Origin of the sequence: Comamonas sp. A23 (assembly GCF_004522605.1) — a bacterium.
GTDB classification, from domain to species: Bacteria; Pseudomonadota; Gammaproteobacteria; order Burkholderiales; family Burkholderiaceae_C; genus Comamonas; species Comamonas thiooxydans.
Genome location: NZ_RSDT01000013.1, coordinates 1 through 105,756 on the forward strand (window position 1 = coordinate 1; position 105,756 = coordinate 105,756).

Below are 105,756 nucleotides of genomic sequence, written 5' to 3' on the forward strand. Positions count from 1 at the left end.
TGCTGATGCAGGGCTCCTACGGCACCGCTTTCCTGAGCAAGTTCGGCTCCGGTGCTCTGGACGATGACGGGCAAGACATCGGCATGCTGGCTGCGCTCAAGGTCTGGGGTGCTGCGCTGCGCAAATACGCGCCGGAGGTGATCGAAGCTGCAGCCGACCGCATTGCCGACTATCACTCTGAGTTTCCGCCCAGCCTGCCGCAGTTTGAGGCCCTGTGCAAAGCGGCGACGCCCCGCAAGACCTATGCCGAAGAGGCCGGCTTGCTGGCGCTGCCAGCGCCCAAGTTCCAGCGCCTCGATGTGTCCATCGTGGCCCATGGTGATGGCAAGGACTGGGCTCGGAAGATTCTGGCCCGCGCGGATGCCGGCGACAAAACCGTGAGCTATCGCGCCCTGAAGGATGCCAAAGAAGCCTTGGGTCTGAACAAGCGTAGGCAGCAGGAGGGTGTGCATTGATGTTCGCAAAGCGTTCTGGCCACAAGTACGGCAATAGGAAGGTTGTCACTGGAGACGGCACCAAGTTCGACAGCTTGGCTGAGTTGAACCGCTGGGGTCACTTGAAAATGCTGCAGCGTGGCGGCCATATCAGCGATCTGCGCCGGCAGGTGGTGTTCGAGATGGTCCCATCGGTGAAGTTTGCTGGCGCTGCGCGCGCCCGGCCCGCCATTCGCTACATCGCTGACTTCGTGTACATGGAAAAGGGCATCGAGGTGATTGAGGATGTGAAGGGCGTGGAGACCTCTGAATTCAAGCTCAAGCGGCACCTGATGAAGGCGCTGCTGGGCCTGGAAGTGAAGGTGGTCAAAAAATGACCCAGGCATTGAACCCAGCATTCTTTGGCAAGGTCGTGCCGCTGGCTGGCCAGCGCAAGCCGCCGAGCACATCGCGCATCACGCGGCTGGTGTGGCCGACCTATGAGCGCCTGAGCGACGGCCACTACCTGATCGAGCACTGGATGGAGAACCGCTGCTGCAACCGGGTGCAGGTGGGAAGCAGCATGGTTTGCGTGGTCGACGACTACGGAAGTCTGGTGGCAGTAGAGGACCGGGGGCGGGCATGGTGGTGAAAAGCGCTCTGGACACTCAGGCGGGAGGGAGCCATTACAAGGACTGCAAGATCCAGCCGATTGAGTTCATCGATGCCAATGGTCTGGACTTCTTTCAGGGAAACATCGTCAAGTACGCAACCCGGCACAAGGCCAAGAACGGTGCCGAGGATTTGCGCAAGGTGATCCATTACGCACAGCTGGCGCTGGAACTCCAGTACGGCGAGAAGCCGGAAGAAGGATCCACATGCTGATGCGTCGTACCCCACTCAAGCCCGGTAAGGGCTTCAAGTCTCGCGGCTCATGGGCTGGCGCTGGGCTCCGCGATGAGCAGGACGAGGGTCATCACTGTGAGCCCGGCCAGGCTGGCAGTCGTGAGCAACGGCTGCAGGAGCGCGCCCAGCGCCAGCTAGATAGTGCCCGTGCAACGGCTGAGATGGTGCCTGTCAATGTGGTGATGGTCCCTGGCGCCGGATCCACTGGGATTGCAGTGCGCAAGGAGAAGGCGATCGAGAGCGAGCCCTACCGCCGGCTGGTCGCTCAGCTGCCTTGCATGTGGTGTGGCACTGAGGGTTACAGCCAGCATGCCCACCTCAATTACGGCAAGGGCCTTGGCATGAAGACGGACGACCGCACGGGCTTCCCGCTCTGTTGCAGCCGGCCTGGCGTTGAAGGCTGCCATGTGGCCTATGACAACTATCGACTGCTGGAGAGCGGAGGGCGCGAGGCCCACCGTGAGTACGGCCTGGAGGCCGGGCGCTTTACGCGCGAGCTGGTTCTGAAGGCGGGCCTGTGGCCGGCTTCATTGCCGAGGTGGTTTGAAGACCAGCCACAGGCGGAAGATCAAAACAATCAGGAGCGAGCATTGAGCAGCACAGCAACACAGCAGATTGACATTGGTCAAGCCAGTAGCGTAGTGAATGAGATCCTGCAAGAGTGGCACCAGTGGTGCTCGAACACCAAAGTGGGGTCTGGCTACGGGAATAGGTCGGTGTCCTGCAGCCTTGGCCCAGGAGGTGGCGGCGCGTGGGAGGTTGCGGACCTGGAAGCTGTGGACGCTGTGATCGACGAAATCCCGCAGCCACACCGTACAGCCATCTCTTTCATTGCGCGCAACCTGGCTTGCCGCGCCCAGGTCTGGAGCAGCCCGCGTCTGCCCACTCAACGTGACGAGCTACAGGTGCTGCTGCTGGAGGCACGCAATATTCTGACGCGCGGCCTCATCACAAAAGGCGTGCTCTGATGCTTGACGCTTCACATTTTTTTGGCAGAATACGAAGCGGACCGGGGTAACTGCGTCCAAAATTTACAAAGCCTCAGCCTAATCGCTGGGGCTTTTTGCAATCGGCATTGGTCAATTGATCAGCGCATGACATTCCTTGGCACAAGCGTGGCAATCAATTGCGCACCTCCTGGTATGTTCGCGAAGGTGCTGCTCACATTCGTTGGCACATGCTAGGCAGATCTCGCCGCACAGCTTGCAAAAGTGCTTGGCCATCTCACTGTTGCGAGCCATAGCGCCTGAAGCCAGTGCGCATACGGCCGCGCAATCCATGTTCATTGCAATGCAACCAGCCATGGGACTCACGTCCTGCTCTTTAAGGCACTCGGCAATACAAGCATTACATGCAGTGATGCAGGCGTTACAAGCATCGATGCACCCTAAGTATTGATAGGTTGAGTTCATTGACTTCTCCTGAATGGGTGTGAAGGCTCACTATCAATTGGGTGCTTGCTAGCAGTGTGTTGGTGTAGGTGGATGTGCCAACATTCCGTCCAAGACGATTTGTGTTCCCTATCGCTGTGCCGCGGGCACTTGTTTGATCGCCTCGGCGGCTTTTTATTCACGGTTCGCTACCACCTAGCACGCCCGACGATCACGCACATTGCAGTAGGGGCGGATCACTCGGTGGCGGCACCTATGTCTGTGACAAAAACAGAAAGGGCCTACTAGGTAGGCCCTTGACTCACTGAAACTTGCCGATAGACGAGGGTGTAAATGAACTTCAGTTGTGATCTCTCTCTGGATGGAGTCTCTGGTGAGTGATTCCATTCTGATCTTCTGGTGCAGGAGGTTGCTAGGTGTTATCCCTTGGGTATTTTGCGGGGATGTGCATCGAAAAGGCGGTGCAGCATCAGGGACGGGTTGGTAATGCCTCAGCGCCCTAACAAGCCTTGTCGCCATCGAGGCTGCAATACCCTGTCGCGCTCGTCCTCGGGTTTTTGCGATGAGCACCAGTCCGAAGCCAGTGGCTGGAATCATCCGGGGCGAGGCTCGGCCAAGTCGCGTGGCTATGACTATGCGTGGCAGAAGATTCGAGAGTGGGTCATGCAACGCGATGCGTGCTTGTGCCAGCCATGCCTCAAGCTCGGTGCGGTGTCGGGCGCGCAAGAGGTCGATCACATTGTCTCGAAGGCCCAGGCAAAGCGGTTGGGCTGGACCCGAGAGCAAATGGACGCAAGAGAAAACCTGCAGGCGATCTGCAGGGCTTGCCACGCCGTTAAAACGGCGCGGGAGTCGCAGGGCTTGTTCACCTCAATTCTGACCTGATCGCTTCGCATGCGGGCTGCATCGCGCTGCTTGGGTGGTTCTGGGTGGGGAGGGGGAGGGTCGAAACCAGGGCACCACCGCCCTCTAGACCGACCGGTTCGTCGAATTTTTACGCCCGCGAAATATGAAATTTAACTGGAGGCCCGATGGCAGGTGCTGCTGGGCGCTCTGGCCGTCGCCCCAAACCTACGGCAAAGAAGCTGCTAGCTGGTAATCCAGGCAAGCGTGCTCTCAATCAAGCTGAACCGGACTTCGAGCTGGTTCTGAATATCGATTGCCCCGACTGGATGGGAGACAACGGCCGGATGCTCTGGGAAGCCGTGGCGCCTCAGTTGTGCAAAGAGCGCATTTTGGCGGCGACAGATATTCAGAACCTTGAGGTGTACTGCTCCGCTTATGACCAGTTTCGGATGGCCCAGGCGGATATCGCCCAGAACGGAGTGACGGTCTCTGGAGCCATGGGTGGCGTGATCAAGAACCCCGCAGCGACAGCCCTCAAAGAGGCGACGGCCATGATGGCCAGCTATGGCGGAATGCTGGGGCTGGACCCGTCCAGTCGACAGCGAATGATGGGGACAGGCAAGAAGAAGCAGAGCGACAACCCGTTTGCAGGGGTCATCAATGGCTAAATATCCGGCGGTGGATGCAGTCAACAAGTTCGCCAAGGCCGTAATTGCAGGAAAGGTTCCTGCATGTCGATATGTCCGGCAGGCCTGCCAGCGTCATCTGGATGATCTGCTGGCCAGCAAAAGCAAGACCTACCCCTACGAGTTTGATGCGAAGGAGGCGCAGAAGAAGATTGCTCTGATCGAGCTGCTGCCACACACCAAGGGCGAATGGGGCTTCAAGCGCCAGTTGATCACCCTTGAGCCGTGGCAGAAGTTCGGTTTGGCTTGCACCTTTGGATGGAAGCGCAAGAAGGATGGTCTTCGCCGCTTTCGTGAAAGCTACTGGGAGGTCAATCGCAAGAACGGCAAGAGCGTCATTGCCGCCGGCGTGGGTCTGGCCATGTTTGCGGCCGACAACGAGTTTGGCGCCGAGGTTTACTCCGGGGCCACCACAGAAAAGCAGGCATGGGAGGTGTTTCGGCCGGCGCGACTGATGGCAATGCGATCACCCATGTTGCTGGAGGCTGCGGGCATCGAGGTCAATGCCTCCAATCTGAACAAGCCAGGCGATGGCAGCCGCTTTGAGCCCATCATTGGCAACCCCGGTGACGGTGCCAGTCCATCATGCTCCATCGTGGACGAGTACCACGAGCACGATAGTGATGCGCTCTACACCACCATGCTCACGGGCATGGGCGCGCGCAAACAGCCTCTGATGTTCATCATCACCACGGCCGGCTACAACATCGAAGGCCCGTGCTATGACAAGCGTCGCGAAGTGGTGGAGATGCTCGACGGCACCGTTCCCAACGACGAGTTGTTTGGCTGGATCTGGACCGTTGATCCAGAGGATGACTGGAAAGATCCAAAGGTGCTGGCCAAGGCCAACCCCAATATCGGCGTGTCGGTCTATCAGGAGTACTTGGAAAGCCAGCAGCGAAGGGCCATCCAGCAGGCGCGCTTCACCAACACCTTCAAAACCAAGCACCTGGGTCTCTGGGTAACGGCTAAAGCCGGTTACTTCAACATGACCCAGTGGGAGGCGTGTGAGGATGAAACGCTGAATCTGGCTGATTTCGAAGGCCAGTCGGTGGTGTTGTCGTTCGACTTGGCTCGCAAGTTGGACATGAACAGCATGGCCCGCCTGTTCTGGCGCGACATTGACGGAAGACGGCACTACTACAGCATCGCTCCACGGTTCTGGGTGCCAGAGGACACGGTCAACAACAGCGACAACCGGCGGATGGCCGAGCGCTTGCAGAAGTGGGTCAATACAGGCCATCTGCTGACCACCGATGGTGCCGAGATTGACTACCGCGAGATTCTGGAAGAGGCCAAGGATGCTGCAAGGCTCAATCCTGTCGAAGCTTCGCCCATGGATCCGCACGGCGCCACCAACTTGGCACATCAGCTTGATGACGAAGGCTTGCTTCCGATCACCATCATCCAAAACTACACCAACATGAGCGACCCGATGAAGGAATTGGAGGCGGCCATCATGTCCGGGCGCTTTCATCACGATGGCAACCCGCTCATGACCTGGTGCATGGGCAATGTGATCGGAAAGCACCTGGTCGGCAACGACGATATCGTGCGCCCCATCAAGCAAGGTAACGACAACAAGATTGACGGAGCCGTAGCACTGATCATGGCGATTGGCCGCGCAATGCCTGGCAAGCAGGCAGAGCAGGAGGCCAGCATCTATGACAGTGGAGTCGGCATCTAGCCATCCAGACAGCTTGATCGGCTGGCCCTATCTATTACGAGAGCTGCTCAGCAGTCAATCAGCAGACCGCCCTTGAGGCGGTTTCTCGTTTGCGCACCGCGAAAGGACAACTGTGAATCCATTAACCATATCCAGAATCGTCGTCCGTCAAGATGCCAGCGGCCGATATTGTCTTAACGATCTGCACCGTGCCGCGGTGGCTCGAGGAAAGGCAACTAGAAGCCAGCGGCCAGGTTCGTTTATGAAGCGACCCGAGACTGTGGCTTTGATCGCTGCGATGAAAAAGCGATGCACTGTCCAGTGCATCGAACCTGTATTGACTGTTAGAGGCGGCTCGCAAGCGGAACAGGGGACATTTGTATCCAAGACGCTGGTCATCGCATATGCCATGTGGATTGACGCTGATTTCCATCTCGACGTTATCGAGGCATTCGACTCCATGCAGACCGCCAGCCTTGGCTTGTGGCAGCAACTGCAAACCGCAATTGCTCAGGAGGTCGAGTCCAAGGTGCGTGCGTCATTCGGTTCGCACTTGATGAATGAGCGCAAAAAGGAAAAGCAGCCACTGCTGAACCGCATCTTCCAGCTGGAGTCTGAGATTCAGCCTTCACTGCCGCTTCACTGATTTACCACTGTCCTTTCGTGGTTGCCACCCTCGGGTGGCTTTTTTTTGTTCCCGTCGCCTGGGATTGGCCCCTGGTGGCCTCTCCTTCACGCCCATGAAAAACCTCCTCAACCTCATTACCCGCGAGCTCGTGGGCCTGGCATTCATGGTGGTGGGCTTTGTCTGTTTGCTGGCCGGCATTGCCGCGCACTTCTCTCTGGCGGTCGCGGCCATGGTGGGCGGTTGCCTGCTGCTGGTTGCAGGCGTTGCCATTGATCGGATGAGCTGATGCTGTTCAACAAAAGAGAAACCGCCGAGCAGGCGGGCGCCCGTGTTGGCTGGCTGTCATCCATACTTGGTGGCTCCAAGCAATCGGCTGCCGGCCAGCTGGTTACGCCGCAGACGGCCTTGGCTTTGCCTGTGCTGCAGAACTGTGTGTCGCTGTTGGCCGAGTCTGTGGCTCAACTGCCGCTCGAAGTGTTCGAGCGCCTGGAGGACGGCTCCCGCAAGTCTGCAGATGCCCATCCGGCCTATGCGCTGCTCAAGTTCGCTCCCAATGATTGGCAGACGCCATTCGAGTCGCGTGAGTACGCGCAAACGGCTTTGGGGCTGCGCGGCAACGCCTACAGCTTCATTGAGCGCGACGGCCGCGGCAACCCCACGGCGCTGATCCCGCTCAACCCGGGCGATGTTCAGGTGTTCAAGGGCCCGGACCTCAAGCCGTATTACTCGATTGATGGCAAGGAGCCGGTGCCTGCGCGCTTTGTTCACCACGTGCGCTGGGTATCGCTGGACAAGTACACCGGCCTTTCGCCCATCGCCCTGCACGCCAACAGCATTGGCTATGCGCTGGCGCTGGAGGAGTACGGCGGCAAGTCCTTCCTACATGGCACCGCGCTGTCCGGCGTGCTGGAGCGCCCTAAGGAAGCCGCGGCCATCAAGGAACAAAGCGCCATTGATGCGCTGACCAACAACTGGCAGGCCAAGTTCGGGGGGGCGCCCAATGCAGGCAAGGTGGCGCTGCTGCAAGAGGGCATGACCTTCAAAGCCCTGTCCATGAACAACGTGGACGCGGAGCTGATCGGCGCGTTGAAGCTGGCCGCGGTGGACATCACTCGCATCTACAAGATGCCGCCACCCATGGTCGGGATGATGGAGGCCGCCACGTACAACAACGTGGAAAACCTCCAGATCCAGTTCGTGATCTACACCCTGATGCCATGGCTTCGCCGTCATGAGCAGGCGCTGCAGCGCGATCTGCTGCTGCCCTCTGAGCGAAGCCGCTACTACATCGAGTTCAACATCGGCGGCCTGCTGCGCGGTAACCAGGAGGCGCGCTTCAAGGCTTACGCCGTGGCGCGCCAATGGGGCTGGCTGTCGGTCAACGACATTCGTCGCCTGGAAAACCTGCCACCAGTCACCGGCGGCGATGTGTACCTGCAGCCCCTGAATATGGTCGGGGCCGACACGCAGATGCCCGAAAAACTCACTGATGCATCGGACGAGCAAGTCCGCGATATCCAGAAGGCCCTGACATGAAAAACTTTCCTCGCATCGCCAGCATGATCTTCAACACTCCGCAGATGGTGCGTGAAGACTGGCTGGACATGGCTGTGAACTGGGCCAACCAGGCGATGAACCTGAACATCGTCAACCTCAACCCTGGCGGTCAGGTCATGGCCATGGAGGATGACGAGCCAGTCAACGCCATCTCTCCGGCAGAGCGCCGCCTCAACGCCGCCCGTGAAAGCGGTGTCTATGTCCTGCCCATTCATGGCGCCCTGGTCTCGCGCTCCGCGCACATGGACATGTGCACCACCATGACTAGCTACGAAGGCATTCGCACCCAGCTGCAGGCCGCGCTGGCTGATGATGCTGTGGAGCATGTCGCGCTGGATGTGGACAGCCCTGGCGGCTCAGCCACCGGCATGACCGACCTGGCAGAAGAGATCTTTGCGGCCCGCTCCATCAAGCCCATCACGGCTATCGTGAACTTCTCCTGCTACTCAGCAGCCTACGGTCTGGCCAGCGCGGCCAACGAGATCGTGCTCAGCAAATCCTCGGGTGTGGGTTCCATCGGCGTCATCGCGCGACACGTGGACATGAGCAAGCGCTATGAAGAGCAGGGCATTAAAGTCACCACCATCTTTGCCGGCGCCCGCAAGGCGGACCTGGCCAGTGATGCTCCGCTGAGTACAGAAGCCGCGCAGTGGCTGAACGAGCTGGTACAGCAAAACTATGCGGAGTTCACGGAGCTGGTGGCCCGCAATCGTGGCCTGACAGTGGCCGCGGTGCGCGGTACCGAAGCGGGGGTGTACTTTGGTGGCAAGGGCATTGAGCTGGGCCTAGCGGACCGCATTGAACCGCCACAAGCGGCCATCAATCGCATCGCAGCCAGTGTTTCGGCTGGGCGAAAACCTCAGCCAGTGCGCAGTTTTAGTGCGCGTGCTGCGGCAATGGGCTGCCAGAGTCGATCCTAATCATCATCCGCGATCTGTTAGTCGATCGTCAGGGGCATGATCGATGCATTCGGATGAGCTCTAGGAGTGTCTTGAAATTCTCATCTGTATCGGCACTCTTCCAGCGATTCGCAAATCTGGCAACAATCTGGACATTGTCTGGGTGATAGTGTTCAGTCGAATCAATTCGATCCAATGAAGGCGTGAGATCGCCTTCGGTAACATTGGGGTCTAAGGGAATTCCTGTAAGCGCACATCGAAGCTCGGTGGCATGAAGGAGTTTTTGCAGGACTTGTCTAAAGTGATCTTCAGAGGCAAATTGCCAAAGCTTGTCTTTGGCAGCACTGCGAGATATTTGTCCGCTTTGCGCGCAGGTTTGCTGAACTGTTTTGAGCATTCTTTCGATCGTTTGTTCAACCGCGGAAGGTTTTTGAATCGGCAACGAAGGCACTGACCAACGGCGATTCTCTTGAGGTATGGAGAGCTGCTGTTGCAGAAGTTGAAGAAATTCCAGTGCTCCGGTGAGTTTGACTCCGATTCGGAAGTGTTCCTTCTGACTAGGAGCGTGATTCCCTGATGGCAGATGCTGCAAGTGCCTTTGGGATTCAAGCCAATTCCAAATATCTAGGTGCCGCCTTGGATCGTCATTTGGCCAAGCTAGAGGAGGTGGGTCTACTGCAATCTCAAGATCGTTTCCGGGTGTAATTACATTTCTATAGATCGAAACAGCCCATTTTTCGTGATGTCTGACACTTCGAGCTATGGGATGAATCAGGTACCTCCCATCGATGAGTTGAGAATCTGCTCCGCGCCTGAGAACTCGGGTTCTAGTGAAAATTTCGACCAGCTGATCGAGTTCTGCATCTGTGACTTTGCGTGGCATATCTAATCCTTTTGAGATAGAGAATATTGGAAGTGGTGCGAGAGAAGCCTTTCAGTAGACTGAAAACCATTTGTTACCATCGATCTAGAAAAAATATTGGGGAGCGGAATGGCAAGATGGATCGTGGTTGCTTTTATGCTGTTTCTTGCGGGGTGTGCATCGCAGCAAAGTGCTGAATATTCCGGCCTGCCGGACATAGCTTGTACGCCGTTCGAGGCGCATGTCACAAGCGATGATGAAAGTGTCCCTGCGACGTTTATTTGTCCAACTGGCGGTGCCCGCGCAAACTACGCAGCTAATTCGTGTGCATGGGTCGATGGGTACTACAGAAAGGATGGGGCATATGTCCCAGGTCATACCCGGTGTCGATACAACAATCCTGCACCGATCACCTACACGCCTGGTGCTGGCTCTGGTGCGGCTCCCTGCGTAACTGGCTATTGCGGTTCTGTGAATGTGCGAGGTTATTACCGCAAGGACGGAACTTATGTGCGTCCACACACCCGCAGTCGTGGACGCCGCTAGTGGCATTTGGATCAAACTCAACTGGTAGGTAGTTAAGAATGCTTGATCGAGTTCCTGTTCCAACGGACAACATCTATAAATTCATCGCGCTGTTTTCGCTGGTGGCCGCGATATTCGCAGTATGGGCAGCCCTTACTTTGCACAATGCGGCAAATGAGGTTGTTTACACAAACCTACCCGAAGTTGAATCCCTCAAGAAGCTGGATAGCAGGAGCCATGAGCAAGAGCTCATGCTTTCGTTGAAGCAGAGGCGGATCGAAATTGCAAAGGCTGACAAGAAGACTCTGACCAATGTTCTCAGCGGCCTACTTGGCTTCGCGGTCGTTGGAATAGGTTATGGCTTCTGGAAATGGCACAAAGAAATTCAGCCACTCACTGATGCACAAAACAAGGCGCAGCTAGAGATCTTGCAACTACAGATTGAGAAGCTCAGGCTCGAGAATCAGAAGTTGGCCGAGTCACTAAAGGGCGATGAGCCGCCGCTTGTTGCTCCCAGTCCACCGCAGCCAAGTGTGCTAGCTCAGGTGGTTGCCGCGCTATTGACCAGACGCTGATAGAGCAAAGCCCCTCGTGAGGGGCTCGATTGGATCAGTCTGTGGGGCTTATCCATCAAGCATTAGTCGCTGCCTACCTGTGCTGTTTTCTGTTCACGAGACGTGGAAGCCCGGTTGGCGTGTTGGAGGTCACGGCCCCATCAAAACCTTGCCGATAACCTCGATGGCTGCCGGAGCCTTCTCGAGCCCTAGGTCCACAAGCTTTAGCACGAGGTGTTTTGTAGCTTCGCCGGGCAGCTCGCGAAGTTGATCAAGAAATCGCTTCTTTTCGGGTTCCGGAAGGTCCGACTCAAGAATTTTGCTTTCAATCAGAGATTTGATGGTGTCGTCGTGGAGTTTGATCGTCACGACCCCCAGGATTGCTGACAAACCGCCATCGTCTGCCAGAAAGTCCATGCCCTTTGCGGTAGCCCTAGCTGAAAACGCCCGCGGAGCTTTGTCAGAAAGTGCTTGCGAGAACTTTGCTTCGCATAAGCCGTGCTCGTGCAAATAGGCTAGGTTCACTGCGCTCCCCGATAACTCGGCCTCCCAGCCTTGAACACTAACAGTGGCGGGGTACTGATCAGCAAGTTTCTGCAAAAGAGTGCGTTGCAACTTTCGGTCAAGGCTCATGTTGTTCCTCTGATTTTTTGTTCAGCCCAGCAACGGGCTTTTGCTGCAAAAGTCAGTTCTTACTATTGCATGGGCATGAATTAATGATCGGCGAGTTTTTTTGAGGATGGACGCTTCGAGCGGAAGCGACGTGGCTCATCAGGGAGAGATGTGGCTTTTAACTTCACCAATCGATCAATAGCAGCATTTGCCTGCTCTGTGAGCGCATCGAGTTGCCTTTTGTCCACAGAGTCCATTCGCTCAGAGGACATCTCAAACACATCTTCTAATTCGGCAATGTCGTCTTCTGGAAACGTGTGCGGAATTTTATGCTTATTGATTAGCTTGATGGCTTCAAGTGCGATGCCTGATGCAATACAGCTGTCAATAGCTAGCGTTTCCGCCTCCATCCGACTGTCCGCCAACTCAAGCTCCAGCGTGGCTATGCGTAAGGCCAATGCGTGCAAGTTTGGATCACTCGATGCCCCAGATACGAAGCTTCCCTCCAGCCGGGCCACGATCTCGGCGTTGAGGGTGCGGTTGTTGGACTTCGCTTCTGCTTTTAGTTTGTCACGCATGCCATCTGGCAGTCGCAGCATGAACTTGTCTGAGTCGCGGCCAGTGGTGGGTGTGTCTGTTGCCATAGCAAAAGTATAGCTAGTGTCACTGTGACTTAAAAATCCATTGACAAAGGAGTCACGGTGACATAAATTTCAATAAATAAGTCACCGTGACTTGTTTTGAAAGGACTCTATGAATGAACTTCCCAATACCAGCCCCAGCCTGACGGCAGACAAGTTCTTGATGCGTTTCTATCAGGACGGGCTCCGCAAGCAACTGAAAGTGCGCGCCGCTCAAAACGAACGAACCCTCAACGCGGAAATTCTCTACCTCATCAAGCGAGGCCTGGAAGCAGAGGGCGCGCTGCTTGTATCACAGGGTTCCTGAAATGCAAGGGGGTTGCATTTCCAGATTGCGTGGGATTCTTAAATCACAGCAACTGAACGGAGAAGAAGCGATGAAATCGAAGCCCACAAAGAAAAACGCCTTGGAGCTACTACCTTCCAAGGCGTCGAGTGTCAAAAACCAAGTTCTCACACAAGGATTCGACATGTCAGATTCTAACGTACAGGTACAAAAAAGTATCACCAGTTCCGAACAGGGCTCAGATGCTCTGTCTTTTAACAACATCACGTTCAACGTGGTGGAGCGCACAGGCAAGGCTTGGCTGAAGGCTGTTGAAATCGGCCGGGCTCTTGGCTATGTCGATGACAAGGCGGTCCAGCGGATCTACGCGCGCCACGCCGACGAGTTCACCAGCGAAATGACAGGGGTGGTCAACTTGACCACCCCTTCCGGAAAGCAAGATGCGCGAGTCTTCTCTCTGCGTGGCGCTCACCTGCTGGCTATGTTTGCGCGCACCAAGGTTGCCAAGGACTTTCGCAAGTGGGTGCTGGATGTGCTGGACCGTGAAGTGCAGCGACAAGCGCAGATGCAGGGGGCGGATACAGCACTGACGCTGGCGCGCGACGGTGCATTCGCCGGACTGGTGATTGCCGCGCGCCGCAAGCTGGTCACAGCCCTCGCGGACTTCGAGCGCCAGATGGCTGTTTGGGAAATCGTTGACGAGGAGGCCGATAGGTCGATGCCGGTCCCACAGATGCAGGAGATCAGCACGCGCCTTGAGCGGCTGGGCAAGCTCTTTCACCCATTCAGCGACCAGTTTGTGGATGTGCTGGGCATCAGTCGTGCGCTGCGAGGCCTGGACCCTCGTATGGGAGCCAGCAAGGCTGGCTGGGTTGAAGTTCTGCCCAAGATCACTGCATAACAGGGAGTCACTTATGAGCAATATCACACCATTTGTCTTCGATGGTCACAACGTCACCGTGATTGCGGATGATGACGGAAGCCTGCGCTTTGTAGCGATGGAGGTGGCTGACATTCTTGGCTACTCCGACGCATATGAGATGACGAAGCGCCTGGATGACGACGAAAAGCAAAACCGGCATATCGCCGGTTTTGGGCCCCGGGGTGTAACGATCATCACAGAGTCTGGACTTTATGACGCAATCCTGGGTAGCTCTAAGCCTGAGGCTAAGCCGTTCCAAAAGTGGGTGCGCGCCGAAGTGCTGCCGAGCATCCGAAAGACTGGCAGCTATACAACCAAGGTTGCCACGACGCCACTCAAGGCAACTGCTGACGCTGCCCGGGCATTTGCGCCGCTGGTTCGCGTTGCCCGTCTGCTGGGATGCGACAAGAATGCGGCCGCAATCAGTGCGAATCAGGCCATCTATCAGATGACCAGCATCAATCTGATGCAGCAATTGGGGCACACGCACCTGGAGGCGGAGAGCCAGGAGGGCCAGTGGTACACGCCGACAGAGCTGGGCAAAGTCATTGGTGCCAGCGCGCGTGGCACCAATCTGCTGCTGGCTGAGGCCGGGCTGCAGATGAAGCTGGGCGAAAAATGGGAGGCTACCGATGCTGGCAAGGACTTCTGCCGCCTGTTTGACACAGGCAAGAAGCACGGTAGCGGTGTCTCGGTGACCCAGATGAAGTGGTCACGCACCGTGATACCGCTGCTTGGCGAGCGCAAGGAAGTCGCCTGACCGGATAGCGCTCCATATCAATGCAAAACCCGCCACGGCGGGTTTTTTACTTTCTGCCGCTTGGGTTTGGGCCCGGGTGGTTTGTTCGCGCCCGCCATGGGCATCACTGAACCCGCCTTGAGCGGGTTTTTTTATTGAAAGAGACGTTATGTCCAGAATCCATGAAATCCGTAGCGAGCGCGCCAAGATCAACGACCGCGTGCAAGCCTTGGCCAAGCTCGAGGCCGAAAACGGCTCTCTGACTGCCGAGCAGCAGGCCGAGTTTGGTGAGTTGCAGGCGCAGTTCGAGGCCATGTCCGGCCAGATCGCACGCCTGGAGTCTGCCGAGCGCATGAACGCTGCGGCCGCAGTGCCTGTCTCTGCCGCCGCGGATGTGACTGCAACCAAGACCGTGCCTGCCCAGCCCAAGCAGCCCGAAGCACCTGGCGCCGGCATGGCGAAAATGGTGGTGGCTCTGGCCGCTGCCCAAGGCAATCGCCAGGCTGCGGCGCAGCTTGCCATTGAGCGCGGCTACGGCGAGCACATTGCAGCTTCGCTGAATACGCTGACCTCGGCTGCCGGCGGCGTGTTGGTGCCTACCAATCTGTCCAGCGAGGTGATCGAGCTGCTGCGCCCCAAGTCCACGGTGCGCAAGCTGGGCGCGCGTCCCTTGCCTCTGAATAACGGCAATATGACCATCCCGCGCCTCAAAGGTGGTGCTGTGGTTGGCTATATCGGCTCTGATTCCGATGTGCCGGCAACCCAGGGCGAGTTCGACGATCTGAAGCTGTCGGGCAAGAAGCTGGCGGCCCTGGTGCCTATCAGCAATGACCTGTTGGCCAACTCTTCGGCCAACCCGAATGTGGACGCCATCGTGGTGGGTGACCTGACCAGTGCGCTGGCGGCTCGCGAAGATAAGGCCTTCCTGCGCGACGACGGCACCTCCAACACGCCCAAGGGCCTGCGCCATTGGGCCTTGGCTGCCAATGTGTTCGCACCGACCTCGGCCACGCCCACATTGGCACAGGTGGATGCGGACCTGAACAAGATGCTGTTCCGCCTGGAGAACGCCAACGCCAACATGACTAGCGTCGGTTGGGTCATGAACCCACGCACCTTCCGCTTCCTGGCTTCTATTCGTGATGGCAACGGTAACAAGGCCTACCCGGAGCTTGATAACGGCTTCCTCAAGGGCTATGCGGTGGCATTCACCACGCAGATCCCCGCCAACCTGACCGTCGGGGCGGATTCCAACGGTTCGGAGCTGTACCTGGCTGACTTCGGCGATTGCTTCATCGGTGAAGACGAAGGTCTGGTGATCGATTACTCCAAGGAGGCCACCTACAAGGACGGCCAGGGCAATGTGATTTCCGCCTTCCAGCGCGATCAGACGCTGATCCGCGTGATCGCCAAGCACGACTTTGGGCCCCGCCACGTCGAATCCATCGTGGTGCTCAAGGATGTGCAGTGGGGCTCCAGCTTCGGCTAAGCCCGCCTCGTGTTGACCTGCTCTGGCCGCTGGCCGGAGCGTTCAAGGAGTGAGTAATGGAAAAAGTAGTCGTGCTGTTCATCAAACCCTTCGGGGCTTACGCCAAAGGCGATCGTGCGGGCTTTGATGCGGACGCCGCCCAGCACCTGAAGGATCTGGGTGTGGCCAGGCCTGATGCCGAACCCGATGCAGACCAAGTTGAGCAAGAGCTGGATGGTCTCCAGCCTGCCCACGTTGACGCTGCTGCTGAGCAGCAATTGCAGGAGCCGGCGCCCGAGCAGGCCCCTGCGGCGGAAGCGCAGCAAGCGCCCCAGGCTTCCGAGCCACAGTCCAAGCCAGCAGGCAAAGCACCCAAGAGCGCCAAGGCATGATTGCCCAGTACCTTGGCGATGAGCCTTTGACACTTGCCGAGGTGAAGCTGCAATGCCGAGTGGATGGTGACGATGAGGATGGCTACTTTGAAGGCATCCTTATCCCGGCCGCACGCGCGTTGGCTGAGGAGGTCAGTGGCGCGGCCATCCGCAAGGGGCGCTATATCGAGCAGGTCAGTGAGGCAAGCAATTCTGTGCTCGCCCGCGGCTGCGTGATTGAGGTGGAGGCTGTCACTGTCAATGGCGACGCTGTGCCTTTTGTCGTTGCGCAGACTGGCCGGCTCACCTTGGTTCAAGCATCTGGGTGTGCAGGTATGGCAGCGCAAATCACATACACAGCGGGTATCGACATCGCGGTGCACGCCGGCGTGCGCGCCTGGATGCTGCTGGTTGTCGCCTGGCTCTATGCCAATCGTGAGCTGATGGGGCGGCGCGAAGGGGCGAAGGCTCCTCCTCACATCAGCGCCGCTCTCTTGTCCAGCATCAACGTGCAACCGGGGTTTTGACCATGGACGCAGGAAGTCTTCGAGACCGTATCCACATCCAGCGCCGCTTGCCTGGCGGCGGGCTTGGCCAGCTATCGAACAACTGGGAAGAGGTTGCAAAGGTCTGGGCAAACATTCGCTTTGCATCGGGCAGCGAAACCGTGCGTGCAGGGCAGGTGGCCAGCAAAGCTCAAGCCAGTATCCGAATTCGATGGCGCACTGACATCAAGGCTGATATGCGTGTGGTCTGTGCAGGCGTGGAATACAGCATCAAGGCCGTTTTGCCAGAGCGGCAGCGCCGCGAGTATGTGGATCTGGTGTGTGAGGTGACCAATGGCTAGGGGGAGCAATTCACTTATTGCCTCTATCGATCTTTCAGGCCTCGAATCGCTCTTTGATGATCTGGGAGATGCAGCCGAAGAGGCGGTGCGGCCTGCGGCACAGGCTGCCGCCCAGGTGTTCTACGACACAGCCAAGATCAACGTCGCCAGAATCAAGAAGCTCTCGGGGAACCTGGGCAAGGCTATTTATCAGGCCTTCTCACCTGAGAACAGCGGTCAGGGCGTTGCTGAATATCACATCAGCTGGAATGCCAAGACCGCGCCGCACGGCCATCTGCTGGAGAACGGCTTTTGGCAGCGCTACCAGGTGGTGATGACCCGAAAGGGCTGGGTGACGCTGGCGCGGCCGGAGAGTGCCGGCAAGAAGAAGCCGCGGCGCAGAGCCAGTCAGGCCGAGAAGGATGCGTACTATTTGCCCCGCCCGGGTGGGCCGGTCTACATCCCGGGCAAGGCATTCATGCGCGGCTCGCTGCGCGCGGAGCCGGCTGCTGTGCTGGCCTCGGCTGATGTGCTTTGGCAAGCCTTGGAAAGGGTGAAGTGATGGACGAAGCTCTACACGCAGCCATTGCGGCCGTAATCCCGAGCTGCTACGGCACAGTGGCCCCGGCCAACGCGCAAACGCCTTATGTGATCTGGCAGCGCTTTGGTGGCGATACCAGCGAATACCTGGACAACGAGGATTCTCAGGTAGACGCCGCCGATGTGCAGATTCGGATTTTTAGTGCAGATATTCTGGAACCAAAGCGGCTGATGCCCCAACTGGTGAGCGCGCTACGTCAGCACCCAGAACTGACCATTCGGCCAGTCGGAAACCTCCGCGATGACTTCGACCACGATATGAATCTATTTTCGGCAGACCAGGATCTGCTCGTGCATTACTGAAGCTTTGGTAGCATTTCCACAAATTGAGTTTGGAGGGAATGTGAGAAATATTCTGAAAGTGACCGGGCTGTCTTTTTTGATATTGGCGGTGGGCTTCTATCTGTACACAAGCTACCTGGTACACCAGCATCGTCAGCTCGTGGCCTCTGGTATGAAAGACCCTGATTCGGTTAAGTTCAGAAATGAAAAGCTGACGGGCGGTTGGACCCTCGCAACTAGCAAGCTGTGCGGAGAGGTGAATAGCAAGAATAGCTATGGCGCTTACTCTGGATTCGTTATGTTCGCTTCCGATTCTGGAGGGCGGCCATATTTGGCTACGGAGCCGGGCCCTGATGCATTTATCGAGGGCTATTGCGAATAGTTCAAATTTAATTGATTGACCGCTCGCTGAGTGGTTTCGTTTGCCCGAGAGGGCTGCACAACCCGCCATGGGAAACCTGGCGGGTTTTTCTTTGCCTGAAAGGGGCACAACCATGCGCAAAGTTCCTCTGCCCGATGGGGCAAAACTCTATCTGTACACCGCCGCTCTTACCGCCTTGGCTCCTGGTGCAATGTCCAATGCCGCGCACGCAGTGGTGACGGTGGCGAACACTCTGGCTGTCAAGGCTGTGGTGGTCATCACCAGCGAGGACTACCCTGAACTGGAGGGCCGCGTTGCCCGCGTCAAGGCCGTGACGGCCGACAGCGTGACTCTGGATGGTGTTGATACCAGCGATCTCACAAAATTTCCGATGGGTGGAGAGGTATCGCTGATCCCTCTGGTTGCCAACGAATGGCAGCGCCTGCCCTATATCCCCAGCTTCGCGCTGAGCGGTGGTGAGCTCAAGACTGGCAGCAGCAGCTATCTGGACGTTGAAGACGAGCAGGAATTCAGCCAGGGCCGCTCGGCGCGACGCCTGGAATACACCATCAGCTGGAAGCAGGATGGAGTGGCTCGCGCCGCTCTGCAGGCATGTAACGGCTTGGATTCAGTGCACCGTCTGCAGTTCAAGGACGGCTCCGCCAGTTACTACGTGGGCGAGTTGGCCTACGACGATGTGCCCAGCACAGAAAAGGGCAACGAGCAGACCACCAAGTCCACGGTGCTGCTGCGTGGCGCTCCGACCAACCTGCCTAAGGCTGCTTGAGCATGAGCGAACAGATTGCACGCCAGATCGTGCTGGGCCAGCGGCCCAAGGGCATCGTTCACTCGCTCAAGATCGCCATGCTGGATGGGACGGAGGGTCTGCTGCCCGTGACCTTCCGCTACCGTGATCGTGTGGAATTCGGCGCGTTCCTGGACGGTATTTTCGCGGCTGAGGCTCCCGCCTTTGATGCCACTGCAGGCCAGCCCTCCACTCAGCAGCAGCGCGGAGTGGTGCAACTCAATGGGCAGTACATCCATGGGTGTCTACAGGATTGGGGGCTGGATGTGCCCTTCACCTTGGACAACTGCATCCAGTTGGCAACTGAGTTGCCAGCCGCAGTCCAGGCCGTGATGAACACCTACAAGCAGCTGTGCATGGAGGGCCGCTTGGGAAACTGATTGCGGCAGCGCGTGCGCGATACATGCAGCTCCCGGATGCCCAGTACCTCAAGGAATGGGGGCTGCCGGTGAGCCAGTACGCCGACATGTTCAGTGTCCAGGTCTGGCCCGAAAACTGGACTGCCTGGTGCCTGTTCGATGCCCTGCAGACGCAGTGGCGCGTCGGCGCCGGCGGCGTGGTGGGGCTGGACTACGGCGTGCTGGCCGATGAACTTCGCGCCCGCGAAATCCCCCATGAAGACCACGACCGGCTGCGCGCCGAGGTTCGCGTCATGGAGGCTGCCGCACTTCAAGAAATCTATGCTGAGGCTGAAAAATGAGCGATACCGACCGCCGTAAAGTCCAGATTGAGGCCTCGCTGGACGCCACGGGTGTGCGCGAGGGTGCCGTTGACGCTGTGGCGGCAGCCAAGGGCATGGCCGCAGGCGTGGAGGCTGCAGGCCAAAAGGCTGCACAGGGTCTCAAGCCCCTGGAGACACAGCCGCAGCAGGCTGCAGTCGCCATGTCTCGGGCCGAGAAGAACATGGTCGGCAGCATCCAGCGCGCCACGGTGGCCATGCAGTCGGGTGGCAAGGCCGGCTCGGAGTACTACGAGATTCTGGCCAAGCAGCGCGGTATCTCGGGTGATGTGCTCAAGCCTTATATCGACCAACTGCGCCAGGCCGAGGCAGCGCAAAAGCGCCTGAGCCAGCCCGGCCAATATGTCATGAGTGACCGCGCTCACTCTGCTGCGATGCGTGGTGTTCCTGCGCAGTTCCAAGACATCATCGTGTCGCTGCAGGGCGGGCAGAACGCCATGACGGTATTCCTGCAGCAGGGCTCTCAGCTGATGTCCATGTTTGGTGGGGCGGGTGAGGCCGCCAAGGCACTGGGCGGTTATGTGCTGGGGATGGTGAACCCGTTCACGCTTGCGGCCGCAGCAGCTGGCGTACTGGCGTACGGCCTGTACTCAGGCGCCAAAGAAGCCCATGCATTCCTGGTCGTGCTGCAAAAGACTGGCAACCAGGCCGGTACCAGCGTCCAGCAACTGGTAGACATGTCGGCCGCCATGGATAACGTGGCAGGTATTACCCAGGCCAAAGCGGCCGAGGCCCTGGTCACATTTGCAGCGAATGCTGGCGTTGGTGCTGAACGCCTGCAGCGCTACACCACGACAGCGATTGAGTGGGAGCGTGCCACCGGGCAATCCGTGGAGGAGGTGGCCAAGGACTTCAAGAAGTTGGGCGAAGACCCCGTCAAGGCGGTGCTTGAGCTGAACAAGCAAATGGACTTCCTGACGTCGGCAACCTTTGAGCAGATCAAGTCGTTGCAGGAAGTGGGGCGTGAGACGGATGCAGCCCGCGTGGCCCAGGACGCCTACGATTCGGCCATTGCCGGCGCTACCAGCACGATCACCGCCAATTTGGGCCTGGTGGAGAAGGGATGGATTGCCATTCGGAATGTGGGCGCCGAAGTGATCGACATGATCAAGTCGCTCGGCCGCCAGGAGGGCATGCATGCTGTGGTGGAGCGGCTGCAGAAGGAGGTCAATGACTACCAGGAGCGAGGCCCGACCAACTCTGTGACCGAGAGCACAGGCAGCTATGCCAAGGGCCTCAAGACCCGTCAGAAAAGGCTCGACAAGGCGCGCGAGATGTTGGGTCTCTCCGAGTCGGCCAACACTTATGTGCAAGGTTCTCGTGAACGTGAGCAGGCACTTATCAATCTGAGCGCAGAAGCCAGCAAGCACTATGACAAGCAGACGCAGAAGCGCCTTGAGTTGGCTGCCGCTGAGAAGAAATACGGAGAGGCAGTAAAGACCAGCGCAGAGGCTCAGAAGCAGTATGACTTGCTCGTTGCCGGCATCAATAAGAAGTATGAGGAGAAGGAGAAGAAGGGTGGCAGCACAGCGCCTGCTTCCCGTCGCCTTGACCTTTCAGAGATCCAGCAGCAAATGCGTGATGAGCTGGCGACCATTGACCAGCAGCAGCGCGCTGTGGAGTTACGCCGGCAGGCCGGATTGATTAGCGAGCAGGATTTCTACAGCCGCAAGCGCGAGCTGATTGTTCAAGCCAATGGGACAGAGCAAAAGGCCCTGCAGGCTCAGATTGATCGGTTGGAGCAGGAGAAAGTAAAGGGGAAGGAGGCCTTAGAGGTCCGCAAGCAATTGGTTGATGTGAGGGGGCGCCTCAGCGTCAAGGTGATGGAGGGCGAAAACAAGTTGGCCGCAGTCGATCAGGATGCTTCCATGGCGATGGAGCGCCAGAAGGCCGCGCTTGAATCGCTGACAAAGACCCATCAGCGCTACATCGAGCAACTCGATAAGGAGCAAGAGCGCACCATCGCTGGAGCCTGGATGGGGGATAAAGAGCGCGGGCGCGCACAGGGTAAATGGCAGATCGAGGACCAGTATCTGGCAGAACAGCGCCGACTCGAAGATCGGCAAATGTTTACCCCTGGTCTAAGTGTTGAGCAGCGACAACAGATTGAGCGCCGACTACAGGAACTCCAGGTCGAGAAGGAGCGGGAGATCCAGGTGTATGACCAAACCTATCAGCAGTTGGACCTGCTGCAGGAGCGGTGGCAACTGGGTGCGAGTGTCGCCTGGCAAAACTTCGCGGACATCGCTGCGAATACAGCGCGCCAAACCGCAGATGTATGGACTACTGCGCTGAACGGTGTTGCCGAAAACTTGGCGAACCTGGTGGTGAATGGGAAGGCGTCACTTGGCGACCTGCTCCGGACGCTGGCAATGATGGAGGCACGCACCGCCTTCAGCAAGGGCATCGTGTCGTTGGGTGGGGCGGTGCGCAGCGTGCTTGGCTTCGATGACGGTGGCTATACCGGCGATGGTGGAAAGCTGGAGCCGGCGGGCATCGTCCACAAGGGCGAGTTCGTGATCAATGCCGAGAACACCAAGCGCCTCGGCCTAAGCATGCTCAACCGCCTCAATGGAAAACCCCAGGGCTATTCAGACGGAGGCCTGGTGGGAGGGCAAGCCTTTGGTGCTGGCGCAGGTCTGGTGGGTTCCTCTGCGGGGACTGTGATCATCGACGTGGATGTCAATGTCCAGTCTTCTGGACAGGCCCAGGTGTCGGCCACAGCTGCAGGTAATTCGGAATCCTCCATGGCGCAGCTGGGCAAGATCGTCGGCAATGCCGTGCGCGAGCGCATTGCTCAGGAAATGCGACCAGGGGGCCTGCTTTGGTCGCAGCGAAATGGGAGGGCCTAAATGCCTGAGATCTTTGGATGGCGGCCGTTGTCTGAGCCGAAAGGGACGGTATCGCATCGGACTTTGCGAGCGCAATTTGGTGATGGATACGCTCAGGTAGCGGGGGATGGCATCAACCCCCGTAAACAGTCGTGGCCGTTGGAGTTTCGCGGTCGTGCTGGGCAGATCAAGCCGATCAGAGATTTTCTCGATCGACATGCGGGTGCGCGGTCTTTTACCTGGACACCTCCCCTTGGAGATCCTGGTCACTACCTGGCTGGCGACTATCAGATAACCCCTCATGGGGGTAGAGGGCCACTCAAGAGCTACACGCTGTCGGTGACTTTTACCGAGTTCAACCAGCCATAGCGGCAATTGTTATCCGCCACCAGCCCGCCTTGTGCGGGCTTTGTCGTTTCTGGACTTCACATGATTACAGCTGACATTCAAGGCCTTACCCCAGGCGACCGGGTCTACCTGTTCGAGCTGGACGCCACACAGATTGGCGGCGAGCATCTGCGCTTCCATGGCTACCCCCAGGCCGGCCCCATCTGGTGGCAGGGCAACGAGTACGGCCCCTGGGCCATCGAGGCCGAAGGCTTTGCGCGTACTGGGGTTGGTACCCAACCGGCACCGACCTTGCGCGTTGGCAACATTGGCCAGGACGAGCAGGGCAACCCGCTGCCGGGCGTCATCTCGGCGCTGTGCCTGGCGCTGGGCGACCTGGTGGGCGCGCGCGTCATCCGGCGCAGCACCCTGAGTAAGTACCTGGACGCAGCCAACTTTCCAGGCGGCAACCCGACAGCCGACCCGCTCGAGGAGCTGCCTCCGGAGATCTGGCTGATTGAAGCCAAAACGGCAGAGGACAAGGAAACCGTCGAATTCGAGTTGCGCTCGGCTCTCGACTTTGACGGCGAGCAACTGCCAGCACGCCAGATCCAGGCCAGCATCTGCGGCTGGCTTTCCATTGGTGGCTACCGAGGCCCGTACTGCGCTTACACCGGCTCGGCCATGTTTGACCGTGACGGCAATCCTGTCGCAGATCCCACGCAGGACAAATGCGGTGGCCGTGTGAGCGACTGCAAAAGGCGCTTTGGCGAGTGGCAGCCCATCAATTTCGGCGCCTTTCCTGGCGCCGATGCACTGCGGGGGTATTGACCATGCTGCACAAGAAAACCATGTCGGCCATCCAGGCCCATGCCCTGGCCGAGTACCCGCGCGAGTGCTGCGGTCTGATCGTGGCCATTGGCCGGCACGAGGAGTACCGGCCATGCACGAACCTCGAAGCCAGTACAGGGCAGTTCCGCATGAGCGCCGAGGCCTGGGCCGAAGCCGAGGATGCCGGTCAGGTGCTGGCCGTGGTGCATAGCCACCCCGACGCCCCGGCAACGCCCAGCGAGGCCGACATGGCCGCATGCGAGGCCTCGGGCGTGCCCTGGCTGATCGTGAGCGTGCGCGAGGGCGCGGTGGACGATGTGTATCAGTTCGCTCCGTGCGGCTGGCGTGCGCCGCTTCTGGGCCGCCAGTTTTTCCATGGCGTCCTGGACTGCTACACGCTGATCCGTGATTGGTACGGCAGGGAGGCTGGCATTGAGTTGCCTGACTTCGAGCGCGCTGACGACTGGTGGAACAACGGCCAGGACTTGTACATGCAGCAATTCGGCCTGGCCGGCTTCGAGCGTATTCCCGAGGGTGACGCCATCCAGGCCGGTGATGTGGTGCTGATGGCGGTGAGCTCGCCGGTGGCCAACCATGCCGGCATCTATCTGGACCAGCGCCATCTAGTCGAGGCGCCCGACCTGCACCCGGTACCGAACGCCATGCTGCATCACCTCTATGGGCGCTTGTCTGAGCGTGTGGTGTACGGCGGTTACTGGCAAGAGATCACGCGCGCCGTGATTCGACACAAGGACTTCAAGGCATGACCTACACCGACGACCAACCGCTGCGCACAGTGCGGCTCTATGGCCGCCTGGGCGCTCAGTACGGGCGCATGCACCGCTTGGCCGTGGCCAGCTGCGCCGAGGCCGTGCAGGCCCTGGCCGTGCTGCTGCCTGGCTTCGAGCGCGAAATGATGACCAGCCAGAGCCGTGGCGTGGGCTATGCCTGCTTTCTGGGAAAGCGCAATCTGTCCGAAGACCGGCTGTGCGATCCCGCCGGCGGCGATGACATTCGCATCGCTCCTGTGGTGCAGGGTGCAAAGCGCGGCGGTCTGTTTCAGGTGGTGCTAGGCGCAGCCCTGTTTTTCGCAGCGCCGTACATCGCGCCCGTGGTGGGCAATATGGCCGGCGCTTTGGGCTTTGATGCCATCAATGCACTGGTGGCCACCAGCAGCGCGCTGTCGGGTATGGGCGCTGCAATGATGCTGGGCGGCGTGGCCCAGCTGCTGAGCCCGCAACAACGTGGCCTGAGTGCCAAGGACGGTCCGGAAAACGGCGCTTCCTACAACTTCAATGGGCCGGTGAACACCACCGCCCAGGGCAACCCCGTGCCGCTGCTGTACGGCGAATTGATTATTGGCTCCGCGACTGTCAGCGCGGGCATTTACTCCCAAGACCAACAATGAACGCTTTTGAAGTAGTGCAGCCTCGCCCTGTGCGCGGCGGCTGGTCCCTGCGCGGCTACAAGGGCAAGGGCGGTGGCGGTGGTGCGCGTCAGCCTGTGGAGGCAGCTGACAGCCTGCACAGCACCAGCTACGCCCGCGTGCTTGATCTGCTGAGCGAAGGCGAGATTGCCGGCCTGGTCAATGGCCTGCAGTCCATCTATCTGAACAACACCCCACTGCAGAACGTAGACGGTAGTTTCAACTTTGCGGGCGTGACAGCAGACTTTCGTGCTGGCTTTCAGACGCAAGACCCCATCCCAGGCTTCCCCTCAGCGGAATCTCCTGTGGCCGTGGGCGTGGAGCTCAAGGCGGCTACGCCTTGGGTGCGCTCCATTCTCAATCGCAACCTATCGGCCGTGCGTGTCACGCTGGGCGTGGATGGCCTGTCCAAGGCCAACACCGAAAACGGCGACATCAGCGGCTATACAGTCAACTACGCGATTGACCTGCAGACCGATGGCGGCGCCTGGGTGCAGGTGCTGGCTGCAGCCTTCACCGGTAAGACCACGCAGCAATATCGCCGCACGCATCGTATTGACCTGCCCACGGCCGTGACCAACTGGACGCTGCGCGTTCGCCGCGTCACGCCCAATGCGAACAGCAACACGGTGGCAGATACCACGGTGATCGAGAGCATCACTGAGGTGATCGACGCCAAACTGCGCTACCCCATGTCGGCCCTGGTCGGCCTGCAGGTGGATGCCAGTCAGTTTCGCGACAGCGTGCCCACACGCGCCTATCACTGCCGTGGCCGGATCATCCGCGTGCCGAGCAACTATGACCCGGTGATGCGCACCTATGCGGGGATCTGGGACGGCACATTCAAGAGCGCCTACAGCAACAACCCGGCATGGGTGTTCTACGACCTGGCCACCAATGACCGCTATGGCCTGGGTAAGCGCATTCCGGCTGGCTGGATCAACAAATGGTCCCTGTACCAGATTGGCGTCTATTGCGACGGCATGGTCTCCAATGGCCGTGGCGGGGTGGAGCCACGTTTTACCTGCAATGCCTATCTGCAGAGCCGAGGTGATGCCACACGCGTGCTGCAGGATCTGTGCAGCATTTTCCGGGGCATGGTGTATTGGGCTGCTGGCGCTGCTGTGCCCGTGGCGGACATGCCGCGCGATCCTGCTGTCACCTACAACCAGGGTGATGTAATCGATGGCCGCTTCTCGTACAGTGGTAGCCGCTTGAAGGACCGCCACACGGTGGCCCTGGTGTCGTACAACGATATGACGGACTTTGGCCGTCAGAAGGTCGTCTACTACCAGGACGATGCAGCCGTGGCCCGCTACGGCATCCGCAAGGTGGAGATCTCCGCCTTTGGCTGCACCAGCGAAGCTCAGGCATTGCGTGTGGGCCAGTGGGCGGTGCTGACCGCCCAGCGCGAGACCCGCTCGGTGTCATTCTCGCTGGGGCTCAAGGGAAATCTGTGCTCGCCTGGCCAGGTCATCGAGATTGCCGATAGTGCATTTGCTGGCCGCCGCATGGGCGGTTTGGTCAAGAGTGCGACGGCTGCCAAGGTAGCGCTGGACGCCCCTGTGACGGCCCAGGCGGGTGACTCCATCACTGTGATGCTGCCCTCGGGGGTGGCTCAGTCTCGCCGCATCGCCTTTCTGGAAATGATTGGCGGCACCCAGCATGTGAGCGTCAATCCCGCGTTTGATGCAGCGCCTGTGGCAGAGAGCAGCTGGGCCATCAGCACTGCCGATGTGGCCACGCAGCTTTTTACCGTGCTGTCGGTCACAGAGGGTACTGGCCCGGGCCTGACGTTCGATGTGTCGGCCATTCAGCACGAGCCCGGCAAGTTTGCCTCCATCGACCAGGGCGCGTTGCTGCCCGAGCGCCCTGTGTCCGTAGTACCTGCCCAGGTGCTGCCAACGCCCATCGGCGTGACCGTGGGAGCGCACAGTGTCACAGCGGCGGATGGCACGGTCAGCACTACTGTCACGGCCTCATGGAGGGCTGTTGCTGGCGCTGCTTTCTATGATGTGGAGTGGTCCCGCTCGCAGTCAGACTGGGTGCGCATGCCGCGCACGGCGCTGACCGCGGTTGACGTCCCGAACGCATATACCGGTGACTACCTGGTGCGCGTGCGTGCGATTTCCGCCATCGACACCGTGAGCGCTTGGGGCTACAGCGCCGCCACGCCCGTGGCCGCGAAGGCCTCGCCGCCTCGCAACTACGACACCTTCATGGTGTCTGAGGCGGACAGCGGAATGCGACAGTACAGCTTCGCTTACACCACGCAAAGACCGCCTGCCGATCTTGCTGGCGCCGAGATCCGCTACATCCTCGGCTCGCCCGTCAACATTGACTGGCAGCAGATGCGCCCGCTGGACGATGGCGGCTACTACACCAATAGTTTCGAGAGCACCAAGCCCGAAGCCGGCCTGTGGACATTTGCGCTGCGTGCCCGCAGCCGCTCCGGGGTGCTTTCTGAGGGCATGCTCATCTGGCGTGGCCAACTGTTGCACAACGTGGCCGATGTAGCTCCCGACCTGACGCCACCGCCCACGCCCACCGGCTTTGCTGCAATGGCTGCCTTGACCACAGCCACTCTGCAGACAGATCTGCCCAGCTATGAAATGGGCCACGGGCACGCCACCACGAATTTCTATGTGGCGGAAGTCACAACGGCCACGCCCAACCCCGCATTTGGCGCTGCCCGCCTGGCGGTGGCCAGCCCTGAGCATGTGGCAACGGCCGCAGTCGAGCTGGGCAAGACCTATCGCTTTTGGGCGAAGTGGAAAACCCTGGACGGCGTGGAGTCCGAGCAGCCTTCTGCGCCGGTCACTCTGACTGTTGGTAAGGTGGGCAATAGCGACCTGGGCGATTTGATTGTCGAGGCTGGCAATCTGGCGGATGGAGCAGTCAACGCTTCCAAGCTGGCCGAGAAGGCTGTGGACGCTACCAAGTTCGCCAGTGGCATCGAGCCGGTGGGCATTGTGTCGGGTGGTTCGCTGCCCACGGTCAAGACCACCAGCACCGTGGTGTTTGGCGGCAAGCTCTATCGCTGGAACGGTACCGCATACACAGCGGCCGTGCCGACCGCAGACCTCACCGGGCAGATCAGCTCGGCTCAGCTGGCCGACAACGCGGTGACCGTCTCCAAGATCGCGGCCGGCGCCGTGGACGCGGGCAAGATTGCGGCCGGTGCCGTGGGCGAGACGCATCTCGCAAACCTAGCCGTGACGGCTGCCAAGGTGGCCGACAACGCCGTTACCGTCTCCAAGATTGCCGATTGCGCAGTGCAGGCGGGCAAGATCGCCGCGGGTGCCGTGGGCGAGACGCATCTCGCCAACTTGGCCGTCACGGCCGCCAAGGTGGCCGACAACGCCGTCACTGTCTCCAAGATTGCCGATGGCGCGGTGCAGGCCGGCAAGATTGCGGCCGGGGCCGTGCGCGAGACGCATCTCGCCAACCTGGCCGTGACGGCTGCCAAGGTGGCCGACAACGCCGTCACCGTCTCCAAGATTGCTGATGGGGCAGTGCAGGCGGGCAAGCTGGCCAGCAATGCCGTGACGGCTGACAAGATTGCTGCATCTGCGGTGGATGCTACCAAGTTCGCCAGTGGCATCGAGCCGGTGGGCATCGTGTCGGGTGCAACCTTGCCCACGGTCAAGACCACTAGCGCCATTGTGTTCGGTGGCAAGCTCTATCGCTGGAACGGTACCGTCTACACGGTAGCTACTGCCGCTGGCGATGTGACCGGGCAACTGACCGATGCGCAACTGGCGGCCATCAGTGCGTCCAAGCTCACGGGCCAGATCACGGGCACGCAGATCACGGACGGGGCCATCAGCACGCCCAAAATCGCTGCGGGTGCCGTATCGGCCAGCCAGATCGCTGCAGGGGCTGTGACGGCGGGCAAGATCGCCGCCAATGCGGTGACCGCCACGGAAATCGCCGCCGGCGCGATTACTGCAGGAAAGATCGCGGCCAATGCAGTTACTGCTAATGAGATCGCGACGAACGCTGTGACTACGGCCAAGATCGCTGCTGGAGCGGTGACGACGGGAGAGCTTGCTGCAGGCGCTGTGACTGCTAACAAGTTGGTCGTGACGTCTACGGATACGGTCAACGTTGACCCGTTCTTCCAAGACGCGGATCTTTGGAGCTATGCCAACTTCACGCGTAAAAACGTAGCCGGTTCTCCGGGGCCGTTCGTTCTGTCCGCTACCGTTAACGCCAATCTGTTGTCGTTCGGAACCCGCACACCGATTGACACCAGCAAGACGTACCTGTTTGAGACTTGGTATCTCGCACTTGCGGCTACGCCAAACCGTGGCTTCGCGACAATCCGGTTCTACGACATAAATGGCAATGAGCTGAAGAGTGCAGACGCTCCCGCGCTGAACTGGCCTGGGTACAACTCTTCATCTGGCAACTACTACTTCCCTGCCGTTACGGGAGCCGGTACAGCTACGAGTTGGACACGTCATACAGTGACCGTCGGCCCAGAAGGCTCGGCAGGCTTCCCACCAAAGGCTGCGTATTTCGCTGTTGGTACGTTCCTGAACTACAGCGGAGCGGCTCCGGTTGTTGAAATGCTGTGGGGCGGCGTGCGAGTCGTGGAGATGTCTCGAGGTGAGCTGATCGTAGACGGCGCAATCACCGCTGCGAAGATCGCTGCCAAAACCATTACTGCTGCTGAAATCGCAGCCGGTTCGATCACCTCCACCGAACTCGGCGCGAACTCCGTGACGGCAGGCAAGATCGCCGCAAACGCGGTCACGGCCACGCAAATCGCGGCTGGCACAATCACGGCGGCAGAGATTGCCTCTGGTGCTATCACCGCGGTCAAGATCGCAGCCAAGGCCATCACAGCAGCCCAGATTGCAGCCAACGCGATCACTGCCACCGAGCTGGCGGCCAATTCCGTGACCACGGCAAAGATCGCCGCAAACGCGGTCACGGCCACGCAGATCGCGGCTGGAACGATCACGGCGGCAGAGATCGCCTCTGGCACCATCACTGCGGACAAGATCGCAGCCAAGGCCATCACTGCGGCCCAGATCTCTGCAGGCGCGATCACTGCCACCGAGCTGGCGGCCAATTCCGTGACCACGGCAAAGATCGCGGCCAATGCAGTCACGGCGACGCAGATCGCGGCTGGCACGATCACGGCGGCAGAGATTGCCTCTGGTGCCATCACCACGGCCAAGATCGCGGCCAATGCCATCACGGCGGCTCAGATCGCTGCAGGCACTATCACTGCGGCAGAGCTGGGGGCCGGATCTGTGACCACAGCCAAGGTGGCGGCTGGAGCCATCACGGCGACGGAGATTGCTACCAACGCGATCACGGCCGTCAAGATCGCGGCCAGCGCCGTGACCACGGACAAGATCGCCACGAATGCGGTGACGGCCAATGAAATCGCGGCCAACGCCATCACCACGGCCAAGATTGCTGCAGGCGCGGTCAATGCGGCGCAGATCGCAGCTGGGGCCATCACGGCCACAAAGATGACTCTGACGGATACGTCAAACATCTTTCCAGACCCTGACCTGGCCGATCCTGACTTTTACTCGGGCGACGGCCCGTACACCATCCCTACCGCATCTGGTGCTGGTTACGGGTTCCGCTACCTGAATTTGACGGGCACGGCCTCATCTTCGACCAACACCGAAGTCGTGAGCGGCTGGTTCCAGATGGAGACAGCGCGCGAGTTCTCTGTCGCCCTGGTGGCTAATGTCAGTGTCGCCAATGCTGGCATCGCATGCTCTGTCTATCTGGAGCTGGGCTCTGTGAGCACCGCCGGCGTGGTGACGGCTACCCGCCGCCTTGCAATCCGCGAGGACTACACAGGCACTTCCTCTGCAGCGCTCACCGTCACGCTCGGCCCCACGACCACCGCTGAAAAACGTGCGCGCCTAGTGTTTGTCCGCAAGGTCACAACACCGGCCACTGCGACAGCTCGCTTCTCGGCGGTGGTTATCCGCCGTGCGGTATCGGCTGAATTGATCGTGGACGGCGCCATCGTTGCCGCCAAGCTGTCTGCCAACGCCATTGCTGTTGGTACCGCCGCCATTCAGAACGGTGCCATCGTCAACGCGATGATTGGCAACCTGGCGGCTGACAAGATCACTGCCGGCACGTTGGCCGCGGCACGAATCGCAGCTGGCTCCATCGATGCGACCAAGCTGGCGGCTCTGGCTGTGACGGCAGGCAAGATCGCGGCCAATGCCGTGACCGCCACGGAAATCGCTGCCGGCGCGATCACCGCTGCCAAGCTGAGCGCTGGTGCTGTGACGGCCGACAAGATCAGCGTGGCCACATTGAGTGCCGTAGCGGCCAATATGGGCACTTTGACCGCTGGCCGTATCCAGAACGCAGCCAATACTACGTTTATTGATTTAAATGCAACGGGCTCAACGCAGGCAATTAAGTTCGGCAATGATCTGAGTTATTCGGAATCCGGCGGTCTTGTGATTAATCGCCTGTCTGTGATTGGCACCAATCAGCTCGCTCCTAATTCTGTTTCAGAACAGAATTACGTTGCGATGCCGAGCGAAGTTGAGTTATTTCAAAATGATAACTTTACGCAATATTGGCAAGTGAGTTTGCCGCCGGGGCAGACTTCTTTGGTCGTTAACAGCGGAAGCTATCAGTTGAATAGCTGGGGGCCAAATCTTGAAGGCTACAAGCTAGAGATTCTGGTGCGCGCGTGGGGTGCTGGATCGAACTACAAAGACCTTGGTTATTTGGTTCTAGATGAACGTCCAGCCAACGGATCCAATGCTCCACCGCCAAGCTGGTTCACATTCCCTCTGGGAATGGTGAACTCTGACGTTTATCCCAATGTGATTTTCTACTACCGATCAATTGGGAAGAACCTTGTCACTAGCATGACCAGAAAAATTAATTTCATGAATATGGAAATTCTCTCCATCAAACGTTAATCAGGAGGTTATATGACGATTCTTAAAACTCTTTCTACTGGTAATGGTCTTGTTAATGCACACCGCATTGCCAAGGCGGAAATCGTGGGTCTGTCGCTGCATCTGCAGGTCCATATGTACCCATCCCCGGAGGATGCGGCCAACGACCTCAACCTGCGCTGGCAGGAATACCCGGTGCTGCCGCTGGCCGTGCTGGATGTGGCTGACCCCTGGGGTTCCATGGAGCGCGGCCTAGTGGCCCAGGCAGATGGGCTGCTGTCTGGCGGGACCTATGTGCTCGATCCAGTCGCGGGCGACCTGGAAACGGCCAAGGATTTGAAGTGGTCCGAGATCAAGGCGGAGCGCGATCAACTGGAATGCGGCGGCTTTGACCTTGCAGGCGTGGGCCGCTTCGACAGTGACGAAGAAAGCCGCAACAAGATCATTGGCGCGAGCCTGGCCGCCAAGATCGCCCGCGATGCCGGCCAGCCCTATGCGATTGCCTGGACGCTGGCAGACAACACCGTCGCGCAACTGGACGCAGACGCAATCATCGGCGTGGGCTTTGCGATGCTGGCCCACCTCAATGAGATCCACCAGCGCAGCCGTGCGCTGTATGCGCAGATCCAGTCTGCCGAGACTGCCGAGGCCGTGGCCGCCATCACCTGGATCGAACCCGAACCCGAGCAGCCCGCTGAAGTGCCTGCCGAGGCCTGAACCCATCACCATCAAACAAGGAGAACTCTATGACCGAAATCAATCCACGCCTCAACGAAATCATGCAGAGCAACGTCGGCAACAAGCTCACGCCCGAACTGTCCGCAGGCATCGTGGGCACGCTGCAGCAGCTCATGAACAGCATCGCCCAAGAAGCCTTTTTGGCTGGTCAAGCTGCCGAGCGAGAAAACCACGAGGCACAAGACGCCGCTGTGGTGACCGATGTGGATGTGAAGGTGGCCTGATGGGCTTGAGAGCAGCGCCAGCAACTACCTGCCAGATCTTCTACCTGACCGCCCTTGAGGCGGTTTTTTAATTCCTGAATGGGAGGGACTTATGGAACCAACAACAAGCACTGGTGCGGCTGGCATGGCCGGCTGGAAATTGATCGGCGGGCTGGCTGGGCTGGGTGCCATTGGCGCAGGCCTGGCCGCCGTTGTCGTGATGTGCATCACCACTCCGCGCGACCCCAAGGAATGGGCCGTGGGGCTCATCAGTACGGTGATGGCCAGCGTTGCAGGAGGCTCTGCCGTTGTGCAGTACATGGGCATCCAGCATTGGGCAAACAGCCACTTTGGGTTGATTGCATTGCTGGGGCTGTGCTTTACCTGCGGCCTGCCTGGCTGGGCAGTTGTGCGCTGGACTTTCAATGCAATCCGCAAGCGCGACGGGAAGGGGATTGATGAAATTGCACAGGAGGTGCGCGATGGACTTCGATAAAGCATTCGACCGGCTGATCGGTCATGAGGGCAAATTCACTGCAGATCCGCGAGACGATGGCAACTGGACTGGAGGCAAGCAGGGGCGCGGCGAGCTCAAGGGCACAAAGTTCGGCGTCGCTGCCAATACCTATCCGCATCTCGACATCAAGGGGCTGACCGTTGAACAGGCCAAGGCCATCTACCGTGAGGACTTCTGGGACGTGATCGGCAAAGCACACCCTGCCATCAAGTTTCAGATGTTCGATGCAGCCGTCAACCATGGGCGCGGAAACGCTATCCGCATCCTGCAGCGTGCAGTTCTGGTGGCCGACGATGGCGCATGGGGGCCGCGCTCGCAGGCGGCGCTGAACAGCATGCAGGATCTGCGCGGGCACAACGATGTGCTGCTGCGATTTCTGGGCTATCGATTCAAGTTCTGGGCCAGCTTGGCCAAGTTCGACACATTCGGGCGTGGCTGGACGAATCGCGGCGCTGAGAACCTGATTTTTGCAGCAGAGGACAACTGATGATGGCCGACAAACTGCTGCCAGCTCTCGCGCTGGCGCTGCTGGCCAGCCTCTCAGGCAATGCTGTGCTGGGGTGGGCCTACCTCGGCCAGCGCGACCGAGCCACCAGTGCCCGGGCGAATACTGGGCATGCGATTCAGGAGCGTGATGGGGCGCGCGGTACCGCTCAGGCCTGCAGCGATGGTGTGGGCGCTGTGGCAGCTGCTGCAGCGACCCAGCAGGCTCAAGCCGCGCCAGCACTGGCAGAAGCAGCGGCACAAGCCCAGACGCTCAACAAGCGAGCAGACAGCACATTGGCGACCGCGCCGGGACCAGATGCCTGCGCCAGCATGCAGAACCTTGGCGATGAATGGTTGAAGGGGAGAGCGCAATGATGATGCGTGCTATCTATTTGTTCGCTGTTTGCGCAATGACAGCGGGGTGTACGACCACAAAAGAGGCCACTCCTGTTGAGCTTCAAAAAATCAACATCGCTGTGCCCGTGCCGTGCCAAGTGGCTGAGCCAGTGCGCCCAGTGATGCCCACTGAGGCTCTGGCACCCGGAGTGCCGCCTTTCGTGCTGCTGCGCGCTTCCCTGGCAGAGATCGACCGCCGCGAGGCATACGAGGTAAAGCTGGTCGCCGCCCTGGCTAGTTGCAGGGAGCATCTGAAATGACGAAACCCCTGTGCCGTATGGTGCACCGTGCTACAGAGTGCTAAGCCCGCTCGGTTTTTTGCGCCAACGACTTAACAGGCAGTGCGCAATCTGCACACCTAGAGCACACAGGCCGTATGCTGCGGCAAGCCAGAACTGACGGGTCCACAGTAAAGTCAGTAGGATCAATAAATCACCGAAACCACTAGCCAGCCGGTATGTAGTTGGTGGCAACGGTGATGGAAGGTGGCGAATCGATGAACCAAATACCTTGTGAACTCGCCAAGTAAGCCAGGCCCATCTAAGCCCAGCAACCCAAGCATTGATAGTGACGAAAGTTACCAATATGGAGCCTAGTGGAAATGGCGTGGAGCGTGGATGTAGATGTTCGTACCAGAGTGTGGCCAATAGAAGCCCGTCAACTCCAATCGGCCACAGCCAGCGAGCCGAAGAGATGTGCGCAGGCGAATCTGTGAGGTGTCGACCCATTTTGCTACTTCACTCGCCGGACATTCAGTTCTAGCTCATACCCCATGGCAGCCAGTGCGGCCGCAACGGTGTCTATTTTGGTGGGGTGGTGCAGGTCAAAGACGCGCGTCATTTCCTGCGCTTTGCACCCCATAGAACGCGCCACATCAGCCGGGCGAGCGCCCGTGGCCAAGCGAGCATTCAGCAAGGCAACCTTGGCGGCAACGCTCGGTGGCAATTCGACGATGTGTTCACCCTTGAGAGCTTTGCTGGGCGCGGGCACTTCTCGACCGGCCTCGAAATAGAACTCCATGGCTGAGACCAGTGCGTCCCGCGCCATAGCTTCTGCCTCTGCCAGGTCATCGCCCTGGGTGATCGCTTCAGGAATATCCCGAAACGTGACGGTGTAGCCCCCTTCGTCGGCGGGATCGAAGCGGGCAGGGTACTTTTGCATGTTGTGTCCCATCTAGTGGTCGTGAAGCTCAGGAATTCAGGCTAGGCCCCTTCGGACCTGCCTCCTTAGTTGATTCCAAGTTGCTTCAGGATTGCGCGTCTTGTGCCTTCCTTCAGCTCTTTACTTGGGTGTCTTGGCAGGGTGCTTACTTTGCCGTTGTGGTACAGCCTCCAGTGATTCGTACCGTTCTCGACTCTGACCCCCTGCGCTTCAAGCCACCGCTTGAATTCGCTGATTTTCACGACCACCTTTCTTTTGTTGCGATGGTGCAAGTGTGAACAAAAATGCTTAGATAATGCAAGCATTTTTGTTTGTTTGTTTTTTTGAGGCCGGCGTGTTGATGCCCAGAGTGGACTAGTAGCCTTCAACTAAAGGCATTTCCGTCCCATCGACCGCAATCATCACGCCCGTGGTGTTGGGGTCGATTTCTATTGGGACTCCCCACAGCTCATTGGGCTTGCCGAAGGAATTGACGATGTTGAACTGCCGCAACTCTTCCGGCGTCATCTTGATCAGCTTGGGATAGGCGTTGTTGTGGGCCTTCCAGTGCCTCAGAAACGTATGGCAGACGCGCTTGTGGACAGTGTGGATCGGGGATTCATCGGTCATGGCCGGATTGTCTCAGCGCAGGTAACCACTCTGGGACAACCGACCGGAAACGGTCAACGGCAGATGATCGATCAGCGAGAGTAGTAGCCAGCAGATGGGTAGAGCAACAAGCAAATTAAAAATAATAAAAGTTGTATTTTTTATATAAAAGTATTATGATGAGTTCCAGTTGCGAACAATTAGAGTTGTCTTGCAGCGTCTTCCGGAAGGCAAGAACGTCGTCCGGCAAGGATTTTTTTGCGAGGCATCTCGCACCGTTGGCTGTAGAGCAGCAGCCAATCGAGTTATCGAACGCTCATGCGGGCCGCTTGGCCTGCTCTTATTGAACTAGATTCCACTGACTCCTATCGCCATGGGCAAGTACTTCGTTACGCCCACATCACACAAGACCAATTGCGGTCGCTTTCAAGCTTCCTTCGCACTTCAGCGCACCAGGCACAACAGCAGTTACTGCCGTGTTTTTCGCTTTGACAGAACATTCGCCTCGACCGAAGCAGCAAAGATCTTTGCTGTAACGCAAGGCTGGTTGCATACCTCCATGCAGCCATCGATGTGCTGAGCCGCTAACGAGCTCCCAACTTCATCCTCCGGTTGCTGTGGACTCCCATTCCCACTGCCACATTCAAACGATGCGTCAATCGTTGACGCGTCACCATTAGAAAAGGCTCCTATGAGCACCAAAATTTACGTTGGCAACCTGCCTTACTCCGTGACCGACTCCAACCTGCGAAGCAACTTTGCTGAGTTCGGAACTGTTACCTCTGCCAAAGTCATGATGGATCGTGAGACCGGACGCTCCAAAGGCTTTGCGTTCGTGGAGATGACGTCTGCGGACGAATGTCAGGCAGCTATTTCTGCTTTGCATGGCATGTCCGTTGATGGACGTTCGATCGTTGTCAATCTTGCGAAACCTCGTGAAGAAGGCCGTGGATTCGGTGGCAACCGCGAATTCCGCGCCAGCTCTCGTCCAAATGTTGGCTATGGCAACGATGGCTATGGCGGCGGCTACTGATCTAGTTGCAAACTCAAGAAAAACGCCCTCAGTTCGAGGGCGTTTTTGTTCCAGTGAGTGGGCCGATTGCTACGGCTTGCAGGCCGCTGGCTGGCCTTCTATGAGACGCGGGTTTTGAGGAGTGCAGCCTGAGAACTAGCGTGTGGTTGCGCTGGCTGATGGCAAGCTCGCAACGTCCATGCTTGTGACGCTCATCCTTGGCATCGGCATGCATGTCGTCAAGCTGAGCAGGAAGCAAAACAAAAAACAGTTCCGGGCGAATTAAGGCCTCCCGGGACGGTTCATAGGGTATGGTGGGTAACTTAAACCACTAAGGAAACGCCTGATGCCAAAACCCAACTACCAATTCGAAAAAAGGCAGCGGGAGCTCGAGAAGAAGAAAAAGAAGGCTGAGAAGGCTCAGCGCAAAGCTACAGGGTCCGAAACAGTTGCGCCAGTCCTGAACTCTGAGGCACTGGTTGAGAACAAATAGGTAAGGGATAAGCTTTGTGTCGGTGCGACTTTTGAGAGTCTCAAAAGAGCCGCGCCGGCACGCCTTGCGGCGGGGGACTTTGAGTCCCCTTGATTGGGCGTTCGATTAGCTGAACTGGGGGGCGGCTAAAAACGTCTGGTGGAGATCTGGCCAGGCCGGCCCGGTCGGGGCTGATGCGGGAGCAACCCCCCACAGAGCACACCTGTCGCTTGTAGCGGTCTGTCTTGGTGCAGCGCAGCTCAACCTTTTTCTGAAATGTCAGCTCGGCCGGTGCTTGCCGGACGCCCCCCGAAGGGCTGCTTGCGCTCAAGGGCGTCGATGCCCTGCAGTCTCACCTTGACTTGTTCGTCTTGCCCTGGCTTGCCACATCGAGCAGTCAGGGCGTCGTCATCTGAGACCCCGACAACAAGGCGGATGAGGGCTGAGGCGAGCATAGGGCAAAGTCAGAGAGGGCTGCTATCCAGTGCATAATAACGACCGGTCATATCAAACGAGAAATGACCGATGCGGAGCGCTCCGCAAATCTAGGTTGAGGCTAGACCCAAAAAACCTAGTGAAATCAAGTATCTGCCCGTAGCTCAGTTGGATAGAGCAACAGCCTTCTAAGCTGTGGGTCACAGGTTCGATCCCTGTCGGGCAGGCCAAGCGAAGAAAAAGCCCATTCATGCAATTGCATGAATGGGCTTTTTGTTTCTGCATCAGCAGTGTGCGCAGAGTGCATTTAAGACTCTGCGATCTTGCCTCTATATTTTCATTCCATCTCTTCTTCAAAAACGACCGATGGTGCAGCGACGACGCGTGCAATGTCCGTGGGGGCAGTAATCAGGCTTTTGCTTACATAGCTGAAGGATGTGTCAGGCTCGAGGGATGCAGTCGCCAAATGCGCTTTTGCCTGGTTGAGGGTGATGTAGTAGCTGCCCATTGGCGCTTCAATGGCACCACGCGTCAGCACGGGGGTGTTGCTGCCGGTACGGGATGGGGTGTAGTTTTCTGCCAGCATCTGACCAGATTCTGCAATCTGCATGACTTGCACTCCCTGTAGGCGCAAACGGTCGACGGCTCGCCCTGAGTCAGCCGACAGCCAGTAACCGCATGGGCGGGGACGGCTTTGTTCGGGCTTTATGTTCAGCGATGAATTCCAGTCCACACGGGCTTCGATTTCCTGGCCGGATTCGGCCTGCAGCATGCGGATGGTGCGCTGCTCAGGTGTTTGTTTGGCCTGGATGGTTAGGGTGTTGCGGCAAGCGAGAGCGGAAATATCGCGGGACACAAAGGATTCGACCTGCTTCAGGTTTTTTGATTTCTCGGCCGTGGCTCGCAGTGCTGCAGTTGCCGCAGTGACCAGGCTGTGCACGCGGCGCTGAATGTGCAGGCGTCCCAGATCGGAGCCGCGGCTGGCTATCAGCAGAGCGACAGAGTTTTTGAGGCTGCTGGTGTTGGCAAGAGTGTCGGCAGTCAAACCGGCCATGGACATTGATTTGTCCTCAGGCTGAGCACTGGGCTGAAAAAACCATTCATTGCTGAGCTCTGCCTGCTTGAGAGCGTTGCGTATGGGTTGGCTGAACCACTCTCGTGCTGCCTTGTTGACAAATTCGTGTGCATTGGCCGTGGCAGCGGGTTGCAGTAGTACGTCGTAGCGCTGCACGGCCTGAAATTTCTGCAGCAACGTGCCAGCTGCTGCAAATTCACGTAGATCAATCACAGCTGCAGGCCGGTAGTTACGGGTCAGGCGGGCGAGGGCCTGTGCTTCCGGAGTGCTTAGCAGCAGATGATCGTGAACGAGGTCTGTGCCGTCTGCTGTGACGTGGCTGGCTGTGCCTGCCGCATCAGGATTGGCCCGGGGTACGATGATGATGTTGGTCTGCTGCAGCAAGGGCGCCAGCAGGCCGCCCTGGCTCAGTTCACGTGCGACGACCAACAGGGCCTCAGTGCTGGCAGGTTCGTCGCCACGTTGGCCGCCGACCAAGAGCACAGTGGGTTTGCCGCTGCTGTTGATGGTTGTTGCCTGGGTGCTTTGGCCTTGAGTCGCAATAAGCGCTTGAATCGGCAGTCCTCTTTGAGAGGTGCCGATAGTGACGGTGGACAGTTGCGAGCCGTTACCAGCCTTGCTGCTCACTGATTGCAACCATGCAGAAATTTCTGTCTGCGTGCTGAACTGCTGTCGCCCGCTACCCAGACCCGGAGTGTCATAAAGAGTGGTGGGGTCAGTAAAGCGAGACTCGATGGCCGGGTTATAGGGCAGGGCAGTCAGCTGTGGCGTAGGGGCAACCGCCTGGCTGATCACCGTAGGGGCGGTAGGAGAACTTGCTGCGGAAGGGGTTGGGGCCGGTGCCGGGCCTGACATGCCAGCCCAGGGCGGCAGCTGCACATTGGCACAGGCCGTCAATAGCACTGCCGAGCCCACTGTCGTCAGCTTGAGCATGCTTTGGGTCCAGACGGACTGCGTGCGCTTGGCATGAGAGAAAACAGGCTTGGTAAGAAATGTCATAAGTTCAACGCAGATAAAAAGAACATGCCAAGAGCGAAAGCTCAAGCTTCGCACATCTGGAGCCCATATTAGGTCGGCTGGCTTGCTGTCGGCTGTCAGCGCGCAGCGATGCTGCAGCTGGAAAAAACAGAAGGGCTGCAATATTGGAGATTGCAGCCCTTCAGGAGGTTGGGTTGAAGGTAGTTTCACACCTTCAGCCATAGACGCCGTGGATTAACGGCCGTAACCGCCGCCAAAGCCTCCACGGTTGCCACCGCGATTGCCTCCGCCGAAGCCACCGCGGCCGCCGCCAAAGCCGCCACGGCGACCACGGTCAGCCATGCTGTCCACGCTGGTGCGCATTGGATCTGGCTGGCCACCGGCATTGCTGCCGCGCGCGCCGTTGTGGCGGGCATGTCCTTGCTGCGTGCCCAGGTGCGCATCGGCGCGGGGGGGCTGGTCGTCGTAGCGGTTGCCGCGTTCGCGATCACCGAACTGGCGGGCGCCGCCGCGCTTGGGAGCGCGCTGCTGATCGTTGTTGCCCTGGGGGCGTGGAGCACGGTCGCTCGGGCCGAAGGAGTTGCTGCGTTCGCCGTTGCGCTCTGTGCCGCGATCGGAGTTGCGTTCGCCGCGTTCGACAGCTTGCAGGCCCTGGCTGCGCTGGCTGTTGACGCGGTTGTTGCTGCGGGGCTTGTGCTGGCGTGCGGGGCGTTGCTGTGCTTCACCTTCTGCTTCGCCTTGCTGGGCATCTGCGGCAGCAGGGCGGCGGCCACCGCGGCTGCCATTGGGAGTCTTGTTGGAGCGGATGCGCTCCATCATTTCCTGGCGGGCTGCCTTGGCAGCTGCCTGCATCACATCGCGGCTGGGAGGCTTGCCAGCGCCACCCCACAGGGTTTGTCGGCCCATGGCAATGGGCTCGGCGATTTCGCCTTCTTCAGGACCAAAACCTTCGATGGGCTGCACCGGAATCTCCTGCTTGGTAAAGCGCTCGATATCCATCATGAAGCCTTCTTCGTCCATGCAGACCAGGCTGACTGCGTTGCCTTCGCGGCCGGCACGGCCGGTACGGCCGATACGGTGTACATAGTCTTCCGAGATATTGGGGATCTCGTAGTTCACCACATTGGGCAGTTCATCAATGTCGATGCCGCGTGCCGCGATATCTGTTGCCACCAGCGCGCGCAGTTCGCCTGTCTTGAAGCCTTCCAAGGCCTGGGTACGGGCGCTCTGGCTCTTGTTGCCGTGCAAAGCCATGGCGGAAACGCCGTTCTTGGTCAGGTACTCGGCCACGTTGTTGGCGCCAAACTTGGTGCGGGTGAAGACCAGCACCTGACTCCAGTTGTTTTCCTGGATGATGTGCAGCAGCACCTGCTTTTTCTTGCCGCGTCCCACGGGGTGGATCACCTGCTTGATGCGCTGCACGGTGGTGTTGCGCGGCGTGACCTGGATGGATTGGGGGTTGCGCAGCAGACCATTGGCCAGCTCGCGAATTTCATCGCTGAAGGTGGCAGAGAACAGCAGGCTTTGTTTGTCCTTGGGCACCAGAGCCAGGACCTTCTTGACGTCATGGATAAAGCCCATGTCCAGCATGCGGTCGGCTTCGTCCAGGATCAGCATCTCGACGGTGGACAGGTCCATGAAGCCCTGACCAGCCAGGTCCAGCAGACGGCCTGGCGTGGCAACCAGAACGTCCACGCCTTTTTCGATGCGGGCGATCTGCGGTTTCATGCCGACACCGCCAAAAATCACGGTCGAGGTGATGTCTAGATACTTGGCATAGCCGCGCAGGTTTTCTTCCACCTGGGCCGCCAGTTCGCGGGTAGGAGTCAGCACCAGAGTGCGGATGCCCTTGCCGCCAAACTTGTTCTTGGGCGCTGCGCCGCTTGCCAGGCGCTGCAACATGGGCAGCGTGAAGGCGGCAGTCTTGCCGGTACCTGTCTGGGCGCCGGCCAGCAGATCGTGCCCGGCGAGAACCAGAGGAATGGCCTGTGCCTGAATGGGAGTCGGGTTTTCATAACCCTGTTCTTGTACGGCCTTCAGAATGGCTGGTGCCAGATTCAGTTCTTCAAATGTCATTGTGATCAATTGCGCCAATCCTGGGCGCGGGGTATCAGCCTGTCATGGCACCCGTGGGGTGCCTGGCCAGTTGTAGGCAGATATAGTTTGCGTGTTGGGAGCTTGGAAACGCTTCCTTTGTCCCCAGCTGAAGTGCTGCTGCAGCAGGCAACTGGACGCCTGTTGCGAGGGGTATTGTCGCATGCACCGATAATCATGGTTTGATTGCCGTGTAAAGCGGCACACTTTTTTGCATAAATCCAAGTAACTCAAAGCAATTCGGACATGGCTCAATACGTTTTTTCGATGAATCAGCTGACCAAGACGGTGCCGCCCAAGCGCCAGATCTTGAAAGGCATTTCCCTGAGTTTCTTCCCCGGCGCCAAGATCGGCGTGCTGGGTTTGAACGGCTCGGGCAAGTCTTCGCTGTTGAAGATCATGGCCGGTGTGGACAAGGAGTATGAAGGCGAAGCCATCCCCATGCAGGGCCTGTCCATCGGCTACCTGCCCCAGGAGCCTCAGCTCAATCCTGAGCACACCGTGCGCCAGGCCGTGGAAGAAGCCATGGCCGAGGTGAACAATGCCAAGGCCCGTCTGGAAGAGGTGTACGCAGCTTACGCAGAAGAAGATGCGGACTTTGACGCCCTGGCTGCCGAGCAAGGTGAGCTGGAAGCCATCATCGCTGCTGCGGGAACGGACTCTGAACATCAGCTGGAAATCGCTGCGGATGCACTGCGCCTGCCGGCATGGGACGCTATCGTGGGTCAGCTCTCCGGTGGCGAAAAGCGCCGCGTTGCCCTGTGCAAGCTGCTGCTGTCCAAGCCTGACATGCTGCTGCTGGACGAGCCGACCAACCACTTGGACGCCGAGTCCGTGGACTGGCTGGAGCAGTTCCTGCACCGCTTCAGCGGTACCGTGGTGGCCATTACCCACGACCGCTACTTCCTCGACAACGCGGCCGAATGGATTCTGGAACTGGACCGTGGTCATGGCATTCCCTACAAGGGCAACTACTCCGACTGGCTGATCCAGAAGGGTAACCGCTTGGAAGCCGAGCAAAAGGGCGAAGAAGCACGTGCCAAGGCCTTGAAGAAGGAACTGGAGTGGGTGCGCCAGAATGCCAAGGGTCGTCAGGCCAAGTCCAAGGCCCGTATTGCGCGCTTTGAAGAGCTGAGCGATTACGAATACCAGCAGCGCAATGAAACACAGGAAATTTTCATTCCTGTGGCCGAGCGTCTGGGCTCCAAGGTCATTGAGTTCACCAATGTCTCCAAGTCCTTTGGCGACCGCATGCTGATCGACAACCTTTCGATGAACATTCCCGCTGGTGCCATCGTCGGCATCATCGGACCGAATGGTGCCGGTAAGTCGACTCTGTTCAAGCTGATCGCGGGTAAGGAGCAGCCTGATTCAGGTACGGTGGATATCGGCCAGACCGTGAAGATGGCCTTTGTGGACCAGCACCGTGATGAACTGGCCAACGAAAAGACCGTGTGGGAAGACATCTCCGGCGGTTTGGACATGATCACCGTGGGCAAGTTCACCATGGCGTCGCGCGCTTACGCGGGCCGCTTCAACTTCAACGGCCAAGACCAGCAAAAGAAGGTCGGCAACCTCTCCGGTGGCGAGCGCGGTCGCTTGCACCTGGCCAAGACGCTGATTCAAGGCGGCAACGTGCTGCTGTTGGACGAGCCCTCCAATGACTTGGACGTGGAAACCCTGCGTGCGCTGGAAGACGCGCTGCTGGAATATGCCGGTACCGTGATGGTCATCTCGCATGACCGCTGGTTCCTGGACCGTATTGCCACGCATATCCTGGCCGCCGAAGGCGATTCCCAGTGGGTATTCTTTGACGGCAACTACCAGGAGTACGAAGCCGATAAGAAGAAACGACTGGGTGAGGAAGGTGCTGCGCCCAAGCGCATGCGTTACAAGGCGTTGAAGTAAGCATCAAAATGTCTCCAGCATCGGCTGGAGCGGGTATTCTTAGGGGCTATGAGCCTCGCACATGCATCCGTTTCCGTGCTGCGCACCTGCCTTGTCCAGGTGGTGCGTGGCGCTGATGCATTCGCGCTGCGATTGTTGCAGCGCACCGAATATGCGTTGGAGCAATCGCTTTCGACGGGTTTCCACTCTGTAAGGCGCGATGTGCTCGGCGCTGCGCTGCATAACCTGCAGCAGCACCGGGCCTCGGTGATCAGCAGCTTCCCGCAGAATTTGCTGGAGGCGCTGGTACTGTCAGCGCGCCAACCTTTTTCCTTTTCTGCACAGACGCTGGATACTGTCACTGGCCGGCTTTTGCCATTGGCGGCCATGGCCGAGTCGGCCAGCCGTCAGCTCAAGGCCGAGCACAAGCTGGTGCAGGTGGTCGAGCCCCAGGTCGAGCTGGCGCTGGCCGATCTGGATGCGTTGATGAGCGGCGCTCAGGGGCTTGAATCCGCTCGGCCAGAGTGCAATCCGCTGCGGCTGGAGAACTATGTACGCGCTTTGAGCCAGTCGTTGACGGCTGTTCAGCCCGTCACGGAAGTGGCCGATTGCTGGCATGAATTCATGTCGCAGCAGCTGGGCTCGATTCTGGCTTCTGAATATTCCCGTGCTGCCAATTTGCTGCGCCAGCATGGCGTGCAGCCTGCCCGCTATGGCGCGGACGGCGACACCCGGCCTCAATGCCTGCTGACCTTGCGGCTATTGCAGGAGTTGGCCTCAGATCTGCGCTGGATTGATGATTCGCGTTGCACCGTACCCCAGTCGCTGACGGACTCCATGCTGGCGGGTTGGCCGGCGACCGAGCCGGCCTCTATCGCGCCTGTGCAAGATTCGGGGCTGGAGCCAGGCTGGACTTCGTATTCGGCCAATGCGCTGCAGACTTCGCAACAACCCTGGGTACCCAGTGCTCTGAGGGGATTGCGCGCACCACAGCCCAGTCAGGCGCCCAGTGCTCTGATTCAGATACGCACGCTGCAGCGAATGATGAGCCATATGACCAGCGACGGCCGCCTGCTGCCGCCGGTGCAGCGGGTCTTGTTGCGGCTTGAACCCATGTTGAGCCAGTTGGTGGCGCAAGACGGTGTTTTCTTTGAAGATCGCTTGCACCCGGCACGGCAGTTGCTGGACGAGCTGACGGCTCGCAGCCTCTGGTTTGCCAGCGAATCTGCTCTGGGATTTGCCCACTTCATCACCGTGGCAGAGGCTGCGGCGAACCAGTTGGCTAGTGCAGGGCAGGCAAATGCCAATGTATTTGCCCGAGTGCTGCAATTTGTGCGCGAGCAGTGGCCGCCGGAAGGTCGTATGAGCCGCGTTGCGGCGCTGAGCCAGCATACCGAAGTCGAGCATTCCACGCGGCAAGGGCTGATGAGCTCGGCGCTGGGGCTGGTCGATCGCCAAGTTGTGAGCGCCATCGAGCAGATCAAGCCCGATGCCCTGCAACTGGCGCAGATGATTCGAAGCCTGCCCAGTGCCAAGGGTGTGCCTGAAGATATTCTGGATTTTGTGACCGGCCCGTGGGCCGGTGTGATTGCCCAGGCACAGCAGCGGGCCGAACCAGGGCAGGAGCGCGACCCGGGGGGCTATCTGGCGCTGGTGCCCAGCCTGCTGTGGAGCGTGTCGCCGCAGGCTGCTCAGGATGTGACGCGGCTGGTGGCCGTGGCGCCCAAGTTGCAGCGCCGCCTGGCGCGAGGCTTGCGCAGCGTGGGCCGCACGGATGTCGAAATCGCCGCACTGGCGGCCCGGCTGGGAAGCCTTCAGCAGCGGGTATTGGATGCGGCCGAGGCCGCGGGCCAGTCCGGCTCCGACGAATTTGCCAGGGTGGATGTACTCGGTGAACTGCCCAGCGTGCTGGCGGGTCTGGATGGTGCCTCAGAAACCGTGCGCGCAGGACTGGATATCACCTTGCCGGTACTGACCGACAGAGTCGAGGATCCGCCATCAGTGGCCGTGATGCGAGAGGCGCAGGTTCAGGCCGCAACCCATTCCTCAGGGCCTGTCTTCAAGACCACAGCGCTGCAAAAGATAGTCAGTGCTCCATTGGACGCGACTGAAGCAGTTGTTTCTGCTCCCATGCCGGCGCATGCATCCATGGGGCAGAGAAAGCCTGCTGATGTTGCCGAATGGCCTTTGGGCACCTGGGTGGAGCTGTGCAACGAGCGCCAGCAGCTGCGCACCAAGCTCACCTGGGTCAGCCCGCAGCAAAGCCTGTTTCTGTTTACCGCCGAAGACGGAAGCACCCAGTCCATGACGCGCCGCATGCGCGATAAATTGCTGACGCAGGGACAGTTGCGGCGACTTGAGGCGATGGCCTAGCTGCTTGCGCTTAAATCCTGATGGCTGGGTAGTGTCGTCTGGCCTTCGATGCGTACCGATTGAGCCAGCAAGACGGCGCGTGCGGTGGCTATGGCCACGGCTTCGGCCGCCAAAGTGCTCAGCGTCATCATTCCCGGCGATTTGCCGCTGCGACCCGTGCCCAGGGCAAACAGGCTGTCGCCATCGCTCATGGTGTGCACGGGGTTGATGGCACGTGCCAGGCCATCATGGGCCACCACGGCCAGACGGTGGGCCTGGGCCTTGGTGATAGCGGCGTCGGTCGCTACGACGCCTATTGTGGTGTTGCTGCCGGCCAGAACCGGCCTGGGCTCTTCGCCCGCCAGCAAGGCATCGCGGGTGCCGCGCAATTGCAGGCCGTCTGTCGTGCGTGCCCCGGCCAGCAACTCGCCGTTGAAGGGGTTGAATACATCGCCCAGCGCATTGCAGGCAATGATGGCTCCTACGGTGACGCCATCGACGGTAAAGCTGGCCGTGCCTATGCCGCCCTTCATGGCGCGCTCGTGGCCGAAGACCTTGCCCACCACGGCGCCAGCGCCAGCGCCTACGCTGCCCTCGGCGGGTCGCCCGGTGCCAGAGTCCGGCCGCGCATTCCGGCAGGCGGCATAGCCGGCCGCAGCATCGGGGCGTATGCGCATATCGCCCATCATCACGTCGAAGAGCACGGCCGCCGGCATCAGCGGAATGCGGCCCACGCCGATACTCAGGCCGGCACCTTGCTCTTCCAGCCAGCGCACGGCCCCTGTGGCAGCGTCCAGCCCCCAGGCGCTGCCGCCGGCCAGCATGATGCCGTGGACCTCCTGCACCAGATTGCTGGGGTGAAGCAAATCGGTCTCGCGCGTGCCAGGGGCTGCGCCGCGCACATCCACACCGCCCACGGCACCTTGAGGGCAAAGCACGGCGGTGCAGCCCGTGGGGCGACGCGGGTCGCTGAAATGGCCGACGGAGATGCCCTGCACACGGCCGATATGGCCTTCGTGTGCGAGCAGATCTTGAATCGTTGAAAAAGCGCTCATGCCAGTACTCCTTGTATTTCTTATATGTTTTTATGGATAAATAGATGGTTTTTTATTCTTTAGGGTTTGCCCGTGTAGGGGTCATACTTGCTCACATTGTTGCAGCTCGGTAAACAAATGAGAGCCGTACTGCCCACGCGCATCCAATTCAAGGAGTGATCCATGCCCGCCCATTTTTCTTTTGCCGCCAGCCGCCGTGCCGTTCTGGCCACTGCCGCAGTAGCATTGCTGGCGACTGCCGGTGTACCTGTTCTGGCGCAGGACCAGGCCAAGAAGAACCTGCTGATTGGCGCCACCGCCGGCTCCAACTATGACTTGCTGCAAAAAGGCATAGTGCCTCAGCTGCAGAAAAAGGGCTATCAGATCAAGCTGATCGAGTTCAATGACTATGTTCAGCCCAATCTGGCGCTGTCCGACGGTTCGCTGGATGCCAATTTCTTCCAGCACCGTGCCTATTTCGATCAGTTCACCACGGATCGCAAGCTGGCGCTGACTGCGATTGCTCAGGGCCCGGTGGCACCCATGGGCGTGTACAGCAAAAAGCACAAGTCTCTGGCCGATATCAAGAGCGGCGCCAAGGTGGCTCTGCCCAATGACCCCAGCAACCTGGCTCGTGCATTGCTGGTGTTGCAGCAGGCAGGCCTCGTCAAGGTCAAGGAAGGGGTGAACCCGGCCCGTATCTCCGAGCTGGATCTGGCCGCCAATCCCCACAAGCTCAAGTTTGTGGCGCTGGAGGCAGCCCAGTTGCCGCGTGTGCTCGAAGATGCTGACTATGTGGTGGTCAATGGCAACTTTGCCGTTTCCTCGGGTCTGAAGCTGAGCGAGGCCGTGGTGCTGGAAAAGACTCCCGATCTGTACCTGAACGTGGTGGCCGTGAAGACCGGCAACGAAAACAGCCAGTGGGCCAAGGATCTGTCTGCTGCCTACCGCTCGCCAGAGTTCAAGGCCGTGGTGGACAGCCAGTTCCCCGGCTACTCCAAGCCTGCTTTCCTGAAGTGATGGGGTTGGACTGAAGACGCCAAGGGCCGCGATGCGGCCCTTTTTTCATGCTCGTGGATTTGCCGGTTTTAGATGAAAAGCAAATAAGAGCATGGGTTTTTATTGGTTGGAATTTGCTCTCCCTGTCTGGATACTGCAAAGGCCTCTGCATGGATGCAGAGTCAGACCTTTGATATCAAAACACAGTACATCAACGAGGAGCAAAGCATGACCACTCTTTTTTCCGTAGCGCACCGCCGCCGCAGTCTTCTGGCCACCGCCCTGCTGGCGGGAGCCGCTCTGGCTATGGGTGCCCTGCAGGCCGCAGCCCAGGACGCCGGCAAAAAGCAACTGGTCATCGGTGGCACGGCCGGCTCCAACATCGACCAGCTTCAATACGGCATAGTTCCCATTCTGCAGAAGAAGGGCTACAAGGTTCGCCTGGTGGAGTTCAACGACTATGTCCAGCCCAACCTGGCTTTGGCCGACGGTTCGCTGGATGCCAATTTCTTCCAGCACGAGGTGTATTTCAACCAGTTCAAGGGTGACCGCAAGCTGGATCTGACGGCCCTGGTACAGGGGCCGATTGCGCCCATGGGCGTCTACAGCAAGCAGCGCAAAAGTCTGGCCGAGCTGAAGGAGGGCGATCGCATTGCCCTGCCCAACGACGCCAGCAATCTGGCTCGGGGCATTCTGCTGCTGCAGCAGGCGGGTCTGGTCAGGCTCAAGGAAGGCGTGAACCCGCTGCGCGTGTCTGAGCTGGATCTGGCCTCCAATCCCAAGAAGATCAAGCTCGTGCCCCTGGATGCGGCTCATCTGCCGCGCGCGCTCGATGATGCACAGTACGCCATCATCAACGGCAACTTTGCGATCTCCTCGGGCCTGAAGCTTTCAGATTCGGTGCTGCTGGAAAAAACGCCCGAGCATTATCTGAACATCGTGGCCGTCAAGACCAAGGACAAGGATGCGCAATGGGCCAAGGATCTGGCTGCAGCCTACAAGTCCGCCGAGTTCAAGGGCGTGGTGGACAGTAAGTTTGCGGGTTATGCCAAGCCCGCATTCTTGCAGTAAGACTCAGCCGACAAGAGCCTGAACCTCATCCTCCAGATAGCGCAGCGCACGCAGCTCAATCTGCTGCAGCTGCGCTTTCTGCGTTTCGGGCAGGCCCTGCAAAAGCGCAGCGGCCCCAAAGTCGCTGAGCACGGCCTGCCCGGTCTGCAGGTTGCACAGGATATTGTGGGCGTACAGATCTCCATGCAGCAGACCACGGCCGTGTAGATGGGTGATGGCAGAGCGTATGCCTTGCAGCAGCTGCTGGGCTACGCCGGTTTGCAGACGTAGTTCGGGGTCATAGACATCACGTGTGCAGCTGTCGAAGCTGGGCGGACCGGCTAGCGGCTGCATGGCTGAATCCAACAGGGGCAGGGCCGTGGCCATTTGCCCGTCAGGAGCGCCCAGAACCTGCGCCAGTGGCGTCAGCAGATGAGGATGCTGTCCTGCGGCAATGCCTGCTGCCAGTTCGGATTGCGGCGTGCCGTCGCTGGTCTGGGCGGCCTTGAAAACCTTGAGTGCCAGCTCCTGTCCGTTGAGGCTGGCGCGGTAGATATGGCCGCTGGCGCCTTCGCCCAGCTTGCCGGTGATCTGCAGATTTTGATAGAAAATTGGCTCAATCCCATGCCCTGAAAGCGTATCCAGCTCCTGTTTTTGAGTCATTGGATTGCCTGCAAGCGCCAGCCATGCTAGGTGTGGCAGCCGGAAGATGACTTCAGGAGCATCTTCGAAACGATTGCTTGCCATGCGCAGCAACTCCAGCGCTTGGCAATGCTCCAGGCTCCGGGGCAACTGCCTCAGCTGGTTGCATGACAGCATGAGCTTTTGCAGACGCGTGCATTGGCCCATGGATTCGGGCAGCCGCTGAACGCGGTTGTCCGTGAGAATCAGCCAGCGCAGACGCGCCGGCAGGCTGTCCTCGGGTACATGCGCAATGCGGCAGGCCTTGAAGCCCACCATTTCGAGTTGCGGCATGCGGCCCAGCACGCGGGGCAGTTCGCTGAACGGATTGTTCGAGGCAAACAGAATGCGCAGCCGCGCAAAACGCGTCAGATCATCGGGTAGGGTGCTGAGCCGGTTGCCCGACAGATCGAGGATCTCCAGCGTATCGGCCAGCTGATAAAGCGCGGCGGGGAACTCGGTCAGCCCATCGCAGAGCCTGATATGGTGTGCGCGGGCCAGTGAACCATTGGCCAGCCCGGAGTGAAACTGCTCTAGCGTCAACATAGGACGCGCAGTCTAAGCCCTGAGCACCCATGCACCTAAAAAACACAGTCAGCATGAAAATCTTCAAAGACCTGCCTACGCTGGTACAGGCATTGCCCGAACTGGCGCTGGGCGACTGGGTGGATCTGCCCGCCGATGCCGCTGCCCAGCTCGATGCGCCACATCAGTCCCCGTCAGCAGATCTGCTAACACAGCCTGCTTTGCGCTTTGTGGCGCGCGATGCGAATGAGGTGCCGCGCATGGGCTATGTGCCGTGGATGCCGGTGGCGGTGCTCGCTCAGATGCACTGGCCTTCACCATCGGACGCGGTGGCATGGTCTTGTTTTCTGCAGGCCGAGTTCGGGCGCAGCCAGCGCTTTGTAGAAAACCATGATGTGTGGGATGAGGCCGACCTGCCCGAGCCGCATTGGCTGCCCGCCGATGCTTCGCTCGATCAGCGGCTGGCCCATTGGTATCAAGGCCTGCAGGCCCATGCCTGGATGGACGAAGAGCCGGCTCAAGTCAAGCCCTTCAGCCGGGCCGAGCTGCGCCTGTGCGAATGGCGCCTGGGTTGCGCTCTTCCCCAGTCCTTGCGTGACTATCTGTTGCAGCTCGGTGTGCTGGACTGGGCCGAGCGCTTGCTGAGTCCGCGCTTTGATCTGATGGCGCCGGATGCAGACATGGATGCCATCGGTTCGGTGCAAGTCGTGTTCCCGGGCATCGCCGATATTGTGGAGATGAGTGCGTCGCAACAGGCGCTGGCCTTGGAGGCGCAGTTGAGCGAGCTGGTGGTGTTCGGGGACTACCTGGGCAATGGCAATCTCTGGTGCTTTGACCGCTGCGATGGCTCTGTCTGGTATCTGGACCATGACAGCAGCCCCTTGCTGACCCGTATGTTCGACGATGTGGGCGACTATCTGGACGCGCTAGCCTTGATGTCGCTATGCCGCAGTCACGCCGTGGCCCAGGGGCGGGATGATGGCGATGAGCAGGCCGAAGTGCTGCTGGAAAAGCGCTTTGGGCGGGCGCTGATCAGGAAATGGATGTACTGAAATGAGTATGAAACTGCTCAAGGCCGCTGAAAAAGGCGATATTGCTGCGCTGGAGTTGCGCCTGAGGGACGGTGACGATATCGCCTATGTGCAAAAGAGCACAGGTCTCAATGCGCTGATCACTGCCCTCAATTGTGGCAACGATGCCGCGGCCCAATGGCTGGTGGAGCAAGGCAGTCCGCTGGATCAGGTGAGTCTGGCAACGGGCATGACCGCCACCGCCTGGGCGGCCTTCAACGGGCGCACAGAGATGCTGCAAGTGCTGCGGCAGGCGGGGGCCAACCTTGACAAGACCGGGGATGACAAGGGCCGCACCCCATATCTGTTGGCTGTGGACCATGGCGCGTGGGAGGCTGTGCGCTGGTTCTGGTCGGCCGGGATCGATCTTCGGCGCAGAGATGCTCAGGGTCGCAATGCCTGTGATCTGCTGGTGCACAGCGGTCGTGATGTGCCCGGGGATGTACTGGAGCGCGTGGCAGGGCATGCCGCTGCACCGCCCACGGGGCGCTGACGTGACGACGATGCCATGCTTGCATGGCATCGTCATCGTCTCAACGGCGAGACTGCATCAGGACGCTGGCTGGATGCGGGTGATGATCAGCGAGCCATCCTTGTCCTCGGCGCGGAACAGCACTTTGTCACCGGCTTTGAAGTCGTTGGACTGGCTGGCGTCCGCCAGCGCAAACACCATGGTCATGGGAGGCATGTCCAGGTTCTTGATTTCTTCGTGGCGAATCGTCAGCTTGCCTGTGCGCTTGTCCACGCGGGTGATTTCACCGGCGGTCAATGCGTCGGCCTGAGCTGCAGGTGCGGTTGCAGAAGTGCCGGCTGCTGCGCCGTGACCGGCGTGTGCCGAGTGATCCTGCGCCAACGCGGGAGTGGTCAGCGCAAAGCCCAGGCTCAGGGCTGCCAAAGTGGTGTGAAAGAGGTTTCTCATCATGTTCTCCTGAATTGAGGGGGTCAGCCGCGATAGCTGGTGAAGACCGAGGTGCTGACATCGCTGCGCATCAGGCTTTGGGTGACCAGCAGCACGTCGTAGGGGTCTTTGCGGCCACCGTACTCGGGGCCGTCCATGCCGGGACTGCCAATGGGCATGCCCGGTACGGCGATGCCCAGCGCCTTGGGTTTTTGCTTCAGCAGCTTGTGCACATCGGCGGCAGGCACATGGCCTTCGATCAGATACCCGCCCACCAGGGCTGTATGACAGGAACCCAGGCGGGTAGGCAGGCCCAGTTTGGCGCGTACGGCGCTGTTGCCCACGTCGTACACCTTGACGGCGAAGCCAGCCTGCTCCATCAGGGCAATCCAGTCCTTGCAGCAGCCGCAGTTCGGGTCTTTCCAGACTTCCATGGGGATCTTGGCGGGCGCTGTAGCCTTGCTGGCCAGTGCGGGCAGGGTGGCCATTGCTGCGGCGGCTGCCAGCAGATGCAGGGCGTGGCGGCGGTTGCTGTTGTTCATGGGTAGTCCTTTCTTGCGTTATTCGGTGACGGTGATGCGCCCCGTCATGCCAGCCTGGTAGTGGCCGGCGATCAGGCAGGCGAAGTCGAAATCGCCTGCGCGGTTGAAGCTCCAGACCATGTCTTCGGTCTGGCCTGCGGCGACATGGGCCATATAGGGTTCGGCATGCTCCATGCCGGGGTACTTGAGCATCATCTGCGCGTGCTCATCGAGCGATGCCCGGGTGCCCAGCACCATCTCGTGCATGAGAAGGCCTTTGTTGACCACGCGCAGGCGCAGGGTTTCGCCCTTTTTCACGCTGAGATGACTGGGGCTGAAGCGCATGTCGTCCGTCATCTCGATGGTGATGGTGCGCCGGGCCTCTCTTGCCTCGGCTGCAATGCCCCAGGGCTTTTGCTCCTTGATCACGGGACCGCTGGCATGGGCGTTGTTTTCATGCGCAAAACTAGCGCCAGCGCTTGCTGCCAAAGTGCAGGCAGCTATGAAATAAATAGTCTTCATGGGAGTCTCCTGGCGTCAGTGCTGGGTGTGTGCACCCGTGGCGGGGCCGGTTTCGGGTTTGCGTACGGTGGCGGCACCGGGGGCGGTGCCGGGCGTGCTTTGGCGGGGGGCCTTGGCATCGAAAGGTGCGCCCTGCCATTCATAGGCACGGGTCCCTTTGGGCTGCTGGTACCAGCCGGGGTCCTTGTAGTCGTTGGCACCCAGGTTTTTGCGTACCTTGAAGCTGGTGAACATCCCGCCCATTTCGATGGGGCCGTAAGGGCCCTGGCCGGTCATCATGGGGAAGGTGTTGTCGGGCAAAGGCATTTCCATGGCGCCCATATCGCCCATGCCGCGCTCGCCCATCAGCATGTAGTCGGGCACGATCTTCTGGATCTTGCCCACCAGGCCGCGGTGGTCCACGCCGATCATGGTGGGCACGTCGTGACCCATGGCGCCCATGGTGTGGTGGCTCTTGTGGCAGTGGAAAGCCCAGTCGCCGGGTTCGTCGGCAATGAATTCCACCTGGCGCATCTGGCCCACGGCCACATCCGTTGTCACCTCGGGCCAGCGGGCGGACTTTGGAACGGGGCCGCCATCGGTGCCCGTGACCTCGAACTCATGGCCGTGGATATGGATGGGGTGGTTGGTCATGGTCAGATTGCCCACGCGGATGCGCACCTTGTCGCCCTGACGAGCCACCAGTGGGCTGATGGCGGGGAAGGCGCGGCTGTTGAAAGTCCAGATATTGAAATCCGTCATCTCGTTGATGCGCGGTGTCATGGTGCCGGGCTCGACCGCATAGGCGCTGAGCAGGAAGGCATAGTCGCGCTGCACCTTGTCGATCAGCGGGTGGGCTGTCTTGGGGTGGGTGATCCACAAGCCCATCATGCCCATGGCCATCTGCACCATCTCATCCGAATGCGGGTGGTACATGAAGGTGCCGGGGCGGCGCGCCTCGAACTCATAGACGAAGGTCTTGCCCGGCGGGATGTGGGGCTGGTTCAGCCCGCCCACACCGTCCATGCCATTGGGCAGACGCTGGCCATGCCAGTGGATGGTGGTGCTCTCGGGCAGGCGGTTGGTGACGAAGATGCGCACCTTGTCGCCTTCCACCACTTCGATCGTGGGGCCCGGCGACTGGCCGTTGTAGCCCCACATATTGACGAAAAATCCGGGCGCCACCTCGCGCACCACGGGCTCGGCCACGAGGTGGAACTCCTTGACGCCCGCATTCATGCGCCAGGGCGTGGTCCAGCCGTTGAGCGTGACCACGGGTTGGTAGGGGCGACCGTTGGGCGGCGTCAAAGGCGCAGCCGTGTCGGCGCTGCCTTGCATGACGGGCTCGGGCAGGGCCGCCATGGCAACCCGGCTGACGGCCATTGAAGTCGTGGCGGCTGCCACTGCAGTGGCAGCGCCAGTGAAAAAGGATCGGCGTTGCATATCAGTGACCTGCTTCGGCTTGTGCAGCGGGCGCTGCGCTGGTGTTGACGGTGGGGGTGGTTCCTGGCGATGTGCCTGTCAGGGCCAGGCGCAGATCGGTCTCGGCCAGCCAGAAGTCGCGCTGTGACTCGGTGGCGGTCACCACCGCTTGCGTGGTGCTGCGGGCCTGGGCCAACAACTGCCACACACTCATGAACATGCCGTTGTAGCGGTAGACGGTTTCTTCCTGCATCAGCTTGGCCAAGGGCAGAACCTCGGCCTGCTGCTGCTGGGCCAGGTCGTAAGCCGTGCGGTAGGCCAGCCAGTTGCTGCGGGCTTCGCTGCGTGCGCGTATGGCGTTGTCTCGCAGCAGCGATGCGCTGCGCAGCACCTGGTTGCGTGCCATGCCGCGCGCGGCAAAGCCCCAGTCAAACAGCGGCAGCGGCACGTCGAACTCCCAGCCCTGGGTCTTGTCGCTGTGGCCGGTGGCGCGTTCAGTACTGGTGTTGTTGCTGTAGCTGGCGCCGATATCACCAAAGATGGTGCCAATCGTGGCCCAGCCCTGGCGGCCGGCGGTCACATCAAGGTCGCGGCGCAGAGCGCCCAGATCCAGCCGCTGACGCAGGGCGGTGGCTTCGGCGTCATCGCCGCCGCGCAGCTCGGTGGCTTTGGGCAAGGCGGGCAGTTGCTCGGGCAGCTTGTAGGCCAACTGCTCGCCCCACAGCCCCATGCGGCGGGCCAGCTGCTCGCGTTCCAGCTGGGCGTTCAGACGCGCGCGTGCTAGCTGGGCGGAGGCCTGCTGCTGCTGGGCCAGCTCTCTGGCCTGGTCCATCTTGCTGAAGTTGCCGACCTGGGCCATGCGGCGTGCCAGCTCGCCGCCCAGGGCCGCTGCCTCGTGCATGCGTTCGTTGGCGACCAGAGCCTGCTCGGCGGCCACGGCGCGCAGCCAGGCGCGGCGCGTGTCGGAGGCCAGCAGCAGCACCTGCTGGGCGGCCGTCAGCGTGGCCTGTTCCATCTGCCAGCCCTGCCAGCGGCTGCGCCAGGGCAGGGTGATGAGCTGCACCAGCCCAAAGCTGAGCTGGCGCTCGATTTCGCGCTCGTGGCCGTTGCGAAAGCGGCCGAAGGTAAAGCTGGGGTTGGGCAGTGTCAGGACCTGCACGCGCTGCGCGTCGGCAATGCCAAGCTGCGCCAGCTGGGCCTGCAGACCGGGGTTGTTGAGCAGGGCGATGCGCACGGCGGTGTCGGCATCGACAGGGGCTTTGAGCCAGTCGGCAATCTGGGTCTGCGCATCCTGCAGGGCTTGCGCGTCCGGCGACGGCAGTTGTGCACCCGCGGGCAGCCTGCCTTCGGTATGTCTGGCCACGTTGCCGCGCAGTCCGTCGGGCGAGATGCTGGCGCAGCCAGCCAGCGCCAGTGCGGCGAGCAATGGCGCGGCTTTGAATGCAAGGCGCTTCATGGCTGGACTCCGTGATGGTGCTGATGTGCGGGCGCACCGCTGTCCGGGGCTGGGCCGGAGGCATTGCCCTGGGATTTCTCCCACCTGAGCACATCGCCATGGCCGCGCGGGAACTCGCCCACGGCAGCATTGGCGGCCTTCCAGTCGCCGGGTTGGTTCACGATGGCAGCACCGGCCGCGAATGGCTGATGCTGCAGCGCCAGCGTAGGAGCGTCGGGATCGAAAACGCGGTTGCCCTTGGCTGGGGATTGGGCGGCCGGCGGAGCCAGCTCGGGCGTCTGGGCCAGGACTGGCGGGCTGACGCCGGCCATGAGCAAAGCCATGGCTGTCAAAGAAAGAGGATGCGCGTGGCGCATAGAGGATTCCTGTCGTCTAAAACCGGGAGAAGGTCCGCAGTCTTGAGCGTTTGACGGCTCGAAACTAGACAGCTAGCACGTGGTTGCTATCAAAATGCGGACGCACCTAGGGCGTCAGAGCGCAGAAATCGGTGGTTTGACGAGGTCGGCAGGCGCGGCGCTGGCAAAGCGCGCTGCACCATGGGCCGGCTGGGCGGCCAGAGGGAGGCTGGAGTGAAGTGTCAGCAATTCGGGGTTGGCCAGCGTCGAGTGGCAGATGCCGCAGGCCGTGCAATGGCCTTCATGCTGGTGGCAGTCGCTGTCGGCGGCATTGGCGCTGCAGCTGACGGCCCCTGCAGGGCCTGCCTTGTGGGACGCGGCCATGTCGTGATGCGGCTGTGCGTCGGCCGTGAGGCTTGCATGCGCGTGGTTCGAAGCCTCTGCCATGGCGGCCACTTCGTCCAGGCTTTGCGTCTGCACCAGCGCATGTCCCATGTGATGGGCCTGGTTGGTGTTCTGCTCCATGGCCATGGCATCGCCTGCCAGGCCACGCAGGGCCAGCAGCAAAATCATGAACAGAGAGAAAAAGCGACGCATGGGGTGAATGATAGCGAAGGGCGGGTTTAGTTCCCCGCCCGGTGCAGTAAATCGTAAATTAGATAGCTGCTTGCGCTTGCCTATCAAGGGCTAAGGTCGAATTTCATATGTTTTCAGGCCTGTTCCCCCAATGGCGCAGGCGCAGGCCATTGGCGACCACCAGCAGGCTCACGCCCATATCGGCCAGCACGGCCAGCCACATGCTGGCATTGCCGCTGACGGCCAGAATGAAGAAGGCCAGCTTGATGCCCAGGGCCAGGCTGATGTTCTGCCAGAGCACGCTGTGCGCGCGCTGCGAGAGATCGACCACCTCGGGGATGCGGCGCAGGTCGTCGTTCATGAGCACCACATCGGCGGTCTCCATGGCCATGTCGGTGGCATGCATGCCGCCCATGGCAAAGCCTATATCGGCCTGGGCCAGCGCCGGCGCGTCGTTGATGCCGTCGCCTGTCATGGCCGTGGGGCCGATGTCGCGCTGCAGCTCGCTCAGGGTCTTGAGCTTGTCCTCGGGCAGCATATTGCCGCGCGCATCGCTGATGCCCGCTTCTGCGGCCACCGTGCGCACGGTGGCGCTGTTGTCGCCGCTGAGCACAATGGGTTTGACACCAAGCGCCTGCAACTGGGCCACGGCCGCCTTGGCCTGCGGGCGCAGCGGGTCGGCCACGGCAAACAGCGCCTGCACGCCCTGTTCATTGGCCAGCAGGGTGACGGTGCGGCCCTGTTGCTCCTGCAGCATCAGCGCGGCCTGGAGTTCGGCACTGTCCCAGCCTTGCTCGCCCACCCAGCGCAGATTGGCCAGCGTCCAGCGTTCACCGTCGATCTGGGCCTGCACGCCGCGGCCGGGCAGGGCTTGCAATTGCTGTGCTTCGGCAAAGTCCTTGCCGACCTGGGTCTCCAGCCCCTGGGCAATCGCGCGCGATACCGGGTGGTCGGAGCGCGATGCCAGAGCATAGGCGCGGGCTGCGGCTTCATCGCCGCTCGCAGCATTCCAGTTCTGCCAGTCCACCAGCTTGGGTGAGCCCGTGGTCAGCGTGCCGGTCTTGTCGAGTGCGATGGCCTTGAGCTGGCGAGCCGATTCCAGTGCGCTGCCTCCCTTGATGAGAATACCGCGCTTGGCAGCAGCCGTGAGCGCGCTGACCACGGTGACCGGGGTGGACAGGACCAGGGCACAGGGGCAAGCGATGACCAGCAGGGCCAGGGCCTGGTAAGCGGCCTGATGCCAGCTCCAGTCCAGCAGCCAGGGCGCGAGCAGGCCCAGGGCAATCGCCAGCACCAGCACGATGGGGGTGTAGACCTCGGCGAAGCGGTCGACAAAGCGCTGTGTGGGAGCCTTGGAGGACTGCGCCTGCTCCACGGCATGGACGATGCGCGCAATCAGGCTGTCGCTGGCCGGTGCAGTTACACGCAGGTGCAACTCGCCGTCCTGGTTGATGGAGCCTGCATACAGCTCGTCGCCCGGGCCTTTGTGCGCCAGCGCGCTCTCGCCCGTGATGGGGGCCTGATTGACCGAGCTTTGGCCCTCGGTGACCAGGCCGTCGAGTGGGACGCGAGCGCCTGGCGTCACACGCAGCACGGCGCCCAAAGGCACCTCGCTGGCGGCCATGCGCTGGGTGCTGCCGTCGGGCTGCAGCACATCGGCGGTCTCTGGCGCCAGCTGCAGCAGATTGCGGATGGCCAGGCGGGCCTTGTCCATGGCCTGGTCTTCGATGCGCTCGGCCGCCGCATAGAGCGCCATGACCATGGCAGCTTCGGGCCACTGGCCGATGATGAAGGCGCCCGTGACGGCCACGGCCATCAGGGCATGAATGCCGAGCTTGAAGCGCAGCACATCCTTGAGGCCGGCCTTGTAGACGCCCAGGCCCGACAGCGCTATGCCCAGCACGGCCAGCGCCATGCCCAGATATTGAAGCGTGGGGTTGGCGCCGTCGCCGCCAAACCAGTGGCAGGCCTCTGCCGCCAGAGCTGCGGCCAGAGCGGCATAGATGCGCGGCCAGCCGGGCAGCACGCCATGGTCGTGAGCATGGTCATGACCGTCACCCTCATCGTGAGCCTGGCTCTTGGCTGGCTCGCTGATGGAAAACGGTGCGCAGCAGCCGGTTCCGCAGGCCGATGTGGCTGTGGCGGCAATAGGTTTCGACGTGGCTGGCACATGTTCATGCGGATGAGCATGATCGTGATCGTGTGAATGACCATTGTGGCCGCCGCCATGGGCGTGGGTGGACAGGCTTTCTTGCTTCATGGCAGTATTGAAAACAATAAAGTCACTTCAAGGTCAAGCATGTCCCTCGATTCGCACGATATTCCGCGCTGGCGCATTGGCGAGGCAGCCAAACGTTCCGGCATTGCTGCGGCCAATATCCGCTACTACGAAAAGGAGCAACTGCTCTCGCCCGGCATGCGCGAGGACAATCAGTACCGGCTCTACACCGATGGCGATGTTCACAGGCTGCGTTTTATTCGGCTGTGCCGGGCCATGGATATGTCGCTCGACGAAGTGCGTACCCTGCTGGCGCTCGATGGTGCGCGCAAGGCCGATTGCGTGGCTGCCAACAAAACCCTGGACGCCCATCTGGGTCATGTGCGCGAGCGGCTGGCCGAGCTGCAGGCTCTGGAGCATGAGCTCATGCAGCTGCGCAGCCAGTGCGACGGCTCGGACAGCTTTTGTCACATCATCGAGGCCTTGCATGCACAGGCCGATGAGCCCTTGCCCGAAGGCTTGCAGGGCAGTGCTGCGGCAAAGCGCCATGTCTGACAGGCGGCAACCGTGGCGGCTGCGCCCGTACCCTAAAGTGGACGCTATCATTCCTGCATGAGCTGGAGTGAAACCACCATCAAGCTGCCGGGGCGGATCTGGGCCGCGCTGGGCGCGCAGGCCCTGGCGTGGTGGCGCAGCATTTATCTGACAGCCGTGCTGTTGGTGCTGGTCATGTCGCCATCCAGCTACCAGAAGCACGGGCGGGCCATGCTGGCCCAGCAGATGTTTGCGCAGACCGCCCCCATACTCACAGGTTTTACCGCGCTGGCGGCCTTGTTGTGTGCGGTGATTGCGCGCATCGTCATTGTTACCGCACAAAGTTACGGTCTGTCGCGCTATGCGCTGGATCTGGTGGTGCGAGTGATGGTGATCGAGCTGATACCGCTGACGGCCGCACTGTTTGTGGCCATGCGCTGCACCATTCCGGCCGGCGTGCAGGTGGTGCAGATGCGTATGCAGGGCCAGCTCGCGAAGTGGAAGACGCAAGGCATTGATCCTGTCCGTGCGGCACTGGTGCCGCGCGCTGCGGCGGGCGTGTTTGCGGCCGTCACGCTGGCTGCGCTCAGCTGCATCGTGGCCTTGGTCACCGTGTATCTGAGCGTCTATGGCTTCAGTCTGGCCGGGTTTGCTGCCTACACGCGCATCTTCGGCCAGATCTTCACGCCGTCGCTGACGCTGGTGTTTGTGCTCAAGACCTGGTTTTTCAGCCTCACGGTGGCCGTCATGCCGCTGGCCTCTGCCATGTACACGCCTGTTGCGCGGCACAGGCAGGGTGGGGCGGAGCTGGGTGGCTTTGCACGCATGTTTGCCGTGTTGCTCCTGATCGAGGTGATCTCGCTCATGGGCAACTATTACTGAAAAGGATGGAGCCATGAGCGAAACGCGTATGGCCGAGGAGCAACTGATCGACGAGGAGTTGCTCAGCCTCAAACCCGTCGCACATCTGCGTGCCAAGGCAGCCGCGCTGCTGGCGCTGACCCTGGTCTTGATTCTGAGTGCTGCCGCTTATCTGCTCTACGCGCGTGGAGTGTTCGAGCCCACGCAGCGTCTGGTGCTGACGGCCGATGACTCCGAGGGCGTGATCGTGGGCATGGACATGACGTTCTCGGGCTTTCCCATAGGCCGCGTGCGCAAGATAGAGCTGGCCGAGGACGGCTCGGTTCGCATTCTGGTCGATGTGACCGAAAAGGATGCCCACTGGCTGCGCCAGTCCAGCGTGTTCACGCTGGTCAAGGGACTGGTGGGCGGCACCACCATCAAGGCCTATACCGGCATGCTGGGCGATGCGCCACTGCCGCCGGATTCCGTGCGGCCCGTGCTCAGCGGCGACGCCACGGCAGAGCTGCCCCAGATCATCAATTCCGCCAAGGAGGTGCTGGCCAATGTGGCGGCACTGACCGCCACGGATTCGGCATTGGGCGGATCACTGGCCGAAGTGCGCAAGCTGGCCGAGCGCATGCAGGGCCAGGGCGGGGTTCTCGGAGCGGTGCTGGGCAGCGACGAGGAAGCGAAGAAGGTCGGCCAGATGCTGGAGCGCGCCAACTCCCTGCTCGGACGCATGGACCGCATGGTGGCGCGCGCCGACAGCCAGGTCTTTGATGCGAATGGCGTGATGCCTCAGGTCAAGGCCACCATGGAGCAGCTCAACGGCTTGCTGGCCGATACGCGCAAAAGCATGGCCAAGGTCGATGCCGTACTGGCCGATATGCAGGTGGTGGGCAGCAATGCCCGCGAGGCCTCGACCGACCTGGGTGCGCTGCGCGCCGAGGTCGAAAGCAATCTGCTGAGGCTGGAGTCTGTGCTCAACGATCTGCAGCGCAAATGGCCGTTTTCCCACAAGCCGGAGTTGAAGCTGCCATGACGCAAAAAATCAACCAAAAGCAGACTCTGGGTCAATGTGGGAGAGTGATAGCTGCTATATCCGTCATGGCGATTTCGGCCTGTGGCAACCAAGCCCCGGCACCGGATTGGGCCTTGAGTGCCGAAGCTGCGGCGCAAAAAGCTACTCAGGCCTATTTGCAAGGGCATCAGCGCGTGGAGGCGCTGCAGTGGCAGAAGGCGCGTGATGCAGTGGCAAGCACCGGCCAGCCCGCGCAGGCCGCCAAGCTGGAGCTGATGCGCTGCGCGGCGCAGGTGGCCAGCCTGGACTGGAACAGTTGCCCGGCCTATGAGGCGCTGGCGCAGGATGCGGGCAAGCCAGAGCAGGCCTATGCCCGCTATCTGCAGGCGAGTCCGCAAGCCGGTGATATAGAGCTTTTGCCCGAGGCGCAGCGTGCCGTGGCGCGGCAACTGCTCGGTGGCGGCGCAGGTGGTACTGCCGTGGCTGAGATCAAGGATCCGCTATCGAGACTGGTGGCTGCGGGTGTGCTGCTGCGTGGCGGCGCTGCGGTGCCTGACCTACTGCGGCAAGGCGTCGATACCGCTTCGGAGCAAGGCTGGCGCAGGCCTTTGATGGCCTGGCTTCTGCTGCAACTCAAGGCAGCGCAGCAGGGCGGCGATGTGGAAAAGCAGGCGCAGCTGCAGCGTCGGCTGAAGCTTCTGGAGACATCCGCACCCAAGTGAACAGGCCGGCCACCGGATTGAAAATGAAAAAGCGAGGCCTGAGCCTCGCTTTTGAGTGGATGGCGAGCCAGAGGCTCGCTCAAACCCGGTGCTTAGAAGCGGTGACGGATACCGGCGATCAGGCTGGTGCCGGTCTTGGGATTGGCATCGGTCACGCGGTCATACATCAGAGCGGTGTAGACATCGGTGCGCTTGGACAGGAAGTGGTCGTAGCCCAGGGTCGCTGTGGTGCGGGTGGCGTCGGTGGCCGCTTCGTACTTGGTGCGGGCCACGGCGGCCTTGACAGTACCGGGGGTACCGGAGACAGGAATGTCCAGACCCAGCGAGTAGGTCTTGCTCTTGCTATCCAGATCCTTGACCTTGGCCTGGCCGTAGGTGGCGTAGAGCTTCACGACGTTGAAGTTGTAGCTGCCGCCGACCATCCAGTCGCTCTTGGTGGGCATGACTGTGCCGCTGCCGGGGTTGGTGATCTGGTCGCGCTCGTAGAAGGCCGTCAGGCTCAGAGGACCGTTGAAGTACAGGGCGTTCACGCCGACGTTCTTCTTGCTCTTGTTGCCAGGAGTCGTTTGCTCGCCGAACTGGTAGTAGACATTGGCAGTCAGACCGCCGAAGCTAGGTGTCGTGTAGACCAGCATATTGCTCCAGCCGGTGTCGGCGGGCGTTGTCAGGCGGTTGCCGCCCCAGGCTGCGGTGGGCGTGTTCGCGTGCAGCACTAGAGGCGAGATGGTGAAGGAATCGCCGAAGGGGTTGGTCAGAATGGTGGGCAGGAAGTTGGGCGCCTTGTCGCGGCCCAGGCCGATGCGGCCGAAATTGCCGTTCAGGCCGATGTTGGCATCGCGCGAGAAAAAGGTATCGCCGGGGAAGCGGCCGGGTTCACCCGTGTCCATGCGCATGAAGGCGGTGAGGTTGAAATCGACCTTCAGGCCGCCGCCCAGGTCTTCCGTGCCCTTCAGGCCCCACCAGGAAGTGGTCATGCCGCCGGAGCCAACAACGCCCTTGCGATCCTGGCCGGCCATTTTGACCGAGCCGGCATACATATCGGCCAGTCCGGTCAGTTGCACATTGCTCTGGGCAAAAGCGGCGCCGGAGCAGGCCAGGGCTGCAGCCATGGCGATAAAAGCAGTCTTCATGAGTGTCCTCTCGAGTTAGATATTGGATTTACGTTTTGAAATATAGCGGGGGTTTGTATACAGCTTGCTCTGCAGTTCCGCGGATGCCGATGAAATCATCTTTTCAGCGATATGACAGTGGTTTTTTTACCTCAAGGACTCAGGGAAATCTCTTGTATGCACCGTGTTGGTGCTATCGATATTGCCGTACAAAGCGGCTGGGTGAAGCCAGCTGAGCGAGAGTGAGTACTGAGGGTTTCGTGATCAAGGAATAACAGTCATTCCTGGTGGACCAGGTTTGATCAGGAGGTTCGGGGATGACCGCGTCAGCGGATGGAACAAGAGTGACTCGGCGATGGATGCCTGCCTGGAATCGCTGAAGCGCCCACTCTTGTCGTTCCCTTGGGCAGTCCTGGTCAGTCTGCGCAGGGCTTGCAATTGACCGGAGTATGCTGAGCGCTTGTGCGGCCGGGCGTGCGTTGATATCAGGCCTGCAGCTTTCAGCACCAGTTCAATACTTTTTTGAAAAAAGTGCGCGTTTTCCCCGGGGAGGGTGTTTTTCCTCCCTATAATTCATCCCATCGACACGGAATGTAGCGCAGCCTGGTAGCGCACTTGCATGGGGTGCAAGGGGTCGCGAGTTCGAATCCCGCCATTCCGACCAAATTGAAAAGGCCTGTGATGAAAATCACAGGCCTTTTTCAATGCCGATTCTAAGGTCGCTGAGGGGTTTGCTATGAAACCTGCAGCGCCAGATGACCGTCGTGGCTGAGAATCGAGCAACTGCTTGAGTTGCAGCCTTCCCAAAAGATGGTCGAAAATCGGTTACAATAGCGTCATCGACACGGAATGTAGCGCAGCCTGGTAGCGCACTTGCATGGGGTGCAAGGGGTCGCGAGTTCGAATCCCGCCATTCCGACCAATCTAAAAGGGCTCCTAACTGTAAAGTTAGGAGCCCTTTTTCTATCCAGATCGCATGATGTCGTACGACTATTCAGGGCGATGGCTCGAAGAGAGATAGAAGTGCTGTCTCAACCTCTGCTGTCGCACTCCTAGCCTTTGCGGGAACGAAAAAGCAGCCACAGCAGATACACCCCACCCAGCAAGCCCGTCACCAGCCCAATAGGCAGATGCAGGCGCACCGGCGCCCACTGGCTGAGCAGGTCGGCCGCCAGCAGCAGTACGGCGCCCATGGCTGCGGCCGTGAACAGAGGTACATCAGGTGACAGGCCCAGGCGCCTGGCCACCTGGGGCGCTGCCAGCGCGATGAACGCGATGGGCCCGGCCGCCGCCGTGGCGATGGCCGTCAGGGCAACGGCGCACATCACCATGATCAGCCGGGTGCGCGCTACGTTGACGCCGAGCTGGGTGGCGGCGTCATCGCCCAGTTCCAGAAGGTTGATGCGGCGGGCACACAGCAGCACGACCGGCACGATGGCGACGAAGCTGAATGTGGCTGGCACGACATGCGCCCAGGTCCGCGCACTGAGCGAGCCGGCCAGCCAGCGCTGTGCGGAGACGGCCCGGTCCAGATCGCCCATGACCAGCAGGATGGTGTTCAGGCCCGAGAGCGTGGCCCCTACGCCTATGCCCACCAGCACCAGCCGGTAGCCCCCTGCCACGCGCCGGCCGCTGGACAGCGCGAGCACCACCGCCGCCGTGGCCATGCCCGACAGCACGGCGGCCAGCGATATCCACAGTGGCCCGGCATCGCCCAGTACGATCAGCGCAATTGCCCCGCTGGCTGCGCCCGTGGTGAAGCCGATCACGTCCGGCGAGCCCAGCGCATTGCGGGAGACGGACTGGAAGATGGCACCGGCCATGCCCAGCGCCGCACCCACGAAGACCGCCGTGAGCACGCGCGGCAGCCGCACGCGCAGAACCACGCGCTCGGCGGCGGGGCTGGCGCCCGTGCCCAGCAGACTGTTCAGCACCTCGGTCGGACTCAGCGACAGGGTTCCCGTGCCCAGCAGCAACGCACCCAGCATCAGGGTCAGCACGACCAGTGCCATGCCCACGGCCAGCGGCCTTGGCCGCCAGCGGAACGAATATGGGCCCCAGCGCAGTACCGAAGTCTTCACGGACGCCTTCATAGCCTGCTCAACCGGTTTCTGTACGCCACCCAGACAAAGAACGGCCCGCCGATCAGGCAGGCGACGATGCCCGCAGCCACTTCGGCAGGCGCTGCGACGACGCGGCCGAGCACGTCGGCACCCAGCAGCAGCACTGCAGCGTAGAGCGCGGACAGCGGCAGGATCCAGCGGTAGTCGGGCCCGGACGAGAGGCGGGCCAGATGCGGGGCCACCAGGCCGACGAAGGCGATAGGACCCACGGCTGCCGTGGCTGCACCGGCCAGCAGCATGACCGCCAGGCAGGCCAGTTGAGCGGTGGCGCGGACATTGACGCCCAGCGCCAGGCCCAGGTCATGGCCCAGCGCCATGGCGTTGAGCTGGCCGACAATGGACCAGGCCGCCGCCAGCCCCGCCGCCACGGCGGCCACCAGCACGGCGGCGCCGGCGTAGCCGCTGCCCTCCAGTGAACCGGCCGCCCAGTGTCGGAAGCCGTCAAAGACTTCCGGGGGCGCATTGAGCAGGATGATGCCCGCGCTGGAGGTGAGCATGACGGACAGGCCGGCCCCGGCCAGCACCAGGCGCACGGGGTGCGTGCCCGCCCCCCGGGACTGACCGAACGCGAAGACGGCCGCGCCGGCCAGCCCCGCTCCCGCAAAGGCGCACCAGACATACTGGGCCACGGTTGTCAGGTCGAGGGCCGTCATGCCGATCAGCACGGCCAGGGCTGCGCCGGCATTGACACCCAGCAGGCCCGGCTCGGCCAGGGGATTGCGGGTCACGGCCTGCATGAGCGCGCCAGCAACGCCCAGGGCCATGCCGGCCAGGATGGCAACCACGGTACGCGGCACACGCAGCAGGCTGACGACCAGGTGCCGGTCATCGCCCAGGTCGGGCGCGCGCAGCGCGGCGAGGATATCGGCCAGCGCGATGTCGCGCGAGCCCACGGTGATACTGAGCACGGCGACGATACCCAGCGCCAGCGTGCCGCCCGCCAGGCCCAGGCTGCGCCTGCGGCGCAGGTGCGAGTGTGGAGCGGGCCGAGCTACCGCGCTCTGGAGCAATGCGCGCATGGCTCAGTGGAAATGGCTGGCCACGGCATCGACCATCTGTTGCCCGGAGTAGTAGTCGATGCGAAACGATGTCGGCCCCAGCGAATAGACGCGCCGACCGGCGACGGCGGGAAGGTTGGCCAGCAGCGGGTCGTCCAGGAAGGCCTGGACATCGCTTTGCGAGGCACCCAGCAGAAAGACGGCATCCCCGGTGATGGCGGCCGACAGGTTTTCGCGGGAAATGAATTCAAAGTCCGAGGAACGCGTCACCTGAGCGGCCAGCGTGGGCGGAAGGCCTTCCACCTTGAAGCCCAGCGCGGCCAGCAGTCGTGCATGCGGGCTGGCGGCTCGGCCTATTGAGTAGCTGCCGGCCAGGTTGTAGGCGACGATGCTGACCGGCTTGGCAGGAGGCGTGATGGATGCGGCGGCCTGGGCGACGTGGGCATCGAAGCGGGCAATCGCCGCCGCAGCCTCCTTCGTGCGACCGGTGATGCTGCCCAACTGCGTGGCGATGTCCTGCCAGGACTGGCTGGAGTAGTCGACCACGACCATGGGAACGCCCTGGGCCTGCAGCTCGGAACGGTGCTGGGCCACGCTGTCGGCGCCGGTGGCAGAGGCCACCAGCAGATCAGGGTTGGCGCCCAGGACGGCTTCGATGTCGAACTGCAGGTTGCGGTAGAGCACCTGTACGCCACGCTCGTCGGCAACGTGGGCCCATTGCGAGAAAAAGCCCTTGTCGTCGGTCAACCGGCTGGGCGTGGTGGCTGCGGTTGCCGCCACGGGGGCATCGATGGCCAACAGGATGCCCGTCACGCTGGGCGAGGTGGACACGATGCGCTGCGGTAGAGAAGCCTGCTGCGTGGCGCCGGCCTCGTGGACGGCGTTGCGCTGCATGAGCGCGATACCGGCCAGCACGGACAGTGCAGCAGCCGCCCCCAGGGCGGTAAGTTTTAGTCTGTTCATATCGATCTGACCGTGACAGGGCCGAGTACACCAAGGTCAAGGTTCTTCAGGGTATTCCTCATTGTAGAATGCATTCCGAATTTGTAATGCCTAAGAACCTATTGCTTGTGGGGCATGACCGGCCATGACATATCGACTGAGTGCTGATGCAGTGACGCTGCGCTACGGCGAGCGCACCATTTCGCAGGGCCTGTCCCTTGCTGTTCCCGATGGCTCCTTTTCCGTCATCGTGGGGCCGAACGCCTGCGGCAAGTCCACCCTGCTGCGCGCGCTCTCGCGCCTGCTGGCACCGACCATAGGGAGGGTCATCCTGGATGGCAGGCATATCGCGCAATGGCCTGCCAAGGAGGTTGCGCGGCGCCTGGGATTGCTGCCGCAAAGCGCGATCGCGCCCGAGGGCATCACGGTGGCAGACCTGGTGGCGCGTGGGCGCTACCCCCATCAGTCTTTCCTGAAGCAGTGGACGGATGTCGACGAGCAGGCGGTGGCCGAGGCCATGCAGGCCACTGATGTGATGGCCCTTTCGGACCGGCTTCTGGACGAGTTGTCAGGCGGGCAGTGCCAACGTGTGTGGATTGCGATGGTGCTGGCGCAGCAGACGCCCATCCTGTTGCTGGACGAGCCCACGACGTTTCTGGACATTGCACACCAGATCGAGTTGCTGGAGCTGCTGGCGGACATCAACCGGGCCGGCCGCACCGTGATTGCGGTGCTGCACGATCTCAACCAGGCCTGCCGTTACGCCTCACACCTGATCGCCATGCGCGACGGGCGCATCGCCGCACAGGGCAAGCCCGGAGCGATCTTTACCGAGCAATTGGTCGAGGAGGTGTTCGGCCTGTCATCGGTGATCATTCCTGACCCTGTGACCGGGACTCCTCTGGTGGTGCCAAGAGGGCGCAAGGCGGTGCATGCGATGGAAGGCTGAAGCGCCTGGGTATCTTCCTGCGCGTCGCTTCTAGGGAGAGTCTGAGCCAAAGGCTCGTCCGCCTGTGGCCTGGTTGATCAGGCTGGCTTCGCGCAGCAGCGCATGCCTGTCGTCGGGCGACTTGAGCTGGCCCAGGTCAGAGACAGTGGTGACCGCGCAGGCGATCTCATGCTGTGCGTCGAACACCGGTGCTGCCTGGCCCGTGACGTTGGACAGAAGGTGGCTGGTCAATTCGGACCAGCAGCGCTCGCGCACTTCATCAAGCACGGCCTTGGTCGGTGGCTTGCCGCGGAAATGGGCGGGTTGCTGGCGGCGCGCGGCGTCGATGGTGGCCTTGGGCAGGAAGGCCTGGAACACCAGACCGCAGGCGGTGTTGTCTATGGGAAGGATGTCGCCAAGCGCCAGCGGATTGATAGAGAAGTAGGCGCTTCGGTACCAGCGTACCAGGGTCGGCCCGCGATCGGTCCAGATGGCCACGCCGCCGCTGAGCGCGTGCTGGTGTGTCAGCGACTTCATATGCTGCGCCGCAATTTCCACCGCATCCACACGCTTGAGCGCGCCAATGCCGATGCTCAGTGCCGCGCTGCCCAGGTCGTAGAGGCCGCTGGCCGGGTCCTGTCTTGCCAGACCTTCCTTGACCAGGCTTTGCAGGTAGCGGTGGGCCGTGGAGCCCCCCGTTCCGGTGCGCCTTGCCACCTCGCCAAGCGCCAGCTCGCTTTCGGCATTGGCCAGGACCATGAGGAAGCGGGCGGCGATCGAGACCGACTGGATGGTGCCGGAGCGTTTCTCCCCGGCGGTTGTCTGAGGTGTTGTTGTTTTCAAAGGCTCGGCTTCCTTGCCTGTACTTGGAGCATCGCAGGTGGGCGCCCGGGCGCCGCTGGTCTCGATGATACCGGCTCCTTTCGGGTGGAAGGCACCCCCGGTACGCATACATCTTTTCAGTGTTGTTCTTATTTTCCGCATATGGGAATGAATTCCTGATGGTGGAATTTCTATGCATCATGCTGTAACATAAAAACAAGAATCATTCTCATTAAAGGAAGATGCCGTGAAACTGTGTTTGCATCGCAAGCTCCCCTCCCGGGCGGGCGCTGTCGTACTCTCTACCTTGATGGCGCCAGCCGGAGTCTTCGCGCAGGGTGTGTCGGGCTCCGAGGAGGAAACCGCCACGCTTGACGTGGTCGTGGTCAGCGGTGAAAAGGTCAGGCGAGAACTCAAGGACACGGCATCCTCCGTGTCGGTCAAGTCTGGCAAGGACATCGAGAAGGAGGAGAGCGGCAATGCCTCGGTCCACGAGGTGCTGCATGACGTGCCCAACGTGGTCTACACCGACACGGTGGGTGCACCCATCATTCGCGGGCAGGACACGCAGGGCCCCAACAACGGGCAGAACGTCTTTTGGGGCGGTACGGTACCGCGCGCCACCATCAACCTCGATGGCCACTACCTCAATTACAACGAGATGTTCTTCGGCGCGACCTCGGTCTGGGATGTGGAGAGCATCGAGGTGTTCCGCGGTCCTCAGACCACCTCGCAGGGCGCAAATGCGATAGCGGGCGCAATCATCGTCAATACCAAGGATCCGAGCTTCAAGCCCGAGGCGGCCTATCAGCTGGAGGCCGGCAACTACAACTCGCATCGCGCCTCCATCGCCGTCTCCGGCCCCGTGGGCGAGGAGCTGGCCGCGCGACTTGCCGTGGACTATGCGGGGCGCGACACCTTCATCGACTACAACAATCCGCGGTTCCAGCAGGGCCAGGCTAACCAGGATTTCCGTGCGCTCAACGCGCGGCTGAAACTCCTGTGGCTGCCAAGCAGCATTCCCGGCCTGGAAGCCAAATTCACCTACTCGCACAACGACAGCAACCGCCCGACCCAGGAGGCCGCTTCAGCACCGTTCGGCGCGCTGAAGCACTGGACGACGACCATGCCTAGCTGGAAGCAAAAGACCGATACCGGCATTCTCGATCTGAGCTACGAACTGAGCAACGGCCTGCGGCTGGTCAACCAGGCCCAGTATTCGCGCTCGTCCGTGCAGCGCTACACCGGCATTTCCGGCGAGGGTGATGCCGATATCCGCCAGAACAATTTCTCCAACGAATTCCGCGCCCTCGTGGGCAACGAAAAAGATCGCCTGAGCGGCTTCGGCGGCATCTATTACGCCCGTACCAACACTGACGAAAGCTTGCTGCTGCGCGGTCTGTCCGCCTTCGATGACACGAAAAAGAACCTGGGTATTTTTGGCGAGCTGAACTTGCGCCTGACCGATCGCTGGACTCTGAGCAGCGGGCTGCGCTACCAGCAGGACGAGGTGGTGCGCAACGGCAGCTCGGTGCTGGCGCCCACCCCCCTGGGCTACACCAAGACCTTCTCGGCCCTGCTGCCCAAGGTCTCGTTGGCCTATGCAGCCACGCCACGCTGGACGGTGGGTGCCTTGGTCAGCCGTGGCTACAACCCGGGCGGCGTCTCGCTAAACCTCACCAGCCGGCAATGGGCCTACTTCAAGAAGGAGTCGATCTGGAATTACGAGCTGTTCAGCCGTACCAGCCTATTCGATGACAGGCTGATGCTCAACACCAATCTGTTCTACATGGACATGCGGGATGCGCAGTACAACATCCCGGTGGTGATCTCGCCGGGCGTGGCTCAGTCCTACACCATCAACGCCGAGAAGGCCCATGCCTACGGCTTTGAGCTGGGCGCCGACTACCGCGCGCTGGACAATCTGAGGATCAAGGCCGGCGCCGGCGTGCTGCGCACGAGGATCGAGGAGATGAGCAGCAACCCCGGCTACGAGCACAACCGCTTCGCCCGCTCGCCCGGCTACACCGTCAGCGTCGGCGTGAGCTGGGATGCCACTCCCCGGTTCAATGTCTCGGCTCAGGTGCGCCACCTGGACGGCTACTACTCCGATACAGCCAACACCCGTGCCTATGTGGTTGGCTCCAACACCATCACAGACCTGCGCATGAGCTACGCGTACAACGCGCACGTGCAGCTGTACGGCTACATCAAGAACGTCTTCGACAGGCGGGCACCCACTTACCTGCAGCAAAACCGCGGCATCGGCGGCATCGAGGCCAGCATGACGGCGCCGCGCATGATCGGCGTGGGCGTACGCGGAACGTTCTAAGAGGGGAAGGATGCAAGCATGACAAAGCGCAAACCACTGCACATCGGCCTTTCGCTGGCCCCCACCTGGCTGAGCGGCGATGCCTGGAGGCGGCCCGGCAGCAATATCGAAGGGCTGTACTCCAGCGACTTCGCCCTTGACCTGGCCCGGCGCGCCGAGGCCGCGCACCTGGACTTCGTCTTCCGGCCCGACGTGAGCTTTCTGCCCATGGAGGTTCTGGAGACGGGCGCCGGCTTCGCCAGCCTGGACCCCACGGTATTGATGGCCGCGCTTGCGCGCGAGACTTCGCGCATCGGCCTGGTGTCCACGGTATCGACCACGTTTTTCCCGCCCTATGCGGTCGCGCGCCAGCTCCAGTCGCTGCACTGGATCAGCAAGGGCCGCGCCGGCTGGAACATCGTCACCGCCTTGCAGGGCCACGAGAATTTCGGACTGCAGGCCATGCCCGACGCCGACGAACGCTATGCACGGGCTGCCGAGTTCACAGAGGTGGTGCGCCGGCTGTGGGATAGCTTTCCCAACGAGGCCTTGAAGATCGACCGGGGCAGCGGCCGCTATGCCGATGCTTCACTGGTGCGCCCCATAGACCACGAGGGGCCGCATCTGAAGGTGCGTGGCCCCCTGAACCTGCCCGCCTTCGGTGGCCCGCGAATTCCGCTGGTTCAGGCAGGCGCATCCAGTACCGGGCGCGATTTTGCGGCGTCCGTGGCCGACATCGTCTTCGCGCCCACGCCCGACCTCGACGCGGCGCTGGAACTGCGCCGGGACCTGTCCGTGCGCGCGCAGCGCCATGGCCGCCAGGCCCAGGATGTGCGCCTGCTGCCCGGCCTGAGCCTGTACCTGGCCGACAGCCGCGAACAGGCGCGGGAGATGTTCAGGCAGACCCATGGCCGCGTGGACCGGGACCGCAAGCTGGCCTCGATCAAGGCCATGATCGGTCTGGACCTCACGGACTGGCCTGCGGACCGACCGATTACCGGAGCTGACCTGCCGGTGCCTGTGGCGACGCCCTCCAGCCGCACGCATGCGGGCCTGCTCAGGCGCCTGATCGAGCGCGAGTCACTGCGGATCGACGAGTTGCTGCTGCGGCCGGAGATCCTCTCGGCTGCGCACTGGCAGGTGGTCGGCACGGTGGACGATGCCGTCGAGCAGATCGTCGAATGGAGCGCCACCGGCGCCATCGACGGCTTTCTGGCCGCGCCCGGCGGCTCCGTCGAGTCCCTGCATTGCGTGCTGGAACAGTTGGTGCCCCGCCTGGTGGAAGCCGGCCTGTTCCGCTCCCGCTACACAGGCACCACGTTCATGGAGCACCTTGAAGAGTCGCGTCAGGAGCGTGTTCATGCTGCAGCCTACCCATCTGCTCGCTCGTAGCGGCGATCACGCAGCTTAGTTGTCGCAGTCACGTCCGTCATTGGCCTCAATACTCTGTGGGCTTAACCCTCCATGGGCTTGCAGTTGGAGTCGATTGCCTGTGGATAAGGACATTCTTTGTTACGTTGGCGCCTGCCAATGAGATACGGAGAGAAAGCATGGCGAGAGCATTGCTGTGCTTGGGAGTCACACCAGCGCAGTCCGCCAATGCCGCGGCGGCCGCTGATGCGCTGCGCTACCGCGTGAAGGCGCAGCACTTGACGTCGATCAGTTGGTGACTCGGTTTCCTGCTGCCCTTGATGTTGATCATCGTGCGGCCTTGGCGTTTTATGTTCATCGGCGCAGGCGCGCAACTTTTCCCGGATGTGCTGTCACCTTCCCAGCCCGCGGCCGGCACCTGCGTGTAGGCCATCGGGATATTGCTGGCGTCGCTGGCTTCCATGTGCTTGCACAGGCACTCGCCCGCAACGGGTTCATGTACCAGTGCTTGTCTTGGTGTCCCCAGGCGGCCTTGTCCAGCCTGCCCACATTGTCGCCCGGCTCACGCGGGTCGGCCTGGTTGCTTCCGCGCCGGTTCCCGGCGCGACAGGCTCCAGCATGTCGATGCACGCGACCGATGCCGTGGCCAGAGCAGGCATTGTTGGGGGCAGACACTTGCCCTAGCTGTTGGTCTTTTCTGCTCTGTGGCGTGTGTTGTCCAGAACCAAGAATTGGCGGCAGCATTTGCCTGCACACGCTTCGTGGAACGGTGCTGTGAGCTGCTCTAGACCTGCGGCTCCGGCCTGAGCCACAGCCAGAGCAATACGCAGGCCATGATGCTCAGCGTCATGGCCGTGAGCCATGGCTTGTACGAGAAATACAGAATCAGCAGGCTGCTGGCGCCCATGCTGACGGTTGCCGTCCATTTGGCTCGGCGGCTGACCTTGCCGCCAGTGTCCCAGTTGTGCAGCAGCGGGCCGAACACTCGGTGAGCATAGAGCCAGCGATGCAGTCTGGGTGAGCTGCGCACAGCCGCCCAGGCGGCCATCAATATGAATACCGTGGTGGGCATGCCGGGAACCACGGCGCCTATCAGCCCCAATATCACGCAAACCAGCGCAAAGGCAATGAGCAGATAGCGCAGCGGTGCGGAAAGCTGCTTGGATTCCAGGTGCGGTTCTTCGCGAGGGGTTTCGGGCGGTGGTGGCTGATCGTTCATGAGGCAGAAGGTGGGCCGCAGAAGCTGCAGCCTGGCACGGCTCCCATATTAGTCAGCATTGCAGACCGCTCGGGCTTTGTGGCTGCGATGCTGGCGGTATTTGTCACGTCCTTGTCCCTGCTTGCGTGGAGTGCAACCGCATAATCGGTGCGCATGGCCTGGCGACCGATTGGCGACCAGCATGGAATTGATTCAAGGAGCAAGACAATGACCCCCACCCCGAGCGCCGATATGTCCGATGTGATTGCCGAAGTCCGTGGCAAGCTGGGCATGATTACGCTCAACCGGCCCAAGGCGCTCAACGCGCTGTCTCTGGGCATGGTGCGCGATCTGCTGGGTACTTTGCTGGCCTGGCAAAAAGACGACTCGATTCTGGGCGTGGCCATTCGTGGCAGCAACAAGGAAGGGGTGTTCGGGGCGTTCTGCGCCGGTGGCGACATTCGTTTCCTGCACGCGGCCGGCAGCAGCGGCAATCCGCAGCTCGAAGATTTCTTCACCGAGGAATATGCGCTCAACCATCTGATTCACAGCTTTGGCAAGCCCTATATCGCTTTCATGGATGGCATCGTCATGGGCGGAGGCATGGGCATCAGCCAGGGCGGCTCGCTGCGTATCGTGACCGAGCGCACCAAGATGGCAATGCCCGAGACGGCCATTGGCCTGTTCCCCGATGTAGGGGGGGGCTATTTCCTCTCGCGCTGCCCCGGTGCCGTGGGCGAATGGCTGGCCTTGACCGGCGACACTATAGGCGCGGGCGATGCCCTGGCTTTTGGTCTGGCCGATGGCTGCATTCCTGCCGAACAGCAGGCAGAGCTGTGGGAGACCCTGGCAACCACGGATTTTGCCAATGTGGAGGCGCTTAATGCCGTGGTGCGCTCCCGCTTTGTGAGCACCGAGCCCAAGACAACCGCTCACCGCGCGGAAATCGATGCCTGTTTTTCTCAGCCCACGGTGGCTGCTGTTGTGCAGACCTTGCAGGCTGGCAGCGAATGGGCCCAGGCCGAGGCTGCCACGCTGCGCAAGCGCTCGCCCCTGATGCTGCATGTGGTGCTCGAGCAAATCCGCCGTGCGCGCCAGATGGATCTGGCAGAGGACTTGCGCATGGAGCGCGATATGGTGCGTCACTGCTTTTATCTGCGTCCGGGCCGCAGCGAGACCGTGGAGGGCATCCGCGCACTGGCGGTGGACAAGGATCACAGCCCGCGCTGGAATCCCGCCAGCATCGAAGAGGTGAGCGATACCGAGTGGCAGGCGTTCTTTGACAGCCCCTGGCCTGCGCATTCGCACCCGCTGGCGGCGCTGAAGGACTGATTGGAGTTCTCATTCAGAAAGCCCGGCAGGTTTGTGGCCTGTCGGGCTTTGTTTTTGATAGCCATCAGCGCTTTGAAAGTAAGCGTCTGAGGGGGATTCGAGTATTAATTCAGGATGACGGCCGCGGATGCTTGTCAGAGCCTGAGTCTGAAAGGCTCGCAAGCGCCTGCGCCAGCAGCGCTATCGAGCGGGGGGCACATCCCTCGGCATCGTTGCTGATGGTCACGAAAGCGGGTTGACTGGCACCGGTGATGCCCGCAATCGTGCGGGCCAGCCGCTCCCGGGTATGCCGATCTTCGCTGAGGATCTCGTTGAACGGCTGGTGCTTCTTCTGGGCATCGGCATAGCCGTAGGCGCCAAAGATGCGATTCAGATTCCAGCGGCAGACCAGCGGCCCGGGCCATAGCGCACGCAGCATGGGCAACTGCTCTTCAATCGTAGGCATCTTGCCGTGCAGGCCCAGACAATAGGTTGCGCCATGGGTCTTGAGTGTCTGGGGGAGCGTCGGGGTCAGCAGCTCGGGGTCTCTGACCTCGACGGCCACGACGACTTGCGGATGTGCTTGTAGCGCCTGCCTTACGGCGGACAGCAGCAGTCCGAGCTTGTCCATCAGCAGGCCGGGGCGGCTGAGCAGACTCCACGGCAGGGGGCTGAGCTGAAAGACCAGAACGCCCAGCTTGCTGCCCAGTCCTTCGAGTGTGGGCTGCACAAAATGCTCTATGGCCAGGTGAGGGTCGAGAAACGCCGGGTTGCTCTCGCGCGGCTTGCCTTCCTCGCTGCGTACCTGGGCATCGGTGATTCCGGCCGGGCATTTGACGACAAAGCGAAAGTCGTCATCGACCTGCGCGGCAAAGGCTGCATATTGGCTGGCCGTCAGCGGCCGCCAGAAGGTGCGGTCGACGCAGACGGTGCGCAGTAGTGGGTGCTGGTGATAGGCCGTCAGACCTTTTTTGGCCAGCACGCTGCTGTCGTAGGCACCGTCCCAGACCAGGCCTTCCCAGCCCGGGTAGGACCAGGTCGAGACGCCCATGCGCAGCAGGGGAGGCAGTTGCGCGGCCAGGTCCTGGTACTGCGCAGCTGCAGGGGCCAGAGAAATAGCGCCGCGCCTGGGTTTGCGTTCAACTGTGTCATCGGCCTGCGGCGCTTCTTCAGTCCGAGCCTTACCGGTACCGTCTCCGGGTGGAGGCAGCTCATCGGCAAAAAAATCGTCCTGGTAGGTATCGGGCATGTCGCAATAATTTTAATGAAATTGGCCTTCCGTGCATGCTCATCAAGGGAAAGCAGCTATGGAAAGCATAGTTTTTAAGGTTTGCTTGCACTTATGCCGGATATCGAGGGCAGTCTGGCGGCATGCCTATGGCAAACTCATTGGCTTCCTGTGTTGAACGCCGTGGGGCGAATATCGAATGCAAAAAATCATTGGTCAGATTGCTCAAGAACTGAATGTCAAGCCGCAGCAGGTGAGCGCGGCTGTGGAGTTGCTCGATGGCGGCGCCACGGTTCCGTTTGTGGCCCGCTACCGCAAGGAGGCCACGGGCGGTCTGGACGATACGCAACTGCGCACGCTGGACGAGCGCCTGACCTATCTGCGCGAGCTCGACGACCGCCGTGAGACGGTGCTCAAGGCCATTGACGAGCAGGGCAAGCTGACCGATGCGCTGCGCCTGGCGATTGCCAGTGCGCCGACCAAGCAGGAGCTGGAGGACATTTACCTGCCCTTCAAGCAAAAGCGCCGTACCAAGGGCCAGATTGCCAAGGAATTCGGCATTGAGCCGCTGGCTGACAAGCTGTTTGCCGACCCCACACTGGATCCGCACAAGGAAGCCGAGGCTTTCTGCAAGCCAGCGACGACCCTGGACGATGGCAAGCCCGGCCCCGACTTCAGCACCACCTTTGCCGTGCTGGACGGCGTACGTGACATCCTGTCCGAGCGCTGGGCCGAAGACCCGGCACTGGTGCAGAAGCTGCGCGAATGGCTGTGGGATGAAGGCCTGCTCAAGTCCAAGAAGGTCGAGAGCAAGAACGAGAACGACCCCGAAGTCGCCAAGTTTCGCGACTACTTCGAGTACGACGAGCCGATTGGGCGCGTGCCCTCGCACCGGGCTCTGGCCGTGTTCCGCGGCCGTGCGCTGGAGGTTCTCGAAGCCAAGCTGGTGCAGCCGGTCGAGCCTGAACCGGGCCAACCCAGCCTTGCTGAGGGCAAGATTGCGCTTCACCTGGGCTGGAGCCATGCCAAGCGCGCCGCTGACGATCTGATTCGTAAATGCGTCGCCTGGACATGGCGCGTGAAGCTGAGCCTGTCCACCGAGCGCGACCTGTTCAGCCGCCTGCGCGAAGATGCCGAGAAGGTGGCCATCAAGGTGTTTGGCGACAATCTGCGTGACCTGCTGCTGGCGGCGCCTGCCGGCCAGCGTGCCGTGATCGGCCTGGACCCCGGCATTCGCACCGGCGTCAAGGTGGCCGTGGTGGATAGCACCGGCAAGCTGGTGGACACGACCACCATCTACCCCCACGAGCCGCGCCGCGACTGGGATGGCTCGCTGGCCGTGCTCGCCCGTCTGGTGGAAAAGCACGATATCAATCTGATCGCCATCGGCAACGGCACGGCCAGCCGCGAGACGGACAAGCTGGCTGCGGACCTGATCAAGATCGCGTCCAAGGCCGACAAGAAAATCGACAAGGTGGTGGTGAGCGAGGCAGGTGCCTCGGTCTATTCGGCCAGCGAGTTTGCGGCGCAGGAAATGCCCGATATCGATGTGAGCCTGCGTGGTGCGGCATCGATTGCCCGCCGCCTGCAGGATCCGCTGGCCGAGCTGGTCAAGATCGACCCCAAGAGCATTGGCGTGGGCCAGTACCAGCACGATGTGAACCAGAGCGAGCTGGCGCGCCAGCTGGATGCCGTGGTCGAGGATTGCGTGAACTCCGTGGGTGTGGACTTGAACACTGCTTCGGCCCCGCTGCTGACGCGCGTCTCAGGCCTGTCGGGTTCGGTCGCCAAGTCGGTCGTGCGCTGGCGCGATGCCAATGGCTCGTTCAAGAACCGCAAGCAACTGATGGAAGTGGCCGGTCTGGGAGCCAAGACTTTCGAACAGGCCGCAGGCTTTCTGCGCATTCGCGGTGGCGACAATCCGCTCGATATGACAGGCGTTCACCCCGAAACCTATCCCGTGGTAGAGCAGATCATTGTCTCTACCGGCAAGCCCGTGGACCAGATCATGGGTCGTGGCGAGGTGCTCAAGTCTCTGAAGCCTGAGCAGTTTGCCAATGAAAAATTTGGTGCTGTGACCATCAAGGACATTCTTGGCGAGCTGGAGAAGCCCGGCCGCGACCCGCGCCCCGACTTTGTCGTCGCCCGCTTCAATGATGGCGTGGAAGACATCAAGGATCTGAAGGAAGGCATGACGCTGGAGGGCACAGTCAGCAACGTGGCCCAGTTCGGCGCGTTTGTGGACTTGGGCGTGCATCAGGACGGGTTGGTGCACGTGAGCCAGATGAGTCACAAGTTCATCGAAGATGCGCGTGAAGTGGTAAAGACTGGGCAGATCGTCAAGGTCAAGGTGCTGGAGGTCGATGTGGACCGCAAGCGCATCAGCCTGACCATGAAGCTGGATGCAGCGCCTGCGCGCCGAGACGGCCCGCGCGACAACCGCTTTGAAGGCGCTGGTCGTGGCAACAACTACGGCGCCGGCAACCGTGGTGGCTATGCGCAACCCCAGCGTGGCAGCCAGCCCACACAGCAAAACGCCATGGCATCCGCCTTTGCGAAGTTGCAAGGATTAAAGAAATAATCTCCTACCGGGCCGCCACTTAATTCATATTACAGGCGGCCTTTTTTGTGGGAGCACATCAATGCGCAAAGCGAGAGGGCGGGTGATACTACCGGCCATAGGGGTGGCAATCTTGGTGGTCTTTATTGGCACCAAGATGGCATCGCGCGGCTGGATATCGTTGGACAGAATCAAAGACAAGGCCCATGTCCAGCAGCCTGCAGCCTTGGTCTGGCCACCAGCCCTGGCGCCAGAGAGCGATGACTTTTGTCATACCATCAAGCTCAATCTTGCCCAGGTTGACAAGGCCCAGGAAGAGGGCATCAATATAGATCAGCAGCGGCGCTGCATCACGCGTGCAGCGATGGCAGAGCATGAGATGGCCAAAGTGCGTCACGCTGCCGCTCGCAAGCAGCACGAGAGCCAGCGCGCGGAGCAGGTGCAGATCGAGCAGGTGGTGGATCAACAGATCGCTTCTGGCGAAATCGCTCTGCAGAACCTGATGCAGGCTCGCGCAGGCAAGACAACACAGATTGCGACAGCCTTGTTGCCGGCGGCCCATAAGCCTATCCAGCCGATGCCGACACCGCCTTCTCAGCTGTTTGTTCCCATGAGCTATCGGAGCGGGGATCTGAAACTCAATGCCTTTGTCACCCCGGACCCCAGAGATGGGAGGAAGCAGCCTTTGATGGTCTGGCTGACGGGGGGAGATACCAATAGCCTGGACGATTTCTGGAGCGAAGGGCCAGCCGCCAATGATCAAAGCGCCAGCGCTTTTCGCAAGGCTGGCATGGCGATGCTGTTTCCCACATTGCGCGGCGGCAATGACAATCCCGGCCAGCGTGAGTATTTCTGGGGGGAGGTGCAGGATGTGGCAGCAGCCATCCTGCAGGCAGCACAGCTGCCTTATGTCGACCCGGCACGCATCTATCTCGGTGGGCACAGTACCGGAGCCACGCTGGCTTTGCTGACGGCGACGGCAGGCTTGCCCGTTCAGGGGGTGTTCGCGTTTGGTCCGGTGGACGAGATCGGCGGCTATGGCTGGCCCGTGAAATGGGGCTTGATCTCGGCGGATGAAAAGCGCTTGCGTTCGCCCGTCTACTGGCTGCATGCCATAAAGAGCCCGACGTGGATCATCGAGGGCAGCAAGAGCCCCGGCAATACCAACAGTCTTGACAATATGTGCGTCGCACGAAAATCGAATCAGCTGCACTGTGTCTCGGTTCAGGGGGCTGATCACTTTTCCGTGTTACAACCCCTGACACGCAAGCTTGCCAGCCAGTTGGTCATGGGCCAGCCAGTGCAACTGAATCGAGATGAAAAGCTCTGACCTTCCTATGGGCCCACTCGTGTTCATTTCGTGGTGGCGACAGCCTTGCCACTGCCTTTGATTCAGATGAGCCGCGTCAAACCATTGAGCCTGCCAACGTTGCTGGAGCAGCATGTATTGCTGCCAAGCCAGCCGCGCGTCGTTGCGCTGCTATCGAGTGAACTGCGCAAGCCGGAGCCCGGCATGCGCAGCCTGGTGCAATTGTTTTCCACCGATCCGGTTCTGACCGCTCGTCTGCTGGCCGCGGCCAATGGGCCAGCGCATCTGCTGGGGCAACGCGTGCACAGCATTCCCGAAGCACTGGTGCTGCTGGCGCCGGTTCAGTTGCGGCAATTGGTGCAGAAGGCGGCTCCAGTCAGCGCATCTCATGTTTCGGCAGGCTGGAGTCTGGCGAATTTCTGGCGCTACAGCCTGGACACGGCACGCATGGCACGCGCGCTCGCAATGTCGGTTCAGGCCAATGCCTCGCAGGCCTATGCGTTGGGACTGCTGCATGGCCTGGGAGAGCTGTTGCTGCAGGCTGCCGACCCTGACACTTTCTTCAGGCTTTCCGAGTTGCTGGAGCCCATGCATCCCAAGCGCCCCCAGGTCGAAATGCAGCTGATGGGCTATTGCTCGGGGCAGATTACAGCCCATCTGGCGCGGCAGTGGAATTTTCCGGAGCAGGTCAGCGATGCCTTTCAGTTCATGCATGCGCCGATGGAGCAGCCTGTATTCGAGCCTTTGACGGGGGTGCTGCATCTGGCCATCTGGCGGGCATCGACCCGCGCACTTAACTGGGGTGAGCGCCAACTGGCAGTGACTTTCCCTGCTGAAACTGGACTGGCGCTGAGCATGGACATCGACATGGTGCTGCGTCAGGCATCCATCGACTGGCACGCGGCAGGTTCTCTGGATGTTCAGTTTTAGTGCACCTGGGCCCCTGTGATGAGGAGTTGGCGGTTTTGAGTAGGTGTCGTCAGAAAACCGTGATTACTCAAATTGCATTTTTTCTTACGCTGAGTTGCAGTTTTAATTGCTAAAAACTATCTAATGACGCGCTGGGGAGTTTTTATCTATATGGTGTCTTGAGCACCATCCTGAGTCCCCGGCAGGCAACTCTGGCCAGGAGAGAGAAATGGACCCGAACGGTGCAAACAACTCTGGTGATGCCTTGATGCTCCGACCCATGGCTGTGGAGCTCGGTAGTCCTTCCATGTGGCCCGATCATATGGTGGGGCAGCCCGACAAGCCCGTCAGAGTGCTGTTGGTGGACGATGATGCGCATCTACGCATGGTGATCGCACAGGAAATCATGAATGATCGACGCACCATGGTGGTTGCTCAGGCGGACAACCTCAAGGATGCAAGAAAAGCCATTCGTCAACATGAGTTTGATGTCATGTTGCTGGACCTGAAGCTGGGGGCTGACGATGGTCTTGAGTTGATCGAGGTGATGAAAAGCCAACGCCCGCAGGCAGAGGTCATTGTGGTTTCGGTGGTGGAGACGGAGGAGCAGGTGTTGCACGCCTTCGAGCTGGGAGCAACCGGCTATCTGGTCAAGAACTCCTGGTTTGGCAACTATCCTCAAGCGGTGCTGCAGGTCGTCAATGGCGGTGCATCCATCACTCCCAGTCTCGCCAGGCGGCTGTTGCAGCGGTATGACAAGCGGCCGGCCACCGGGGCTGTTCCGGGGTCCGGTATGTCCGACAGGCTCTCCAGCCGCGAATGCGAGGTCTTGCGCATGGTGGCCAGTGGCAATACCAGTGCAGAGATCGGCGTGCAGTTGGAGATCAGCACCATGACGGTCAACACGCACATCAAGAACATCTATCGCAAGCTCCAGGTGCGCACCCGAGCACAGGCCGTGCGTTTCGCCTACTTGCGTGGCTGGTTCTAGGCGCCAGTGTCTGCGAACGCTTTCACCATGTCCTACGTCTGGCAGCTGCTTCTCTGGAGTGTTCAGCTGCTGCTGTGGCTGCCCTGGCTTTTGCAGCCTGGAGCGGTTTTCAATTCAGCTCCCTGGTGGACTGCTGCGCTAGGCGCGGCAGGCAGCATGGCGGCTGTCGTCTGGCTGTTGCCTCTGGCATATCGCAGCGTGCTGTGGCGTAGACGTAAAAGCGCACGTCCATCGAGAGAGGTACAGCTGGAGCGCAGGCGCATAGCGGAGGCATTGCATGACGATGTCGGCAGCCAACTGGTGCAGCTGATCAGCCTGACAGGGCTCGGCACGGACCCGGCGATTCGCAGCAACGCAGAACAATGCCTGCTCGATCTAAGGCTGATTGTTGATTCCATGGATAGCCGAAATGAACCCTTGGGCGTCCTTCTTGCACGTTTCAGGCACAGGCTGCAACCTGTGCTGGATCATCGAGGCATGAATCTGCACTGGGATGTTTGGGACCCGGAGATGTCTGGCGATGCCGGCAGTCTGCCATGCGGCGCCATGGCCGAGGAAATCATGGCAGTGGTGAAGGAGGCTGTGAGCAATGTGCTGCAGCACACTGACGCGCTTGAGCTCTGGATCACGCTGGCTGCCGACGAACAGTGGAAAAGTGCTTCAAATGTTTCAGATGCCTCCTTTGTGCATGCTCGCCTGAGCATTGAGGATGCGGGGCCCGTCAGACCGGCTGATGGCAGGCAAGTCCCGGGCTTAGCATCTGCTGGCATGGGGTGGGTCAATATGCGCCGCAGAGCGCTTGTCATGGGGGCGAAACTGAGCATCTCCGCTCGACCCGGTGGCGGCACCTCGGTCACGCTCAACTGGTGAAGTCGCCGAGCTGATCGCGAGCAACGGGGCTTGCAAGCACAATGCCCACATGACGTCATCCACAAGAGCATTGCGAATCTATGCCGGTCTCAAGGCGCGGCAATCTATAGAGCGGCGGGGCTTGCAGCCGGATATGGTCAGAGCCATACCGGCGGCGGCAGGCGGTCCCAAGGGCTTGATTCTCGGACCTCTGGATCGCTTCATCTTTGGACAGTGGTTGCAGGCCAGCGCACAGCCGGTGGATCTGATTGGAGCCTCCATTGGTGCCTGGCGCATGGCGACGGCTTGCCTGGACGCACCAGTGGAAGCCTTTGAGCGACTGGAGCGTGACTATATTGCACAGCGCTTCGATCCCCCCGAAGGGCAGAGGCGCACGCCGTCATCGCTGGTCAGTGAGCGGTTTGCGCAGTCGCTGCAGGATTTTTACGGGGGGCGCGTGGGTGAGGTTCTGGCGAATCCGCGCTATAGGCTGCATGTGATCGCCGCCCGCGGGCGTGGCCTGCTGTCACGAGCATCGCCCTGGCGCACTCCATTGGGCTATGCGGCCGCGTTTGCAGGCAATGCATTGCATCGGTCGGCATTGGGCTGCTTGCTGGAGCGGGTGATCTTTTCCTCTTCTGCAAGCGATGCCGTGCATGCTCTTCCCTTTGGTGTTGAGGACATTCGGTCTGCGCAGACCCGGCTGACGGAGAGTAATTTCATGGATGCCTTGCGAGCCAGTTGCTCCATCCCTTTCGTGCTGGATGCCGTGCAAGACATTTCAGATGCTCCCAAGGGGGCCTACTGGGATGGCGGCATTACCGACTATCACATGCATCTGGATTATCTGGCCTCTCGTAACGGCGATGGGGTGGTGCTATATCCTCATTTCCAGAAGGCGGTGATTCCTGGATGGCTGGACAAGGGGCTGAAATGGCGTCATGGACCGAGTTCGTATCTGGACTCGATGATTGTGCTGGCCCCTGATCCCGCCTGGGTGGCTTGCCTGCCAAACGCCAAGTTGCCGGATCGGCACGATTTTCTGAGCTATGGCACAGACCATGATGCGCGCGCCAAGGCCTGGAATGCCGCGGCGGCGGCCAGCCGGCAACTGGCCGATGAGTTTGCTCAGTGGCTGCATGCACCTGATCCGGGTCGGGTCGAGGCTCTATAGCGCTTTTTTGCAATTTACGACAAAGCCTGACAGCAGAGGGGGGGCAGAGCCAGTTGGAATTCTGGATGAGCGCACTTTGTCTCAGAAAATCATAGACAACAGTCCATCAAGGATGCCAATGTCAGAGAACCGAAACGAGAATTCCCCGTCCGATGAGTCGTCTGCAATCCCCGAGGTCAACTTTGGCGCGGTTGCGCCAACCAAGCCGTATGCGGGGGCACCGGTCGAAATCGAGACTTTCTCGCGAGAGGCGGGTTCGGCCGGAGAGGGCCGGCAGCCAGCTCCCGGTTTGTGGGAGGGCATGGACAGACGAGCCAGGGCCAACGTGGCTCCGGGGCTTGTGCATCTGGCAGAAATGCTGCCGGCCCTGCGTTTGCTCATCGGGCTGATGATCGCTTCCATCGTGATTCTTGCCCTCTATTTCGGGCGGGACATGCTGATTCCACTGGCCCTGGCAATGCTGTTCGGCTTCTTGCTCGACCCTGCTGTCAGCAAGCTCAAGCGCTGGGGGCTGCCGCGAATGGCTTCGGCCATTGTGGTCGTGGCTTTTTCTCTGGCAGCACTCGGCGGCTTGGGCATGTATCTGGGTAGTCAGGTGCAGCAACTCAGTGCCGATCTGCCGACCTATCAATCGACGATTCGCGACAAATTGCGCAGCCTGCGCAAGAGCGCAAACATGCCCAGCGCCTGGGATGGCGTTTTCAAGACCTACAACACCGTTGAGAAAGAGATTGCCAGCGTGGACAGCGCCAGGGCGCGGGTGCAGAAAGTGGAGGTTCAGCCTCCCGAATCCAAGCCCACTACACGGATGCTGCAGTGGCTGGGGCGTATTGCCGAGCCGGTGACGACCGCAGGCATCGTGTTGCTGTTTGTCATATTGATTCTGCTTGACAGGGACGAGCTGAGGGATCGGTTGCTTAGGCTGGTGGGGGGCAACCTCAATGTGGCCACCGATGCGCTGGATGAGGCCTCGCAGCGCATTGGCAAATATCTGCGCATGCAGTTCATCGTCAACGTCAGCTATGGCGTGCCACTCGCCATGGGCTTGTTGCTCATTGGTGTGCCAGGGGCAATTCTCTGGGGGGTGCTGGGCGCCATCATGCGATTTGTGCCTTATGTGGGCCCGATGATGTCTGCGGTATTTCCGCTGGCGCTGGCCTTTGCGGTCGATCCCAGTTGGGATATGTTTTTGATGACTCTGGGCCTGATTCTGCTGCTGGAGCTGATCAGCAACAATGTGATCGAGCCGTGGCTATATGGCTCAAGTACAGGTTTGTCGACCTTGTCAATCATTGTTGCCGCAACCTTCTGGACAGCGCTTTGGGGGCCGATCGGCCTGATTCTTTCCACACCTTTGACGGTGTGCCTGCTGGTGCTGGGGCGCTACATCCCTTCGCTCAAATTCATGGAGGTATTGCTGGGCAGCGAGCCTGTGCTCGGGCCGCAGCAACGGCTGTACCAGCGTCTGCTGGCCGATGACGCTGATGATGCCATCAGCATGGCCGTACAGTCCGTGGAGGAGCGTCTGCTCTCGAAGCCCAACCAGGATGACAGAGCCAGTGCCGTCAGCGGGTTTTATGATGAGGTTGCCATTCCTGCTCTGCGTATTGCAACCCAGCAGCATTTGGAGTCGGCAACGGCCGAACATCGCTTGCGTCTGTCCAATGGCATGGCAGCCTTGCTTGATGAGTTGCAGGACCAATATGCATTCAGAAGCAGTGGCGAGCATGCCCAGGCGGCTCCCGGTGAAGGTGATCAGCGTCGATGCCTGCGCATTCATTGCGCGGGTGTGCGCTGGGAGGTGGATGCCCTGGGCGCAGCCATGGTGGCCCATGCAGAGAGTTTGCATGGTCATGAGGTTAGCTGCTCCGGATGGGCACTTGCCCCGGACTCGAAGTCCTTGCAGTTTGATGCCAATGGCTTGTTGGCGGATCGCGAGTGGGTTCAGGCCGTGAAGCAATCGGATCTATTGGTGCTGTCGATCTTCAATCACCAGCCACAAAGCATGGCGAGACGCATCGTGCGGCGCATTCGCCGCCATTGGCCGGGTGCACGAGTGGTGCTGTGCCTGTGGAATGCTCCAGCCGTGGCAGCTGACCCCGAGTTTGCCCGACAGACAGGAGCGCAGGCCTGCGTTACCAGTCTGCGTGAGTTGCATCTGTGGGTAGAGGCCATGCAGGTTGGAGATCCCGGCGAGTGTGTGATTGCTGCTCCGATTCCCGATGACGATGAGCAGCGCGTCAAAATGCTGCATGAAAGCGGAGTGCTGGCTCCAGCATTGACAGCGCTATATCGCGATACGGCCAAGAAGGCCGTCAACGCTTTCAACACCAAGTGGGCTCAAGTTTCCTGGGTGGATGCTGAACGTGTCTTTGCGCCGGGCAGTCTGCTGCCGCTGTCAGCGCAGGAGGGCGCTCAACAAGGCGTCCCTCGTGATGGCACGGTGTGCTCCTATGTCGTGTATGAAGAAGAGGCCATTGTGGTCGGAGACTTGGCGCGAGACCCCCGATTTGCAAGCGACTCGGTGGTGCATAGCCTTAAGCTGCGCTTTTACGCGGGTGTGCCTCTGGTGGACAAAAAAGGCAATGTGCTGGGCTGCCTTTCCATACTTGATGACGAGCCTCGAAACATGTCCGACGATGAGCTCGAGGTGCTCAGCAGCATGGCGAGGCAATTGATGGACGATGTGCGCGAAGCGCTCAAGCAGAGCCCTGTCGTTGAGGCTTGAGCACTGTGTGCAGTCTGTCAGAGCGAGGTGCTGAGCATCTGCTCATAGTCCTGTGCGGATGCCAGCCGTGGATTGGTGGCGTGGCAGTGGTCCTTGAGTGCACCGCTGATGATTGCATCAAACTGCGCGCGCTCCACGCCCATGGCAGCCAGACCCGATGGTAGGTTCAGGCGGGCATTCATATCTCGAATCGCGTCGGGGATATCGCTTCCGCTGCTGAGACCCATGGCATGTGCCATGCGGTTGAGGCGGTCCTCGCGCTGAACGCTTTCGGCTTCGGCATTGAAGCGCACGACTGCGGGCAGGAACATGGCGTTGAGCGTGCCATGGTGCAGGCGCGGGTTGATGCCGCCCAGGCTGTGACTGAGGCTATGCACGCAGCCCAGCCCTTTCTGAAAAGCCATGGCCCCTTGCATGCTTGCGCTCATCAATTGGCGGCGGGCTTCCGCGTCGTTGCCATTGAGCATGGCCCGCTCGATATGCGCCCAGCCCCGGGTCAGCCCGTCCAGGCCAATGCCGTCAGCTGGTGGATTGAAGGCCGAGGCCATAAAGGTTTCCATGCAATGGGCTATGGCATCCATGCCGGTTGCTGCCGTCAGCATGGGGGGGAGGCCGAAGGTGAGCTCGGGGTCGCAGATGGCAGCCTTGGGCACCAGATGCCAGCTGTGAAAACCCAGTTTGCGATGGTCGTCCACGATGATGATGGCGCCACGCGCTACCTCGCTGCCTGTGCCGCTGGTGGTGGGGACGGCAATCAGCGGTGCAACTCGCTCCGTAATACGAGGCGAGCCGCCTTCAATCGTCGCGTAGTACGAGAGCGGGCCTTCATGCGTAGCTGCAATTGCCACGCCTTTGGCGCAGTCAATGGCACTGCCTCCGCCCACAGCGATCAATCCATCGCAGTTCTGGGATTTGTAGATTTCAGCCGCAGCGCGCACTGCCGCTTCGGTGGGGTTGGAAGGAGTCTGGTCAAATACTGCATGGGGCAGGCCACCCAGTGCATTTATGGCTTTTTGCAAGATTCCTGCCGCCTTGACGCCGGGGTCGGTCACGATCAGCGGCTTGCTGATACCGACACGCTCGCATTCCTGGCGCAGCATTTGAACGGCGCCAAAGTCAAACTGGATCTGAGTCACGTAATTGATGAAGGCCATGTTCTGTTTGCTCAGTAAAAAGGGAGTCTTGGCAATCTAGAAGCCTAGAAGCCGAATGCGGCCACGCAAAGACAGCAAACCCTAGGGGGGTGGAAAAAATCGTCTCCCAGGGGACAGGGGACAGGGGACTGGGCAGAGTCGATCACGCCATCCCCTTCGATGCCAACCTGAAGCACTGATGTTTCATGCCTTCATGGCAAGACAATCCGTTAACAAAGAACTGTGGCGATGGCTGCAGCCCTAATTCCAGCCTTCGCACGTTTGCCAAAGGCGGCGTACGTAAGCTCTTTGTGAGCGATGAAACAGCTCTCGACGGCATCCTGTTTGTGCCGTAAACAGGCGTTCCTTTGGAGGATATCCCTCAGGCCTAGGGCTATGGCAGGAGTATGACTAGCGAGCGGTGTCTGGCAGAAACTGCAGCTGGCGATGCTGGTGTGCGGGAGTTATGCAAAGGTTTCCTAGGCGAGCCACATGCGTGGCACCAACGCAAGCAGTCGCTGAGTCGCAATTCAAGTTGAGCGTCAGTGGTCGAGCTCAGTCGGTCATAGCCAGCAGAAGCAGACTGGTCGGCCGTGCCCAGTTCAATCGGAGCGGACATTCAGGCATGGACCGTACGATACGCCACAGGCGTCATGCCGGTAGCTTGTCTGAAGGCCCGGATGAGGCTCGCCTCGCTGGCGAAGCCAAGTTCATCGACAATGCGTTTGAGCGGCTGTTGGGTTTCACATAGCGCTTCGGCCACTTGGCGCAGTTTGATGCGTCGCATCCACTGAGCTGCAGCCAGACCCGTGTGCTCATGCACTCGCCGAGCCAATGTTCGTGGAGAGATATGCAATTGGGCAGCAAGCGCCGGCAAGCGCAACTCGCCTGCGGGGCTGCGTTGCACAATCATCTGCGCATGACGTAGAGACTCATCAGTCAGAGTAATGAGTTCCAGACTGGCAAATGCGGCATGCAACACTGCCGGGCGTGGCAGCATTAGTAGATTTTGTAGATCGCGAAGCTCAGTGGGGTCTAGCCTCTTGGTCAACATGTGCTGCACGAGCGGCAGATATCCGTGAGCGCCGGCAGCCGTCCACGAGCCTTCGCCGATGATCATTGGCTCATCAAAGCTCCATTCAACGCGTGGAAAGCTGGTTTGCAATGACTCCCGCAGCCACCACGTTGCCGTTGCACGTTGCCCATGCAATCTCCCGCTCGCAGCAACTGGCAGAACTCCTGCGCAATAGCTCCACACCTGGGTTTCCTTGGGTAATTCCCGCAATGCTCGGATCACCGGAGCCAGTTTCTGCAATGGGGCTCGCAGGTCACTTGCAGACGATAGCCACAGACCTGGTACCACCACTGCGTCCGCGCGCACGGCATGTAGGCAGGTCTTCGGAGCTATCGATGGCCCTTGCCAGGTTGTGACTGGCGTTGTATCTACTCCTGCCCAGATCACGTCGCACACCATCCGCCTGGCGCGCAGGTTGGCGGCTCGCACCATGTCCGCTACAGAAAATAGGCCGGCCGGCATGCATTCGGGATACAGCAACAATGCGAGGCGGAATGGTTCCATTTGAGATGTGGAATCTGGCATGAATTGGTAATTAACTGACTAGTCTTGCCATTTTCCATGGAGAGGCATATCGGAAGAATGAGGCATTTCCTCCACCTCCAAGTCCTTCATGCAGATCACCCAGCTACGCAATGCCACTATCGTTCTAGAGTTTGAGGCCCAAGGCAAGGCCATTGGTCTGCTTGTCGACCCAATGCTCGCCCCTCGCGGAAGTCTGCCTGGGTTGCGTTATCTGGGACGTGGACGGCAGCGCAATCCAATCGTCGAACTTCCTGCGAATTCAGAGGCCGTGCTTGAGCGAGTTACGCATGCGCTCATTACCCATTGCCAGCGCGGACACTTCGATCACCTGGATCGCATCGGTAAGCGCTTTCTACGTGAGAGAAGGATCCCTGTGTTCTGCATGCCGCGTGATGCGGAGTATCTTTGCCAGCGGGGCCTCAATGCAGAGTCGTTGAGCGCTCAGGAGCGTCAGTTTTGGAGTCTTGGTGGCCACATTACTCCAATCCTCTGTGTACATGGGAAAGGGTGGGTCGGGCGACTCATGGAGCATGGTCACGGCTACCTGCTGGAATTGCCTGGCGAACCTAGTGTCTACCTGGCCGGCGACACTTTGCTTACTCCTGCAGTACGTGACTGCTTGCATAGGCTGAGACCCGATATCGCCATCCTGCCAGCAGGCGGAGCACGCTTCGATATGGGAGGAGAAATTCTTATGGATGCCAAAGATGTAATGGAAGCAGCGAGTTGCTGGCCTGGCGAGCTAGTGGTGAATCATCTTGAGGCTCTGGATCATTGTCCAGTCAAGCGAGAGGAAGTGCGAGATCTCGCTCAAGATGGGGGTGTCGCTGATCGAGTATGGGTGCCTGAAGATGGGCAGTGTCGTCGCTACAAAGTCAGTCTTGCCGCCATTGACTAGCAAGGGCACCTCCTGAGAGTAGGTGTCACGCGCGTGTAACGTGAGAAGTTCGATGTATGGCCGCTTGGAACTGTGCAGGACAGACCGTCTCTAGGAGCATAGATCAGACTATGGGTACACCAGCTTCCTGGAAGGCCGACAAGCAGCCTTTATGAAGAATCGCTGTTCAAACTCCGCAATGGAGCAGTGCGTGCAATATTGCTGATTTGCTCAAAATCCAATTCATCCAGCGCATGCCTGACCGCACTGACCAGGCCTTGGTAGTCTGTACCGTTGTCCATGGCATCAATCCAGGCATGCAAATCGCTCCAGTTCCCCCGCCTTGCAAGCTGCTCCAATTCGTACTTCTGCTCTTCTTGAAGAGCCTCCAGCTTCTGCATGGTCTTGTGCTCACAGTGTTTATCAGATGTGGGCAGAGGTATCAAAGCTTGGAAGAGAGGACTATCCGATACCTGTTTGACCATTAGAAAAAAAACTGCATTGGTACCGCGCCCTAGATGGCTATCAATAGATAGATGGCCGGTCATCTTCTCAATGATGCGTTGTGCGATCAGTAGCCCCAGTCCTCGTTTTGCATGAGTGCGACTGGCCGTCAGCGATTTTTGAATTCTGGCGAGTACTTCCGGCTCCATGCCGGAACCACTGTCGCTAACCTCAAAGCGAAGATGCCATTTGTCTCGGCCAACGTACTTACCTTGCAGCTTCAGGTCAATGCTTCCGTCGAATGTAAATTTCGCGGCGTTGGACAAGAGATTGAGTACAGCCTGTTGCAGGCGCTTGCCGTCCAAGTAGACATGTACGGGCAGCATGCTCTGTATTTTCAGTGAGAACTTATTGCGTTGACGATGGGCCAGCGCATGGGCGTACTTGGTGAGTTCATCCAGCAGAGAGCTTAGATCTACCAACTGCTCATTCAATGCCAAAGGAGGCTGCAACTCATCTTTGGCATAGTCCACCAGTTCGTCGATCAATGCCAATTGATAAGTAGCGCTTCTTTCAACTGCGGCCAGTTTATCTATGTCAACTTTGCTCGGGGACAGGTGCATCAGTTGTAGATAGGCAATGATCGCGGAGACTGGCGCTCGCAAATCATGACTGACATAGGCGAGCAGCTCCTTTTGCTCCAACGAACGTTGCTCAGCTTGTTCCAGAGCCTCTTTAAGAGCGCGAGTTTTGTACTTGACCTCATGCTCAAGGCGTTCTTGCTGCTGGCTTTGCCATTGGAGCAATGTGCGCTGTGCCTGGTGACGTTGGTGGGAATGCTGATAGGCCCAGCTGGTGATGACGAACAGACCGACCGTCAAGGCGGGCAGTACAAGCGCATATTGCTCGAAGAGCTGAACCAGCGCGATGTTTGGTATCAAGAGAGCAACGGCGCGCAGCAATGCACAGCATGCCAAGACAGATACGAGCAGCAAAGCTGTCAGGCTGCCAGGCCCTCCACTACGATGATAGATGTATGTGCAAGCCAGAATTGCTAGCAGACTCAGTGGTGCAACGATGATGCCAGTTGGGGCAAACCAGTCATAAGGCCCAAATAAAGCACCGATGAGAACAATGCTCTCTAAGAGGGCAACGACCTTGAGCAGGATTACTCCTGCTGAGGGTAGATAGTTCTGGGTTTTTTCTAATCGCGCACGCAGATATAGCAATATGCTCAGCACGATGCCAGCAACCAAAACGTGATGAGCTCGGTAGCCCCATTCTGTACTGCTGGGCCAAAGTATTGTCTGTGCATAGCCACGATAGGTAGCTTCATAGAGTGCGGTCAGCAACAGCCCCAGTGTTTGCCATCCCATCAAGGGAGATCGCAGAATTCTCCAGAGCGCCGCGGAATAGACTACGAACACCAGTATGCTGCCAATCAGAAGTCCGCTGAACAACGCATAGTCACGCTCCACCCTATGCCATTGATTCACTGTATGCAGCGTGACTTTCAACTTACTTGACGCGTGACTATTGACGTGAACAAGTACACGCACCTTCTCTCCTGGCGCGAGATTTATGGCGATCTGGGGTACTCGATTGAGCGACTCGTTTGGGTCGCTGATTCCCGCCAGGGTTCGACTTGCACGAACTTGACCTTCCTGTATGCGTACAACATAAAAAGTCACGTGTTGCAGCCAACTCACCCCCAAAGCCAGTTGCACTGATTGAGGGGTGTTTAGATCGTTGTGCAGTGCCAGCCTGAGCCACAGATGTGTCATATCGAATCGCCCTTCAAGCGCCTTGGCTGTAACGGTATGGAATCCGTCAATCTCATTGCTAGGAAGGGCTGCCACCTGTAGTGGTGCTTCGTTTGCCATACCTCGCTCCCAGACCTCGACTGTTTTGTCCAGGACCGGAAGGCCGAGAGCTACATCGCTGATCTGAATTCGAGGGGGCGCAGACGCTTCAAGTGCGCTCGCATTGATTGCCCACCATAGAAATATGCTGCAGAGCAGACGAACATAGCTCGATGTGCATTGCCTCATGGTTTTGGACTCATGTATGAGCGCCGAAAAGATGATGGGGTACACCCAAAATAGGAATGAAAGGCTGACGAGAAATTAGCAGCGCTGGAAAATCCTACTGCTGCCGCAACTTCCTCTATATGCATGGCAGAGCTAGCAAGCATGCGTTGAGCTTCGTGAAGGCGAGTCTCCCGGATGAACTTGTAAACCGTGCTGCCCGTGTGAGCCTGGAAGACGCGTGTTAAGCGCTTTTCATTGGTGCCTAATTTGGAGGCTAATTCAGGCAGAGTAGGAACCTTGGACAAATCGGAAAGCACCAACTGCTGGGCTGCTCGCAGCAACGTTAAATTGTGATCAATGCTCAGTGTTTCCGTTATTCGCTCAAGAGCGGGGACTGACGGTTGCGGATCTGGTAAAGCGCGAACATCTTGATATGGCATTCCTTGGCGTTTCGCCAAAGCCAAGTGGATTTCCACACGCGCTAAAACTTCATTGATGTCGAACGGCTTTGGGATGTAGTCCACAGCACCTAACTGCAACCCCATTAAACGCTCTTTGGGGGAGGCACAAGAAGTCACAAAGATCACGGGAATGCCTGCTGTGGACGGATCTGCCTTTAATAGTCTGCAGGCGGCAAATCCATCTACGCTGCCCATATTTACGTCCAATAGGATTAGTTCAAATTGCTGAGTAGTGGCACGGCGATAGCCCTGCATGGCGTCCATGGCGACCGAAAGGCGATAGCCATTACTTCGAAGCAGTTCCAGCAGGATTTTCAGTTCAGTCACGTTGTCGTCGATGACGAGGATTCGTTCACTCGAAGGGCCTGCAGGTGACCAGTAAGACACGGCAACAATCCGAAGTTAGATGGTTATTTTGAAAAACTATGGATTGTGAAGATGATTTTTAACGGCGTGTTACGTTTTGGAGCCGGGGCTCACGTAGATGCACCTAATCTGACGTTTGTTTACAAGTTTTTCCGAATTTCAAAAGCAAATTCCTGTTTTTAAACATTGCTGTGATTGGGTGAATGTCTGTTGAGAGCGAAATTGACATTTGTTTTGAATCGTTGTCTGGTAGGCAGATGGAATGTTCGCTTTTTCAAAAGCGTTCCAGATCGCTAACTCCTAGCATTCGCGAGCATTTGGCATTGAGCACCCCAAGGTAGAGGGTTCAGAACTTTGCCAAGGTTAGGAATCAAGGAGAAGTTCATGGAAGCCGTATACAAGTCTGGTGGAAAAGTCGCCTCTACAGAGCAAGGCCTGGTTTTAGATAAGCCTTCTGCAGTCATCCTCAAAGTTGCTCCGGAACAGATCGCCAAATCGACCCGTGTCGGTAATGATCTGGTGCTGACTTTGGTCGATGGAAAACAAATCTATGTGAACGGATTTTTCGCGCCATATGCAGAGGAAGGGCGCAACGATCTGGTCTTGGAAGATCAGCAGGGCGTGCTTTGGTGGGGCCAATATGGTGGGGCCTGGGAGGGCTTCGAGTTCACTGAGATCGAATCGAATGAGTCGGTTGCTGCGTGGCTGCCTTGGCTTGTGGGGTTGGGTCTGGGGGGGCTGGCCGTGTCGAGTGGCGGGAGCGGTGGAGGTGGCAAGAATGTCAACAATCCTCCGGAGCCCGTCGATCCCAATAAAGGGCTGAGCCCTGGTGCCCCGGGTCACGTGCCGGGGCAGGAGTTCAGCAATGGCGGTTACAAAGTCACTGTGCGCGAAGATCAGCCCTTCAATGGCAAGGTTGTGGGCAAGGATTCTGATGGTGATTCGTTGACCTACGGATTGGGCACACCGCCCGCTCATGGCACAGTGACCATCGACAAGAACACCGGCGAGTACACCTACACGCCCAACAAGGACTGGAGCGGTCCCGGCACGGACAGCTTCGAAGTGATCGTGGACGACGGCAAGGGCGGCAAGACCACCACTACAGTGACGGTCAATGTCGGAGCGGAGCAGGATGCGTACGACGACATCGAGGGCACCGGCTTTGGGAAGTCCGTCACCGTCGACGTGTTGGGCAATGACAAGTTCGCAGGCCACAACGTCACGATCACGCAGGTCAATGGCAAGGCCATCACCGAAGGCGGTGCAGCGGTGGCCCTGACCGACGGCAGCGGCAGCGTCAAGCTGGTGGGTGGCCAACTGGAGTTCACGCCCAAGGCGGGCTTTGTGGGTGACGCCAAGTTCAGCTACACAGCGCAGACCGATGGCGGCACGCCCGAGCAGGCCAATGTCACGGTGACCGTGGCAGCCAATCAGCTGCCTGAGCCGACCGACCCCAACGAAGGCCTGAACCCCGGCGATCCCGGCTATGTGCCGAACCAGAAGTTCGACCCGAGCACCGGCAACTATGAGCTGACCACGCCCGAGGACACACCGGTCAGCGGCAAGGTCGTGGGCACCGATGTGGACGGCGATACGCTGACCTACACCGAAGGCTCGCCGCCCCAGCATGGCACGGTGACCATTGACCCGAACACGGGCGAGTACACCTATACGCCCGGCAAGGACTACAACGGCAGCGACAGCTTCACCGTGGTGGTGGACGATGGACAGGGCGGCAAGGTCACCAGCACCGTGAACATCACGGTCACCCCGGTCAACGACGAGCCCGTGCCCGTGGACCCCAACGAAGGCCTGAACCCCGGCGATCCCGGCTATGTGCCGAACCAGAAGTTCGACCCGAGCACCGGCAACTATGAGCTGACCACGCCCGAGGACACACCGGTCAGCGGCAAGGTCGTGGGCACACCTATACGCCCGGCAAGGACTACAACGGCAGCGACAGCTTCACCGTGGTGGTGGACGATGGACAGGGCGGCAAGGTCACCAGCACCGTGAACATCACGGTCACCCCGGTCAACGACGAGCCCGTGTTCGTGAATCCGTCAGACGATACGCCGGTATTGGGCTACACCTTTGAGTACGACGAGAACAGTGTCGCAGGCAAGGTGCTGGGCCAGGTGAAGGCTACCGATATCGACAGCGATTCGGTGACATACAGCATTGACGACCCCAAAGGCTGGTATGCGATTGATGCGGTGACCGGCGAGATCACGCTGACGGCAGCTGGAGCTGCTTCGGATGCCAATGACTACGAGAAGGGGGGCAATGTCCAGCAGATCAAGGTGGTGGCGACTGATACCGAAGGTGGCAAGACCGAGATCACTGTCACGCTCAAGGAGCGGGATCTGAACGACAACGCGCCCGTGTGGACCAAGGACACTGCGGTTACTGTGTCGGAAGAGGGCTTGCTTGACGGCGCGCAGACGGACCCAGCGAATCCAAAACCGGCGGCGGTGACGGGCACGATCGAGATTACTGATCCGGATACCGTTGGCACCCAGACCGTGACGTTGTCGGCTCCAACCGAGCCGCTGACCTCTGGTGGGGTAGCAGTAGTCTGGACCGGCAGCGGCACGACTGACGACCCGCTGGTTGGCAAGGCTGGCGGCAAGGTGATTATTGAAGCCAGTATTGACAATGCTGGCCATTACACCGTGACGCTGAAGGGGCCTGTGGATCATCCGAAGGGCAATGGCGAGAACTCGCTGGAGCTGAACCTGAAGGTCACTGTCAGTGATGGTGTACATACGGACACCGGCAAGCTGACTGTGACTATTGGGGACGGTATTCCCGTGGCGGAGCCGACTGCGAGTGATTATGTTTTGCCTGGACAGGACAGTAATTTGCTGCTGATGCTTGATCTGTCGGGGAGCATGAACTGGGGACAGGAAAATAACAAAAACCCTGCTCCAGGCGAGAAATCTCGTTTGCAGATCATGAAGGAGGCCGTCAGCCTCATGCTCGACTCCTATGCTGCTCTGGGCGACGTGAAGGTACGGATCGTGACCTTCCAAAACACCGCCGCTCAGGCGCGACAAACGACATGGATTGACATTGCGACGGCTAAGTCGATTGTTAATGCCCTGACGGCCACTGGTGGTACGCCTTACAGCAAGGCGTTGGAGACCGCGATGCAGGCGTTCAATTCCGCAGGAAAGATTGATGGCGGCAAGAACATCGCTTACTTCCTGACGGATGGTGAGCCGACCGCTAGCTATGAGATTGATGCGGCGAGGGAAGCGCTCTGGAAGACATTCGTGGACGCTAATGAGATCAACTCCATGGCGTTTGGTATTGGCCCCGCTGCGCCGACGGGACCGATTGACCCTATTGCCTATGACGGTCGTGATGGAGGGAGTGAGGCAGGCGCCACCCCGGTGCCAGACATCAAGGATCTGCCCCCTATCCTGCGCGACTCGGTGGGCGTGAACACCAAAGGCAGTGTGACCAGCGGTGGATTGCTTGGCGAGTCGGAGTGGGGAGCTGATGGCGGCAGCGTGGATTCGATCACGGTCAATGGCCGCGTCTACCACGCCGATGGCACGGTGACCGGCGGTCCTTCGAATGGCACCTGGAACAGCACTACCCACACCTGGACCATTAATACCGAGGGTGCGAGCGGAGATGTCAACAAGGGAGGCAAGCTGGTCATCGATATGGATGACGGAAGCTACACCTATGTACCGCCGCTGATTGCCACGGGCAGCACGCATGTCGAACAAATCGGCTTTGTGCTGGTTGACGGGGACGGCGATAAGGCCGGTTCGGATCTGACCTTGACGGTCCATCCTGCAGGCACGGTATTGCCATCTCCGGCTCCGATGGCGTTTGCCATGAGCGCTGGCCTGGATCTGGAGCATCTCGATGCCCTGCATACGGATGCGGACGAGCCTGCCGCGCTGCCTGCGCTGCACGATGTGCTGCAGCCCCAAAGCGAGGTGGGCGAGGCTGGCGGCAACATCGCCTGCCTGGGTTCGGCAGATGCGCCTGCTGCACCCACAGCACCTGTAGCAGCGGCGCAGGACCTGGCCTTGTATATGCCAGCTCCGCTGCCCGAGGAGGAGCTGCACCAGTCGGTGCATGTTTGATGCTTCATCAAACCTGATAGCTGCTAGCGTCTGAGGTACGTCATTTCAAGTATGAGAAATGCTTGAAATGACGTGCTGCAAGCGCAGCAAGCTATGTAAACACTAGCAATCAGAAAACAAACAATCCGTGTCGCTGGCCTGGGTGCTGCGATGCAGAGCGGTGATCGCGGTGTAGCGCCGTGATACCAAGCTGTGAAACAGCGACAGAGATAGCGATAGATGGATATGTTGATCAAGTCCAAATTCCCTGTGCCTTGCATACGTCATGCCTCAGCAGTGGTCGCACTGGCCTGTGCCATGGGCGGAGCCCATGCGGCAGAGCCTGCGAGTCAAGCCACGCCAAGCCGGGCCGTGTCGGGCCAGACCATGGATATGCGTGCAGCGGTACAGGCGGCTGTGGCATGGCACCCTGCCGTGCGTACGGCGCAGGGGCAATTGCTGGGAGCGGACGAGGGCGTGGCTTCAGCACGCGCCGGCTACTACCCGCAGGTCAAGGGCGGGGTGGGGGCGCAGGTGAATAACCGGGATGTCTACCCCTATACCTCGCGACGTGTCTATGACGCCAGCGTTTCGGTGTCGCAGATGCTGTACGACTTTGGCAAGGTGGGCAGTGCCGTGAAGCAGGCCGAGGCCAGCATCGAGGTTGCCCAGGCACAGGTGTATCTGTCCACCGACGATGTGGCTCGTGAAGCCGCGCAAGCCTGGGTGGAGTTGCGTCGCCAGCAGTCCATGGCGGCGATTGCACAAGATCAGCTCAAGGGAGTGGGCGCGCTGGCCGAGCTGGCGCGTGAGCGTCAGGCCAAGGGCGCGAGCACCCGTTCGGATTTCATGCAGGCGCAGTCTCGCATGGATGGCGCGCGCGGCCAAGTGATCAATTACGAGGCGCAGGCGCGCCGTTGGCAAGCGCGGCTGATGGCTCTGACCGGGTTGCAGACCCCACCTACAGTGGGTGAGGCGAATGCAGAAAAAGGCGGGGTGCCCGATGCTCTGCCCCAGGCCTGCGCCGCCGCGCAGGTGCAGCCCACGGCAGCGGTGCGCCGGGCCCAGGGACAGCGGGCGCAGGCCCAGGCCGAATTGAAGGCAGCAGATGCGCAACTCATGCCGACGCTGTCGGTGGATGGCTCGGCCTCGCGCGGGTTGAACGCTGCCTCGCGTCCGGCAGGTTATCCGGATGTGGACATGCGCGTGATGTTCAATGTCTCAGCACCGCTGTTCGAAGGCGGGCGCAACCAGGCACGCCAGCGCGCGGCCGGCCACGCGCTGGAGGCCGCCGACGCAGCAGTGGCCAACGCCGAGTTCCAGGCGCGTCAGTCGCTGCGCGATGCGCAGGACCAGAGCCTGGGTCTGCTGGAGCGTCAGCCAGTGGTTGACCAGCGTATCGCCAGCATCCGCATCACGCGCGATCTATACCGTGAGCAATATCTGCAACTGGGTACACGCTCGCTGCTGGATCTGCTCAACGCCGAACAGGAATACCACAGCGCGCGCTTCGAGCAGGTGGATAGCTCCCATGACCTGCAGCGGCTGGCTGTGGAGTGTTGGTACCAGAGCGGGAGGTTGGCCGATGAGTTCGCGCTGGATACCCGGCTGCGTGACCGGGGCCAGGGAGTGATGCGATGAACGACGCGATGAACCAGATAGCTGCTGAGCAGGCAAGCTCCAAACAATTGCCGCCATTGATGCAGAGCTGGCTGGACGCCGTGCTGGCAGTGGCTGCGCATTACCAGATCGATACCTCGCGCGAGCGTCTGCGTGTGGATGCGGCCTGGGCGGCTGATGGCATGTCTAGCGAGGATTTGCGCCATTGCATACGCCAGATGGCCCAGCAGGCGGGTCTTGCCTTGATCAAGGTGGCTCCGGACCTGACGCGGTTGACTGCATGGCGTCTACCCGTGGCTGTACAGCTGCGCGGCGGGCAGGTAGCGGTAGTCACCGCCCTGACCGAAGGCGGCTTGCGCCTGCTGCTCAGCGGCGATGAGGGCGGCGAGAGCACGCACACGCTGGCCGAGCTGCAGCCCGAGGTGGAGGCCATGGTGGTGCTGCGTCCGTTGCGGTCGGCTCCCGATTCACGCGTGGACAGCTACCTGCGCCCTGTGGAGCGTCACTGGCTGCGCGACATCGTGTTTGCCGATCTGCGACCTTATGGCCATATTCTGCTGGCTTCGTTCATCACCAATCTGATGGCCTTGGGCGGCATTCTGTTTTCCATGCAGGTCTATGACCGCGTGGTGCCGTCCCAGTCCGAGCCTACGCTGTATGTGCTGTTCGGCGGTGTGCTGCTGTCCATTGCGTTTGCCTGGGCCATGCGCGCTGCGCGCATGCACATTACCGACATGCTGGGCAAGCGGGCAGACCTGCGCATTTCGGACCGCGTCTTCGGCCATGCGCTGAGAGTTAAGAACAGCGCCCGCCCGCGCGCCACAGGAACCTTTGTGGCCCAGATCCGCGAGCTGGAGCCGGTGCGGGAGATGCTGACGTCCACCACCGCAGCGGCCGTGGCCGACCTGCCGTTCTTTGTCCTGTTCTGCTTCATCTTCTGGATGATTGCGGGCTCGCTGGTGTGGGTGCCTCTGGCGGCCTTTGTGCTTCTGCTGGCGCCCAGCCTGCTCGCGCAAAAGCGCCTGCGCAACCTGGCCCAGGCCAGCATGCGCGAATCGGCGCTGCGCAACGCCATGCTGGTGGAGACGGTGCAGGGCATTGAAGACATCAAGCTGTTGCAGGCCGAGCCGCGCTTTCAGAACCAGTGGAACCACTACAACGCCGTGAATGCCGAGTCGGGACTGAAGCTGCGGGCGTTGCTGCATCACCTGAGCAACTGGATGCAGACGGTGCAGGGCAGTGCTTTCGCCTTTGTCGTGTTCTTTGGCGCTCCCCAGGTGATGCGCGGCGAGATGAGCACCGGCGTGCTGGTGGCGTCCTCTATTCTGGTCAGCCGCATGCTGGCGCCCTTGTCCAGCGTGACCGGTGTGCTCAATCGCTGGCAGCAGGCCAGGATGGCCAGTGACGGCTTGGACCAACTCATGCACCTGCCTGTGGACCACGCCGAGGACGGCAGCCGCGTCCACCGCCCTGTCATCGAGGGGCGCTACGACTTCAGCGAAGCCGTGTTCAGCTACGACGGCAAGACTCCGGCACTGCAGGTCAAGAAGCTGCAGATCTCAGCCGGTGAGCGCATCGCTATCCTGGGCCGCAACGGGGCGGGCAAGTCGACGCTGCTGCAGGCGTTGTCGGGCCTGACCGAGCCTGTGAGCGGGCGCCTGCTGTTGGACGATGTGGCTCTGGCCCACATAGATCCGGCCGACGTGCGCCGCGATATAGGCCTGCTGACGCAGAATGCCCGCCTGTTCTACGGTTCGTTGCGCGAGAACCTGCTGTTGGGCGCTCCTCATGCCAGCGATGTGGAACTGATGACCGCGCTGCTGGACGCTGGCGCCTGGTCCTTCGTGCAGACACTGCCAACGGGGCTGGATCACATGGTCATGGAAGGGGGCTTGGGCTTGTCGGGTGGGCAGCGCCAGAGCCTGTTGCTGGCGCGCTTGCTGTTGCGCCAGCCACGAGTGCTGCTGCTGGATGAGCCTACGGCAGCGCTGGACGATGTGGCCGAACGCGATGTGATCGCCCGGTTGCGCAAGCTTGCACCAGGGCGCACTCTGGTCGTGGCCACGCACCGGCCCGCTGTGTTGCAGGCGGTGGACAAGATCATTGTGGTGGACAAGGGCCAGGTGGTGTTGCAGGGTGCGCGCGATGAGGTGCTCAAGCGCCTGAATGGCGGTGTCCAACCGGCAGCCCCGCAGCAGAATGTTCGCGTCATGCAGAGCGGGCGCATGAAGGTCGCGGTGCAGCCGGTGAAAAGGCTGGCCTCTGCAGAGGAGGGGCAGGAATGACGGAGACAGCAGTGCCCGGTGATACATCGAAGGCCACATCTACAACAACATCCGCGATGACTGCTGAGTCCGCGCCCATGCTTTCACCCATGCCCGAGCCTGCGCGTCGGCGCGCGGCCATGCCGGCCATAGGCGACTTCGACGAGGTACGCGCAAGCCACTCGGATCGCGTGGTGTGGCTGGTCACGGCCTTTGTGCTGGCCTTTCTGGCCTGGGCCTGGTTCTTCGAGATCGACGAAGTTTCCAACGGCGGTGGCAAGGTGATTCCATCCTCGCGCGAGCAGCGCATCCAGTCTCTGGAGGGCGGTATTCTGGCCGAGTTGCTGGTGCGCGAGGGCGATATCGTGGAGAAGGGTCAGGTGCTGGCCAAGCTGGAACCTACGCGTGGTGAATCCAGTGTGGAGGAGACGGCGGCCCGCTACCGCGCAGCCTTGGCCGCCAGCGTACGTCTGCGCGCAGAGGTTGAAGGGCGCGACAACCTGCAGTTTCCTCAGGAGCTGGATGGTCATGCACAGCTCAAGGCTTCGGAGAGCGCGCTGTTCCGTTCACGCCGCGCGGCGTTGAGCGATACAGTGGCTGGTCTGAACCAGGCGCTGGCATTGGTGCGCAAGGAACTGGGCATCACCCAGTCGCTGCAAGCCAGCGGTGCTGCCAGCAGCGTCGAACTCATCCGCTTGCAGCGCCAGGGAGCAGAACTGGAGCTGAAGATCGCCGAGGCCCGTTCTGGCTACATGGTGCGCAGCCGCGAAGAACTTGCCAAGGCTGATGCGGAGGCGAAGTCCCTGTCTTCAGTGGTGCGTGGGCGTGCGGATTCACTGGATCGCCTGACACTGCAGTCGCCTGTGCGAGGCGTGGTCAAGAGCTTGCAGGTCACTACCATCGGCGGCGTGGTGCCGCCCAACGGCCTGCTGATGGCCTTGGTACCTCTCGATGATCAATTGCTAGTGGAAGCCCATATCTCCCCGCGCGACATTGCCTTCATTCGCCCCGGACAGGAGGCTCTGGTCAAGGTGACGGCCTACGACTACGCGGTCTATGGCGGCCTCAAGGGCCAGGTGGTGACGATTGCCCCGGATACCCAGCGCGACGAGGTCAAGCCCGAAATTGTCTATTACCCGGTTCTGGTGCGCACCGACTCGGATGTGCTTGTGAACAAGGCCGGCCAGCGCATGCCCATTGTGCCGGGCATGGTGGCAGCCACCGATATCCGCACGGGCCGCAAGACCGTCTGGGACTATTTGACCAAGCCGCTGAACAAGGCGCGCGAGGCCTTGCGTGAGCGCTGAAGCCCTGCAGCGCGTGACTTTCGATTTTGATGAAAGAGGATGCCATGAGCATGTTTGAATCTACCTTCCGCCTTTCCACTCTGGTACTGGCTGCGGCCGCTTGCTTCGCCATGCCGGCCGTGGCTCGTGACAATCCGGAGGATGCTGTCAGCAATCCCGACACGCTGCAGTATTCCGACGTCAATATGCGCTATGCCGACATGAAGAAGGACTTCGTCCGCGACGGCGTGCTGGCAGAGCAGCTCGAGGGTATTCGCGCCATCCAGCCTGGCATGGCCCAGGACAAGGTGAAGCAGACATTGGGCGCGCCTCTGACGCAAACTACAGGCCAGAGAGGCCAAGAGTGGGACTACAACTTCAAGCTCCGTCAAGCGCAATCCGGTAACCTGCTGGTGTGCCAGTACAAAGTGGTGTTCGATGAGGCCGGAGCCGTACGCGAGTCTGTCTGGCGCCGCCGACAATGCCAGCAACTGATGCAGCGCTGAGGCGCTGTTGGAACGCTTCCAACTCCGTCAACATTTGTGTAGTGGTGTCTGGCCGGTGGCCATATATCCAGCTCTATGTGTGAGCGAGCACGGTCACTCAATAAGCATCAGCGAAGCCAAGTACTTCATCTGTACGGCGCGCTGCAGAGCCAAGGCTGATGACTGCGGGATCTATCGTTCTGCGACGTCGGCAGAGGCGCTCAAGCGCGTGATCACCGGTATCCGGAGCATGTGAACTGCGCTTTGCCAATTGAAGGGCACTGTCTGTTGCTCGCCCGCCCCTCTGTCGGTTGGTCTTCAAGAACGGCTCAGGAGGCGGCGTCTGTGGGGGCGATGATCAATTGAAGGAAGCGGATAAAGGCTTGGATTGGGTGATGCCAGAAATCCAAGCATTGACCATCGCAACTCGGCCGGCAGCATGGGGCAGTTGCTGCCGGTGGCCAGATCAAGCATGCCGGTCAAGGAAGACCGGCGCTCCAACAAGGCCTCTATAGGTCTCAGCGAGCGATGGACTGCATACGAGTTTCCCGTGCTGCTGGAGATTCGCGCAGCAATTCGTTAATCACTTCTTCGCGTGTTTTGCCGGGACCTGCAGGGGGTGCAAAGTTGGGGAAACTGCTTTCTCCATACGACAGGCGACCGTTCTTCATCGCATCTGCAGTTTCGGCCCTGACTTGATCACGCGTCTTCTGGCTCACGAAATGTTCGGGGTGAATAGTCACGCCTTGCTCGTTATTGGCTGGGTGTTCATAGGCTGCCGAAGCCATCCTCGGCATGGCTAGTACAGCTACTGCTGCTGCGCTTGCAAATACGGACGCGATGGAGAGACGACGTTGAGACATGGTGGGAGCTCCTAAGAAAGTCGGTGAAACACAATCTCCCAGGCCTTGATAGAGGTAAGGAGGAGATGTGTGGATCTTAGAAATCCGACCCCAACAGAAGCGGGACAGCGCGGTGACATTGTTGTCAGCTTCTTCTCATGCCGACCTGGACTGCCCTTGGGCAAGTAGATATGTCCGGTCTATGTTGTTGAACGAGCCCCGCTTGGGGGACTGTCACTTCTTCTGAAAAGCGGGTGCAGGCCACCAGGCTACCCGCACCCGCTGTATTGGCTCCGGCTTTAGAACGTATGGCGCAGACCCATGCCAAAGCCAGTCTGGTTGACGCCTGGCAACGGTGTTCCACCAGCTTGAGCGCTGCTTGCTCCAAAGGCCGCATTGCCGCTGTTCTTCATATAGCCCAGCGAGGCATAGGCCGCAGTGCGCTTGGACAGGTTGTAAGTACCGCGCAGTACCAGCAACTGACCCTTGTCCGCGTTGTCCTTGTACTTGAGCTGGTTGTACTGGGCGTCCACGCTCCATTGCCCAATGGGGTAGGTCACGCCCACAAACCACAGGTCGTTGCGCGGCGATGCGATATAGCCGTCATTCTTGCGGCGCATATAGCCACCACCAATCTTGGCGCCACCAAGCTTCACATAGCCGTTGAGCATGGTGCGCTTGTCGATTT

General features: G+C 60.2%; 101 protein-coding genes, 3 tRNA genes and 1 pseudogene. 71 read left to right on the forward strand and 34 right to left on the reverse strand.

Translation table 11 applies throughout. The annotated features are described in order from the left end of the window. The 5 genes from EIC84_RS26065 to EIC84_RS26375 all read left to right on the forward strand — a co-directional run. Positions 1-455 (forward strand): hypothetical protein (locus EIC84_RS26065; protein ID WP_167599011.1); only part of this gene is annotated, 455 nt, incomplete at its 5' end. Then, on the forward strand, positions 455-811 hold the full coding sequence (locus tag EIC84_RS22415) for a DUF1064 domain-containing protein (RefSeq protein WP_003063512.1): 357 nt from the start codon (positions 455-457) through the stop codon (positions 809-811). The genes EIC84_RS26065 and EIC84_RS22415, both read left to right, overlap by 1 nt. After that, positions 808-1,065, forward strand: a complete 258-nt coding sequence (locus EIC84_RS22420; RefSeq protein ID WP_003063510.1) for a hypothetical protein — start codon at positions 808-810, stop codon at positions 1,063-1,065. Before EIC84_RS22415 ends, EIC84_RS22420 begins: the two co-directional genes overlap by 4 nt. Then, on the forward strand, positions 1,056-1,298 hold the full coding sequence (locus tag EIC84_RS22425; protein ID WP_003063508.1) for a DUF3310 domain-containing protein: 243 nt from the start codon (positions 1,056-1,058) through the stop codon (positions 1,296-1,298). Before EIC84_RS22420 ends, EIC84_RS22425 begins: the two co-directional genes overlap by 10 nt. Further along, positions 1,292-2,287 carry a hypothetical protein gene (locus EIC84_RS26375; protein WP_003063505.1) on the forward strand — a complete coding sequence of 332 codons (996 nt, stop codon included), beginning with the start codon at positions 1,292-1,294 and terminating at the stop codon, positions 2,285-2,287. The genes EIC84_RS22425 and EIC84_RS26375 overlap by 7 nt, the downstream gene beginning before the upstream one ends. A 111-nt stretch (positions 2,288-2,398) precedes the next feature. Here EIC84_RS26375 and EIC84_RS22435 read toward each other — a convergent pair whose 3' ends face one another. Continuing rightward, complete coding sequence (locus EIC84_RS22435; protein WP_003063504.1) at positions 2,399-2,731, reverse strand: four-helix bundle copper-binding protein; 333 nt, start codon at positions 2,729-2,731, stop codon at positions 2,399-2,401. Between the two features lie 642 nt (positions 2,732-3,373). On the opposite strand from EIC84_RS22435, the gene EIC84_RS26380 reads away from it, so the two are divergent. The 7 genes from EIC84_RS26380 (at position 3,374) to EIC84_RS22465 (ending at position 9,013) form a co-directional block, all read left to right on the forward strand. After that, entirely contained in the window at positions 3,374-3,595 is a 222-nt protein-coding gene (locus tag EIC84_RS26380; protein WP_003063502.1) for an HNH endonuclease signature motif containing protein, read from the forward strand. A 146-nt stretch (positions 3,596-3,741) separates the two neighbouring features. Beyond that, complete coding sequence (locus EIC84_RS22445; protein WP_003063500.1) at positions 3,742-4,224, forward strand: phage terminase small subunit P27 family; 483 nt, start codon at positions 3,742-3,744, stop codon at positions 4,222-4,224. After that, positions 4,217-5,929 (forward strand): terminase large subunit, encoded by a 1,713-nt coding sequence (locus tag EIC84_RS22450; RefSeq protein ID WP_003063498.1) that lies wholly within the window; start codon positions 4,217-4,219, stop codon positions 5,927-5,929. The genes EIC84_RS22445 and EIC84_RS22450 overlap by 8 nt, the downstream gene beginning before the upstream one ends. Before the next feature lie 112 nt (positions 5,930-6,041). After that, positions 6,042-6,554: a KilA-N domain-containing protein gene (locus EIC84_RS22455; protein WP_034361672.1), complete on the forward strand. Its 513-nt coding sequence runs from the start codon at positions 6,042-6,044 to the stop codon at positions 6,552-6,554. Between the two features lie 94 nt (positions 6,555-6,648). Beyond that, entirely contained in the window at positions 6,649-6,822 is a 174-nt protein-coding gene (locus EIC84_RS26075; RefSeq protein WP_003063494.1) for a hypothetical protein, read from the forward strand. Then, on the forward strand, positions 6,822-8,072 hold the full coding sequence (locus EIC84_RS22460; protein WP_003063492.1) for a phage portal protein: 1,251 nt from the start codon (positions 6,822-6,824) through the stop codon (positions 8,070-8,072). The genes EIC84_RS26075 and EIC84_RS22460 overlap by 1 nt, the downstream gene beginning before the upstream one ends. Then, the gene (locus tag EIC84_RS22465) at positions 8,069-9,013 is read left to right on the forward strand and encodes a S49 family peptidase (RefSeq protein ID WP_003063490.1); all 945 of its coding nucleotides are present in this window, start codon (positions 8,069-8,071) and stop codon (positions 9,011-9,013) included. The genes EIC84_RS22460 and EIC84_RS22465 overlap by 4 nt, the downstream gene beginning before the upstream one ends. Positions 9,014-9,041: 28 nt before the next feature. On the opposite strand, the gene EIC84_RS22470 is transcribed toward EIC84_RS22465, so the two are convergent. Beyond that, complete coding sequence (locus EIC84_RS22470) at positions 9,042-9,875, reverse strand: hypothetical protein (protein WP_131361308.1); 834 nt, start codon at positions 9,873-9,875, stop codon at positions 9,042-9,044. 563 nt (positions 9,876-10,438) lie between these two features. On the opposite strand from EIC84_RS22470, the gene EIC84_RS22480 reads away from it, so the two are divergent. After that, entirely contained in the window at positions 10,439-10,954 is a 516-nt protein-coding gene (locus EIC84_RS22480; RefSeq protein WP_003063485.1) for a hypothetical protein, read from the forward strand. Positions 10,955-11,083: 129 nt separating this feature from the next. On the opposite strand, the gene EIC84_RS26080 is transcribed toward EIC84_RS22480, so the two are convergent. Next, positions 11,084-11,566, reverse strand: coding sequence for a hypothetical protein (locus tag EIC84_RS26080; protein ID WP_003063483.1), 483 nt, complete (start codon positions 11,564-11,566; stop codon positions 11,084-11,086). Between the two features lie 80 nt (positions 11,567-11,646). Further along, positions 11,647-12,189: an Arc family DNA-binding protein gene (locus EIC84_RS22485; RefSeq protein ID WP_003063482.1), complete on the reverse strand. Its 543-nt coding sequence runs from the start codon at positions 12,187-12,189 to the stop codon at positions 11,647-11,649. 109 nt (positions 12,190-12,298) lie between these two features. On the opposite strand from EIC84_RS22485, the gene EIC84_RS22490 reads away from it, so the two are divergent. The 25 genes from EIC84_RS22490 to EIC84_RS22610 all read left to right on the forward strand — a co-directional run bounded on the left by EIC84_RS22490 (position 12,299) and on the right by EIC84_RS22610 (position 34,508). After that, positions 12,299-12,493: an Arc family DNA-binding protein gene (locus EIC84_RS22490; RefSeq protein ID WP_003063480.1), complete on the forward strand. Its 195-nt coding sequence runs from the start codon at positions 12,299-12,301 to the stop codon at positions 12,491-12,493. A gap of 70 nt (positions 12,494-12,563) precedes the next feature. Then, positions 12,564-13,373 carry a Bro-N domain-containing protein gene (locus tag EIC84_RS22495; RefSeq protein WP_202795908.1) on the forward strand — a complete coding sequence of 270 codons (810 nt, stop codon included), beginning with the start codon at positions 12,564-12,566 and terminating at the stop codon, positions 13,371-13,373. Between the two features lie 13 nt (positions 13,374-13,386). Beyond that, positions 13,387-14,154 (forward strand): BRO family protein, encoded by a 768-nt coding sequence (locus EIC84_RS22500; RefSeq protein ID WP_003063476.1) that lies wholly within the window; start codon positions 13,387-13,389, stop codon positions 14,152-14,154. Between the two features lie 148 nt (positions 14,155-14,302). Next, positions 14,303-15,622 carry a phage major capsid protein gene (locus EIC84_RS22505; RefSeq protein ID WP_003063473.1) on the forward strand — a complete coding sequence of 440 codons (1,320 nt, stop codon included), beginning with the start codon at positions 14,303-14,305 and terminating at the stop codon, positions 15,620-15,622. Positions 15,623-15,678: 56 nt separating this feature from the next. Then, a complete protein-coding gene (locus tag EIC84_RS22510) occupies positions 15,679-15,993 on the forward strand; it encodes a hypothetical protein (protein ID WP_003063471.1) in 315 nt (104 codons plus the stop codon). Then, positions 15,990-16,499 carry a head-tail connector protein gene (locus EIC84_RS22515; protein WP_003063469.1) on the forward strand — a complete coding sequence of 170 codons (510 nt, stop codon included), beginning with the start codon at positions 15,990-15,992 and terminating at the stop codon, positions 16,497-16,499. The genes EIC84_RS22510 and EIC84_RS22515 overlap by 4 nt, the downstream gene beginning before the upstream one ends. A 2-nt stretch (positions 16,500-16,501) precedes the next feature. Then, entirely contained in the window at positions 16,502-16,819 is a 318-nt protein-coding gene (locus EIC84_RS22520; protein WP_370456516.1) for a phage head closure protein, read from the forward strand. Beyond that, a complete protein-coding gene (locus EIC84_RS22525; RefSeq protein ID WP_003063465.1) occupies positions 16,812-17,360 on the forward strand; it encodes an HK97 gp10 family phage protein in 549 nt (182 codons plus the stop codon). The genes EIC84_RS22520 and EIC84_RS22525 overlap by 8 nt, the downstream gene beginning before the upstream one ends. Then, entirely contained in the window at positions 17,360-17,701 is a 342-nt protein-coding gene (locus tag EIC84_RS22530) for a DUF3168 domain-containing protein (RefSeq protein WP_003063462.1), read from the forward strand. Before EIC84_RS22525 ends, EIC84_RS22530 begins: the two co-directional genes overlap by 1 nt. Positions 17,702-17,741: 40 nt before the next feature. Further along, entirely contained in the window at positions 17,742-18,062 is a 321-nt protein-coding gene (locus tag EIC84_RS22535) for a hypothetical protein (protein ID WP_034361668.1), read from the forward strand. 112 nt (positions 18,063-18,174) lie between these two features. Then, a complete protein-coding gene (locus tag EIC84_RS22540) occupies positions 18,175-18,828 on the forward strand; it encodes a phage tail tube protein (protein ID WP_003063457.1) in 654 nt (217 codons plus the stop codon). 2 nt (positions 18,829-18,830) lie between these two features. Further along, positions 18,831-19,226, forward strand: coding sequence for a phage tail assembly chaperone (locus EIC84_RS22545; protein ID WP_003063455.1), 396 nt, complete (start codon positions 18,831-18,833; stop codon positions 19,224-19,226). Between the two features lie 23 nt (positions 19,227-19,249). Beyond that, positions 19,250-19,546 (forward strand): DUF1799 domain-containing protein, encoded by a 297-nt coding sequence (locus EIC84_RS22550; protein WP_003063452.1) that lies wholly within the window; start codon positions 19,250-19,252, stop codon positions 19,544-19,546. Next, positions 19,543-22,437, forward strand: a complete 2,895-nt coding sequence (locus EIC84_RS22555; RefSeq protein WP_003063450.1) for a phage tail length tape measure family protein — start codon at positions 19,543-19,545, stop codon at positions 22,435-22,437. Before EIC84_RS22550 ends, EIC84_RS22555 begins: the two co-directional genes overlap by 4 nt. Further along, complete coding sequence (locus tag EIC84_RS22560) at positions 22,438-22,785, forward strand: phage tail protein (protein ID WP_003063447.1); 348 nt, start codon at positions 22,438-22,440, stop codon at positions 22,783-22,785. 60 nt (positions 22,786-22,845) lie between these two features. Then, positions 22,846-23,574 carry a phage minor tail protein L gene (locus EIC84_RS22565; RefSeq protein ID WP_003063446.1) on the forward strand — a complete coding sequence of 243 codons (729 nt, stop codon included), beginning with the start codon at positions 22,846-22,848 and terminating at the stop codon, positions 23,572-23,574. Positions 23,575-23,576: 2 nt separating this feature from the next. Continuing rightward, positions 23,577-24,341: a C40 family peptidase gene (locus EIC84_RS22570; RefSeq protein ID WP_034361664.1), complete on the forward strand. Its 765-nt coding sequence runs from the start codon at positions 23,577-23,579 to the stop codon at positions 24,339-24,341. Then, positions 24,338-24,982: a tail assembly protein gene (locus tag EIC84_RS22575; protein WP_003063441.1), complete on the forward strand. Its 645-nt coding sequence runs from the start codon at positions 24,338-24,340 to the stop codon at positions 24,980-24,982. The genes EIC84_RS22570 and EIC84_RS22575 overlap by 4 nt, the downstream gene beginning before the upstream one ends. After that, entirely contained in the window at positions 24,979-31,929 is a 6,951-nt protein-coding gene (locus EIC84_RS26215; protein WP_003063438.1) for a phage tail protein, read from the forward strand. Before EIC84_RS22575 ends, EIC84_RS26215 begins: the two co-directional genes overlap by 4 nt. A gap of 12 nt (positions 31,930-31,941) precedes the next feature. Continuing rightward, positions 31,942-32,625: a DUF4376 domain-containing protein gene (locus tag EIC84_RS22585; protein ID WP_080554115.1), complete on the forward strand. Its 684-nt coding sequence runs from the start codon at positions 31,942-31,944 to the stop codon at positions 32,623-32,625. 29 nt (positions 32,626-32,654) lie between these two features. After that, positions 32,655-32,870, forward strand: coding sequence for a hypothetical protein (locus EIC84_RS22590; RefSeq protein WP_003063434.1), 216 nt, complete (start codon positions 32,655-32,657; stop codon positions 32,868-32,870). A 91-nt stretch (positions 32,871-32,961) separates the two neighbouring features. Continuing rightward, entirely contained in the window at positions 32,962-33,345 is a 384-nt protein-coding gene (locus EIC84_RS22595) for a hypothetical protein (protein ID WP_034361662.1), read from the forward strand. Beyond that, entirely contained in the window at positions 33,332-33,853 is a 522-nt protein-coding gene (locus tag EIC84_RS22600) for a glycoside hydrolase family 108 protein (RefSeq protein WP_003063431.1), read from the forward strand. Before EIC84_RS22595 ends, EIC84_RS22600 begins: the two co-directional genes overlap by 14 nt. Continuing rightward, on the forward strand, positions 33,853-34,227 hold the full coding sequence (locus tag EIC84_RS22605) for a hypothetical protein (protein WP_003063430.1): 375 nt from the start codon (positions 33,853-33,855) through the stop codon (positions 34,225-34,227). Before EIC84_RS22600 ends, EIC84_RS22605 begins: the two co-directional genes overlap by 1 nt. Next, positions 34,224-34,508 carry a hypothetical protein gene (locus EIC84_RS22610; RefSeq protein ID WP_003063428.1) on the forward strand — a complete coding sequence of 95 codons (285 nt, stop codon included), beginning with the start codon at positions 34,224-34,226 and terminating at the stop codon, positions 34,506-34,508. The genes EIC84_RS22605 and EIC84_RS22610 overlap by 4 nt, the downstream gene beginning before the upstream one ends. Positions 34,509-34,980: 472 nt before the next feature. Here EIC84_RS22610 and EIC84_RS22615 read toward each other — a convergent pair whose 3' ends face one another. The 3 genes from EIC84_RS22615 to EIC84_RS22625 all read right to left on the reverse strand — a co-directional run bounded on the left by EIC84_RS22615 (position 34,981) and on the right by EIC84_RS22625 (position 36,018). After that, positions 34,981-35,409: a type II toxin-antitoxin system HicB family antitoxin gene (locus EIC84_RS22615; protein ID WP_003063426.1), complete on the reverse strand. Its 429-nt coding sequence runs from the start codon at positions 35,407-35,409 to the stop codon at positions 34,981-34,983. 65 nt (positions 35,410-35,474) lie between these two features. Continuing rightward, a complete protein-coding gene (locus tag EIC84_RS22620; protein ID WP_370456517.1) occupies positions 35,475-35,714 on the reverse strand; it encodes a type II toxin-antitoxin system HicA family toxin in 240 nt (79 codons plus the stop codon). Between the two features lie 49 nt (positions 35,715-35,763). Continuing rightward, complete coding sequence (locus tag EIC84_RS22625) at positions 35,764-36,018, reverse strand: hypothetical protein (RefSeq protein WP_003063422.1); 255 nt, start codon at positions 36,016-36,018, stop codon at positions 35,764-35,766. Between the two features lie 352 nt (positions 36,019-36,370). Between EIC84_RS22625 and EIC84_RS26625 the strand changes: the two genes are divergently transcribed. The 3 genes from EIC84_RS26625 to EIC84_RS22645 all read left to right on the forward strand — a co-directional run bounded on the left by EIC84_RS26625 (position 36,371) and on the right by EIC84_RS22645 (position 38,146). After that, positions 36,371-36,577 carry a hypothetical protein gene (locus EIC84_RS26625; RefSeq protein ID WP_080554114.1) on the forward strand — a complete coding sequence of 69 codons (207 nt, stop codon included), beginning with the start codon at positions 36,371-36,373 and terminating at the stop codon, positions 36,575-36,577. 111 nt (positions 36,578-36,688) lie between these two features. Further along, the gene (locus EIC84_RS22635) at positions 36,689-37,030 is read left to right on the forward strand and encodes an RNA-binding protein (protein WP_003063420.1); all 342 of its coding nucleotides are present in this window, start codon (positions 36,689-36,691) and stop codon (positions 37,028-37,030) included. Positions 37,031-38,069: 1,039 nt separating this feature from the next. Beyond that, positions 38,070-38,146, forward strand: a tRNA-Arg gene (locus EIC84_RS22645). Positions 38,147-38,253: 107 nt separating this feature from the next. Here the strand turns inward: EIC84_RS22645 and EIC84_RS22650 are convergent. Together EIC84_RS22650 and EIC84_RS22655 are read right to left on the reverse strand one after the other, a co-directional pair. Further along, complete coding sequence (locus EIC84_RS22650) at positions 38,254-39,990, reverse strand: M14 family zinc carboxypeptidase (RefSeq protein ID WP_003063413.1); 1,737 nt, start codon at positions 39,988-39,990, stop codon at positions 38,254-38,256. A gap of 213 nt (positions 39,991-40,203) precedes the next feature. Then, positions 40,204-42,045 (reverse strand): DEAD/DEAH box helicase, encoded by a 1,842-nt coding sequence (locus EIC84_RS22655; protein WP_003063411.1) that lies wholly within the window; start codon positions 42,043-42,045, stop codon positions 40,204-40,206. Positions 42,046-42,309: 264 nt separating this feature from the next. On the opposite strand from EIC84_RS22655, the gene ettA reads away from it, so the two are divergent. Together ettA and EIC84_RS22665 are read left to right on the forward strand one after the other, a co-directional pair. Continuing rightward, positions 42,310-43,971, forward strand: a complete 1,662-nt coding sequence (gene ettA / locus EIC84_RS22660) for an energy-dependent translational throttle protein EttA (protein WP_003063408.1) — start codon at positions 42,310-42,312, stop codon at positions 43,969-43,971. A gap of 48 nt (positions 43,972-44,019) precedes the next feature. Then, positions 44,020-46,323: a DUF1631 family protein gene (locus tag EIC84_RS22665; RefSeq protein ID WP_003063406.1), complete on the forward strand. Its 2,304-nt coding sequence runs from the start codon at positions 44,020-44,022 to the stop codon at positions 46,321-46,323. On the opposite strand, the gene EIC84_RS22670 is transcribed toward EIC84_RS22665, so the two are convergent. Next, positions 46,320-47,357 (reverse strand): P1 family peptidase, encoded by a 1,038-nt coding sequence (locus EIC84_RS22670; RefSeq protein ID WP_003063404.1) that lies wholly within the window; start codon positions 47,355-47,357, stop codon positions 46,320-46,322. The two genes, EIC84_RS22665 and EIC84_RS22670, sit on opposite strands and share 4 nt — an antisense overlap. Before the next feature lie 162 nt (positions 47,358-47,519). On the opposite strand from EIC84_RS22670, the gene EIC84_RS22675 reads away from it, so the two are divergent. Together EIC84_RS22675 and EIC84_RS22680 are read left to right on the forward strand one after the other, a co-directional pair. Beyond that, a complete protein-coding gene (locus EIC84_RS22675) occupies positions 47,520-48,356 on the forward strand; it encodes a MetQ/NlpA family ABC transporter substrate-binding protein (RefSeq protein ID WP_003063402.1) in 837 nt (278 codons plus the stop codon). Positions 48,357-48,563: 207 nt separating this feature from the next. Then, entirely contained in the window at positions 48,564-49,406 is an 843-nt protein-coding gene (locus tag EIC84_RS22680; RefSeq protein ID WP_034361679.1) for a MetQ/NlpA family ABC transporter substrate-binding protein, read from the forward strand. Positions 49,407-49,409: 3 nt separating this feature from the next. Here the strand turns inward: EIC84_RS22680 and EIC84_RS22685 are convergent, their stop codons facing one another. After that, positions 49,410-50,612 (reverse strand): leucine-rich repeat-containing protein kinase family protein, encoded by a 1,203-nt coding sequence (locus tag EIC84_RS22685; RefSeq protein WP_003063399.1) that lies wholly within the window; start codon positions 50,610-50,612, stop codon positions 49,410-49,412. 53 nt (positions 50,613-50,665) lie between these two features. Here EIC84_RS22685 and EIC84_RS22690 point away from each other — a divergent pair, with 53 nt between their 5' ends. Next, on the forward strand, positions 50,666-51,643 hold the full coding sequence (locus tag EIC84_RS22690; RefSeq protein ID WP_003063398.1) for an SMI1/KNR4 family protein: 978 nt from the start codon (positions 50,666-50,668) through the stop codon (positions 51,641-51,643). Position 51,644: 1 nt separating this feature from the next. Then, on the forward strand, positions 51,645-52,154 hold the full coding sequence (locus tag EIC84_RS22695; protein WP_034361659.1) for an ankyrin repeat domain-containing protein: 510 nt from the start codon (positions 51,645-51,647) through the stop codon (positions 52,152-52,154). 57 nt (positions 52,155-52,211) lie between these two features. Here the strand turns inward: EIC84_RS22695 and EIC84_RS22700 are convergent, their stop codons facing one another. The 8 genes from EIC84_RS22700 to EIC84_RS22735 all read right to left on the reverse strand — a co-directional run bounded on the left by EIC84_RS22700 (position 52,212) and on the right by EIC84_RS22735 (position 59,630). After that, on the reverse strand, positions 52,212-52,580 hold the full coding sequence (locus EIC84_RS22700; protein ID WP_003063394.1) for a copper-binding protein: 369 nt from the start codon (positions 52,578-52,580) through the stop codon (positions 52,212-52,214). Positions 52,581-52,603: 23 nt separating this feature from the next. Further along, positions 52,604-53,101 (reverse strand): DUF411 domain-containing protein, encoded by a 498-nt coding sequence (locus EIC84_RS22705; RefSeq protein ID WP_003063391.1) that lies wholly within the window; start codon positions 53,099-53,101, stop codon positions 52,604-52,606. An 18-nt stretch (positions 53,102-53,119) separates the two neighbouring features. Beyond that, the gene (locus EIC84_RS22710; RefSeq protein ID WP_003063389.1) at positions 53,120-53,602 is read right to left on the reverse strand and encodes a plastocyanin/azurin family copper-binding protein; all 483 of its coding nucleotides are present in this window, start codon (positions 53,600-53,602) and stop codon (positions 53,120-53,122) included. 15 nt (positions 53,603-53,617) lie between these two features. After that, complete coding sequence (locus tag EIC84_RS22715; RefSeq protein WP_034361657.1) at positions 53,618-55,024, reverse strand: multicopper oxidase family protein; 1,407 nt, start codon at positions 55,022-55,024, stop codon at positions 53,618-53,620. Between the two features lies 1 nt (position 55,025). Next, complete coding sequence (locus EIC84_RS22720; RefSeq protein ID WP_003063384.1) at positions 55,026-56,459, reverse strand: TolC family protein; 1,434 nt, start codon at positions 56,457-56,459, stop codon at positions 55,026-55,028. Further along, positions 56,456-56,782 carry a hypothetical protein gene (locus tag EIC84_RS22725; protein ID WP_370456518.1) on the reverse strand — a complete coding sequence of 109 codons (327 nt, stop codon included), beginning with the start codon at positions 56,780-56,782 and terminating at the stop codon, positions 56,456-56,458. Before EIC84_RS22725 ends, EIC84_RS22720 begins: the two co-directional genes overlap by 4 nt. A 147-nt stretch (positions 56,783-56,929) precedes the next feature. Then, complete coding sequence (locus tag EIC84_RS22730; RefSeq protein ID WP_003063381.1) at positions 56,930-57,391, reverse strand: hypothetical protein; 462 nt, start codon at positions 57,389-57,391, stop codon at positions 56,930-56,932. 103 nt (positions 57,392-57,494) lie between these two features. Further along, a complete protein-coding gene (locus tag EIC84_RS22735) occupies positions 57,495-59,630 on the reverse strand; it encodes a cation-translocating P-type ATPase (RefSeq protein WP_003063379.1) in 2,136 nt (711 codons plus the stop codon). A gap of 39 nt (positions 59,631-59,669) precedes the next feature. On the opposite strand from EIC84_RS22735, the gene EIC84_RS22740 reads away from it, so the two are divergent. From EIC84_RS22740 to EIC84_RS22755, 4 genes are read left to right on the forward strand one after another with little or no spacing between them, the layout of a single operon-like run. Continuing rightward, positions 59,670-60,143: a Cd(II)/Pb(II)-responsive transcriptional regulator gene (locus EIC84_RS22740; RefSeq protein ID WP_003063377.1), complete on the forward strand. Its 474-nt coding sequence runs from the start codon at positions 59,670-59,672 to the stop codon at positions 60,141-60,143. A 57-nt stretch (positions 60,144-60,200) separates the two neighbouring features. Further along, positions 60,201-61,004 (forward strand): ABC transporter permease, encoded by an 804-nt coding sequence (locus EIC84_RS22745; RefSeq protein WP_003063374.1) that lies wholly within the window; start codon positions 60,201-60,203, stop codon positions 61,002-61,004. A 13-nt stretch (positions 61,005-61,017) separates the two neighbouring features. Further along, the gene (locus EIC84_RS22750; protein WP_003063372.1) at positions 61,018-62,007 is read left to right on the forward strand and encodes an MlaD family protein; all 990 of its coding nucleotides are present in this window, start codon (positions 61,018-61,020) and stop codon (positions 62,005-62,007) included. Beyond that, positions 62,004-62,708: a hypothetical protein gene (locus tag EIC84_RS22755; RefSeq protein WP_034361655.1), complete on the forward strand. Its 705-nt coding sequence runs from the start codon at positions 62,004-62,006 to the stop codon at positions 62,706-62,708. The genes EIC84_RS22750 and EIC84_RS22755 overlap by 4 nt, the downstream gene beginning before the upstream one ends. 92 nt (positions 62,709-62,800) lie before the next feature. Here the strand turns inward: EIC84_RS22755 and EIC84_RS22760 are convergent, their stop codons facing one another. After that, complete coding sequence (locus tag EIC84_RS22760) at positions 62,801-63,838, reverse strand: porin (protein WP_003063368.1); 1,038 nt, start codon at positions 63,836-63,838, stop codon at positions 62,801-62,803. A 566-nt stretch (positions 63,839-64,404) separates the two neighbouring features. On the opposite strand from EIC84_RS22760, the gene EIC84_RS22765 reads away from it, so the two are divergent. Next, positions 64,405-64,481 (forward strand) — tRNA-Pro (locus EIC84_RS22765). Positions 64,482-64,662: 181 nt separating this feature from the next. Beyond that, a tRNA-Pro gene (locus EIC84_RS22770) sits at positions 64,663-64,739 on the forward strand. Between the two features lie 130 nt (positions 64,740-64,869). On the opposite strand, the gene EIC84_RS22775 is transcribed toward EIC84_RS22770, so the two are convergent. From EIC84_RS22775 to fepB, 3 genes are read right to left on the reverse strand one after another with little or no spacing between them, the layout of a single operon-like run. After that, positions 64,870-65,910, reverse strand: a complete 1,041-nt coding sequence (locus EIC84_RS22775) for an iron chelate uptake ABC transporter family permease subunit (RefSeq protein WP_003063366.1) — start codon at positions 65,908-65,910, stop codon at positions 64,870-64,872. Further along, positions 65,907-66,959 carry an iron ABC transporter permease gene (locus tag EIC84_RS22780; protein WP_003063364.1) on the reverse strand — a complete coding sequence of 351 codons (1,053 nt, stop codon included), beginning with the start codon at positions 66,957-66,959 and terminating at the stop codon, positions 65,907-65,909. The genes EIC84_RS22775 and EIC84_RS22780 overlap by 4 nt, the downstream gene beginning before the upstream one ends. A 3-nt stretch (positions 66,960-66,962) precedes the next feature. Beyond that, entirely contained in the window at positions 66,963-67,901 is a 939-nt protein-coding gene (gene fepB, locus EIC84_RS22785) for a Fe2+-enterobactin ABC transporter substrate-binding protein (RefSeq protein WP_034361653.1), read from the reverse strand. Positions 67,902-68,025: 124 nt separating this feature from the next. Here fepB and EIC84_RS22790 point away from each other — a divergent pair, with 124 nt between their 5' ends. Next, positions 68,026-68,829, forward strand: coding sequence for an ABC transporter ATP-binding protein (locus tag EIC84_RS22790; RefSeq protein ID WP_034361651.1), 804 nt, complete (start codon positions 68,026-68,028; stop codon positions 68,827-68,829). 30 nt (positions 68,830-68,859) lie between these two features. On the opposite strand, the gene EIC84_RS22795 is transcribed toward EIC84_RS22790, so the two are convergent. Beyond that, entirely contained in the window at positions 68,860-69,759 is a 900-nt protein-coding gene (locus EIC84_RS22795; RefSeq protein ID WP_034356617.1) for an IclR family transcriptional regulator, read from the reverse strand. Between the two features lie 118 nt (positions 69,760-69,877). On the opposite strand from EIC84_RS22795, the gene EIC84_RS22800 reads away from it, so the two are divergent. Together EIC84_RS22800 and EIC84_RS22805 are read left to right on the forward strand one after the other, a co-directional pair. Next, complete coding sequence (locus tag EIC84_RS22800; RefSeq protein ID WP_034361649.1) at positions 69,878-71,962, forward strand: TonB-dependent receptor; 2,085 nt, start codon at positions 69,878-69,880, stop codon at positions 71,960-71,962. Positions 71,963-71,980: 18 nt separating this feature from the next. After that, the gene (locus tag EIC84_RS22805; RefSeq protein ID WP_003063354.1) at positions 71,981-73,333 is read left to right on the forward strand and encodes an NtaA/DmoA family FMN-dependent monooxygenase; all 1,353 of its coding nucleotides are present in this window, start codon (positions 71,981-71,983) and stop codon (positions 73,331-73,333) included. Between the two features lie 235 nt (positions 73,334-73,568). Here the strand turns inward: EIC84_RS22805 and EIC84_RS22810 are convergent, their stop codons facing one another. After that, the gene (locus EIC84_RS22810; RefSeq protein ID WP_003063352.1) at positions 73,569-73,775 is read right to left on the reverse strand and encodes a hypothetical protein; all 207 of its coding nucleotides are present in this window, start codon (positions 73,773-73,775) and stop codon (positions 73,569-73,571) included. Between the two features lie 321 nt (positions 73,776-74,096). Further along, a complete protein-coding gene (locus EIC84_RS22815) occupies positions 74,097-74,531 on the reverse strand; it encodes a YbaN family protein (RefSeq protein ID WP_003063350.1) in 435 nt (144 codons plus the stop codon). A 207-nt stretch (positions 74,532-74,738) separates the two neighbouring features. On the opposite strand from EIC84_RS22815, the gene EIC84_RS22820 reads away from it, so the two are divergent. Beyond that, on the forward strand, positions 74,739-75,842 hold the full coding sequence (locus EIC84_RS22820; protein WP_003063347.1) for an enoyl-CoA hydratase/isomerase family protein: 1,104 nt from the start codon (positions 74,739-74,741) through the stop codon (positions 75,840-75,842). Positions 75,843-75,951: 109 nt separating this feature from the next. Here EIC84_RS22820 and EIC84_RS22825 read toward each other — a convergent pair whose 3' ends face one another. Then, complete coding sequence (locus EIC84_RS22825) at positions 75,952-77,070, reverse strand: DUF72 domain-containing protein (RefSeq protein ID WP_003063344.1); 1,119 nt, start codon at positions 77,068-77,070, stop codon at positions 75,952-75,954. 178 nt (positions 77,071-77,248) lie between these two features. Between EIC84_RS22825 and EIC84_RS22830 the strand changes: the two genes are divergently transcribed. Then, entirely contained in the window at positions 77,249-79,630 is a 2,382-nt protein-coding gene (locus tag EIC84_RS22830) for a Tex family protein (protein WP_003063341.1), read from the forward strand. An 88-nt stretch (positions 79,631-79,718) separates the two neighbouring features. Here EIC84_RS22830 and EIC84_RS26385 read toward each other — a convergent pair whose 3' ends face one another. After that, a complete protein-coding gene (locus EIC84_RS26385) occupies positions 79,719-80,171 on the reverse strand; it encodes a hypothetical protein (protein WP_237704421.1) in 453 nt (150 codons plus the stop codon). Between EIC84_RS26385 and EIC84_RS22835 the strand changes: the two genes are divergently transcribed. The 6 genes from EIC84_RS22835 to EIC84_RS22860 all read left to right on the forward strand — a co-directional run bounded on the left by EIC84_RS22835 (position 80,154) and on the right by EIC84_RS22860 (position 87,569). Beyond that, positions 80,154-80,939, forward strand: a complete 786-nt coding sequence (locus EIC84_RS22835; RefSeq protein ID WP_231879617.1) for a hypothetical protein — start codon at positions 80,154-80,156, stop codon at positions 80,937-80,939. The two genes, EIC84_RS26385 and EIC84_RS22835, sit on opposite strands and share 18 nt — an antisense overlap. 66 nt (positions 80,940-81,005) lie before the next feature. Beyond that, positions 81,006-81,848 (forward strand): HDOD domain-containing protein, encoded by an 843-nt coding sequence (locus EIC84_RS22840; protein ID WP_034361646.1) that lies wholly within the window; start codon positions 81,006-81,008, stop codon positions 81,846-81,848. 208 nt (positions 81,849-82,056) lie between these two features. Continuing rightward, complete coding sequence (locus EIC84_RS22845; RefSeq protein WP_003063334.1) at positions 82,057-82,818, forward strand: response regulator transcription factor; 762 nt, start codon at positions 82,057-82,059, stop codon at positions 82,816-82,818. Positions 82,819-82,974: 156 nt separating this feature from the next. Beyond that, positions 82,975-83,688: an ATP-binding protein gene (locus EIC84_RS22850; RefSeq protein ID WP_240701980.1), complete on the forward strand. Its 714-nt coding sequence runs from the start codon at positions 82,975-82,977 to the stop codon at positions 83,686-83,688. Positions 83,689-83,821: 133 nt separating this feature from the next. Next, positions 83,822-84,841: a patatin-like phospholipase family protein gene (locus tag EIC84_RS22855; protein ID WP_003063327.1), complete on the forward strand. Its 1,020-nt coding sequence runs from the start codon at positions 83,822-83,824 to the stop codon at positions 84,839-84,841. A 301-nt stretch (positions 84,842-85,142) separates the two neighbouring features. Beyond that, positions 85,143-87,569, forward strand: a complete 2,427-nt coding sequence (locus tag EIC84_RS22860; RefSeq protein ID WP_003063324.1) for an AI-2E family transporter — start codon at positions 85,143-85,145, stop codon at positions 87,567-87,569. A 17-nt stretch (positions 87,570-87,586) separates the two neighbouring features. Here EIC84_RS22860 and EIC84_RS22865 read toward each other — a convergent pair whose 3' ends face one another. Continuing rightward, positions 87,587-88,723 (reverse strand): iron-containing alcohol dehydrogenase, encoded by a 1,137-nt coding sequence (locus tag EIC84_RS22865; RefSeq protein WP_003063321.1) that lies wholly within the window; start codon positions 88,721-88,723, stop codon positions 87,587-87,589. Between the two features lie 598 nt (positions 88,724-89,321). Then, a complete protein-coding gene (locus EIC84_RS26390; RefSeq protein WP_034361643.1) occupies positions 89,322-90,302 on the reverse strand; it encodes a GlxA family transcriptional regulator in 981 nt (326 codons plus the stop codon). 88 nt (positions 90,303-90,390) lie between these two features. On the opposite strand from EIC84_RS26390, the gene EIC84_RS22875 reads away from it, so the two are divergent. Then, on the forward strand, positions 90,391-91,200 hold the full coding sequence (locus EIC84_RS22875) for an MBL fold metallo-hydrolase (RefSeq protein WP_003063315.1): 810 nt from the start codon (positions 90,391-90,393) through the stop codon (positions 91,198-91,200). A gap of 149 nt (positions 91,201-91,349) precedes the next feature. Here the strand turns inward: EIC84_RS22875 and EIC84_RS22880 are convergent, their stop codons facing one another. Together EIC84_RS22880 and EIC84_RS22885 are read right to left on the reverse strand one after the other, a co-directional pair. Further along, entirely contained in the window at positions 91,350-93,506 is a 2,157-nt protein-coding gene (locus EIC84_RS22880; RefSeq protein WP_237704419.1) for a sensor histidine kinase, read from the reverse strand. A gap of 164 nt (positions 93,507-93,670) precedes the next feature. Further along, complete coding sequence (locus EIC84_RS22885) at positions 93,671-94,501, reverse strand: helix-turn-helix domain-containing protein (RefSeq protein WP_003063310.1); 831 nt, start codon at positions 94,499-94,501, stop codon at positions 93,671-93,673. A 363-nt stretch (positions 94,502-94,864) separates the two neighbouring features. On the opposite strand from EIC84_RS22885, the pseudogene EIC84_RS22890 reads away from it, so the two are divergent. The 6 genes and pseudogenes from EIC84_RS22890 to bamE form a co-directional block, all read left to right on the forward strand. Continuing rightward, a pseudogene (locus EIC84_RS22890) lies at positions 94,865-96,223 on the forward strand (Ig-like domain-containing protein); the annotation flags it as partial. 230 nt (positions 96,224-96,453) lie between these two features. Next, positions 96,454-98,592, forward strand: coding sequence for a VWA domain-containing protein (locus EIC84_RS26580; RefSeq protein WP_134737343.1), 2,139 nt, complete (start codon positions 96,454-96,456; stop codon positions 98,590-98,592). A gap of 219 nt (positions 98,593-98,811) precedes the next feature. After that, on the forward strand, positions 98,812-100,212 hold the full coding sequence (locus EIC84_RS22900; RefSeq protein ID WP_003069848.1) for a TolC family outer membrane protein: 1,401 nt from the start codon (positions 98,812-98,814) through the stop codon (positions 100,210-100,212). Continuing rightward, positions 100,209-102,476, forward strand: coding sequence for a type I secretion system permease/ATPase (locus tag EIC84_RS22905; protein WP_003069850.1), 2,268 nt, complete (start codon positions 100,209-100,211; stop codon positions 102,474-102,476). The genes EIC84_RS22900 and EIC84_RS22905 overlap by 4 nt, the downstream gene beginning before the upstream one ends. 77 nt (positions 102,477-102,553) lie before the next feature. After that, positions 102,554-103,762 (forward strand): HlyD family efflux transporter periplasmic adaptor subunit, encoded by a 1,209-nt coding sequence (locus EIC84_RS22910; protein ID WP_050789008.1) that lies wholly within the window; start codon positions 102,554-102,556, stop codon positions 103,760-103,762. 44 nt (positions 103,763-103,806) lie between these two features. Next, the gene (bamE, locus tag EIC84_RS22915; protein ID WP_100086435.1) at positions 103,807-104,247 is read left to right on the forward strand and encodes an outer membrane protein assembly factor BamE; all 441 of its coding nucleotides are present in this window, start codon (positions 103,807-103,809) and stop codon (positions 104,245-104,247) included. A 497-nt stretch (positions 104,248-104,744) separates the two neighbouring features. Here the strand turns inward: bamE and EIC84_RS22920 are convergent, their stop codons facing one another. Both EIC84_RS22920 and EIC84_RS22925 read right to left on the reverse strand, forming a co-directional pair. Continuing rightward, on the reverse strand, positions 104,745-105,089 hold the full coding sequence (locus EIC84_RS22920) for a DUF4148 domain-containing protein (RefSeq protein ID WP_080554245.1): 345 nt from the start codon (positions 105,087-105,089) through the stop codon (positions 104,745-104,747). A gap of 278 nt (positions 105,090-105,367) precedes the next feature. Next, positions 105,368-105,756 (reverse strand): porin (locus tag EIC84_RS22925; RefSeq protein WP_134737344.1); only part of this gene is annotated, 389 nt, incomplete at its 5' end.

Excerpts from the sequence above, each read along its gene's own strand:
- EIC84_RS22665 (WP_003063406.1), top strand. The coding sequence starts at position 44,020 with ATGAGCCTCGCACATGCATCCGTTTCCGTGCTGCGCACCTGCCTTGTC.
- EIC84_RS22615 (WP_003063426.1), bottom strand. The coding sequence starts at position 35,409 with ATGCAAAAGTACCCTGCCCGCTTCGATCCCGCCGACGAAGGGGGCTAC.
- EIC84_RS22825 (WP_003063344.1), bottom strand. The coding sequence starts at position 77,070 with ATGCCCGATACCTACCAGGACGATTTTTTTGCCGATGAGCTGCCTCCA.
- EIC84_RS22780 (WP_003063364.1), bottom strand. The coding sequence starts at position 66,959 with ATGCGCGCATTGCTCCAGAGCGCGGTAGCTCGGCCCGCTCCACACTCG.
- EIC84_RS22435 (WP_003063504.1), bottom strand. The coding sequence starts at position 2,731 with ATGAACTCAACCTATCAATACTTAGGGTGCATCGATGCTTGTAACGCC.
- EIC84_RS26215 (WP_003063438.1), top strand. The coding sequence starts at position 24,979 with ATGAACGCTTTTGAAGTAGTGCAGCCTCGCCCTGTGCGCGGCGGCTGG.
- EIC84_RS26625 (WP_080554114.1), top strand. The coding sequence starts at position 36,371 with ATGGGCAAGTACTTCGTTACGCCCACATCACACAAGACCAATTGCGGT.
- EIC84_RS22805 (WP_003063354.1), top strand. The coding sequence starts at position 71,981 with ATGACAAAGCGCAAACCACTGCACATCGGCCTTTCGCTGGCCCCCACC.
- EIC84_RS22585 (WP_080554115.1), top strand. The coding sequence starts at position 31,942 with ATGACGATTCTTAAAACTCTTTCTACTGGTAATGGTCTTGTTAATGCA.
- EIC84_RS22620 (WP_370456517.1), bottom strand. The coding sequence starts at position 35,714 with ATGCTTGCATTATCTAAGCATTTTTGTTCACACTTGCACCATCGCAAC.
- EIC84_RS22635 (WP_003063420.1), top strand. The coding sequence starts at position 36,689 with ATGAGCACCAAAATTTACGTTGGCAACCTGCCTTACTCCGTGACCGAC.
- EIC84_RS22550 (WP_003063452.1), top strand. The coding sequence starts at position 19,250 with ATGCAGCTCCCGGATGCCCAGTACCTCAAGGAATGGGGGCTGCCGGTG.
- EIC84_RS22920 (WP_080554245.1), bottom strand. The coding sequence starts at position 105,089 with ATGTCTCAACGTCGTCTCTCCATCGCGTCCGTATTTGCAAGCGCAGCA.
- EIC84_RS22755 (WP_034361655.1), top strand. The coding sequence starts at position 62,004 with ATGACGCAAAAAATCAACCAAAAGCAGACTCTGGGTCAATGTGGGAGA.
- EIC84_RS22880 (WP_237704419.1), bottom strand. The coding sequence starts at position 93,506 with ATGGCAAACGAAGCACCACTACAGGTGGCAGCCCTTCCTAGCAATGAG.
- EIC84_RS22910 (WP_050789008.1), top strand. The coding sequence starts at position 102,554 with ATGCTTTCACCCATGCCCGAGCCTGCGCGTCGGCGCGCGGCCATGCCG.
- EIC84_RS22460 (WP_003063492.1), top strand. The coding sequence starts at position 6,822 with ATGCTGTTCAACAAAAGAGAAACCGCCGAGCAGGCGGGCGCCCGTGTT.
- EIC84_RS22775 (WP_003063366.1), bottom strand. The coding sequence starts at position 65,910 with ATGAAGGCGTCCGTGAAGACTTCGGTACTGCGCTGGGGCCCATATTCG.
- EIC84_RS22830 (WP_003063341.1), top strand. The coding sequence starts at position 77,249 with ATGCAAAAAATCATTGGTCAGATTGCTCAAGAACTGAATGTCAAGCCG.
- EIC84_RS22845 (WP_003063334.1), top strand. The coding sequence starts at position 82,057 with ATGGACCCGAACGGTGCAAACAACTCTGGTGATGCCTTGATGCTCCGA.
- ettA (WP_003063408.1), top strand. The coding sequence starts at position 42,310 with ATGGCTCAATACGTTTTTTCGATGAATCAGCTGACCAAGACGGTGCCG.
- EIC84_RS26075 (WP_003063494.1), top strand. The coding sequence starts at position 6,649 with ATGAAAAACCTCCTCAACCTCATTACCCGCGAGCTCGTGGGCCTGGCA.
- EIC84_RS22700 (WP_003063394.1), bottom strand. The coding sequence starts at position 52,580 with ATGAGAAACCTCTTTCACACCACTTTGGCAGCCCTGAGCCTGGGCTTT.
- EIC84_RS22740 (WP_003063377.1), top strand. The coding sequence starts at position 59,670 with ATGTCCCTCGATTCGCACGATATTCCGCGCTGGCGCATTGGCGAGGCA.
- EIC84_RS22555 (WP_003063450.1), top strand. The coding sequence starts at position 19,543 with ATGAGCGATACCGACCGCCGTAAAGTCCAGATTGAGGCCTCGCTGGAC.
- EIC84_RS22515 (WP_003063469.1), top strand. The coding sequence starts at position 15,990 with ATGATTGCCCAGTACCTTGGCGATGAGCCTTTGACACTTGCCGAGGTG.
- EIC84_RS22420 (WP_003063510.1), top strand. The coding sequence starts at position 808 with ATGACCCAGGCATTGAACCCAGCATTCTTTGGCAAGGTCGTGCCGCTG.
- EIC84_RS22545 (WP_003063455.1), top strand. The coding sequence starts at position 18,831 with ATGAGCGAACAGATTGCACGCCAGATCGTGCTGGGCCAGCGGCCCAAG.
- EIC84_RS22790 (WP_034361651.1), top strand. The coding sequence starts at position 68,026 with ATGACATATCGACTGAGTGCTGATGCAGTGACGCTGCGCTACGGCGAG.
- EIC84_RS22745 (WP_003063374.1), top strand. The coding sequence starts at position 60,201 with ATGAGCTGGAGTGAAACCACCATCAAGCTGCCGGGGCGGATCTGGGCC.
- EIC84_RS22495 (WP_202795908.1), top strand. The coding sequence starts at position 12,564 with ATGAAATCGAAGCCCACAAAGAAAAACGCCTTGGAGCTACTACCTTCC.
- EIC84_RS22565 (WP_003063446.1), top strand. The coding sequence starts at position 22,846 with ATGATTACAGCTGACATTCAAGGCCTTACCCCAGGCGACCGGGTCTAC.
- EIC84_RS22690 (WP_003063398.1), top strand. The coding sequence starts at position 50,666 with ATGAAAATCTTCAAAGACCTGCCTACGCTGGTACAGGCATTGCCCGAA.
- EIC84_RS22575 (WP_003063441.1), top strand. The coding sequence starts at position 24,338 with ATGACCTACACCGACGACCAACCGCTGCGCACAGTGCGGCTCTATGGC.
- EIC84_RS22505 (WP_003063473.1), top strand. The coding sequence starts at position 14,303 with ATGTCCAGAATCCATGAAATCCGTAGCGAGCGCGCCAAGATCAACGAC.
- EIC84_RS22490 (WP_003063480.1), top strand. The coding sequence starts at position 12,299 with ATGAATGAACTTCCCAATACCAGCCCCAGCCTGACGGCAGACAAGTTC.
- fepB (WP_034361653.1), bottom strand. The coding sequence starts at position 67,901 with ATGAACAGACTAAAACTTACCGCCCTGGGGGCGGCTGCTGCACTGTCC.
- EIC84_RS26080 (WP_003063483.1), bottom strand. The coding sequence starts at position 11,566 with ATGAGCCTTGACCGAAAGTTGCAACGCACTCTTTTGCAGAAACTTGCT.
- EIC84_RS22865 (WP_003063321.1), bottom strand. The coding sequence starts at position 88,723 with ATGGCCTTCATCAATTACGTGACTCAGATCCAGTTTGACTTTGGCGCC.
- EIC84_RS22875 (WP_003063315.1), top strand. The coding sequence starts at position 90,391 with ATGCAGATCACCCAGCTACGCAATGCCACTATCGTTCTAGAGTTTGAG.
- EIC84_RS22530 (WP_003063462.1), top strand. The coding sequence starts at position 17,360 with ATGGACGAAGCTCTACACGCAGCCATTGCGGCCGTAATCCCGAGCTGC.
- EIC84_RS22650 (WP_003063413.1), bottom strand. The coding sequence starts at position 39,990 with ATGACATTTCTTACCAAGCCTGTTTTCTCTCATGCCAAGCGCACGCAG.
- EIC84_RS22730 (WP_003063381.1), bottom strand. The coding sequence starts at position 57,391 with ATGCGTCGCTTTTTCTCTCTGTTCATGATTTTGCTGCTGGCCCTGCGT.
- EIC84_RS22680 (WP_034361679.1), top strand. The coding sequence starts at position 48,564 with ATGACCACTCTTTTTTCCGTAGCGCACCGCCGCCGCAGTCTTCTGGCC.
- EIC84_RS22820 (WP_003063347.1), top strand. The coding sequence starts at position 74,739 with ATGACCCCCACCCCGAGCGCCGATATGTCCGATGTGATTGCCGAAGTC.
- EIC84_RS22840 (WP_034361646.1), top strand. The coding sequence starts at position 81,006 with ATGAGCCGCGTCAAACCATTGAGCCTGCCAACGTTGCTGGAGCAGCAT.
- EIC84_RS22750 (WP_003063372.1), top strand. The coding sequence starts at position 61,018 with ATGAGCGAAACGCGTATGGCCGAGGAGCAACTGATCGACGAGGAGTTG.
- EIC84_RS22470 (WP_131361308.1), bottom strand. The coding sequence starts at position 9,875 with ATGCCACGCAAAGTCACAGATGCAGAACTCGATCAGCTGGTCGAAATT.
- EIC84_RS22815 (WP_003063350.1), bottom strand. The coding sequence starts at position 74,531 with ATGAACGATCAGCCACCACCGCCCGAAACCCCTCGCGAAGAACCGCAC.
- EIC84_RS22695 (WP_034361659.1), top strand. The coding sequence starts at position 51,645 with ATGAGTATGAAACTGCTCAAGGCCGCTGAAAAAGGCGATATTGCTGCG.
- EIC84_RS22670 (WP_003063404.1), bottom strand. The coding sequence starts at position 47,357 with ATGAGCGCTTTTTCAACGATTCAAGATCTGCTCGCACACGAAGGCCAT.
- EIC84_RS22415 (WP_003063512.1), top strand. The coding sequence starts at position 455 with ATGTTCGCAAAGCGTTCTGGCCACAAGTACGGCAATAGGAAGGTTGTC.
- EIC84_RS22900 (WP_003069848.1), top strand. The coding sequence starts at position 98,812 with ATGGATATGTTGATCAAGTCCAAATTCCCTGTGCCTTGCATACGTCAT.
- EIC84_RS22570 (WP_034361664.1), top strand. The coding sequence starts at position 23,577 with ATGCTGCACAAGAAAACCATGTCGGCCATCCAGGCCCATGCCCTGGCC.
- EIC84_RS22855 (WP_003063327.1), top strand. The coding sequence starts at position 83,822 with ATGGTCAGAGCCATACCGGCGGCGGCAGGCGGTCCCAAGGGCTTGATT.
- EIC84_RS22685 (WP_003063399.1), bottom strand. The coding sequence starts at position 50,612 with ATGTTGACGCTAGAGCAGTTTCACTCCGGGCTGGCCAATGGTTCACTG.
- EIC84_RS22655 (WP_003063411.1), bottom strand. The coding sequence starts at position 42,045 with ATGACATTTGAAGAACTGAATCTGGCACCAGCCATTCTGAAGGCCGTA.
- EIC84_RS22425 (WP_003063508.1), top strand. The coding sequence starts at position 1,056 with ATGGTGGTGAAAAGCGCTCTGGACACTCAGGCGGGAGGGAGCCATTAC.
- EIC84_RS22795 (WP_034356617.1), bottom strand. The coding sequence starts at position 69,759 with ATGCGTACCGGGGGTGCCTTCCACCCGAAAGGAGCCGGTATCATCGAG.
- EIC84_RS22715 (WP_034361657.1), bottom strand. The coding sequence starts at position 55,024 with ATGCAACGCCGATCCTTTTTCACTGGCGCTGCCACTGCAGTGGCAGCC.
- EIC84_RS22625 (WP_003063422.1), bottom strand. The coding sequence starts at position 36,018 with ATGACCGATGAATCCCCGATCCACACTGTCCACAAGCGCGTCTGCCAT.
- EIC84_RS22850 (WP_240701980.1), top strand. The coding sequence starts at position 82,975 with ATGGCGGCTGTCGTCTGGCTGTTGCCTCTGGCATATCGCAGCGTGCTG.
- EIC84_RS22520 (WP_370456516.1), top strand. The coding sequence starts at position 16,502 with ATGGACGCAGGAAGTCTTCGAGACCGTATCCACATCCAGCGCCGCTTG.
- EIC84_RS26380 (WP_003063502.1), top strand. The coding sequence starts at position 3,374 with ATGCAACGCGATGCGTGCTTGTGCCAGCCATGCCTCAAGCTCGGTGCG.
- EIC84_RS22675 (WP_003063402.1), top strand. The coding sequence starts at position 47,520 with ATGCCCGCCCATTTTTCTTTTGCCGCCAGCCGCCGTGCCGTTCTGGCC.
- EIC84_RS22560 (WP_003063447.1), top strand. The coding sequence starts at position 22,438 with ATGCCTGAGATCTTTGGATGGCGGCCGTTGTCTGAGCCGAAAGGGACG.
- EIC84_RS22810 (WP_003063352.1), bottom strand. The coding sequence starts at position 73,775 with ATGGAAGCCAGCGACGCCAGCAATATCCCGATGGCCTACACGCAGGTG.
- EIC84_RS22760 (WP_003063368.1), bottom strand. The coding sequence starts at position 63,838 with ATGAAGACTGCTTTTATCGCCATGGCTGCAGCCCTGGCCTGCTCCGGC.
- EIC84_RS22450 (WP_003063498.1), top strand. The coding sequence starts at position 4,217 with ATGGCTAAATATCCGGCGGTGGATGCAGTCAACAAGTTCGCCAAGGCC.
- EIC84_RS22860 (WP_003063324.1), top strand. The coding sequence starts at position 85,143 with ATGGACAGACGAGCCAGGGCCAACGTGGCTCCGGGGCTTGTGCATCTG.
- EIC84_RS22710 (WP_003063389.1), bottom strand. The coding sequence starts at position 53,602 with ATGAAGACTATTTATTTCATAGCTGCCTGCACTTTGGCAGCAAGCGCT.
- EIC84_RS22510 (WP_003063471.1), top strand. The coding sequence starts at position 15,679 with ATGGAAAAAGTAGTCGTGCTGTTCATCAAACCCTTCGGGGCTTACGCC.
- EIC84_RS22705 (WP_003063391.1), bottom strand. The coding sequence starts at position 53,101 with ATGAACAACAGCAACCGCCGCCACGCCCTGCATCTGCTGGCAGCCGCC.
- EIC84_RS26385 (WP_237704421.1), bottom strand. The coding sequence starts at position 80,171 with ATGGGCCGCCGGCAACAAGGCTGTCGCAATCTGTGTTGTCTTGCCTGC.
- EIC84_RS22905 (WP_003069850.1), top strand. The coding sequence starts at position 100,209 with ATGAACGACGCGATGAACCAGATAGCTGCTGAGCAGGCAAGCTCCAAA.
- EIC84_RS26375 (WP_003063505.1), top strand. The coding sequence starts at position 1,292 with ATGCTGATGCGTCGTACCCCACTCAAGCCCGGTAAGGGCTTCAAGTCT.
- EIC84_RS22480 (WP_003063485.1), top strand. The coding sequence starts at position 10,439 with ATGCTTGATCGAGTTCCTGTTCCAACGGACAACATCTATAAATTCATC.
- EIC84_RS22610 (WP_003063428.1), top strand. The coding sequence starts at position 34,224 with ATGATGATGCGTGCTATCTATTTGTTCGCTGTTTGCGCAATGACAGCG.
- EIC84_RS22445 (WP_003063500.1), top strand. The coding sequence starts at position 3,742 with ATGGCAGGTGCTGCTGGGCGCTCTGGCCGTCGCCCCAAACCTACGGCA.
- EIC84_RS22465 (WP_003063490.1), top strand. The coding sequence starts at position 8,069 with ATGAAAAACTTTCCTCGCATCGCCAGCATGATCTTCAACACTCCGCAG.
- EIC84_RS22725 (WP_370456518.1), bottom strand. The coding sequence starts at position 56,782 with ATGGCTTTGCTCATGGCCGGCGTCAGCCCGCCAGTCCTGGCCCAGACG.
- EIC84_RS22600 (WP_003063431.1), top strand. The coding sequence starts at position 33,332 with ATGGACTTCGATAAAGCATTCGACCGGCTGATCGGTCATGAGGGCAAA.
- bamE (WP_100086435.1), top strand. The coding sequence starts at position 103,807 with ATGAGCATGTTTGAATCTACCTTCCGCCTTTCCACTCTGGTACTGGCT.
- EIC84_RS22485 (WP_003063482.1), bottom strand. The coding sequence starts at position 12,189 with ATGGCAACAGACACACCCACCACTGGCCGCGACTCAGACAAGTTCATG.
- EIC84_RS22590 (WP_003063434.1), top strand. The coding sequence starts at position 32,655 with ATGACCGAAATCAATCCACGCCTCAACGAAATCATGCAGAGCAACGTC.
- EIC84_RS22500 (WP_003063476.1), top strand. The coding sequence starts at position 13,387 with ATGAGCAATATCACACCATTTGTCTTCGATGGTCACAACGTCACCGTG.
- EIC84_RS22605 (WP_003063430.1), top strand. The coding sequence starts at position 33,853 with ATGATGGCCGACAAACTGCTGCCAGCTCTCGCGCTGGCGCTGCTGGCC.
- EIC84_RS22720 (WP_003063384.1), bottom strand. The coding sequence starts at position 56,459 with ATGAAGCGCCTTGCATTCAAAGCCGCGCCATTGCTCGCCGCACTGGCG.
- EIC84_RS22540 (WP_003063457.1), top strand. The coding sequence starts at position 18,175 with ATGCGCAAAGTTCCTCTGCCCGATGGGGCAAAACTCTATCTGTACACC.
- EIC84_RS22735 (WP_003063379.1), bottom strand. The coding sequence starts at position 59,630 with ATGAAGCAAGAAAGCCTGTCCACCCACGCCCATGGCGGCGGCCACAAT.
- EIC84_RS22595 (WP_034361662.1), top strand. The coding sequence starts at position 32,962 with ATGGAACCAACAACAAGCACTGGTGCGGCTGGCATGGCCGGCTGGAAA.
- EIC84_RS22525 (WP_003063465.1), top strand. The coding sequence starts at position 16,812 with ATGGCTAGGGGGAGCAATTCACTTATTGCCTCTATCGATCTTTCAGGC.
- EIC84_RS26390 (WP_034361643.1), bottom strand. The coding sequence starts at position 90,302 with ATGCCAGATTCCACATCTCAAATGGAACCATTCCGCCTCGCATTGTTG.